The 82,794-nt window shown below is 63.7% G+C and carries 64 protein-coding genes (1 of these 64 cut by a window edge); 48 read left to right on the top strand and 16 right to left on the bottom strand.

The features are described 5' to 3' along the window. The 3 genes from AC04SI_RS15760 to AC04SI_RS15750 all read left to right on the top strand — a co-directional run. Positions 1-1,386: VCBS domain-containing protein (locus AC04SI_RS15760; protein ID WP_488474470.1), on the top strand; the 1,386-nt coding region annotated here is incomplete at its 5' end. An 85-nt stretch (positions 1,387-1,471) separates the two neighbouring features. Further along, positions 1,472-3,145 (top strand): type I secretion system permease/ATPase, encoded by a 1,674-nt coding sequence (locus AC04SI_RS15755; RefSeq protein WP_404278783.1) that lies wholly within the window; start codon positions 1,472-1,474, stop codon positions 3,143-3,145. 19 nt (positions 3,146-3,164) lie between these two features. Then, entirely contained in the window at positions 3,165-4,502 is a 1,338-nt protein-coding gene (locus tag AC04SI_RS15750; RefSeq protein WP_404278785.1) for an HlyD family type I secretion periplasmic adaptor subunit, read from the top strand. Between the two features lie 107 nt (positions 4,503-4,609). Here AC04SI_RS15750 and AC04SI_RS15745 read toward each other — a convergent pair whose 3' ends face one another. Next, entirely contained in the window at positions 4,610-4,729 is a 120-nt protein-coding gene (locus AC04SI_RS15745; protein ID WP_404278787.1) for an invasion associated locus B family protein, read from the bottom strand. A gap of 130 nt (positions 4,730-4,859) precedes the next feature. On the opposite strand from AC04SI_RS15745, the gene AC04SI_RS15740 reads away from it, so the two are divergent. The 4 genes from AC04SI_RS15740 to AC04SI_RS15725 all read left to right on the top strand — a co-directional run bounded on the left by AC04SI_RS15740 (position 4,860) and on the right by AC04SI_RS15725 (position 8,376). Next, on the top strand, positions 4,860-5,015 hold the full coding sequence (locus AC04SI_RS15740) for a hypothetical protein (protein WP_404278789.1): 156 nt from the start codon (positions 4,860-4,862) through the stop codon (positions 5,013-5,015). Positions 5,016-5,119: 104 nt separating this feature from the next. Continuing rightward, positions 5,120-5,926: a SapC family protein gene (locus AC04SI_RS15735; RefSeq protein ID WP_488474469.1), complete on the top strand. Its 807-nt coding sequence runs from the start codon at positions 5,120-5,122 to the stop codon at positions 5,924-5,926. 276 nt (positions 5,927-6,202) lie between these two features. After that, positions 6,203-7,153, top strand: coding sequence for a WecB/TagA/CpsF family glycosyltransferase (locus AC04SI_RS15730; protein ID WP_488474468.1), 951 nt, complete (start codon positions 6,203-6,205; stop codon positions 7,151-7,153). After that, positions 7,150-8,376 (top strand): FAD-dependent oxidoreductase, encoded by a 1,227-nt coding sequence (locus AC04SI_RS15725; RefSeq protein ID WP_404278795.1) that lies wholly within the window; start codon positions 7,150-7,152, stop codon positions 8,374-8,376. The genes AC04SI_RS15730 and AC04SI_RS15725 overlap by 4 nt, the downstream gene beginning before the upstream one ends. A gap of 76 nt (positions 8,377-8,452) precedes the next feature. Here the strand turns inward: AC04SI_RS15725 and AC04SI_RS15720 are convergent, their stop codons facing one another. Then, positions 8,453-9,607, bottom strand: coding sequence for a GNAT family N-acetyltransferase (locus AC04SI_RS15720; protein WP_404278797.1), 1,155 nt, complete (start codon positions 9,605-9,607; stop codon positions 8,453-8,455). A gap of 291 nt (positions 9,608-9,898) precedes the next feature. On the opposite strand from AC04SI_RS15720, the gene AC04SI_RS15715 reads away from it, so the two are divergent. Then, positions 9,899-11,377 carry a glucosamine inositolphosphorylceramide transferase family protein gene (locus tag AC04SI_RS15715; protein WP_488474467.1) on the top strand — a complete coding sequence of 493 codons (1,479 nt, stop codon included), beginning with the start codon at positions 9,899-9,901 and terminating at the stop codon, positions 11,375-11,377. Here AC04SI_RS15715 and AC04SI_RS15710 read toward each other — a convergent pair. Next, a complete protein-coding gene (locus tag AC04SI_RS15710; RefSeq protein ID WP_488474466.1) occupies positions 11,363-12,457 on the bottom strand; it encodes a glycosyltransferase family 4 protein in 1,095 nt (364 codons plus the stop codon). The genes AC04SI_RS15715 and AC04SI_RS15710 overlap by 15 nt on opposite strands. Continuing rightward, positions 12,454-13,797, bottom strand: coding sequence for a lipopolysaccharide biosynthesis protein (locus tag AC04SI_RS15705; protein WP_404278803.1), 1,344 nt, complete (start codon positions 13,795-13,797; stop codon positions 12,454-12,456). Before AC04SI_RS15705 ends, AC04SI_RS15710 begins: the two co-directional genes overlap by 4 nt. A 312-nt stretch (positions 13,798-14,109) precedes the next feature. Between AC04SI_RS15705 and AC04SI_RS15700 the strand changes: the two genes are divergently transcribed. From AC04SI_RS15700 to AC04SI_RS15690, 3 genes are read left to right on the top strand one after another with little or no spacing between them, the layout of a single operon-like run. Then, entirely contained in the window at positions 14,110-16,272 is a 2,163-nt protein-coding gene (locus AC04SI_RS15700) for a GumC family protein (protein WP_488474465.1), read from the top strand. 3 nt (positions 16,273-16,275) lie between these two features. Further along, on the top strand, positions 16,276-17,409 hold the full coding sequence (locus tag AC04SI_RS15695; protein WP_404278807.1) for a glycoside hydrolase family 5 protein: 1,134 nt from the start codon (positions 16,276-16,278) through the stop codon (positions 17,407-17,409). 60 nt (positions 17,410-17,469) lie between these two features. Then, positions 17,470-18,999: a hypothetical protein gene (locus AC04SI_RS15690; protein WP_404278809.1), complete on the top strand. Its 1,530-nt coding sequence runs from the start codon at positions 17,470-17,472 to the stop codon at positions 18,997-18,999. On the opposite strand, the gene AC04SI_RS15685 is transcribed toward AC04SI_RS15690, so the two are convergent. After that, positions 18,914-19,780, bottom strand: a complete 867-nt coding sequence (locus tag AC04SI_RS15685; protein ID WP_488474464.1) for a hypothetical protein — start codon at positions 19,778-19,780, stop codon at positions 18,914-18,916. The two genes, AC04SI_RS15690 and AC04SI_RS15685, sit on opposite strands and share 86 nt — an antisense overlap. Before the next feature lie 424 nt (positions 19,781-20,204). Between AC04SI_RS15685 and ftsZ the strand changes: the two genes are divergently transcribed. After that, positions 20,205-21,212, top strand: a complete 1,008-nt coding sequence (gene ftsZ / locus AC04SI_RS15680) for a cell division protein FtsZ (RefSeq protein ID WP_192182807.1) — start codon at positions 20,205-20,207, stop codon at positions 21,210-21,212. Positions 21,213-21,384: 172 nt separating this feature from the next. On the opposite strand, the gene tssH is transcribed toward ftsZ, so the two are convergent. Beyond that, positions 21,385-24,168 carry a type VI secretion system ATPase TssH gene (tssH, locus tag AC04SI_RS15675; RefSeq protein ID WP_404278813.1) on the bottom strand — a complete coding sequence of 928 codons (2,784 nt, stop codon included), beginning with the start codon at positions 24,166-24,168 and terminating at the stop codon, positions 21,385-21,387. A 334-nt stretch (positions 24,169-24,502) separates the two neighbouring features. Here tssH and tssA point away from each other — a divergent pair, with 334 nt between their 5' ends. Genes tssA through AC04SI_RS15585 form a run of 18 tightly spaced genes read left to right on the top strand, consistent with a single transcriptional unit; the run spans position 24,503 to position 44,344 of the window. Continuing rightward, complete coding sequence (gene tssA / locus AC04SI_RS15670) at positions 24,503-25,675, top strand: type VI secretion system protein TssA (protein ID WP_192182805.1); 1,173 nt, start codon at positions 24,503-24,505, stop codon at positions 25,673-25,675. A gap of 6 nt (positions 25,676-25,681) precedes the next feature. After that, entirely contained in the window at positions 25,682-26,221 is a 540-nt protein-coding gene (gene tssB / locus AC04SI_RS15665) for a type VI secretion system contractile sheath small subunit (protein ID WP_192182804.1), read from the top strand. Between the two features lie 3 nt (positions 26,222-26,224). Beyond that, a complete protein-coding gene (tssC, locus tag AC04SI_RS15660; RefSeq protein WP_006204799.1) occupies positions 26,225-27,730 on the top strand; it encodes a type VI secretion system contractile sheath large subunit in 1,506 nt (501 codons plus the stop codon). 47 nt (positions 27,731-27,777) lie between these two features. Further along, entirely contained in the window at positions 27,778-28,233 is a 456-nt protein-coding gene (locus AC04SI_RS15655; protein WP_006204798.1) for an Hcp family type VI secretion system effector, read from the top strand. Beyond that, the gene (tssE, locus tag AC04SI_RS15650) at positions 28,220-28,975 is read left to right on the top strand and encodes a type VI secretion system baseplate subunit TssE (protein WP_404279052.1); all 756 of its coding nucleotides are present in this window, start codon (positions 28,220-28,222) and stop codon (positions 28,973-28,975) included. The genes AC04SI_RS15655 and tssE overlap by 14 nt, the downstream gene beginning before the upstream one ends. A gap of 1 nt (position 28,976) precedes the next feature. Continuing rightward, positions 28,977-30,851 (top strand): type VI secretion system baseplate subunit TssF, encoded by a 1,875-nt coding sequence (gene tssF, locus AC04SI_RS15645; RefSeq protein WP_404278819.1) that lies wholly within the window; start codon positions 28,977-28,979, stop codon positions 30,849-30,851. Further along, positions 30,815-31,882, top strand: a complete 1,068-nt coding sequence (tssG, locus tag AC04SI_RS15640) for a type VI secretion system baseplate subunit TssG (protein ID WP_404278821.1) — start codon at positions 30,815-30,817, stop codon at positions 31,880-31,882. Before tssF ends, tssG begins: the two co-directional genes overlap by 37 nt. Further along, positions 31,879-33,264, top strand: a complete 1,386-nt coding sequence (gene tagH, locus AC04SI_RS15635; RefSeq protein WP_404278823.1) for a type VI secretion system-associated FHA domain protein TagH — start codon at positions 31,879-31,881, stop codon at positions 33,262-33,264. The genes tssG and tagH (AC04SI_RS15635) overlap by 4 nt, the downstream gene beginning before the upstream one ends. Before the next feature lie 3 nt (positions 33,265-33,267). Then, entirely contained in the window at positions 33,268-33,720 is a 453-nt protein-coding gene (tssJ, locus tag AC04SI_RS15630) for a type VI secretion system lipoprotein TssJ (protein WP_488474463.1), read from the top strand. Positions 33,721-33,759: 39 nt separating this feature from the next. Further along, positions 33,760-35,094: a type VI secretion system baseplate subunit TssK gene (gene tssK, locus AC04SI_RS15625; protein ID WP_404278826.1), complete on the top strand. Its 1,335-nt coding sequence runs from the start codon at positions 33,760-33,762 to the stop codon at positions 35,092-35,094. A gap of 4 nt (positions 35,095-35,098) precedes the next feature. Next, entirely contained in the window at positions 35,099-36,427 is a 1,329-nt protein-coding gene (gene icmH, locus AC04SI_RS15620; RefSeq protein ID WP_488474462.1) for a type IVB secretion system protein IcmH/DotU, read from the top strand. A gap of 1 nt (position 36,428) precedes the next feature. After that, positions 36,429-39,968 carry a type VI secretion system membrane subunit TssM gene (gene tssM, locus AC04SI_RS15615; RefSeq protein WP_488474461.1) on the top strand — a complete coding sequence of 1,180 codons (3,540 nt, stop codon included), beginning with the start codon at positions 36,429-36,431 and terminating at the stop codon, positions 39,966-39,968. Next, positions 39,965-40,492, top strand: coding sequence for a type VI secretion system-associated protein TagF (gene tagF, locus AC04SI_RS15610; protein WP_488474460.1), 528 nt, complete (start codon positions 39,965-39,967; stop codon positions 40,490-40,492). The genes tssM (AC04SI_RS15615) and tagF overlap by 4 nt, the downstream gene beginning before the upstream one ends. Before the next feature lie 2 nt (positions 40,493-40,494). Continuing rightward, positions 40,495-41,328 (top strand): DUF4150 domain-containing protein, encoded by an 834-nt coding sequence (locus tag AC04SI_RS15605; RefSeq protein ID WP_404278834.1) that lies wholly within the window; start codon positions 40,495-40,497, stop codon positions 41,326-41,328. Positions 41,329-41,334: 6 nt separating this feature from the next. Further along, entirely contained in the window at positions 41,335-41,727 is a 393-nt protein-coding gene (locus tag AC04SI_RS15600) for a hypothetical protein (protein ID WP_404278836.1), read from the top strand. Further along, the gene (locus AC04SI_RS15595) at positions 41,727-42,215 is read left to right on the top strand and encodes a hypothetical protein (RefSeq protein WP_404278838.1); all 489 of its coding nucleotides are present in this window, start codon (positions 41,727-41,729) and stop codon (positions 42,213-42,215) included. The genes AC04SI_RS15600 and AC04SI_RS15595 overlap by 1 nt, the downstream gene beginning before the upstream one ends. 3 nt (positions 42,216-42,218) lie before the next feature. Continuing rightward, the gene (locus AC04SI_RS15590; protein WP_488474459.1) at positions 42,219-43,307 is read left to right on the top strand and encodes a DUF2169 family type VI secretion system accessory protein; all 1,089 of its coding nucleotides are present in this window, start codon (positions 42,219-42,221) and stop codon (positions 43,305-43,307) included. Beyond that, the gene (locus AC04SI_RS15585; protein WP_488474458.1) at positions 43,295-44,344 is read left to right on the top strand and encodes a hypothetical protein; all 1,050 of its coding nucleotides are present in this window, start codon (positions 43,295-43,297) and stop codon (positions 44,342-44,344) included. The genes AC04SI_RS15590 and AC04SI_RS15585 overlap by 13 nt, the downstream gene beginning before the upstream one ends. A 30-nt stretch (positions 44,345-44,374) precedes the next feature. On the opposite strand, the gene AC04SI_RS15580 is transcribed toward AC04SI_RS15585, so the two are convergent. The 3 genes from AC04SI_RS15580 to AC04SI_RS15570 are packed head-to-tail and all read right to left on the bottom strand — an operon-like array spanning position 44,375 to position 48,309. Beyond that, positions 44,375-45,568, bottom strand: coding sequence for a hypothetical protein (locus AC04SI_RS15580; RefSeq protein WP_488474457.1), 1,194 nt, complete (start codon positions 45,566-45,568; stop codon positions 44,375-44,377). Beyond that, entirely contained in the window at positions 45,546-45,980 is a 435-nt protein-coding gene (locus AC04SI_RS15575; RefSeq protein ID WP_404278845.1) for a DUF6484 domain-containing protein, read from the bottom strand. The genes AC04SI_RS15580 and AC04SI_RS15575 overlap by 23 nt, the downstream gene beginning before the upstream one ends. A 1-nt stretch (position 45,981) precedes the next feature. Further along, on the bottom strand, positions 45,982-48,309 hold the full coding sequence (locus AC04SI_RS15570) for a type VI secretion system Vgr family protein (protein WP_404278847.1): 2,328 nt from the start codon (positions 48,307-48,309) through the stop codon (positions 45,982-45,984). Positions 48,310-48,599: 290 nt separating this feature from the next. Between AC04SI_RS15570 and tagH (AC04SI_RS15565) the strand changes: the two genes are divergently transcribed. From tagH (AC04SI_RS15565) to AC04SI_RS15530, 8 genes are all read left to right on the top strand, one after another. Then, positions 48,600-49,643 carry a type VI secretion system-associated FHA domain protein TagH gene (gene tagH / locus AC04SI_RS15565; RefSeq protein WP_404278849.1) on the top strand — a complete coding sequence of 348 codons (1,044 nt, stop codon included), beginning with the start codon at positions 48,600-48,602 and terminating at the stop codon, positions 49,641-49,643. Positions 49,644-49,958: 315 nt separating this feature from the next. Then, on the top strand, positions 49,959-51,482 hold the full coding sequence (gene tssL, locus AC04SI_RS15560; RefSeq protein WP_404278851.1) for a type VI secretion system protein TssL, long form: 1,524 nt from the start codon (positions 49,959-49,961) through the stop codon (positions 51,480-51,482). A gap of 25 nt (positions 51,483-51,507) precedes the next feature. Further along, positions 51,508-55,059 carry a type VI secretion system membrane subunit TssM gene (tssM, locus tag AC04SI_RS15555; protein ID WP_488474456.1) on the top strand — a complete coding sequence of 1,184 codons (3,552 nt, stop codon included), beginning with the start codon at positions 51,508-51,510 and terminating at the stop codon, positions 55,057-55,059. A gap of 153 nt (positions 55,060-55,212) precedes the next feature. Beyond that, positions 55,213-55,992, top strand: coding sequence for a PP2C family protein-serine/threonine phosphatase (locus AC04SI_RS15550; protein ID WP_404278855.1), 780 nt, complete (start codon positions 55,213-55,215; stop codon positions 55,990-55,992). Next, the gene (locus AC04SI_RS15545; protein WP_404278858.1) at positions 55,992-58,445 is read left to right on the top strand and encodes a serine/threonine-protein kinase; all 2,454 of its coding nucleotides are present in this window, start codon (positions 55,992-55,994) and stop codon (positions 58,443-58,445) included. The genes AC04SI_RS15550 and AC04SI_RS15545 overlap by 1 nt, the downstream gene beginning before the upstream one ends. Positions 58,446-58,610: 165 nt before the next feature. Further along, positions 58,611-59,021 (top strand): DUF1036 domain-containing protein, encoded by a 411-nt coding sequence (locus AC04SI_RS15540; protein ID WP_192182784.1) that lies wholly within the window; start codon positions 58,611-58,613, stop codon positions 59,019-59,021. Continuing rightward, complete coding sequence (locus tag AC04SI_RS15535) at positions 59,018-61,381, top strand: M23 family metallopeptidase (RefSeq protein WP_488474455.1); 2,364 nt, start codon at positions 59,018-59,020, stop codon at positions 61,379-61,381. Before AC04SI_RS15540 ends, AC04SI_RS15535 begins: the two co-directional genes overlap by 4 nt. Positions 61,382-61,593: 212 nt before the next feature. Beyond that, positions 61,594-63,237: a caspase family protein gene (locus AC04SI_RS15530; protein ID WP_488474454.1), complete on the top strand. Its 1,644-nt coding sequence runs from the start codon at positions 61,594-61,596 to the stop codon at positions 63,235-63,237. 60 nt (positions 63,238-63,297) lie between these two features. Here AC04SI_RS15530 and AC04SI_RS15525 read toward each other — a convergent pair whose 3' ends face one another. Further along, positions 63,298-63,834: an OmpA family protein gene (locus AC04SI_RS15525; protein ID WP_488474453.1), complete on the bottom strand. Its 537-nt coding sequence runs from the start codon at positions 63,832-63,834 to the stop codon at positions 63,298-63,300. 251 nt (positions 63,835-64,085) lie between these two features. Between AC04SI_RS15525 and AC04SI_RS15520 the strand changes: the two genes are divergently transcribed. Beyond that, positions 64,086-64,592: a DUF6931 family protein gene (locus AC04SI_RS15520; protein WP_488474452.1), complete on the top strand. Its 507-nt coding sequence runs from the start codon at positions 64,086-64,088 to the stop codon at positions 64,590-64,592. 179 nt (positions 64,593-64,771) lie between these two features. Continuing rightward, positions 64,772-65,023, top strand: a complete 252-nt coding sequence (locus AC04SI_RS15515) for a hypothetical protein (RefSeq protein WP_488474451.1) — start codon at positions 64,772-64,774, stop codon at positions 65,021-65,023. Here the strand turns inward: AC04SI_RS15515 and AC04SI_RS15510 are convergent. Then, positions 64,968-67,517, bottom strand: coding sequence for a caspase family protein (locus AC04SI_RS15510; RefSeq protein WP_488474450.1), 2,550 nt, complete (start codon positions 67,515-67,517; stop codon positions 64,968-64,970). The genes AC04SI_RS15515 and AC04SI_RS15510 overlap by 56 nt on opposite strands. Positions 67,518-67,849: 332 nt before the next feature. Beyond that, positions 67,850-69,247 (bottom strand): FAD-binding oxidoreductase, encoded by a 1,398-nt coding sequence (locus tag AC04SI_RS15505; RefSeq protein ID WP_488474449.1) that lies wholly within the window; start codon positions 69,245-69,247, stop codon positions 67,850-67,852. Between the two features lie 257 nt (positions 69,248-69,504). Here AC04SI_RS15505 and AC04SI_RS15500 point away from each other — a divergent pair, with 257 nt between their 5' ends. The 8 genes from AC04SI_RS15500 to dhaL (AC04SI_RS15465) all read left to right on the top strand — a co-directional run bounded on the left by AC04SI_RS15500 (position 69,505) and on the right by dhaL (AC04SI_RS15465) (position 78,650). Then, positions 69,505-70,983, top strand: a complete 1,479-nt coding sequence (locus tag AC04SI_RS15500) for a sugar ABC transporter ATP-binding protein (protein ID WP_488474448.1) — start codon at positions 69,505-69,507, stop codon at positions 70,981-70,983. Between the two features lie 40 nt (positions 70,984-71,023). Beyond that, a complete protein-coding gene (locus tag AC04SI_RS15495; protein ID WP_006206722.1) occupies positions 71,024-72,028 on the top strand; it encodes an ABC transporter permease in 1,005 nt (334 codons plus the stop codon). 133 nt (positions 72,029-72,161) lie between these two features. Then, positions 72,162-73,148, top strand: a complete 987-nt coding sequence (locus tag AC04SI_RS15490; RefSeq protein ID WP_404278881.1) for a substrate-binding domain-containing protein — start codon at positions 72,162-72,164, stop codon at positions 73,146-73,148. 62 nt (positions 73,149-73,210) lie between these two features. Then, on the top strand, positions 73,211-73,987 hold the full coding sequence (locus tag AC04SI_RS15485; RefSeq protein ID WP_488474447.1) for an SDR family oxidoreductase: 777 nt from the start codon (positions 73,211-73,213) through the stop codon (positions 73,985-73,987). 22 nt (positions 73,988-74,009) lie between these two features. After that, positions 74,010-75,002, top strand: a complete 993-nt coding sequence (locus tag AC04SI_RS15480; protein ID WP_006206719.1) for a dihydroxyacetone kinase subunit DhaK — start codon at positions 74,010-74,012, stop codon at positions 75,000-75,002. Between the two features lie 10 nt (positions 75,003-75,012). Further along, positions 75,013-75,675 carry a dihydroxyacetone kinase subunit DhaL gene (gene dhaL, locus AC04SI_RS15475; protein WP_488474446.1) on the top strand — a complete coding sequence of 221 codons (663 nt, stop codon included), beginning with the start codon at positions 75,013-75,015 and terminating at the stop codon, positions 75,673-75,675. Between the two features lie 160 nt (positions 75,676-75,835). Next, positions 75,836-77,932, top strand: coding sequence for a bifunctional sugar-binding transcriptional regulator/dihydroxyacetone kinase subunit DhaK (locus AC04SI_RS15470; protein WP_488474445.1), 2,097 nt, complete (start codon positions 75,836-75,838; stop codon positions 77,930-77,932). Positions 77,933-77,993: 61 nt separating this feature from the next. Continuing rightward, positions 77,994-78,650: a dihydroxyacetone kinase subunit DhaL gene (dhaL, locus tag AC04SI_RS15465; protein WP_488474444.1), complete on the top strand. Its 657-nt coding sequence runs from the start codon at positions 77,994-77,996 to the stop codon at positions 78,648-78,650. Between the two features lie 62 nt (positions 78,651-78,712). On the opposite strand, the gene AC04SI_RS15460 is transcribed toward dhaL (AC04SI_RS15465), so the two are convergent. The 4 genes in view from AC04SI_RS15460 to AC04SI_RS15445 are tightly spaced (at most 3 nt apart) and all read right to left on the bottom strand, a layout consistent with a single transcriptional unit that may run on beyond the window. Beyond that, positions 78,713-79,918, bottom strand: a complete 1,206-nt coding sequence (locus AC04SI_RS15460) for an NAD(P)/FAD-dependent oxidoreductase (RefSeq protein WP_488474443.1) — start codon at positions 79,916-79,918, stop codon at positions 78,713-78,715. Further along, on the bottom strand, positions 79,915-80,730 hold the full coding sequence (locus tag AC04SI_RS15455) for an NAD-dependent epimerase/dehydratase family protein (protein ID WP_404278894.1): 816 nt from the start codon (positions 80,728-80,730) through the stop codon (positions 79,915-79,917). Before AC04SI_RS15455 ends, AC04SI_RS15460 begins: the two co-directional genes overlap by 4 nt. Positions 80,731-80,733: 3 nt before the next feature. After that, positions 80,734-81,936 carry a pyridoxal phosphate-dependent aminotransferase gene (locus AC04SI_RS15450; protein WP_404278896.1) on the bottom strand — a complete coding sequence of 401 codons (1,203 nt, stop codon included), beginning with the start codon at positions 81,934-81,936 and terminating at the stop codon, positions 80,734-80,736. Continuing rightward, a protein-coding gene (locus AC04SI_RS15445; protein WP_404278898.1) for a hydantoinase B/oxoprolinase family protein crosses the window boundary here: on the bottom strand, positions 81,933-82,794 show its 3' portion. 758 nt of this gene lie beyond the right edge of the window; 862 of the gene's 1,620 nt are visible here — the last part of the coding sequence; its start codon lies off the right edge, out of view; it ends in the stop codon at positions 81,933-81,935. The genes AC04SI_RS15450 and AC04SI_RS15445 overlap by 4 nt, the downstream gene beginning before the upstream one ends.

Raw genomic sequence — 82,794 nt, 5'->3', positions numbered from 1 at the left:
GGCAACTGGACCTACACGCTCGACGACACCAATCCCACGGTCGATGCCCTCAATGACGGCGATCCGCTCGCCGACAGCTTCACCGTCTTCTCCGAGGACGGCACCAGCCAGGTGATCAGCATCTCCATCACCGGCACCAACGACGCCGCGGTGATCACGGGCACGGCGGCTGGGACGGTCGTCGAAGCGGGCGCTTCCAACGGCGGCGGCACGCCGACCGCGACCGGCGATCTGCTGTCGACCGATGTCGACAATACCACGGACTCGTTCCAGGCCGTCAATTCCGCGACAGCCAGCGCGCTCGGCTACGGAACCTACACCGTGACCGCCGCGGGTGTCTGGACCTATACGCTCGACAACTCGAACCCGACGGTCAACGCGCTCAATGACGGCCAGCCATTGAACGACAGCTTTACCGTCTTCTCCGAGGACGGCACGGCGAAGCTGGTCTCGATAACCATCAATGGCGCTGACGATGGCCCGCCGCGGTTTGCTCCGACGGACATCCAGCTCACGCCAAGCACCACGACGGACAACGTTAGTTTCGGCTCGTTCCAGTTTACAGGAGCACTGACCGCGACCGACCCGGATCTCGGCAGTTTTGTCTACAGCATCACTTCGCAATCGGACGCGGGACTGTTTTCGATCACCGGCAGCACGCTCAGCGCGGCCAATTTGTCGCCAAGCAAGACGGTTTCGGTGACCGTACAGGCTACGCAGGTCGGCGATCCCGCTGGTCCCGCCTACCAGTACAGCGAGACGTTCCAGGTTATCACCGGCAGCAATGGCAATTCGGGCGAAACCTTCAACGATCCTACGAATAACAACGGCGACGACATCCTCTACGGTAATGGCGGGGCGGACCAGATCTTCGGCCTGGCCGGCAATGACACGCTGTTCGGCCAAGGTGGTAACGACACGCTGAATGGCGGCGACGGCAATGACCGGCTCGTTGGCGGCGTCGGTGCCGATTCGCTCGCCGGCGGGGCAGGATCCGACACATTCTACTATGGACCAATCGTCACGGACTCCGCGCCGGGGGGAGGCAATTTCGACACCATCACCGACTTCGTGCATGGGGTCGACAAGATCGACCTGTCCTCAATCGATGCCAGCGGAGCCGCCGGCGACCAGGCCTTCCTGTTCGGAGGGCAGAATGCGGCCACCGTCGCCAACAGCATCACCTGGTCGGAAGTCGGCGGCAACACCATTGTCCGCGCCGACGTGAACGGAAACGCGGGCAACACCGAATTCCAGATCACGCTGACGGTGGTTTCACCCCGGGGAAGTGCGCGGGGTTGGGGCACACTTCCCGTAGCATTTCCTGATCCAGCCTGCGCGTTAAGGTTTACGACAAGAATATCGACGGACTGCGTGGCCGGCTGAAGGATCGGGAGTAGTATCGGCATACAGGTGGACAGGGGGGCGGTTCTCCGCTGGGTATTTGAGTCTCGACAGAAAATCGCAGATCGTGAAGGACGCCCTGCTGGCGTGCCGCCACTATTTCCTGATCGCGGCGGGCTTCAGCCTGGCGATCAACCTGCTCTATCTCGCCTCCCCGCTCTATATGCTGCAGATCTACGACCGGGTGGTGACCAGCGGCAGCGCAACCACGCTGGTGATGCTGACCATCGCATTGCTGGCGGCGTTCCTTGCGCTTGCCGGCCTCGACCTCATGCGCGCCACGATCCTGACGCGCGCCAGCGTGCGCCTCGACCGGCTGCTGGCGGCGAGGATCGTGGCCGCGTCGGTCGAGACCTCGCAGTCGGGCTCCTCGCAGAGCCAGCCGGTGCGTGACTTCGACACGTTCCGGCAGGTCATCACCGGCATGGGCATCAATGCGCTGTTCGACCTTCCCTGGTCGCCCATCTACATCGCCATCATCTTCCTGCTGCACCCCTGGCTCGGCTTCTTTGCGCTCGGCTCGTCCCTGCTGCTCGTCGCCATGGCGGTCATCAACGAGTATCTGGTGCGCGCGCCGCTCAAGCAGGCCAACGATCTGGCGACGGCCAACTACAATTTCACCGAGATGAGCCTGAGGAACTCGGAAGTTATTCGCGCCATGGGCATGATCGACGGCCTCATCCGCCGCTGGGGGCGCGACCGCAGCCTGGCGCTCCGGCGTCAGACGCAAGCCAGCGACCGCGCCGCCCTGATGTCGGGGGTGATCCGGTTCCTGCGCCTGACCATGCAGTCGCTGATCCTCGGCCTCGGCGCCTATCTGGTGATCGAACGGCAGACCACGGCCGGTTCTATGTTCGCGGCCAGCATATTGCTGGGCAAAGGCCTGCAGCCCGTCGAACAGATCGTCGGCCTCTGGCGCAACCTGGTCCTGGCGCGGGCGGCGCTGACCAGGGTTCACAAACTGATCGACGGCGGTGCACAGAGCGAAAGATCGTTCAACCTGCCCAAGCCCACCGGCAAGATTTCGGTCGAGCAGGTCAGCTTTGCCATACCCAGCCAGCAGAAGGTGCTTCTGCGAGACGTATCGTTCCGGCTGGAGGCAGGCGAGGCGCTGGGGATCGTCGGCCCCTCGGGTGCCGGCAAGTCGACGCTGGCCCGTCACCTCGCCGGCGTCATGCAGCCCAGCCGCGGCACCGTCAGGCTGGACGGCGCCGATCTGTCGCATTGGGGGCGCGACGCGCTCGGCGACCACGTCGGCTACCTGCCGCAGGACATCGAGCTGTTTTCCGACACCGTCGCCGCCAACATCGGACGCTTCAAGACCAATGTCGACCAGGAAGTGATCGAGGCCGCGCGGCTCGCCGGCGTGCACGACATGATCATCCGCCTGCCGCAAGGCTACGAGACGCAGATCGGCGAAGGCGGCGCCGTGCTGTCGGGAGGATACCGGCAGCGGATCGCGCTTGCCCGAGCTGTGTTCGGCACGCCGAACCTCATCGTTCTCGATGAGCCGAGCTCCAATCTCGACGCCGATGGCGACCGTGCGCTGAGCGAGTGCGCGATCGAGCTCAAGCGTCGCGGCAGCACGGTGATCATCGTTTCGCATCGGCCGTCGACGCTGGCAAATGTCGACAAGATCCTGCTGTTGCGGGACGGCGCCGTCGAAGCTTTCGGCATGAGGAACGAGATCGTGGCACGGCTCAATCAGCGTGCGACTTCAATTGCGGTGGCAACCCAATGACCTGCCTGAGGAGTGACCGTTGAGCGACAGCGCCCTCATTTACAGAAGCCTGCCCGGCGAAGCCGGCATCCCGGCCCCGGATTCCATCCGGGTGCCGGCCTATATCGGCCTGTTGATCATCATCGCCTTCTTCGGCGTCTTCGGCGGCTGGGCCGCCTTTGCCCCGCTGAACGGCGCCGTGCTGGCCGATGCGGTCGTCAAGGTGGAAGGCAATCGCAAGAGCGTTCAGCACTTCGACGGTGGAACGGTAAAGGAAATCCGGATCAAGGACGGCGACATCGTCAAGACGGGCCAGGTCATGCTGGTCCTCGACGACACCAGGATCCGTTCCGAGTTCAACCTCTACGCCCAGCAATATGCGCTCCTGCGCGCCACCGACGCCAGGATCAAGGCCGAGCTTGATGGCAGCGGGGCAGTTGCCTTTCCGCAGGACATCCTCAAGGAGCACGTGCCTTATCTCAAGGATGCCATGGCAAACCAGATCGCCGATCTGGAAAGCCAGCGCGCCTCGATGGCCGGCGCCAGGCAGATCCTGCAGCGGCGGATTGCCGAGCTTGATGAGCAGATCCAGGGCAAGCAGGCTCGCGTCGAATCGTACCGGGCCCAGCTGCAATCGACGATCGATGAAAAGGTCAGCCTGTCCAAGCTCCTCAAGGCCGGCTTGACGACACGGCCGCGCATTCTGGAATTGGACAGATCAGCCTCCGGTCTGCAGGGCCTGATCGACGAGAATCTGGGGGCAATCGCCGGCAGCCGTCAGTCGAAGGCCGAGCTGGAAAGCCAGATCGCCCAGTTGACCAACGAGCGCCGGGCCAAGCTTTCCGCCATGCTGATCGACACGCAATCGGGCCTGGCAGACCTCGTGCCCAAGATGTTCGCCGCCCAGGCCGCCATGGACCGTGCCGAAGTCCGCTCGCCCTATGATGGCCAGGTGATGGATCTCAGCGTCTTTTCGATCGGTGCGATCGTCGCTCCGGGCCAGACGATTCTCGACATCGTGCCGACGCAGAATTCGCTGATCGTCCAGGCGCAGGTTCGCGTCGAGGACATATCAAACCTGCGCTCCGACATGACGGCCGAAGTTCGCTTCACCTCCTACAATCAGCGTTCGATACCGATCATCCATGGACGCGTCACCCGCATTTCGGCGGATCGCATCACCGACGCCAAGACCGGCTTCCCTTACTATGTCGCCGACATCGCGGTCGATCCGGCCGAACTGGCCGCGGCACCGCAGATCGCACTTTATCCTGGCATGCCGGCTTCGGTGATGATCGTCACCGAGGAGCGCACCGCCCTCGACTACATATTGGGCCCGCTGCTCACCTCGTTTCACTCCGCCTTCCGTCAGAAATAGAACCTTGCCCGCGCTGTCGTTCGTGGAGGCCAAGCAGTGGCCCTTCCCGGTCGGCTTGAGGCCAGCGGCACGCTGGTGGCAGCCCCCGAAGCAGAGGCTCTTCGCGGCTATTTGATTGCTTCGAGCTTGTCGATCGCCCCCGTGAAGCCGGACAGTGAAACCGGAATGGTCACCGGCTTGCGCGTCACCGATTTCATGCCGATGTTGAGATTGGTCCCCGCCTTCATCGCCGTGATGAGAGTTCCGGCGTCAGCGGGACGGCGGCGTAGGCGCCATTCTGGTCGCTGGTCTGGATGGCAACCGTTGCCTTCTGTCCGGTGTCGATCTGGTAGGAGGCGCCGGAGGGCAGGAACAGCCATGTGGCAGCGCCAGCAGCACGGCCAGGCCGCCATTGGTTTTCTCGCGACGGACGGTCATGGTGAGCACCCGCTGGCCCGTCTTGGATTCGGTGAGTTTCTGCGAAACCTGGCACTGCAGATCGGTAAACCCGCATTACTTCGATTTTATGCATGATCCTTTGCCAACTGAAGTTTCAGCGAAACAAACGATTTTCGATTTTCGGTATCATGCGTTAATTGAGCCAACGCGATCGGATGGCGGCAAAAGGGAGACGGACGATGGCTGACAGCGACACAAAAACGGCACCGGCAGCGGAAAACGCGGCGGGCGCCGCCTCGCCGCTGTTCTACTCCAGGCCGGAAGCGCTCAACCCGATAAGGCACGGCTCGCTGGGGCTGGCCGCGCGGGCCGACTTTGGCTTCGCCCGCTCGGCGCACGCGATTCCGGTGGTGGCGTCGGAGATGCCGGCGGCGATGCGCTCCTATCCCATCGTCTTCATCGGCGCCGCCAAGGCACCGGTGATCATCACCGGCCTGCGCCAGAACGAGAACCTGTTCGTCGATGCCGACGGCAAATGGACCGAACCGCATTATGTTCCGGCCAATGTCCGCCGCTATCCTTTCGTTCTCGCAGACGAGACGACGACGACCGGTCGTCTGACACTGTGCGTCGACCGGGCGAGCCAGCGCGTCGTCGACCAACTGCTGGCGCCGTTCCGTGAGGACGGCGGCAAGATCGCTCCATTCTTCAACGGGACCGAGGCAGCGGACGCGACGAAACAGGCGCTGACCTTCTGCAACCAATTCCAGGTCGACTTCAACGCGACCCGCGCCATGATTGATAAGGTCGATGCGCACGGACTGTTCGCGCCACGCCAGAGCAAGGTGACGCTGGAGGGCGGCGAGGTGCTCAACCTCACCGATTTCCAGGTGATCGACGAGCCGGCCTTCAACAAATTGAGCGACGAGGCCTTTCTCGACCTCAGGAAATCGGGAGCGCTGGGGCTGGTCTACTGTCACCTCGCCTCCTCCAACAGCTGGACGTCGTTGGTCTACCAGGCCTCGATACGCGGCCAGCGCCGCTGAAGCTGGCTGATATCGAGTCAGGTGAGACGCACCGGACAGCTTGTTGTCCTTGTAGACATCACGGAAATAGCCGCAGAACAGACAGTGCCGCTGCCACTTGGGCGGCGGTCATTGGAAAATTGGCCCAGATCTTCCCACCCATTTTGATCTTTAAACTTTTAGACAAGATTTACATATTAACTAATTATTAATCTATCGCTTAACTTTCCGATTTTTTTACTTATGGTGCCAAGCAAGGGGGTAGTTTGGATATACTGGGGATGGGGCAGTTTTTCTATGCGCAAAATTTCAGAGACCTCTCCAAGGGATCTTGGAAGAGATGAGGCCGCGATCAGTGGATCGGGGCCTCCCGGTTCCGCGCAAGCCGCGACGTCCGCAACCCAGTCTCCCCGTTCGCATCGTCAACTTTCAGCCGGGCTCGCAAGCGCGGCTGATATCGCTCAGCAGGAAGCCGTTGCTTTCCAGGCGAGCCTTCTCGCCCTTCCAACCGTGCAGCTTGGTGGGTTACCGATCACGGTGATCGACCGGCCAAAAGCCGCGCGCTTGATGATCGCGGCGGCACGGCGGCATATCCGCAGCAGCCGTCCCTATTATTTCACCTCCGCCAATGGCGATGTCATCGCCCAAGCTCGCGCGAATGTGGACGTAGCCGTGCTTTTCAGCGAAGCCGACCAGATCTTCGCCGATGGCCAGCCGCTGGTCTTCGCCTCACGCTTGCTGTGCAGAACGCATCTGCCGGAGCGGGTAGCCACCACTGACCTCTTTCACGACGTGGCCAAGCTTGCCGAACAGGAAGGCACGACCTTCTACCTGCTGGGGTCGACAGAGGCCGAGAACAACAAGGCCGTTGCGAGTGTCAAAGCCAGATACCCCGGCCTGCGCATCGTCGGGCACTGCCACGGCTTCCTTGCCGGCCAGGCGCTTGAAAAGAAGCTCGACGAGATCAACGCACTTGCGCCCGACATTTTGTGGCTGGGCCTCGGTGTTCCGCGCGAGCAGATCTTCGTCCGCGACTTTGCATCGCGACTCCAGAATGTCGGGGTGATCAAGACGTCGGGCGGGCTTTTCGACCATATCGCCGGCAAGGTCCGGCGCGCGCCCCTGTGGGTACAGAAGGCCGGATTCGAGTGGCTGTGGCGCGCGCTGATGGAGCCGCGCCGGCTTTTCTGGCGCTATTTCACCACAAGTCCCCAGGCCATCTACGCCATATTAAGGTATTCCAGATGACAGCAGAGCGTCTCCACCGTCCGCTGCCTGCCGGAACCGACACGGAGGTCGTCATAGTCGGCGGCGGGCTTTCCGGCACTCTGGCGGCAAACGTGCTCGGGCGGTCCGGTTATCACGTCACGCTGATCGACCGCCATCAGGTTTTTCCGCGCGAATTCCGCGTCGAGAAGATCGCCGGCGACCAGATCGAAAAACTGCGCCGGATCGGCCTTCTGGACGGGCTTTCCGCAGCGGCCGTGGCATTCGACGAAATCGTCAACATTCGCAAGGGGCGCCTGCTCGACCGCACGAACGCCCGGCACTACGGCATTTTCTACGATGACCTCGTCGCCGCAATGCGGGCCGAACTGCCCGACACCGTGCGCTTCATCGCTGGTCGGGTGAGCGGACTGGAGGCAGGCCCGGAACGCCAGCGTGTGTCGATCCTCGGACACGGCGACGTGACGGCGCGGCTTCTCGTTTTGGCCACCGGCATGGGTGACATTCTGCGCCGCGACCTTGGCATCGAGCGCAAGTTCGTCCACCAGCGGCAGTCGCTGACCTTCGGCTTCAATCTTCGCCCGGTGGGAGCAAGCGCCTTCCGGCACCCCGCCCTCACCTATTACGGCGAACGGGTTTCCGACGGCATCGACTATTTGAACCTGTTCCCCGCCGCCGAAGTCACCCGCGCCAATCTCTTCGTTTTCCGCGAGCATCGCGACCCTTGGGTCAAGGCGCTGCGCGACAATCCCAGGCAAACGCTCATCGAAACGCTCCCGGGTCTGGTCAAGGCATTCGGCGATTTCGAAGTGATCGACCGGGTCGAGAGCTGGCTCACCGACATCACCGTCGCCGAGAACTGCGTGCGCGACGGCGCCGTCCTGATCGGCGATGCCTACCAGACATCCTGTCCGGCCGCAGGGACGGGCGTCAGCCGGCTGCTCACCGATGTCGAGCGCCTATGCACGGTGCATGTGCCGCAATGGCTGGCCTCACCCGGCATGGCCGCCGCAAAGATCGCGACCTTCTACGCCGATCCGGTAAAGCAGGCGATGGACGAGCATGGTCTCCAGCTGGCGCATTTTCGCCGCAGCCTGACCATCGACACCGACCTGCGCTGGCGCGCGCGCCGGCAAATTCACTTCAGCCGCCGCCGCATCATGCACGAGATCGACAATCTAAGCCCCGCTTTCGCCGCCAGGCTGCGCAACCTCAGAAAGCCCGCGGTCGAACCCGTGGCGTGATCGCAGGCCAATCAGCCGATCTGTCGCACAAACTGCGCAGTGGTTTTGGGAGGCGCGCCTTGGGCTCGTTCCGACCTCAAGGCCCAGCCACTTCGTCGGTGGAGGCTGGCGACGTCACCACATGACCAGCGGCGGCCTTCTTCCCGTGCGAACCGAGCACGCGCCGCGCCAGCGCTTTGGCCGCCGGCAATTTCTCGACCGTCAGATGCGCCGCCAGGCCGAGCGGGCTGCCGGCTCGGAAGATCTGCCACATAGGCGATGGCCGGCCGCCGAAGATGCGCTTGTAGGGCTCGTCGCCGATGGTGAAATCGAGGGAATGGTCGCCGCGCTCGATACAGTCGCGGGCGATCTGTTCGAACATCAGGCTGCCGATCGACTGCTTCCTGTAGCCGGCCTCGTCGAACCCGCCCAGAATGACAAGCAGCGAGCCGCGGTGCTCAAGGCCAAGCGCGCCGGCGATCGCCCGATCGTTCATCCAGAAAGTGTAGGTGCGAGCAAAACCGCCGCACCCTTCGGTCGCCACAGCCAGATAGAAATCGAAATAGGACGGCAATTGCAGCAGGTCGGCGGGGCCGTTGCTGCCATCGAAACGCTTGCCGCGATAGACTTTGAGCGCATCGAAAGTCGTGCGGATGGCAGCGACGTTGTCAGCGCATGCGAAGCGCGCCTCTCCTATTCGGCCAAGCTGCCGGGATTTCTTGTCGAGCTCCTTGCGGTAGGACTGGTCGAGCTGGTGCTCGCGCCAGGCGGCGAATGTCGGCTCCAGCTTGCTGGAGTAAGCGCTCATGCCCATGCTTTCGCGCTTGTCGATGCCAAGGAGCCGCTCGATCGCCAATGAGCGGTCCGCCAGTTTGCCGATGCGCAGGAGATCGTAAGGCTTCAGATGCCTTCGGATCGCGGCAACGGCTCGACTGTCCGCCACGATGCGCGAGAAGGTCTCCTCGTCGGCGACTGGCGATACGTAGTCGGAAACGCGCATGTCGGCGAATTCGACCACTTTGAGCAATGTGTACCGGCGCCTGACCAGGGGCAAAACCATCGCGAGCTTTCCACCCGCACCGTTTCGCACGACGATGACAAGTGGCGTGGCAGCGCCTTGCCGTACGATCCTCTCATAGAGCTGGCTCAGCCATATGGGATGTTGAAAAGCCGTCGCCGCCGAACTGGCGAAGAGTTCGGCATATTCCTTCGAACGGAAATCGAACGAATCCTCGGCAGTGACTTCAAACATGTGATCCGAACCGGCTGGGCCTGATCTATCGACGACGTCTTGCGTTCCGCGTCAAGGCGAATCGCAAGGATTGTTAGAAACTTGGTATATGCGAAAGATCGATCCATGGTTGCAAATCTGTCTTAGAATGCGCCCTCCGTGGCAGGTTCGAGATGGGTCGGTCGACAGTTTATTTTCTCGTGAATCACGCAGTCGGACTTTGAACGTAACTCCAATGTAAGCTTTTTCGGTCAAATCATTTCTTTTCAAGTGTCTGGAACCCGAGCACCATTACAGCCGGACGGGAATGACATGCTGTCGATCGAGGTGATTGTTCCGCAATCGAGCCCCCGCCTGTGGCAGAAGGTCGCCATAGAGCGGCTTCAGGCGGACGGCCATGATGTGGCTGTGCGCCATCAGCCCGGAGCAGCAAACTGGCCGATGGCGGCAAAAGCCGCCTTTGCCTTTGAACAGCGCCTGTTTCGACGGCGCCGCCCCAACCTTGCCGCCTCGCCGCATGAGATCGAGGCACGAAGCGGGCACCGGTCCGCCGCGCTAAGACTGGACCTCGCCGGCAACGCTGCCCCATCGGATGTCCCGACCGTTGGCCTCCTGTTCGACGGATCCGCATCTGATCTCTCGGCGGCAATCGCGGTCGCGGCCGGAAGGCTGCCTTTGATCGAAGCCGTCCTCGACAAGAAGACGCTGGTGGGCTGGGCACGGCCGATGGTGGACAAGCGGGAATCGGCGGCACTCGGCACCGAGGACGTGCTTGCCCGCGCCATCACCTTGCTCGTCTCGGTGGTTCGGGCATTTGCTGAAGGCCGGCTTGTCAATAACGAACGCATGTCTGAAGTCCGCGGTGGCGGCACGGCGATGCAGTTCGTGTCAGCCTATCTGGGCTCGGCGCTGCCGCGGCTTGGCCGGGAGATCATCCGGCGCATAGGTTTCCGTCATGCGCATTGGCGCGTCGGCTACCGCTTTACCGATGCGCCAGGCATCGCGAATACGGCCGGGCTTGGCCCCGGCTGGTCGGTCCTGCCCGACCCGGGCGACCACTTCTATGCCGATCCGTTCCCGTTCCAGTGGCAGGGCCGGTCGTTCCTCTTCGTCGAGGACTATCCCCATGCGACCGGCAAGGCCGTCATCTCCGTCGTCCCGTTTGACGCAGCCGGCGCTCCCGAGGCGCCACGCGTCGTTCTGGAAGAGCCGCACCACCTCTCCTATCCGCAGGTGTTCGAGCGCGACGGCGAGATCTGGATGCTTCCCGAGGCGAGCGCCAGCGGCAGGCTCACGCTCTACCGTGCCTCGGCCTTCCCGGACCGCTGGATCGCCGAGACCGTGCTGGTCGAAGGCGAGATTTCCGACGCGACGCTGCTCGAGCATGGCGGGCTGCTTTGGCTGTTCGCCACCGATCGCGATGGCTATGGCAGCACCTCCGACACGCTGGTGGTTTTCTGCGCTCCCGCACTCGCCGGTCCGTGGAAACCCCACCTTATGAACCCTGTCATGATCGACCATCGCATGGCTCGTCCAGGTGGTGCTTTCGTTCGCATCGATGAGGGCCATGTGTTGCTCCCGGTCCAGGACGGAACGCTCGGCTATGGCGGCGGGCTCGGCCTATGCGAATTGTTGGAACTCGACCAGCAGACGGTGCGGCTTTCGGCGCCCCGGCCGATCGACACGGATGGCGACTGGCCCTATCCGAAAATCCACACGCTCAATCGATCGGGCGCGTTGGAAGCGATCGACGGCATAGCGGCGGTGCGAAGACGTTCAGGAAAGAAGTAGCGCCTCGTAGCCCGCGCACATCCTGGCCGGCGCGTATTTGTCCTTGAGCCGCCGCCCTGCCGCTGAAAGCCTGGCCATGATTTCCGGCCCGGCCATCAAGTCGGCCAGCCCCTTGGCCATGCCGGTGGCGTCGTCCTCGACGAAGATCGCCGCGGTCTCGCCATCCTCGGTAGCAAGCACCTCCCGCATGACGGCGAGGTCGTTCGCCACGACAGGCAAACCGGAAACTGCCGCTTCGACGCAGGCAAGACCGAAGGTCTCGTTCAACGACGGAAACGCGTAGATGTCGCCTGCCGCCAGGAACTCGAAAATACGCGACGGGGGGACTTCGCCGACCAGATGCAGCCGGTCCGCCACATCCCGGCTTTTGGCCAAGGCGACAAGCGTGTCGCGCTCCGGCCCGACACCGGCAATCGCGACATGGATATCAGGCAGCTGATCGAGCGCCCCAACGAGCGCAATCTGGTTCTTCTGTTGCGTCAGCCGGCCGGACGAGACGGCGAGCCATGCATTCCGAGGCAAGCCAAAGGAAGCGCGTGCCGCCGCCTTGTCGAAGTTTTCAGGCGGCGCGGCAACGCCATGATCGATGCGCCGCAAGCGCCGCCGATAGGCTTGCGGATAGTGACTGAATTGCGCTTCCGTCCAGGCCGAGTTGACGACATTCGTCCGGTAGAGGCCAACCACGCCCATCAGCCTGTCGATCTGGGAGAGGACCCCCATCACCCCTTTGCTGTGCGGCGAACCGCTCTGGTTGGCGATGATCCGGGTTACGCCCGCCAGGCGGGCGCCGATCGTGCCGAAGATGTTGCCGTAGTGCTGATAGGTGATGACGGCATCCGGCCGCGACTTGCGCAGATAGGTCGCGAGACCAATGGCAGCCCGGATCTGCCCAGGCAATCCCTTTGGACTCTCGCTGAGGATGAAATCCGCATAAGGATCGGCATCGAAGGCGTCCGTCTTGCGGTACATGAAGACGGTGCGCACCTCGTGCCCGCGCGCCCGCAAGCCTTCGCCCACCATGTCGGAAATACGCTGCGCGCCCGCGGCCTCCGCTTGGGTCTGTACCTGAATGAGCTTCACGTACGACCTTTCAGCATCACACCAGGAACGGGCGCAGCTCTTGCCATCGTGAAGCCGAAGACAGATGGATTTATGCCTATCCTGCGCCGTGCGATCGACACGGCAATGGCGGTCCAGGCGATGACCGTTCCGGCGATGCTGACTGCCGCGCCAATGGGTCCAAAGAGATACGTCGTCACCGCCGTCGCGCCGAGCCCCAGTATGTTGACGACAACCAGAACCTTGAACAGCGCATGCTGCAGGCCGGTCAACTGCAGGAGGATCTCGATCGGGCCACAAGCCGTGGCAAAGGTTGCGCCTATGCCGAAGATGACGAGTGTTGCCCGCATGGTGGGCGTGTCGTAGGTCGGATTGAACATGGACAGGATAAAGCCGCCGAAAATCCAGAACGCTGCAAGCACGCAGAGTGCAATGGCAAAGCTGCCAAGCGCGGCGAGATTGGTGATGCGCTGAACATGCGCCCTGTCGCCGCTGTAGAAGGCGCTTGAAATCTGTGGCGCGAGCGCCTGATTGATTCCATTGAGCGCAAGCGCCACGAACCGCGTGGTCCGATCGGCGACGAAGATCGCGCCGGCCGCCTCAGGTCCCAGGATCACCGCCACAAGCAGCGTGCTCACCTGGCCGAGCGCCGGCGGCAGCGAGGTGACGCCCCACAGGCCAAGCGTCACGATCTTGAATTCCCTCTTTTGCCCCTCGGTGAGTGGGCCGCGATTGGCGCGCGCCGTGTCGCGCACGAGAAGCAGCGTCTGCGGAACAACCGAAAGGATGAGCAGCAAGGCAGTCAGATAGGTCGCCGCGACTGCGCTCATCTCGATATGCATGAAATGGCAAGCGGCAATGGCGGCAATCGTGCCCGCACGCCAGATGATGTCGCGCGGCAACAGGCCGGATATGAGCTTGTTCTTGGCGCGGAAAGCGCCGGACGTGAATTCCGACCAGCCGAGTGCGAACGACAGGACCGCAGCCGCCACGCACAGCGAAAGCCATTCCGGCGTGCCTTTCCCGATGAACGGCAAGAATCCGACCATGAGAATGAGCAGGCTGGAGCCAACGAGCCCGGTAAGCGCGACGAGAATGGCGCGGGCCATCATGCCATGGGCCGAACTGTGGTCACTGAGCCCGACATATTGCGGCCAGAATCTCAGCACGGTGCTCTGCTGACCCACCGAAGCGAAGAAAGAGACGAGGCTGGCGCCGGCATAGGCTGCGCTGTAGAGGCCGAACTGCCTTCCGTCCATGACCATCGCCACGGCCACGAACATCAGGAAGGACAGACCGGCGCTGGCGAGCTTGATCACGCCCGCCACGGCGCCGTTCCTGGCGAGCGTAGCGATAGACATGCGCATATCGTCGGCTGCAGGACGGGTGTCGGCGCCTGGTATCGCGCTGCGATTGCTTATATTTTCATCCAACTTCGGCCCCTGTGGCGTTCGGCGATGCCCTACCCCCGCGGCAGGCGAGCCGACGCTGAAACCTGTCTCTCAATAGAGCAAAAGCCTGCGATCGCGCCAGCGCGAACGCTCCGCATGGTTACCGTCACCAGTTTGTTAATTTGAGCATCGGGCGCGGTAACCTTAACGGAAGACTAACGATAATTCTGAATACTGGCGGTGTAGAGTAAGGCCGGAAGGCGCGCTCTGCAGAGGAAACCGATGACGCCAGCCAGAACCGACGATCGCACGCTTCCACCTTTGTTCGACATAGGACCGCTATGGGCAGTCCTGTGGGGGCGACGCGTCATGGTGCTTGCCATCGCCGGCGCGGCGCTGCTGCTAGCACTGCTTTATCTTGCCATGACGAGCCCGAGCTACACGGCGACCGCCTCGATATTGATCGACCCGCGCGATTCGCGCGCGACCAATTTCAATGACGTTCTTCCCGGGATCGGCGCCGACAGCGCCGCCATCGCAAGCCAGGTCTTCGTCATCGAATCGCAGGACTTGCTGGAAGCAGTGTTCGACAAAGAGGGGCTTCAAAACGATCCGGAATTTTCAGGCATAGGCCTGGTCTCGCGTGTCTTGTCGATGTTTGGAGCGGGCCGCGGCCCCTCACCGGACGCGGCCTTCAAGCGCTTTCAAAAAGCGGTATCGGTGGACCGTGAAGGACTGACCTATGTCATCAATGTCTCCTTCACGTCGCCATCGCCGGACAAGGCCGCGCGCATCGCCAACGCCATCGTCAATCGCTACAGAACGGGCCTCGCCGGAGAACGCGAAACCGCCAACAGCGACGTGAATTCTCTCCTCAATGACAGGATCAAGGGTCTTCAGAAGGACGTCAGCGACGCCGAGCGCGCGGTCGAGGATTTCAAGTCGGAGCACGAGATCCTGGGGTCGGCAGATGGCGGCACGTTGCAGTCGCAGCTCGACCAACTGACGGCGCAGCTGATAACCGCACAGGGCGACGCCGATCAGGCGCGGGACCGATACAATCAGGCGCTGGCCGCAGGCACCTCGCCGGCCGGCCTGGCCAAGCTGGCGGAAATCCTTTTCTCCAATTCCGCCGTCAAATTGCGCGACGACTATAACCAGCGCGCGGCAGAGCTCGCCAATCTCGAAACCATGTATGGGCCTCGTCATCCGGCCATTGCGCGGCTCAGGTCGGAGCTCGATCGCATGAACCGGCTGATGGCCGCCGAGGCGGAGCGGATAAGACAGCAGCTGAAGGCCAGCTACGATCTCGCCGCCCAGAATGTGGCGAAGCTGCAGGCCAAGCTCGAGGCCCTGCGCCAGCAGTCCACGAACTCGAATATCGCACAGGTGCAACTGCGGCAACTGGACTCTAAGGCCCAGGCCGCCCGCACCGTGCTCGACGATTTCCTGAAACGCGCGCAGGAAACGTCGCAGATGCAAGGCGTCCAGACATCCGAGGCGCGCACGATCAGCGCCGCCTCCGCGCCGCTGCAGCCGACCTGGCCGAAGCCCGCCCTGCTCCTGCCGGTCAGCGCCTTTCTGGGCCTCATCGCCGGATGCGGTATCGCCATCGCGCTGGGGCCGGTCCGCAAGCCGGAGGATGACCCGCGAAGCCCTCGCGAAGCGGTGCCGCAGGCGACCCAGCCAAAAGAGCCGAAAAAGGACGGCGCACCTGCCATGTCTCGTCCATTGCCAGCCAATTTCGGCGAGTACCGCCTGCCGGGGGTCGCCGGCGGTGCGGCGCATTCAAGCATCAAGGTGCTGAGGAAGTCACTGTTTCAAGCCGGCAGCGACGCGCTTTCGCTGGGCGTGCTGAAGCTTATGCGGCAAATACTCCTGCGCCTTAGCGACCACCCCAAACCCTTCGTGCTTCTGGTCTCCTCCACGCGCAGCAATGTCGACGCAAGGCTTGCGGGCGCGATGGTCGGGATTGGTCTCCAGCAAGCCGAGCAGAATGTGCTTGTGGTTGAAATCGGAGGCCAGCCGCACCGTGCTGGCTACGGACCCGGCCTGTTCATCGATGGCGCGAGCGGCCTGCGCACCGTCGTATGCAGTCCGGCCGTGGAGAAGGGGGCAGAATTCCGGGATCGCAACACCTTGCGCGGCATTCTGGCCGAAGCCGGGGGCGCATTCGATTTCGTGCTCGTGATTGCCCCATCCCTTGGTGAGAACGGTTGGGATCGGGAGATCTTTGCAAGAGCCGATCTGATGCTTTTCGCGCTAAGCCCATCCGAGTCTGCGTCGGGGACCGCCGCCCTGCTCGAGCAGCATCTCGGCGCCGGCCAGATCGAACGCAGCGCCACTCTTGTGATCGACAGCGCACAGCCCGCCGGCGCAAAGGCAATGCCCGATGTCGCGTCTGGGGCCGGCGGATTGCGCCGCAGTTCCCTCGCAAGGAGTTGATCCATGCGGGCGGTTGAGCTGGTATCGCCGCTGACAGTGTCACGGCGGCATGCGCTTGCACTTGCTGGCGGGGCTTTGCTTACGACCCTCCCCTTCTCCGTCTCGACCGCGCTGCCGGCAACGGCCGCTCGCCCCGTTCCTTCGCGTGGCTTCAATCTTCCCGGATGGTTCGAACGCGAAGCAGGAACCGCTCCCGCCACGGCGACGCTGCAAAAGCTGCGGCAGTCCGGGTTCGAAACAATCCGCCTGCCGGTGAACGGCGATCTTGTCTCGGCAGGCGACCGGGCGGTGCTCCGCCGCATCCGCGACGGGGTCGCAGAGCTTGTCGGGCTGGCCTTCGCCGTTCTGGTGGACATGCATCCGTCCGGCGATCTTCGTGCGGCTTTCGAGCATGATCCGGCAAATGCGGCCAGGCGGGTGGTCCTGGCCTGGACGGCCCTGCGCGCCGTCATCGCCGACCTGCCGACGAATTCGGTCTACCCGGAACTGTTGAACGAGCCGCCGATGGAGCGCGCCGCATGGCTTGAGCTGCGCCAACAGCTCGCCGAGACGTTGCGGGCCAAATGTCCGCTCCACACGCTGGTCTGGGGCCCGGCACGCTTCCAGGGCATATGGGAAATAGCCGACACGCCGCCCTTGGTCGACGACAGGCAGATTGCAGCCATCCACTACTACGCGCCCATGGCGTTCACCCATCAATGCGAGAACTGGGATACATCGCCGCTCGCCCGCATCGCCAACCTGCCCTTTCCCGCGACAATGGACATGCCGCAGGTGCGCGCGCTTGTCTCCAGATTGCGGGCTGCGGGCGACGAAGAGGCTGCCTCCCTGGTGGAGAAGGAATTGTCAGATCCTTGGACAGAGGCGCGGATCGCTGCGGACTTTGCCAAGCTCGGACGCTGGTCCAGTGCCCATGACTGCCCGGTCATCCTGAACGAGTTCGGCGTGCTCAATTTCTGCGTGGATCCAGCAAGCCGCGCGGCCTGGACCCGTGCCGTGCGCAAGGCGGCCGAGGCGAACCACATCGGCTGGGCTCATTGGGAGCTCGATCAGGGTTTTGGCTTTATCGCCAGCAGGCAAAGCACCGAGGGGTTCGATCCTCAGATGATTGCCGCCCTGCTGGGAGACGGCGACTGAAATGGACAACAGACGTCAAGGCTGCAGGCTGGCGCAGGCGAGGATCAAAGCGGACCGGCAATGAGCATCACAGGGACATATCCGCATGCCGGGCTAAGCGCGCGGGCTCCGGACGCATCGAGCGCCGAGGCCCTGCTGCATGTCTCGATGGCGCTCATCGTCGTTGCGCTCGGCGTTTCGGCCTTTGCGGTGTGGACGCCGTTCGGGATTGTCGCGACGTTCATACTGACGCTGATCGTTTCGAACGCGGTGCCGGCGGGCATTCCTGTCGTGATCATCTGCGCCTTTCTCTACCAGAACATGATGGTGGCGTGGTACACGCCTTACATACCCGACAACGATACGTTCGACGCGCTGCGCGGTACGAACTTCATCATCCTGATGACCGCCTTCTGCATCTTCCTGGCGGCGTCGTTTCAGCACCGCGTGCGCGCCTTGCCCGAATTGCGCGCCTGGCTGCTGCTGAGCATCGTGCTGTGCGGGACGATCTGTTTCTATTTCGCCCTGGGGGTCGTGCATGGCGGTCCCAAGGACGCGGTCGTCTACTTCCGCAACACGATCACGCCCCTCGCCTGCTTCCACATCGCGGTCCTGGCGGCCAGCCTCTATCCCATCGACCTGCGCAAGAGCATGCTCTGGCTCGGCAGTGGCGCGGTCATCTACGGCTATGTGGAACTGACCTTCACGATGAACTTCCTCGGCCTCTTTCATGGCGACCTCTACATCGAACGCAACATCGCGCGGCAGATCGAGACCGGCGTGTGGGAGAAGGCGCTCAAGGAAACCGGCTTCGTTTTCCGCGGGCTTGAGGACGTGATGACGACGACCTTCTTCAACACGCCGTTCTTCAACGACATCCTGCCCAGCGTCTTTCGTATAGGCGGTCCGAACTTTCATTCGATCAGCTATGCCTATGCGCTGAGCATCATATCGGCCTGGCTGCTCTTCAGGGGTCGCTGGCTGCTGCCCATCGCCGCTCTGCCGCTGCTGCTTGTCATCGGCTCCAAGGGCGCGACATTCATGCTGCTCGTCGCGCTCTGCGTACGGCTGTTCCATAGCCCTTCCCGCACCGGCCTGACGCTTTCCGGTGTCGTCGCCCTGGCCTTGGTCTGGACAACCGCGGCAATTGCCTATGGCGCCACGCATGGCGACTATCACGTGCTCGGCCTGGCGGCGGGCATACGCGACTTCTTGGCCAACCCGCTTGGCCAGGGACTGGGGCTGGGCGGCAATCTGTCGAGCACCAGCATCAATCTCAGCTGGTCGACCGCCCAGGCGGAAGGCGCCGCGTCGATCCCGGTCGAAAGCGCCGTCGGCGTCATGCTGTACCAGATGGGAATTGGCAGCCTGGTTTTCTTCGGCTTCCTGGCAGCGCTCGCCGTGGCGGCGCGGCGGCAGCTGATCGAAACCGGCGACCTGAATTTCCTGTTTGGTTTCGTCGGCATTGTCACCATCTCGGCCAATGCCGTGTTGCAGGAAGAGGCATTCTACTCGCCTCTCGCTCTCAGTTTCTGCCTGCTGCTCGTCGGTGTCTCGCTGGGAACGCGCTGGCGTGAGATGGCGGCGGCAAGGGCCGGGCTGCAAGGCTAACTTTCAGGGACCGAATATCACCAGTTCGGTGAACGTCAGGTCGCCGGGCGAAGGCGGTTTTCGGCCCTTTGAAGTACTTCAGCCCCTTCCTCGGAAAATACCGGCCGAGCAGACCCGGGACAGGCTCATTGGCGTCGACGAGGCAAAGCAGGGTTCCGCGTCGCAGGATGAAGCGCCCCATCGCGCCGGCGCAGCGGCTCAGATCCGTGAGAGATCGGCAATAGACTATCTGCGAGCAAAGGACGAGACCGTGCAATATCCGGCGCGACCTCAGCACCAACGGAAAGGCCATTTCGTCGCGAATGCCGATCAGCGAGAGACCACCCAGCGCGGCATGCTCCAGGAGTATATATCTCTCGCTATCGGACAGCATCGCCATTTCGGCGAGGTCAGAGCGGACTTCGAGCACGCGGCATGACGGTTGCGCCGGGCTCAAGGCGGGCAGGAAGGCGAACTGGCCGCTGGCAAACAGGCGAAATCCGAGCGCCTTGTTGGCGTTCAAGGTCGAGGGTGCCGGCGAAATGTTCGTGTAGGTCACGTCCCTGCGTTTGAGAACCGGCCAGATCAGCTTCATGGCATAGGGACGGAACGCTGCGTCCACGGACCAGCTTGAAATGTTGCAGCGGATTTCGCCACCTTGGTAGCGGGCATAGAGGGTGAGCACGACCCCCACGATCCGCCCGGATGTCTCCAAGGCAAAGCCGTAGCGCGGGAAATCGTCAACCGCGGGCCGCTGCGACAAACGGGTCAGCGCGTGCTTCCAGTAGTTTCGGCTGCGCATCGGAAAGCCCCTGCGCAGGCAATCGACCACTTTGTCCCAATCACTTTCCTGGATTGGGCGACACTTAAGGTCGGGAGGGGGCGCGCCAAGTACGGCCATAATCAACTCAAGAATACTGCCAAGTTAATTAGATATATTTCACCCCGAAGCCATAATAGTATATAACATTAACAATCCCTGCCCCCTTTCGGGAAAAAATCACCCATCCGCCCCTCAAACGCCGACCGGCCGCCCCGCCGGCCATCGGCCCGTCGGATCGATCAGGCTCCTCAAGAGGCACATCGGACTTGCGGTGGTGTCCAGCCTCTGATTCCCTGTCTCATGGCCATCGGGTTCTGATTCGCCCACCAGCAAGTTTTTGTCCCGTGCCGCCAATAGATATCTGTCGACCCCTGCGCCGGGTCCGTTCCAGGAGAAACGGCAAATGAACACCGCGACAAGGCCCGTAATCTCCGAGATGCGGCCGAAAATAACCGTCGTCGGCGTCGGCGGTGGCGGCGGCAACGCGGTCAACAACATGATTGCCGAGGGCCTGCAGGGCGCCGAGTTCATCGTCGCCAACACCGACGCCCAGGCCCTCACCATGTCGAAGTCGTCGAGGTTGATCCAGTTGGGAGCCCATATCACCGAAGGCCTGGGCGCCGGCTCCCTGCCCGAGGTCGGCCGCGCGGCAGCCGAAGAATCGATCGACGAGATCATGGATCACCTTGCCGGAACGCATATGTGCTTCGTGACCGCGGGCATGGGCGGTGGAACCGGAACGGGTGCGGCGCCGATCATAGCGCATGCCGCGCGCAAGGCCGGCATCCTGACCGTCGCCGTCGTCACCAAGCCTTTCACCTTCGAGGGAAAGCGCCGCATGCAATCGGCGGAAGAAGGCATTGAGCGGCTTCGCGAGTGCGCCGACACGGTGATCGTCATTCCGAACCAGAACCTGTTCCGGATCGCCGATGCCAAGACGACCTTCGCCGACGCTTTCGCCATGGCCGATCGCGTCCTCTATGCGGGCGTCGGCTGCATCACCGACCTCATCGTCAAGGAAGGGCTGATCAACCTCGACTTCGCCGATGTGAAATCAGTGATGCGCGACATGGGCCGCGCCATGATGGGAACCGGCGAAGCCGCCGGAGAAGACCGCGCCAAGAAGGCCGCCGAAGCGGCAATCGCCAACCCGCTTCTCGACGAAGCCTCCATGATCGGCGCCAAGGGCGTCCTGGTCTCGATCTCGGGCGGCATGGACATGACGCTGTTCGAAGTCGACGAAGCCGCCACCCGCATCCGCGAGGAGGTCGACGCCGACGCCGACATCATCGTCGGCGCCATATTCGACCGGGCGCTGGCTGGAAAATTCCGGGTCTCGGTCGTCGCCACGGGCCTGCGCCACGGGCTTGAGATACCGTCCTTTGCGGGATCGGAAATCCATACGAACTGAACGTGGCTCGTAGTCTTTAGAGCAATTCCAGGAAAAGTGTGAAACGGTTTTCCGTCCGGAATTGCGTCAAAACAAAGAGATAGAGCGGTTCGGCGTGGCCGTGAAACGATGAACCGCTCTAGTGACAGCCACACCCATTTCCTACGGTAGGAAGATATTCCAGAAGAAATGCCTACTCGAAAGAGTAAGTAAACCCTTCCGCTGAAGCGCCAACCGTCACTTTCGTCAGCTTCTCACCCTCGAGCGAGCGGTTCAGCACGCCGCGGCTCAGTTCCGGCAGCAGCGTGTTGGTCAGGATGGCATCGATCATCCGCCCGCCGGATTCGATCTCGGTGCAGCGCGCCTTGACCAGGTCCATGACGCCGTCGCCGATCACCAGTTCGGCATCGTTGGTGGCCCGCAGCCGGCGCGCGATCTTGGCGAACTGGTGGCGGGTGATCGCTTCGATCATCTGATCCGAGAGCGGATAGTAGGGAATGGTCACCACACGGCCAAGGAAGGCCGCCGGAAACACCTTCAGCAGCGGGCTGCGCAGCGCCGTGTCCAGATCGTCGAGCCCAGCCCGCATCGTGCCGTTTTTGGTGCGGTCCATGATGACTTCGGAGCCGACATTGGAGGTGAGCAGGATCAGCGTGTTCTTGAAATCGATCCGCCGGCCCTCGCTGTCGTCCATCATGCCCTTGTCGAAGACCTGGAAGAAGATCTCGTGCACGTCGGGATGCGCCTTCTCGACCTCGTCGAGCAGGATCACCGAATAGGGTTTGCGCCGCACCGCCTCGGTCAGGATGCCGCCCTTGCCATAGCCGACATAGCCGGGCGGCGCGCCCTTGAGCGTCGAGACGGTATGCGCCTCCTGGAATTCGGACATGTTGATCGAGATGAGGTTCTGCTCGCCACCATAGAGCGTCTCGGCCAGCGCCAGCGCGGTTTCGGTCTTGCCGACGCCAGACGGGCCGCAGAGCAGGAACACGCCGACCGGCTTTTCCGGCGCGCCGAGGCCGGCGCGGCTGGTCTGCACGCGCTTGGCGATCATCTCCATGGCATGGTCCTGGCCGACCACGCGCTCGGACAAGGTGCCGGCCAGCCGCAGCGCCTTTTCGGTCTGGCTGGACAGCATGCGTCCGGTCGGGATACCGGTCCAATCCTGCACCACGGCAGCCACCGCATTGCGGTCGACCGACGGCAGGATCAGCGGTGTCTCGCCTTGCGCTTCGGCGAGTTCCGCCATCAGTTCGCGCAGCCGCGTGAGATCGGCAGCCGGATCGGGCGCGGGCGACCCGGCTGTCGCCGTCGTCTCCGGCTCGGCCTCAGCCGTTTCGGTGTCGGACGCCTTGGCCTCGGACACCGCCGTCCCGGCCGCATCCGCAGCCGCCATTTCGCCGGCGGCCTCCTCCGCCGCCACCGCATCGAGCGGCACGCCCTCGCCGCGCAGCCTGGCGCGCAGGTCGAGGATCTCGGCGACCAGCGCCTTTTCCCGCTCCCAGCGTGCCTGCGCGGCGGCAAGCGTGCCTTCGGTCTCGGCCAGTCCCGCGTCGACCCGTGCCTGCCGCCCGGTCACCTCGATGCCGATCGCAGCCTCGCGGCCGATGATGCCGTTCTCGACCTCCAGCGCCTGACGGCGGCGCAGAATGTCCTCGACCTCGGCCGGCGTGGCGTGCTGCGATATCGCAACGCGGGCGCAGGCGGTGTCGAGCAGGCTCACTGCCTTGTCCGGCAGTTGCCTGGCCGGGATGTAGCGGTGCGACAGGCCGACCGCCGCCTCGATCGCCTCGTCCAGTATCTGCACCTTGTGGTGCTGCTCCAGAACGCCCGCCACGCCGCGCAGCATGAGAACGGCCACCGCCTCCGACGGTTCATCGATCTTGACCACCTGGAAACGGCGCGTCAGCGCCGGATCCTTTTCGATATGCTGCTTGTATTCGGCCCAGGTCGTTGCCGCGATCGTGCGCAGCTCGCCGCGCGCCAGCGCCGGCTTCAAAAGATTGGCGGCATCGCCGGTTCCGGCGGCACCACCGGCGCCGATCAGCGTATGGGCTTCGTCGATGAACAGGATGATCGGCTTTTCGGAGGACTGCACCTCGTCGATGACCGCCTTTAGCCGTTTCTCGAATTCGCCCTTCACGCTGGCGCCCGCCTGCATCAGGCCGACGTCGAGCATATGCACGCTGACATTCTGCAGCGTTGGCGGCACGTCGCCCTGGGAGATGCGGAGCGCAAAGCCCTCGACCACGGCAGTCTTGCCGACCCCTGCCTCGCCGGTGAGGATCGGGTTGTTCTGGCGACGCCGCATCAGAATGTCGACGATCTGCCTGATCTCCGGATCGCGGCCGACGACCGGGTCGATCTTGCCGTCGCCGGCACGCTGGGTCAGGTTGGTCGCATATTTGGCCAGCGCAGAGTCTCCGCCCGGACCCCGTTTCATCGGCGTCTCGGCATCGGGTGCCGTCGGAGCGTCGCCCGCTTCGAGCGACCCTTCCGTCACCTCGGCAAAGCGCTTGATGACGGCGTCGGCATCGATCTTGTCGAATTCGGCGCTGATTTTCGACACAAGGCCTTCCAGCACCGGCGTCTTCAGGCAGGCAAGCAGGATATGCGAACTGCGCACCTCTTCGACACCGAATTCCAGCGCCGCCAGGTTCCAGCCCTCCTGGATGGCGTGAAAGATATGGTCGGAAAACTCCTCCACCGAAGTCGCGCCATAGGGAAGCTTATCTACAGCGCGCGTCATGTCGGCCGTTAGCCGGCTGACATCCATCTCTGCGTCGGCGACGATCATTTGCACGTCCGAGCGCTCCGAAAGCACCAATTGCTGGACGAAATGGACGAGTTCGACATAGGGATTGCCGCGCATCTTGGCCGTGTCGGCCGCAGCCTTGAAGGCGCGGACGCCGACAGGGTTGAGCTTAGCGACCAGTTCCTTGCGCTTGAAGCTCTGCGATGCCCGGCGCTGTTCCATCGAACCTGCTCCTGAAACCTGCCAGCCGATACCCTGCCACATAAGCAGCATCTTGACAAAGCACACGACGAATGAACCGCCCGGACGTCGAGTCGGCCGACGTCTGGCATTTCACGAAACGCCCCGCATCTCCTCGAAAACAAACATGAAATTGCCCCCGCCTATGCGATGCATTTCACATACGGAGTTCGGTAAACACGCCAGGTTCCCGCAAGCGAGAATGGTCGCGTTTAGCTTCCGTTAGTTTTTGAGCAGCTGTTGAATTGTGATAAAGTGACGCAGTGTGATAGATGTTTGATCACGCAGGTCTCAGGGCCGCTTGCTGGGGGTTCGTGTGATTGATCTCGCACTCTGGCTGAATCCTTTGGACGGTGAAAACCCGTCTGGGGGAGATTTGCGCAACGATCCGGCCTTTCACGAGATCGAGCGGCTCACCGAACCCCAGGTCAAGGTCGTCCAGGAGGGTCACAACAAGCCGGTCGAATCCACCATTCCGGTCGACTGGCCTGCCGTGCTCGACAAGGCGGAAGAACTGCGCAGCCATGGCCGTGACCTGCGCCTGCTTGTCGTTGTCGCGCGAGCGCTGGCCAATGAAGAGAAACTGGCCGGGCTGACGCTTGGACTGAGCCTTATTGCACAAAGCATCGACCAGTATTGGGACACGATGCATCCGGCGTTGCGGCCGGGCGCTTCGCCACGCGATGCCGCCTTGCGCCGTCTCAACGCCTTGGCCGACCTACAAAACGGTCAGGACGGTTTGCTGGCGGATTTGCGTCAGATGACGCTTTTTGCGCCGCGCGGCATCGGGCCGATCAGCGGACGCGATCTGGAACAGGCAGCACTTGACGAGCGCGTCATGCTTCAGGAAGCCGCCTCGGGGTTGAATACGGCCGAAAAGGCGGCGCTGGCCGGTGCCCACAGCCAACTCCTCAACCGGGTGCGCAGCGGCTGCGCGGCGCAAGTGGATCAAGCCGGCGCCGAGATGACGTCGCTCGTCGCCGACGCCCGCGCCGCGATCGCGGCCCTCGACGCGGTCGAGGCCGCACTCAACGCCCGTCTCGAGGGCGGTGCCCCCGTCCCGGAGTTAAAGCGGTATCTGCAGCGTTTGCTGACGACGCTCGAACGCAACGCGGCCGCCGGGGCCGCTGCGAATGGCGCGGCAAAGCCGGCCCCGGCGCCGGCCGAACCGGCAATGCCTGCTCGAAACGGTCATGGAGCCGATACGATGGCAAGTGTGGCAAGCTACGCGGAGCCCGGCAGCACTGGCCTGCCTGACCGGATCTCCTCGCGCGACGACGTCGTGAAATGTCTCGACCTCGTGGTCGCCTTCTACGACCGCACCGAACCGTCGAGCCCGATCCCGCATCTGGCCCGCCGCGTGCGCCGCATGGTGCACATGGATTTTGTTGAACTGATGGAAGATCTCGCCCCTTCGGGGCTGAAGGAATTCCGGCTCCTGGCCGGCGTTCCCGACGCCAAGAAGGCCGCTCAGAAGGATGAAAGGTAGCAACACATGCCAGCCGAAAGCAAAGCGAAGGTCATCGAACGAAATCGCGCGCCGCGGGTGCAGATCGCCTACGACGTGGAAACCTACGGCAGCCCGACGACGATCGAACTGCCGTTTGTCATGGGCGTGGTGGCCGACCTTTCCGGCGCATCGCAAACCAAGGAAGCCTCGAAGTCGGTGCTCGACCGCGCCTTCGTCGAGACCGACGCCAACCGCTTCCCCAAATTCATGGAAGCGCTGGGGCCCCGCGTGAAGGCACGCGTGAAGAACACGCTGCCACAGGTCGAAGGCCAGGAGCGCGACGAGGAACTGGCGCTCGATCTCACCTTCACCAAGATGGGCGATTTCGCGCCGGACAAGATCGCCGCGCAGGTTCCGCAATTGGCCGAGATCCTCAAGATGCGGCGTCAGCTCGAGGAACTGCTCGGCTTCATGGACGGCCGCGTCGATGCCGAAAAGCGCATCGCGCAATTGCTGAACAATGAGCCGCTTCTGAGCAAGATCGCCGGCCAGGCAATGTCCGACGACGACAAGGCTGGAGAGTAAATCATGGCCGAACAGCAAAAAACCGCACCAGCCGTCGCCGAGGCGGAAGGCATCGACCTCGGGGAATTCAGCGGACTCCTCGAGAAGGACTTCAAGGTCAAGAAAGACGACAGCGAAAAGCTGCAGCAGCTCGTGCGCAACCTCGCGCTCGCAGCGCAATCGCGCTCCGAGACCACAACCATTTCGTCCAACGCGATCAAGTCGATCAAGTCGCTAATCGCGGGCATCGACAAGATGCTGACCGAGCAGGTCAACGAGATCCTGCACGCACCGGAAGTGCGCGAAATGGAAGGCACCTGGCGTGGCCTCTGGTATCTCATCAACAACACTGAGACGGATCAGAAGCTGAAGATCCGGGTGATGAACATTTCCAAGGAGCAGCTGGCCGACACGCTCGAAGACTACGAAGGCCAGATGTGGGACCAGAGCCCGATCTTCAAGAAAGTCTATACGGACGAGTATTCGATGCTTGGCGGCGAGCCAATCGGCTGCATTATCGGCGCCTACGAATTCTCGAACCATCCGCGTGACGTCGGCCTGTTGCGCAACATCTCGGGTATCTGCGCCTCCGCGCATACGCCGTTCATCGCCGCCGCCTCGCCGCGCCTGTTCCGCATGGACAGCTGGCAGGAACTGCCAAACCCGCAAGACCTGCAGATGATCGTGTCGAACCCGGCCTATGCCTCGTGGCAATCGCTGCGCGAGAGCGAGGACGCGCGCTACATCGGCCTCACTATGCCGCGTGTGCTCGCGCGCCTTCCCTACGGTACGGACACCGTTCCGGTGAAGGGCTTCACCTTCGAGGAAGAGGTGCAGGCCGATCACAACAAATATGTCTGGATGAACGCCGCCTTTCCGATGGGCGTCAACATCAATCGCAGCCATAAGCTCTACGGCTGGGGCACGCAGATCCGCGGCGTCGAGAACGGCGGCACGGTGCTCAACCTGCCAGTGCACTCCTTCCCGACCGACGACGGCTCGATCGCGATGAAATGCCCGACAGAGGTCGCCATCGACGACCGGCGCGAGGCGGAACTGGCCAAGCTCGGCCTGATGCCCATCCTGCACCGCAAAAACACCGATCTCGCCGCTTTCATTGGCGCGCATTCGCTGCAGGACGACGAGACGCGCGCCGGACGCCTGGTCGATCCCGACGCCCAGTCGAACGAGCGGCTGAGCGCCAACCTGCCCTATCTTTTCCCGGTTTCGCGCTTTGCGCACTACCTGAAGGCGATTGCGCGCGACAAGATCGGATCGTTCAAGGAACGCTCCGACATGCAGATCTGGTTGACCGAGTGGATCAACCGCTACGTGCTGGCCAACCCGGCCTTCGCCGACGACAAGGCGCGCGCCAAGCGCCCGCTTGCCGCGGCCGAGGTCCAGGTCGACAGCGTGGAGGGGCGGCCGGGCTATTACAATGCCCGCTTCTATCTGCGTCCGCACTACCAGCTGGAAGGCATCAACGCCTCGCTCAGGCTGGTGTCGGAACTACCGTCCGTGAAGACGTGATTGCAGCAACCACATCTTGTTTTGTTTGAAAGCGGTGGAGAAAGACAATGGCAGTGAAAATCGATGGCTTTCTTAAGGTTCCGGATATCAAGGGCCCAAGCGTTCGTGACGGCCATGAGGACGAAATCGAAATCCATGGCGTCGATTACAAGATCGTCGCTCCGTACGATCCGAATTCGCTCTCGCGTCGTGGCCGCGTGTCCCTGGGCATGATCAAGTTCACCAAACACTATGACAAGGCCTCGCCCTATCTGAAAAAGGCGCTGTTCGACAACAAGGCGCTGGACGAAGTCGTGTTCTCCGCCCGCCGGACGATCGACGGAGAGACCAGCGACTACCTGGTCGTTACCCTGACCGACGCCTCGATCATGGAATACGACATGAAGCAGGCCGAGGACGAGGAAGACTTGATCGAGGAGGAGGTCAGCTTCGCCTACAAGAAGATCAAGTTCGTCTATGACAAGGACGACGAAATCGAAATGGATGTCTATGTCGGCAAGTGAGGCCCGGCGGCCCGGCGCGAACAAGCTGCAGCTAACAGGCAGTTCGCGCGCGAAACGCGAGGCGGTCCAACCCTCTCTTTGGGACCGCCTCGTCAACGACCTGCCGGGCCTGACCTCCGAAATAGACGGGCTGCGCCAGTTGTTGCAGGACGAGCTCGGCGCGGACCGGCTGGAAACCCTCGTTGCGGGCAGCGCGCGGCACATCGACGCCGACGCGGAGCTGACGCCGGACCAGAAACGGCGCCTGCACCGGCTGATCTTCCAGACCCAGCACCGCGCGGAGATCGAAAGCCGCGGCGTGGTGGTGTCCGCACGCGTGCTGAGAGAAGCCGTGCGGCGCGATATCGAGGCCTTGTTCAACACCGAACGATTCGAAGCCACGCCGCTTTTTTCCGACCTCGAAAAAGAACAGGCAATGGACAACCCGCCATCGTTCGCCGATTTTCCGGAAGTGCGCCGCAGCGTGGTCAATTATGGCGTGCCCTCTTTCTCGGGCCGTTCGTCGCGGGACTTCGACCGCGATGTGCTGGCGCGCGAGATCCGCTCCGTCCTTGCCACGTTCGAGCCGCGCCTGAAGGAGAGCGCGACAACGGTGACGGTCACCCTCGGCGACAAGACCGCGGGCCTGAAGATCGAGATAGACGCCGTGCTGATCATGACGCCGACACCGGAACGGATGCGACTGCGCACGACGATCAATCTCGACAACGGCCTGGCGCGGACCGAGCTTAGGGAAAGCTGAGATGGATCGGGTCTTCGTAGAATATTACGAGGAGGAACTGACCCATATCCGCGCGCTCGCAGCGGAATTCGCCGACATGCATCCGGCGGTGGCGCGCAATCTTTCGCTGGATACGGTGCCCTGCCCCGACCCCTATGTCGAGCGGCTGCTGGATGGCGTTGCCTTCCTTGCCGCGCGCACCCGGCTCAAGGTCGATGCAGAACGCTCGCGCTTCTCGCGCAGCGTGCTCGACGTCCTCTATCCCGATCTGGTCACGCCGGCGCCGGCAACCGCGATGGTAGTGTTGAAACCCGGCCAGCAGGTCCAGTCGATGATTGCCGGCCATGTCGTCAAGCGTGGCACGCGGCTGGTCTCCAGCCTGCAACCCGGCCTTTCGACGCGCTGCACCTTCACCACCGGGCAGGAGGTCATGCTGTGGCCGATCGCGGTCACTTCGGTCAGCTATTTCCAGGACCGCAGCGGGCTGGCAGCAGCCGGCATCGGGCCGGTCGGCGGCACTGCCGGCGTGGCGGCGCTGCGCATCGCACTGGCGCGGACCGGAAAGGGCAAGCTCAACGAACTGGCGATCGACCGGCTCGATCTTTATTTCGCCGGGCGCACCAAGGCGCCGCTGATCTTTGACGCCATCTTCGGCGCCTGTTCGGCGGTTGGCGCACGCGCGGAAGGCAAGACCAATCCGATATCGCCCCTGCCCGAGCCCGAAATGGTCGGCATCGGCGACGACGAAGCCTTGATGCCGCGCACCCGTCCGACATTCGAAGGCTACCGTCTGCTGCGCGAATATTTCATGATGCCCGAGCGCTTCCACTATGTGCGCGTTTCAGGGCTGCAGCCGGTCGTGCGCAGATGCGAGGCCGGGATCGAGGTCATCTTCCTGTTCCGGCGCCCGGTGCCTGAACTTGCCGACCTGGCGCCGGCGGATTTCGAACTCTTCGCGACGCCGATCATCAATCTCTTCGAACGAGAGTGCAACGTCATCGAACTCGATGCGCGCAAGACGCGACAGGTGCTGCATGCCGACCGCACAAGGGCGCGCGACTTCGAAATCTATCGGGTCACCCGTGTCGAGGACGCTGACACGGAAGGCAACGACGCCGAAATCCCCGAACTGTTCAGCCTGGGGCAGAACCGCGGCAGCGGCTGGGTCTATTCGACCGAACGGCGCCCTCGCCGGGCGACCGAGGATGAACGCCGCGACGGCCTGACCCGCACCTCCTACACAGGCGACGACGTGTTCCTGGCGGTTTCGCGTCCGGTCGCAAGCCCGGCGAACCGGCCGCTCAAGCGTCTCGATATCATGGCCCTTTGCACCAATCGCGATCTGCCGATCCTGGACGACAACCCGACCTTGACCCTGGAGACAGCCGATCCGGTCGAAACGGTCAGGCTTCTCGGTGCGTTGCGTCCGCCGCAGCCGGCGATCCCAGCGGCGCTGCCGGTCGGCGCCGAAGGAGAATCCCGGACCGACAATCTTGCCTGGCGGCTCGTGGCGCAGCTCGCGCTCAACTTCCTCAGCCTTGCCAAGGAAGGTCGTGGCGTTGACCCGCTGCACGCTTTGCTTGATCTCTATGCCGACCGCGGCGATCCGAGCCTCGCCCGCAACGTGTACTCGATCGTCCGCATCGACTCGCGTCCGATCATCGAACGGCTGCGGATCGACGGGCCGATGTGCTTTGGACGCGGCACGGAAGTGACGTTGCATGTGGACCAGTCGGTCCTGGCGGGGCAAAGCACGCTGCTGCTTTCGGGCCTGCTTGCCCGGCTGTTTGCCCGCCACGCCGGCATAAACGGCTTCGTGCGGACCCGCACGCGGCTGTTGCAGAAGCAGGAGGATGTGCCATGGCCGATGACGCCCGGCAATCGCTACCTGATCTAGACAAGGTCGAGCCAGACCAGGCCGGGAGGCTGTCCGAGGCGTTCGACTTCTTCGAGCTGTTGCGCCGGCTCGAACAGAAGGGCGGCTTGTTCGGCTATACCGGCCAGCCGGCCCGCGAGCCGGCAAGGCTGGGACAGCATGTGCGTCTCAGCTTCTCGGCCAGGGACGTCGTAGGTTTCCGCGAGGCAGACGACAAGACACCAGCGCGGGTCACGGTGGCAAATCTCGGCCTACTGGGACCTGAGGGGCCTATGCCGCTGCATTTGACGCGCTGGGTGCTCGATCGTCTGTCGCAGCGCTGGTTCACCGGCGCCGAGGCGCAGCAGACCAGCGACACGACGTTCGTGGACTTCGTCAACATTCTTCAGCACCGCATGATCGCCCTCTACTATCGGGCATGGGCGGATGCGCATCCGGCGGTGCAGGTCGAACGCGCTGTCGGTGGCCGCGTCCGCGCCATGCTCCAGGCGATGGCGGGTATCGGCCTTCCCGGCACCCAGGATCCCGATCTCGACACGGTGAAGCTTCGCCAGGCCGGATCGCTGGCCAGCCAGGTCGACGGCCCGGAGCGGCTGACGCTTTTCCTTGCGGAAGCGTTCAAGGTGCCGGTCCAGATCAAGGAGTTCGTCGCTGTCTGGATCACCATACCGGCGACATTCCAGACCCGCGTGGCCAAGGCCTACGCAGCACTCGGTCGCGGGGCGACGATCGGCCCTCGCGTTTTCAGCCGCCAAAGCCGGATCGAATTGCGCGTCGGCCCGCTCGGATTTGAGGACTTCAAGGCGTTCCTGCCGGGCGGCCAGCGTCTGAAACTGTTCAAACAGGCGGTTCGCGAGATGATCGGGGAAACGCTCGACGTCGATCTGCGCATCGTGCTGGCGCGCGAAGCTGTACCGCCGCCGCGTATCGGAACCGTCCAGCTCGCCCGGACCGCCTGGCTTGCGCGGCCCGCCGAAAGGGGAGATGCTGACGATCTGCGGCTGCGGACGATCGTTGGATGGCGGCCGGACATGGCGGAGGTCGCGGCATGAGTCTGCTGCTGACGCTGGAGCAAGGCCCACGCACCCAGGCGGTGCGGCAGACCCGGCTGGACGAGGGTGAGCTGGTGATCGGACGCAGTGCGGACGCGGGCTGGCAGATCGACGATCCCGACATGTTCGTCTCGCGTGCCCATTGCAAGATCTCGGGCGGGCAGGATGGGTACTTCGTCACCGATACGTCGAGCAGCGGGCTGTTTATAAACGATTCCGACAGCCCGCTCGGCGCCGGCAAATCGACCCGTCTGCAAAGCGGCATGCGGCTGCGGCTGGGCGACTATGTCTTGCATGTCGATCTGCAGACGCCGACCGGCCCCTCGCCCGCCGCCAGCCGGGCCATGCCGGAACGGTCGCCGCCTCCGTCGCGCGGGCCGGTGAGCATCGGCCGCGACGATTTCTTCTCGGCCAGGACCGAAGAGGAGCCGCGACGGCCGCGGCCGGCCGATCTGCCGAACCCGTTTGAGCAGCCTGTGCCGGGAGCCTTCGAGCGCGCCAACGCGGACCAGCACAATTCTCCGGCCTTCGACGACCCGTTCAGCCTCGACCCGGTGCCATCGCTCAACGGCGCGGCCGAGCCTGCTTCGCCGAAGCCGCCTTCATTCGAGGACGATTTCGGCTTCGGGCCGGCCGAGCCACCCGCTTCGGCGAACGGCGCCTCGCCAGGCGGCCAGCGAGAGCGCGCCGCCGAACGGCCGCAACCGACGAACCCGTGGGATTTGCCGGTGCAGGCGCCGGAGCCACCTCCGCCGCCACGCCCGGCCGCCGCTTCCCGGCCTGCCCGCCCGCCGGCAGCAGCGCCGCAGGAGGACATGGCGCTTCGCAGCGCATTCCTGCGCGGAATGGGCGTCGAGGAAGCCGATTTCCCCGGACGCGACACCATCGCCGAAATGGAGAAATTCGGTCGCGAATACAGGCTGATGATGGAAGGCCTGATGCAGCTTCTGCGCAAGCGCGCCGAGGAAAAGGGCAACGCCCGCGTCGCCCAGACGATGGTCGGGGCCTCCGAGGTCAATCCGCTCAAATTCCTGCCGACCGTCGACGACGCGATCGTGACCATCATCGCCGAGCGCAGCCCAGGATTTCTTGCCGGCGAAGCGGCGATCGCCGATGCGGTCCGCGATCTTGCGCAGCATCACGTGCGAGCCTGGCGCGGCGTGCAGGCAGCGCTGCGCCAGATGATCGACCGCTTCGACCCGGCGATGATCGAGGAAGAGCTGAAATCGAATTCCGCGATCGGCACCCTGCTTTCGGGCGGGCGTGGCGCCAAGCTGTGGGAACTTTACCAGAAACGCCATCGTGAAATCGCCGAGAGCGCGGAGAAGAGCTTCCTTGGCGAAATTGGCGCCGATTTTCGTGACGCATATGAGGAGGAGTGAAACATGATCGACCGACGCGAATTTGTCATTGCCCTGGGTGCGACCGGGCTGCTTGCGGCTTGCCAGAGCGGCCCGCCGAAACCGTCCGTGATCACGGTCAACCTGACCGGCGCGGCCGGCATGAACCCGGGACCAGGCGGCGGCGATCGGCCGGTGACGGTCCTGATCATGCGGCTGCGCAGTACCGGCAAGTTCAATTCGGCCGATTATTTCGCCCTGCAGGGCGATGCCGGCTCGGCGCTGGGGGGCGACCTCGTCGGCTCCGACCAGGTCTCAGTCGGACCGGGAAAGTCCGCGTCCAAAACCATCACCGTCGAGCCGGACGCGGCTGCATTGGGCTTCGTCGCCCTCATTCGCGAGCCTGGCGGGCGAAACTGGCGGACGACCAAGTCGGTCTCTGCCGGCTCGACATTCACCGTCAACGTCACGCTTGGCAGCGGCGGCATATCCGCCTAGCGGCCAGGGCAAGGGGTGCTCGATGCAGGAAGTAGCGGCATGAGCGATGCAAACAGGGTGCTGTGGTCCGAAGGGCTGTTTCTGCGGACCCAGCATTTCCAGCAGCAGGACCGGTTCTTCGAGGCGACCGTGCGCGGCGCATTGCAGGCCGGGCAACTGCACACGTTCGGCTTCACCCAGTTGACGCTGGACCAGGCCTTGCTCGATGCCGGCCAGGTGTCCATCTTGTCGGCGCGGGGCATCTTCCCGGACGGCACCCCTTTCTCCATTCCGGATCTGATGGACGCGCCGCGACCGCTGCCGGTCACCGCCGACACCGGTGCCGGAGCCGTACTCGTCGCCCTGCCGCTCGAGCCTGCCGGCGGCGTCGGCTTCGACCCGGCGCACGCGCCTTCGGCCGGAGCGCGCTACCATGGGCGGATCGTTTCGGTCCGCGATGCCGTTCAGGGTGGGTCGGACGCGGAAGAAATCGAAATCGCCCGCCCGCAGGCGCTGCTGCTTGCGCCCGGCAAGTCGGTCGGTGGTTACACCGCTCTGCCGATAGCCGACGTCAAGGGGGTGCGGGCCGATGGCGGCGTCTCGCTGGACGAGACATTCCTGCCGCCGACGCTGATAACAGGTGCCGTAGCCTGGTACCGGCAATTGCTTCTCGAAGTCGTCACCGGGCTCGACCAGATCGCCGAGGCGCATGGCAAGATGGTGCTCGGCGGACCGGGGCGCAGCGTCGAAGACCTTTTGATGCTCAACCTCGCCAACGCGGCCCGCCCGCGGCTGGCGCACATGCTGGCGCAGGATGTCTTCCATCCGGCCGAGCTTTACCTGGAACTTGCCGGTCTCGCCGGTTCGATGGCGACCTACGGTTCGAGCGCGCGACGGCTGGGCGAGTTGCCGGCCTACGATCACATGGCGCCCGGCCCCGCCTATTCGGCGCTGGCGGATGCGCTGCGCTCGCTCATCCTCAGCCTGCGCTACATCGAGCCGAAATCGCGCGCGCTGCCCGTCATGCGGCATTCGACCAATGTCTGGAAAATCCGCATCGACAACCCGAAGCTGCTGGTCGCCAGCCGCATCGTCATCCGGGTCGGCTCGGAGCTGTCTGAGGATGCGTTGCGCAAGATATTCGTCAATCAGGCCACTGTCGGCTCGGCCGACCAGTTCGAGGGCCTGTGGAAATCGCGCCTGCCGGGCATTCCGCTGAAGCCGCTGCATTCGCAGCCCCGCGAAATCCCTTATGACGGCGACCGGCTGTGCCTGGAACTCGACCAGAAGAGCGAGCATTGGGCCTCGCTGCTCGATGCTCCCGGCTTCGTCATCGGCGTCTCCGGCGTATTGCCGAGCGAGCCGCAGGTGGACTGCTACTCGGTGAACAGGTGAGATCATGAGCCGGGATGATCCTTTCGGACTGTCGGAGGATCGCGAACGCACCCGCATTCGGCTGACCGGCTCGCCGATGCCGCGGCCGATGGCGCCGCTGCTGCCGGGTGTGCCGGTCAAGCGCGCGCGAGCGCACCCGAATGCGCTCGTCAACGCCTTCGCGCCCTTGCTCGAATTCGCGCCCGAGCTTGAAAGCGCGCTGCCGCCGGAAAACCCGGAAGCGTTGCGCACCCGGCTGCTCGACGAACTGGTTCGCGCCCGCGACACGGCGATAGCGGCGGGATCCTCGATGGAGCGGGCCGATCAGGCGGCGTGGGTGGTCGCGGCCTTGCTCGACGACCTGGCCCTGAACACGCCGTGGGGCGGCGCCAGCGCATGGCCGCGCCAGCCGCTTGTGGTCATGCTGCGCGGCGACGTCGATGCCGGGACGCAGTTCTTCACCCGTCTCGACGAACTGGAACGCCACCCCAATCGGGATCGCGAACTCCTCGAGCTGCAATATCACTGCCTGGCGCTTGGTTTCCGCGGCAAGTACCGGGTGCCCGGTCGTTCGGGCGACCGCTCGATCAATGCCGTGCGCGTGGCGGCGGCACGCTTCCTGCGCGACGCCGACGCCGAAGGCGCGCCGCTGTCGCCAAACTGGAAAGGCGTGATCGCCTCCGACGAGCCGCAGCGCTTCATCGTTCCGATCTGGGTGATGGCGCTCGCCGCGGCCGTCATCGCCACCGCGATCCATGTCGGGCTGTCGATGGGACTGAGCAGCCAAGCAGTCGAGCTTTCCGCATTGGTTCGCGCGCTGCCGCCGCCCAGTCGCGCCGACATCACCCGCGCCTCGCCGAAGGTCGAAGAGCCGCCACCGGAGGCGGTGAGCGTGGATTTCGCGCTGCTGCCGGAATTCGAGGCCGGCGCGCCGGGCGACCTCAAGAAGGCGCTCAGCGGCACCGAGAGCGTCTCGCTGGCCAGGCTGGTCATCCAGGCCTCGAATCCCGAACTGTTCCAGTCGTCGCGGGCGACGTTGACGGAAGGTTTTGAACCGCTGATCGGCTCGATCGCCAAGGTGATCCTCGCCAATCAGGAACTGATCGGGCAGATCACCGTGGTCGGCCACACCGACAGCATTCCCCTGCAGAGATCCAACCCGCTCTCCACCAACCAGCGGCTGTCGGAAGAGCGCGCGGCGACCATTGCCGAGATGCTGGTGCAGAACGGCGTGCCGCAGGACCGCGTTCGTTCCGAAGGCCGCGCGGCCACCGACCCGGTGGCCGATGACAGCACGCGCGAGGGCCGGGCCTTGAACCGGCGCGTCGAGGTGCTGGTCGAGAAGAGGCTGTGACATGTTCATCCTGCGCTTCCTCTGGGCGGTCCTGACATCGCGCTGGCTGTGGACGCTGATCGGCATCACGCTGCTTTCGCTGGTGATTTGGGTGTTTGGCCCGATCGTCAAGGTCGGCGCCTATGAGCCATTTGCCTCGGACAATGTCCGCATCGTCATCATCGCGCTGCTGGTCATCTTCTGGCTGATCTGGCTGATCGTCGCCCAGCGTCGCGCCATCCGCGCCAACCGCCTGTTTGTGGCCGAGATCGCCGCGCCCGTGGTGGAAAAGCCGCTCGGCCCCGGCGAAGAGAACGTCGCCGCCGTCGGCGCCAAGTTCGCCGAGGTGATGGCCGAACTGAAACGGCGCAAGCTGGGCGGGCGCAAGTTCCTGCGCGAGATGCCGTGGTATGTGATCGTCGGGCCGCCGGCCACCGGCAAGACCACGGCGCTCAGGCAGTCCGGTCTGACCTTTCCGATCGACCTCACCGACGATCTGCAAGGCGTTGGCGGCACCCGCAATTGCGACTGGTTCTTCTCGGAGAACGCGGTCCTGATCGACACCGCCGGCCGCTATGTCCAGCAGGAAAGCCAGCCCGACGTCGATGCGGCGGAATGGCTGGGCTTCCTCGACCTGTTGAAGAAGCACCGCGGCCGCCGCGCGCTGAACGGGGTGATCGTCGCGCTGTCGATCGACACGCTTTCCGAGGGTGACGAAGCGATCAAGGCGCATGGCCGCAAGATCCGCCGCCGGCTGGCCGAGCTCAACGACCGGCTCGAGATCCGGCTACCGGTCTATCTGATGCTGACCAAGGCCGACCTGATCAAGGGTTTCGAGCCTTTCTTCGGCGGCCTGTCGACGGCCTCCCGCGAGCAGGTGTGGGGGACGACCTTCGCGCTCGATGCGCGCGTCGACGCCAAGACCATCGAACGGGAAATCACCACGCTGGCGGCCGAACTCGAGCGGCGGCTGGTGCCACGCCTCGAGGACGAGGACAAGCTGGCCTCGCGCGCCGAGATCTTCCGCTTTCCTGCCCAGCTGGCGAGCCTCTCCGAACCGATCCAGGTGCTGATCGAGGCGATGTTCGGCGAAAGCCGCTACGAAGAAGCCGCCTGGCTGCGCGGCCTCTATCTGACGTCGGCGACCCAGGAAGGCGCGCCCATCGACCGGCTGACCGCGGCATTGTCGTCCTCGTTCGGTCTGCCGCCGCGACGCGCCATGCCGGCGCCAAGGATCGAAAAACGCAGCTTCTTCCTGAAGAACCTTTTGACCGAGGTCATCTTCAAGGAGGCCGGTCTCGGTACCTTTGACCCGCTGGCGCAGCGCCGCCGAACCTGGATCTGGCGCGGCGCAGCCGCCGCATGCACGGCGGCGGCCTTGCTTGCCGGCGGGCTGTTCACCTGGTCTTACTTTGACAACCGCAACGCGATCACGGCGCAGGCCGGCCAGTTCGAGGCGCTGCAGGCGCCGCTGACCACGGCCGGCGAGAACCCGCCATCGGTGGAGCAGCCCGCCATCGACGGCGCCCTCGGCGCCATGGACGAGGTGGCGATCGCGCGCACGGCGCCGCCGGATGCAGTCCAGGATCTGCTTGGCCCTTCGGCCTCTGCGGAACTGGTGCGGGCCCAGGCCGACACTTACGACCACGCGCTGCGCAATGTTCTCGAGCCGCACATGGTGGCGCTGCTCGAGGCGACGATGTGGCGGCAGATCCGCGATCCGGATTTCATGCTCGGCGCGCTGAAGACCTATCGCATGATGGCCGGCCTGTCGCAGATGGATGCCGACTTCGCCCAGAACTGGTGGGTGAACAGCCTGCCCGAATTCGCGCCCGCGCCGCCCTTCCCAACCACCGATGCGGAGGAGCATCAGCTTGCCGCGATCCGCCGCATGGCGGTCGACGACAACTACATAGCGCCCGACAAGGCGCTGGTCGCCGAGGCGCTGAAGACGGTATGCACGATTTCGTTGCCGCAGCGAGCCTACAAGCAGCTTCTGGCCGACCCGGAAGTGGCCGCGGTCAAGGAATGGATCCCCGCCAATTTCGCCGGCCCCAACGGCGCCAAGGTCTTTGCCCGCCGTTCCGACAAGACGCTTCGCGTCGGCGTTTCAGGCGCCTTCACCTATGCCGGCTTCCACGATGCCGTTCTCGACCGGGTCGAGGATGTGGCGGCACAGGCGGCACTGGATCGCGCGGTGTTTGCCGGCGGCTGCTCGGAGAATTCCGAAACCTCGGTCTCGGCACTGTCGGAAGACATTCTGAAGCTCTACTACGACGACTACATCGCGCAATGGGACAGTTTCCTGCGCGACATGAGGCTGGCGCCACTGAGCGACCTGAATGTCGCCAGCGAAAACCTGAAGGACCTTTCAAGCGCCGACTCCGCGCTGAAGCGGTTGCTGACGGCGGTGATCCAGGAGACGGATCTGACCCGATCGGATGAGGCGCCCGCGGGAGACAACAAGGCGGCCGCGAAGGGCGGCTCGAAACTGCTCAGCAAGCTCGGCAAGCTCGGCAAGGTCGTCAAGACCGGGGCAAAGCTGTTGCCGCGCGCCGGCTCCGCCGACCAGGTGGACCTGACCGGCAGCCTGGTGGCCGAACACTTCAAGCCGCTCAAGGGCGCGATCGCAGAGGTCGACGGCCAGCCGCCGGCGCTCGACGCCGCCGTTGTGGCGCTGACGGCACTCTCCAACGTGCTGCAGACCGTCACCGCCAATCCGGATCCGCAGGACGCCATCAAGAAACAGGGCGGGCTCGCCGAATTGACCGGAGCCGTCGCCAGGCAGGCGCAGATCCTGCCCGATCCGATCGACGACTGGCTGGGCGGCATAGCCGGCGACACCAGCGGCCTGACGCAGAAGGCGGTCACCTCGGAGCTCAACGCCATCTGGCGCGCCGACATCCTGCCGTTCTGCCAGGCGGCACTCAACGACCGCTATCCGTTCAGCCCGGAGAGCGCGGTAGATGTCAATGTCCGCGATTTCGCCCGCCTGTTCGGACCGGCCGGCCTGATCGACGCCTTCACCAACGATCATTTGATCAGCTATGTCGACACCGCCAGCCAGCCCTGGAAATGGCGCGCCGACTTCGGCCTCGACCCTGCGGCGCTGGCGGCATTCGAACAGGCAAGGCGCATCCGCGACGATCTTTTCCCCGGCGGTACGGGCCCGGTGATGAGCTTCACGCTCGAACCGAAGGACCTGTCTCCCAACGTCACGCGCGTGACGCTCAATCTCGATGGCCAGAGCCTCGTCTACTACAACAACGCGACGCGGCCGCAACCGATGACCTGGCCCGGCAAGGACGGCACCGGAGTGATCTCGCTCGCCTTCCAGCCCATCGATGGTTCGCCCGAAATCATGCTCAACGAAACCGGCAGCTGGGCCTGGTTGAGGATGCTGAAGGGCGGCCGCTTCACCGGAACCTCGCTCTCCGACGTCTACAGCCTGCGCCTGGGCACGAAAGGCATGTACGCCGATTTCGAGCTCAAGGCCGCGAGCGTCGAGAACCCCTACAATCTGGAGATGTTCAAGAAATTCACATGTCCGCCGCAGATATGAGCACCGGCTTTTTCGGCAAGATCCCGGCGACCGGAGACTTCGTCGCCGCGAACCTGCCACGCACCTTCATCGACCGCTGGGACCGGTGGATGTCGATGGAGTTGCGCGCGCGGCCGGACGAGGGTGAGGACCTCGACGACCGAGTCTGGCGCTTCGTCGTCCAGGGCGCGATTTTTGGCGAACAACCCTGCGCCGGCGCCTGGCGCATGAGCCAGGACCGTGTCGGACGCCGCTATCCGTTCGCTGTTGTGGGCGTTGGCGCGATACCAGAGGCAACGGATCCATGGTTCCAGGGCATGGCGAACATCGCCAAACTGACTGTGAAGGAATATTGGGACCCGCAGTATGTCGTGTCGCGCCTGCGGGCGCTGGAACCGCCAAGAGAGTTCTCCACAATGAAGCGCATAGTCTTCTGGACGGATGACTGGGAGGTGCGTGAACTTGCCTTCGCTGACATTCATGACCTCGCGGACAACGCCCTGCCGGCGATGCGCGCGGCGCGTGCCGTGCCGCAGGAGTTCTGACCATGGGTCTCAGCGTTTATGCCGAGAAGATGGGCTTTTTCCACAAGGGCAGCAACGGCCAAGGCATTGCGCCCGGCGATGTCTGTCTCTCGCCGCCATCCCCGCCCGCGGGACCGATTCCGGTACCCTACGTCAATATGCTGTCATCATCCGACCTGACCAAGGGCACCAAGAGCGTCAAGATCGATGGCGAGCCGACAGCTATAGAGAATGCGTCGGAAATTGCGACCAGCACCGGTAATGAGCCGGCCACCCAAGGCCTAGGCGCGGGAGTCATAACCCATAAGATCAAGGGGAAGGGCGTCTTCAAGCTGTGGTCGTTCACAGTAAAGGCGGAAGGCAAGGGCGTCGACCGTCATGGCGACACAATGGACCAGAACACCGCCAGCGATCCGCCGCCCAATTGCATCAACCCGGCCGCATTCAACAAGTTTCTTGCGACGTTAACCAAAGATCAAAAGACCACGAAGTGTGCGAAAAAATATGACCGGGTTGCGCACCGTCCCAAACGCACCGATGACCAAGCTGCCAAGGTGAACGGCAAGCCCTGTTGGCAATGCAAAAAGACCAGACGGGGTCGCCACTCCAAGCTGGTTCCAACTCCTCCCAAGGACGAGATGAAGCAGGAGATGGTCCATGATCATCAACCGCCGCTTTGTGTCGCATGGGAGATGGGTGGGTGTAACATGCAGAAATCGCCCGACGCATTTTTGGCCCATTTTTCGACGCCAGAGTCGGTCAAACCCCATTGTGGTAGGTGCTCAACATCGCAAGGCTCTCCGGCCGCAAGCTATGCCAAGAACTTTATCGACGATATCCCAGTGAAACTTGGATGACGAGCGATGCGCGGTATAGAAGAAATAAGAGACAGCTACATCGGCGAACTGCTCACCATCCAGCCCGAGTTGGAGGATTGGTGGGAGGACATGGTCGCAGACGAAGGGCAGGCTGTCTGGAAGCGCTGGCCGACGGGGATCGCGGGGCACCCGCGGGTGTTGGCGATCTTCCGCAGGCATTATCTTGAGATTGTGGCTTGGAACAATGCGCAAGTCCCTGAGGGCGACGAGCCGGAAGAGAAGTGGGGCGTTGATAGCAGCGGCCGAAGCCAGAGCTTCGAGTGGCCTGTCGAAATCCTCATCATCAACGTCCGGCATTTTGCCCCGGAGCTTCAACCCATCATCGATGGCCTCTGCTTCGTGCCAATGGCCATGAATCCCGACGATGAGGTTGAATAGTGGCACTGATCACACGCTACAGTTCCGAACTCGGCATCAGGCGCCTGCTCGCGCAGCCTCGTGATGTCGCCCCGCCTTCGGATATCCGCGTCGCTCGCAAGCACGACGAGGCCAGCACGATGCACAGAACCTTGTTCGTCGAGTATGTGGCCGAGTTGACGGATGCCTACGATATTGCGGCTGAATGGTGGACAGACATCATTTCCACCGAAGAAGGGCTCCAGGGCAGCCGCGAGAAGGCCCTCGAGAAAGCCTTCAATGACCGTATAGCAGGCGCCGCAGCCAGTCCGAATGTGGTCTGGGTGATACGTCGCTACTGGCTGAAATGCGTCACGGTCAACGTCACTGCGGGCGAAGAAACTGGCGTCGCGGCCGAGATCTTCCTGCTGCAATGGCTGATCGACGCCAACGAGATGGAGTTGGTCAAGCTCGTCGCCTGCATGCCCTATTGGCCGATCGGCCAGGACGAAAATGGCAATTGGTGCTGATCCATGATGTTTGCGGTCTGGATCGAGAATCGCACGCCGTTCGTTGCCGGCAGCCTTGTCCAGGCAAATGCCGACGGCAACGAGGTTTTCCTGGCAGTTTTCTCGGCCAGCTTCGATATGCGGGAAGATGCCACGCAATTTCAGCCGGCCGTGGAGCAACTGCCAGTGAGCTTCGGCGACGTGCCATTCGGCGATCCTGCCTGCTCGTCAACCCGCTATGAAGGGGAGATCGCGTGGACCAAACCGGGGATCGACGTTGTCTTGAACGGCCAGGCATATGCGCCTCACGAAGGGCGCGTCCACGAAATGCAGGTCGGGTTGAAGCTCGCCAGCATCCGCAAGGTGCTCAACGTGACCGGCGATCGCCTCTACGATGCGGGCGGGTACGGCCAGCCACACCCCTTCTCCAGGATGCCGATTATCTATGAGCGCGCCTATGGGGGTACCGACGACAACGGCAGGACCGATCTGCGTAATCCGCTTGGCGTCGGCTTCCATCACGCCCGCTCCGCGGACAAGACTGTGAAGACGCATGCACCCAATGTCACCTATGCGAATGAGCCTTTCCGTAGCCCATCTGATCAGCCAAGGCCGGCCGGGTTTGGAGTAATCGGCCGCGGCTGGCATCCAAGGTTGCCGTTAGCGGGCACTTACGATCAGGCTTGGATCGACAATCAGTGGCCTCTTCCGCCAAGGGATTTCGATCCACGCCACAATCTCTGCGCGCCCGCCGATCAGCAGTTGCAGCAGCTGAACGAAGGCGAAGAGGTCAGCGTCATCGGCATGACGCCGGATGACCGGTGGAACTTCCGCCTGCCGCGTGTCATGGCTCCGATCCGCCTTCTTTACGACGACCGTGTGGAGGATCGTCCCTTCCGGATCGACACGGTTATCATCGAGCCCGATTTGCGCCGCGTCACGCTGAAGTCGCGTTTGTCCATGGTCACCAGGCGCAACACGCCCGCTCTCAGGGAGATCGTCTTCGGCCATGTGACGCCTGCCTTTCTCCTCGCGCGACGCAAGCGCAAGGCCTATCTCAGCCCACGCGGAGACGACGGGCTGATTGCCGAGAGGGCGACATGGCTGGGCTGAAGGCTCCGATCTACGTTATGGGCGGTGGCGCTGTGACGCCGGCCGGCCTCAATGCGCGCCAGACGCTAGCGGCAATCCGGGCCAGTCTTTCCGCGTTCGAGCGGCGTACCCTCACCGACCCGTTCGGCGAAGATCAGACCGTTTCGCGCATACCCTCGCACTATTCTCTTCGCCTCACCGAAAACGCGTGGCTCACAAGCATGGCTGCGCGCGCGGTGGGCGAGGCGCTGGAAAAGGGCGGTGTTGCGGCCGGCGCCAGCGCTCTGCTGCTGGTGACGCCGGAGGCATTCCGGGAACATCCGGCTTTCTCGGAGGAGCCGGCAAGCGCGTTTCTTGCCGGCCTGCAAGACAGTCTGCGCGAAAAGTTCCATCCCACCTCGCGCGTGGTTGACGGAGGCGCGGCGGCCTGCATCGGGCTGTTGGGGCGGGCGGCGGACCTTCTCGCAACGCCGGGAGTGGAGCAGGTTCTGCTGGGTGGCGTCGACAGCCTGGTGAATGACAAGGATATCGCCCGTCTTATGGCCGCCAACCGCCTGAAGGCCGAGGACAATGCGCAAGGCCTTGTGCCGGGCGAAGGCGCCGCCGTCGTCTGCCTGCGCCGTTCGACCGGTCAGAATTTGCCCGCCCAATGCGCCATTCACGGTGTCGGCGCTGCGTTGGAGGAAAACTCCGTGCTGTCGGAAAACCACAGCCAGGGCCGGGCTTTGGTGGCTGCCTGCCGCGCCGCGATCGAGGGCAAGGGCCCAACTGAATCTGACATCAAGTTTATTGTCAGCAACGACAATGGTGAACGGTATAGCGCCTGGGAGGGCTTGATCGGGCGTCCACGCTTCTACCGGACGCGCCGCGAGACCCTTCCCATGGCCTATCCCGCGATGACGATGGGCGACATCGGCGCGGGTGCCGGCGCGCTCACATTGCTTATTGCCGCCGACAGCTTCGCCAAGGCCTATGCCCCCGGCCATGTCGCCATGTGCGAAGCCACATCGGAAGCCGGCATGCGTGCCGCCGCGCTTGTAAGCACGGTCAGCGCATGATCGCGTTGTCCTGAGTACCTGGACGGGTCTTCACATCCACGCCGGAATCGGGTGTGAACGCCGCCAGTTGGTCAGCGCGATCTCCGCGTTGGCAAGCGCTCCCCTCATGGCGTCCAGTTTCAGCCGCCGCATCGACTGGAATTTGTCGAACCTCGTCGGGCCTCTCCCATTGTCCCACCAAGCTTGGGCCTGCGAAGCGGAGGGCAGCGGCGTCGCCTCTGTAGTCTCGAACTCCGGCCCGAGCTTAGCCGGTTCCGTGACGAACACGTCCGTGTCGTTAAAGTCAATCTCGACCAGGTCGCGCAACGCGAGCCCCGCCGCATAAGCGAGTTCCGGCGACTGCATCTTCTCAATCAGCCAGGGCATAACCGCCATGTCGCCCAGCAGTCCGCTCGCCGCGACTGCCGCCTCCCGCGTTGCTGCGGAGGAGACCAATTGTTGCCACCACTTCCGCGCTGCAATCGACGGCGTGGTGAGTAGCCGGATTTCCATCACTGCTCCCGCAAGCTCCGGGTAGCCGACCAACATCTTGTCGAGAACGGGCTGCGCCAGCCGCGCCTCGCCCAGCAGGCAGGCCGCTACCGCTGCCTCCAGCCGTTCCTCTGCGCCACGCGCCTCAAGACATGCCACAACTTCGGCGATTACATCCCGACGCCGCCGCGCACCCGCAAGCCTCAGCGCCCTGCGGCGCACTTCGGTGTCGCGGTCGGTCAGCAACTCCCTGAGCCTAGGCCCGGGATTGACCCCGTGATGATGCAGCGCGCCGACCCCCAACGCGCGCTCCATTGCGACTGCCGAATCCAGCCAGCGAGCAACGAACGGCTTCAACTTGTCCGGCGCGCTACGCGCAACCGCGCCAGACAGCGCCGACAGCCCGCGCTTCCCGAGCGGCCCCGCGCTCTCAAGGGCAAACTTGATCGCGGGCGCGGATTGCCATTCGAACGCCAGAGCCCCCAACAGAAACAGTTCGGGCGGCTCCTGGTAGTCGGCAAAGCGTGCCGCCGCGAGGTCCCACGCTGCCTGGCCGGCTGCGAACAGTCCGTCGAGATTGGCGTCGAGCCGCTGGTCGATGCGGCCGATGTCGAAGGCGCCCATCACCGGACCGTCGATCTCCCGCGCACGACGGTGCCACAGGAACGCGGCATCCTCGACATGCTGCTCGATAATCGCCGGGATCGTGGCAATCCGCTGCATGGACTTCTCAATTGAGGTGAACAGCTGCACCCCGCACACGGTTCACGCCGCTTGCCTGGCTGCTCAATTGACTGCCGCGGATCGAGATGCGGCCGTTTTTCTCCAGAATGATGGAGGCCAGGCCGCAACGCAGCTCGATGCGCTCCTTAGCATTCAGCGTCACCGTTTCGCCGTCGCGAACCACCTGCATTTGTTCGCTTGTATGTGTCGGTTCCACGATGCGTCCGACGACCAGAGGGCGGCCTGGATCGCCGCCTTCGAAAAGCAACGCCACCTCCGCGCCTACTGACGAGGAGTCGAGCCTCGCCAGGCTGCGGGCCCTGAGTGCCGTCTCGCCCGGATTGCCGACGAACACCACCAGCGGCGCGCCATCCTCGAAGCCGATCAACAGCCCGATGACGACCCCGTCGATGCGTTCGACCGATTCGTCGCGTCCAGTCATTTCAGTTATTGAAGACATTGCTACCCTTGATCTTGACGTCGCCGTCAGCTTTGACCTGGACATCGCCGCTGCCCTGGATGCGGATATCCTTACCCTTGATGGAAATCGTGCCATCCTTTTTCATGTTGATCGAAGCGTCGCCGCATACCAGCGTGATCTCGTCGGTAGCATCGATCATCAGCTTCTTGCCAACCTTGATGGTACTGTCTTCGGCAATCTGGATACCGCTGCCTTTGCCGACTTTGAGCGCGTAACCGCCTCCGACATCGGTCGCGTCGTCAGCGGCGATTTTTGCCGACCTGGCTTTGCCGATCTGCGACGACTGCGCACCACCGATAGCGAAACTTTGGTCCGCGGCGACCTTCACGCTCTGGGCGGCGCCAATTGTCCAGCTGTCCGCCGCACCTATCGTGTGCGTCTGTCCGGCCCCCACCGTCATCGAGCGCGATGCGCCGATCTGATTCGTCTGGACGGCGCCAACGCTTCGGGTTTCTGCCGCGCCCACTGAATCCACACGTGCCGCGCCCACCGTGATCGTCTGCACCAGCGCCACGGTCTGCGTGTGATTGGCCCCGATCGTCTCCGTCGAGTTCGCCCCAATACCGATCGTCTCGTTCGACCCGACAGTCAGCGAGCGGTTGACCCCCACCGTCTCGGTATCGTTGTTGCCGATATTCGTGGTCTGGTCGACGCCAACCTTGACCGTCTTGTTGTTGCCGACGTCCTCGTCGAGGTTGTGGCCGACGGAGTGCTTGGCGTCGTGGTCGATCCGGTCCGACTGGTCGTGCTGCACCAGCTTGGTGCGGTCGTTCTTGATGAGAAGCTTGTGGTCCTTCTGCGCCTGGAAATTGACCAGTTCGGAGCCGGCCTTGTCCTCGAACATCAGCTCGTTGTAGCCGCCGCCACCGAGTGAGGAGTCCGACTTCCAGCCGGATTGCGTCGCGTTGCCCGGCAGTCCGTAAGGCGGCATCTGCGAGGCGTTGTAGACCCGGCCGGTGATGATCGGCAGGTCGGGATCGCCTTCGATGAAGTCGACGATGACCTCCTGGCCGATGCGCGGTATCTGGATGAAGCCCCAGTTGCTGCCGGCCCAGGTCTGCGAGACCCGCACGAAGCAGGAGCTGTTCTCGTCCTTCTTGCCCAGGCGGTCCCAGTGGAACTGCACCTTCACACGGGCATATTTGTCGGTGAAGATTTCCTGCCCGGACGGGCCGACGACCGTCGCCGTCTGCGGCCCGCGCATGATCGGCCGCGGCGTGATGCGTGGCGGGCGATAGGGCAAGGCGGTCGGCGCCAGCCCGAGGATCACCTTGAAGTTCTCGCTGTCGACGTCGGAAAGAGCCCTGTAGCCGGGGTCGAACAGCCTGTATTCGGCGCTGACCACCAGATATTCCTGGTTCTGGTCCTCGCGCGGAAAGCCTTCCAGGTTGAACGTGCAGCCCGAAAACAGGCCGCGCACCGTTCCGACCGCTGAAATGCGCTGGTGAACGGCTTGAATTTCCTCGCGCCGGATCGCAGCTAAAGTGTCGCCCCGCCCCAAATCGAGATGCGCACCGGGGTTGCGGTAGTTCTCGCCCGCGGCCTGCTTATGGCTGAACGGCTGGGCGGACTTGGCCATTAGGCTGGCGCCCGGCTTCTCGAAATCATAGTCGGTGTGGACGTAGGCGCCTGGCCGCACCGAACTGCCCGGAATCCATTCCGTGATGTATTCGACGTCGCGCCGCGAGCCCTGGCCCTCGAAATGATACGGCACCTTGTCGTAGCCCGGCGCCGGCTTCAGCTTGCTCATCGCATCGGTGAGCACAAGCGTGTGCTTGCCCTCATCGTGCTCGAAGAAATACAGGATGCCTTCATGCTCGAGCAGCCGCTGCACGAAGTCCAGATCGGTCTCGTCATATTGCACGCAATATTCGCGCGGCGGATAAGACCCTTGCAGGCGCAGATTGAAGTCCGCGATGCCGGATTCGTTGAAGACCTCCTTGACGATGTCGGGAACGCTTTTTTTCTGGAAAATACGGCAATCCGTCGTGTTGCCGAGAAACCAGAACCACGGCCTGACGACCGCTTCGTAGTAGGCCAGCCGGTCCTCGATGCGGGTCAGCCGAAACTCGGAGATCAGCCCGCTGAACCAGCGTTTTGGATCGGATTCGCCTTCGACCGAAACGGTGCCTCCCAGCATTTTCAGCGGATCGACATCTTGGCTGGTGCTGACGAAACCCACTGTATAGGCAAAGCAGCGGCTGATCTCATCGCGCCCGACAAGATGGGTAAACGTCAACAGTTCGGCGCCAACCGGCGTCTGCACAACCGTGGCACGTTCGTTCGGCATGGGTCGTGCCCCTCCAGGACGCGGCCGCCAGTGTGATGGATTTGAAGTTCCCGCTATGTTAAGCGCATCACGTTCGGAAGCTTCTTGGGCCGTCACACAAGGCCTTGTTCAGCCTAGCATATGTTTTCCCGCCGGCCAAAAAGAACAAGCGGCGACCGAACCTTGCCCTGAAGTGAGGTTAAAACCGGTAAAAGGCTCGAGCGATCGGCGGGCTGAAACGCGGCTGTCCCGCCATGCTCACAAGCTGCTAGAATGGCGAAGTATCGATCAGCGGTCCGCGGCTATTGCAGATGTTCATCAGTCTCCAGATCAACAACGTCGACGCCCTGCCCGCCGACATCTCGCCCGGCTACGCTGCCCGTGACCGCAGCTTCGAGATCGGCCGCGAAAATTGCGACTGGACCTTGTCCGACCCGGACAAGTTCATCTCCAGCCGGCACTGCGAGGTCCGCTACCAGGCAGGTGCGTTCTGGCTTTACGACGTCTCGCGCAACGGGACCTTCATCAACGGTTCGAGCCAGCGCATGGCCGGCCCACATCGGCTCGCTCATGGCGACCGGCTGCTGATCGGCCGCTATGTCATCTTCGTATCGATCGACGACGAACACGCCGCGACCGGTCATCCTCAAGGCCATGGCTCGACGCAACGGGAAATGCCGAGCCCAACAGGCCGGCCGCTGGATTTCGCGGACAGGCCTTCTTTCAGCCCGGTGGAGCGAGCGCCGGTGGCGGCACCGTCGCTGCAGCCCGTGTCCCTCGCCTCGACGAGAGACGAGCTGCTGCGCGAAATCGCCATCGCGGCCGGCATCTCGCCGGACTTGCTTCAATCGCGGGACCCGCATGAGGTTGCCGCTGAAATCGGCGCGGTGCTGCGCACGGTGGTCGAGGAACTAGCGATGCTGCTGAAAGCCCGTGCCGCCGCGAAAATCCTGGCCAAGAGCACGCACCGCACGATGATCAGCGCCACGGACAACAATCCCCTGAAGTTCGTGCCTGGAACCGACGACATCCTTGAAATCATGTTCGCACGGCGCAGGGCCGGCTATCTCGACGCCAGGCACAGCGTCGAGGACGCCTTCCGCGATCTGAAGACGCATGAATTCGCCACCTATGCCGCCATGCAGGCCGCGCTCTCCCGGCTGCTCGACGATCTGTCGCCCGAAGCGGTGGCCAGGAAACTGCCGCCTGCCTCTTTCACGTCGAAGAAGAGCCAGGCCTGGGATGCCCTTGTCGCGACATGGCGGAGCATGGAGGAAGCCCACGAAAACGGCATGCTGGATGTGTTCCTGGCCTATTTCAGCGAGGCCTATGCCAAGGCCGACAAGCAGAAATAGACTGGCAATTTGAAGCCCGCCGCAAGAACCCGGAAACCATGCCCAATGCATGGCCCGCTAAGAAGGCCTACTGCGTCCTTCCCATCGGCGATCTCTGAGATTACGATCACATACGACAGTTCGCCAAGCGGGTACGGCTGATTGACCTGGGGGTCTGCGGCAAATGTCATGTTACGGCGGGATAGCGTTCTGTAGCCATTCTTCCTCCGGACACTGCCCTCGTCAGCGGAGCGCGCATTTCCTACACCTGACCAGGGACCGTTTTTCGCCACTCTGGCGCGAACGCAGGCGCCGCACGTGGACTGCGGATCGGCAATGAGTTCGAAGGACGATCCTTTCGGCCCCGCGGGCAAGACCGTCATTCGCGCGCCGCGGCGCGAGCGTAAACCGGCGCCGGTTCCCCAGGAACCCGGTGCCGATGGCGGGCAGCCGGCGCAGGTCAAGCAATCAACGGTCTTCGATCCTGGCGTCGGCAGCCATGCGCCGGTGGGCTGGACCTCCGGAACCGTGATCTATCAAGGGGCGCCACCCGGAACCGCAGGCGCACGCAGTGTCGCGGGCGCTCCCCCGGTCCAGCCGGCGCCCGCCGTGCAGCAGGCTGTGCTGATCGATGCCGCCGACAGCGTCAAATATGCGGCTCAAAACCCGATCCTCGCCGCGGCGGCACCCTTGCTGATGCTGCTTGGCCAGCTCAGGCTTATCCCGGTCGAAAGAGAGGCGGAGCCGCTTGCCGAACACATCGCCGAAGCGATCGAAAAATTCGGCCGGACAATAGAGAAATCCGGCGTTGCCGATGAGGATGCGCGGATCGCGAAATTTGCTCTTTGCGAAACGGTCGACGATCTCGTCGGCAACCTGCCCTGGCCCAAGGAGGAGACCTGGGCGCGGCACGGCATGGTGTTGCGTTTCTTCCATGTCGAACCCGCCGGTACCGGCTTCTACGAGGCGCTGAACAAGATCCTGGCCAAGCCGGAAACGCATTACGACTTGCTCGAACTGATGCATGCCTGCCTGTCGCTCGGCTTCGAAGGCCAGTATCGCGGCTTGCCGCGCGAGGACAACAATCTCGAACGCGTCCGGCGCGACGTCTATGAGACGCTTCGCTACTTCAAGCCGCGGGACGGCGAGGATATTTCGCCCCATTGGCAAGGCCTGGCGGCAACTATGGCGCAGCCTTCGGCCCGGCTGCCGCTCTGGGCCGTCGCCGCCGCCGCGACAGCGCTGCTGACGGCGGCATTCTTCGCCTTGCGGGTGGTCATCACCGATGAGGGCGACGCGCTCGCCGGCGATTTGCTGGCGCTCAATCCGCCGACGCCGATCACCATAGAGCGCGCCAGTGTGGCGCCGCTGACCAAGCCGGTGAAAGTCGCCCCGCCCGCCCCCGCCGCCGGCACCCAGCTCGACCGCATCCGCTCGGCACTGGCCAAGGAGATCGAGGGCGGCGGCTTGAGCGTCGGCACGAAGGGCGATTTCATCGTCGTGGAAATCAACAATCTTGTGTTGTTTCAGCCCGGCAAGGCCGAGGTGAAGCCCGAATTCAACGCGATTGCCGCGGACATCGGCGCGGCCCTGGACCCCGAACGGGGACCAATCAGAATTGTCGGCCATACCGACAATGTGAAGCCGAAAAAATCGAGTGCGTTCAAATCCAACTTCGACCTCTCCGTCGCCCGGGCCAAGGCCGTCGAAACCATCATCGCACCGCAATTCAAGGACGCTTCGCGCATCGCAGTCGACGGCAAGGGCGAAGACGAGCCGATCGCCGACAATGCGACGCCGGAAGGCCGCGCCAGGAACCGCCGCGTCGACGTGATGATCCCGCGCGAGGAAACACTGTGAGCGCGCCCCGCTGGAGGCGCCGCCGATGACCTGGCTGCTGCGGATAGTCAGCATCCTCACGCTGGCCGGCTTTTCGGCCGCCGTGTGGTTTGCCGGGCCATTGATCCGTTTCGCCGACTCGCGGCCGCTGGGGCCCGTCTGGCTGCGCGCGACGATCATCAGCGTGATCGTGGCGATCGCGGCGTTCTCCTGGGGCTGGCGTTTCTGGCGAACGCGAAAGGCGCAAAAGGCGCTCGAAACCGCAATTGCCGGCAGCCGCGACAGGATTGACGACGCGCAGGTGCTCGAAGCACGCATGACCGAGGCAATCGCGACACTCAAGCGCTCGAGTGGCAGGCGCAATTTCCTCTATGAAATCCCCTGGTACATCGTCATCGGCCCGCCAGGCGCCGGCAAGACGACGGCGCTGGTCAATTCGGGACTGAAGTTTCCGCTTGCCGGTTCGGGCGATGCCCAGCCGGTGGCCGGCGTTGGCGGCACGCGGTCCTGCGACTGGTGGTTCACCGACGAGGCCGTGCTGATCGACACCGCCGGGCGCTACACGATGCAGGAGTCCGACGCGCAACGCGACAAGAGCAGCTGGCTCGCCTTTCTGTCGCTGCTCAAGACACACCGCGCCCGGCAACCGATCAACGGCGTCATTCTGGCAATTAGTCTGGCCGATCTCATCAGCCTCGACGATCAGAAACTCGAGGCCCATGTCACGGAGATCCGCAGTCGTCTGCGCGAAGTCTACGAGACACTGAAGATCCAGTTTCCGGTGTATCTGCTTTTCACCAAGGCCGACCTTGTCTCAGGCTTCATGGACTATTTCGGTGACTTCGACGAGGCGCGCCGACGCAAGGTCTGGGGCGCGACATTCCAGACGGCGGATCGCAACAAGAACATGGTCGGCGAGGCCGCCGCGGAATTCGACGCGCTGGCAAGCCGACTGGCGGAAGAGATCCCCGACCGCCTGCAGGAAGAAGCCGATCCGGTCGCGCGCATCGCCATCTTCGGCTTTCCGGCGCAATTCGCCGCGCTGAGGAGCCGAATTGCCGGGTTTGTCACCGGCACATTCGATCCGGCGCGCAGCCAGGTGAACGTCACCCTGCGCGGCCTCTATTTCTCCTCGGGCACGCAGGAGGGAACGCCGATCGATCAGCTGCTCGGCACGATCGGCCGCAGTTTCGGCAGCGCTTCCCAGGCGCATCTTTCCGGCACCGGCAAGAGCTTCTTTCTGCATGACCTGCTGACCGGTGTCATTTTCGCCGAGTCCGGCTGGGTCTCCTACGACAGGGCAGCGGAGCGGCGTGCGGCGTTCGCCAGATATGGCGGCTTTGGCGCGATTGCGTTGATCGCGGCCGCGGTGCTGGGCACGCTGGCGCTGAGCTTCGCCGCCAACAGGTCGCTGATCGCCTCCACCACGCAAGCCATCAGCCAATATCGCCAGACGGCGGACGCGCTGCTCAAAAGCACGACGGTCACCGACGTCGACCTCGAGAACGTCATCGGCCCGCTCGACCAGCTGCGCAACCTGCCTGCAGGGTATGAAACGGGTGACATGCCGGCATCGGTCGAGGAAAGCTTCGGCCTCAGCCAGCGCGAAAGACTGCTCTCTGCGTCAAAGGCGGCCTATAGGCAGGCGCTGGAGAGAACGTTCCGCTCGCGCCTCCTCATCCAGGCCGAGCGGACGATCCAGGCCAAGATGGCCGATCCGGCCGCGCTCTACGAACCGTTGAAAATCTATCTGATGCTGGGCGGCAAGGCGCCTAAGGTCGACGATGAGCTGATCGTTTCCTGGATGAAGCAGGATTGGGAGCAGAACCGGTATCCGGGCGAAAACAACCGCGAGGGACGGGCGCAGCTCGAAAAGCATCTGCGCGCTATGCTTGCGCTGGACGATGCCTATGATCCGGTCTTCCAACTCAACCAGCCGCTTATCGAAGCCGCGCAGCGCTCGCTCGGACGCATGAGCCTTGCCGATCGTGCCACGGCATTGATCAAATCGGCGGTTTACGCGGCGGCCTTGCAGGATTTTTCAGTCGCCGCGAAAGCCGGCCCGGAAGCACAGCTGCTGTTCGAACGCATCGATGGCAGCGAGCTGTCGGATCTTCGCGTTCCCGGTCTCTACACGCATGCCGGCTTCACCGACTTCTACCTCGGGCAGCTCTCGCGCATGGCGCAGATGCTGGTCGACGACCAGTGGGTCCTGGGCGGCGGCGGCGAACAGGGGGGCATCGACCAGGAGTTGCCCAAGCTCGGCCCCGAATTGCTCGACCGCTACGGCAAGGAATTCGCCGCGGCATGGAACGCCATTCTTGACCAACTGAGATTCAAGGCGATGCTGAAGGACAAGCCGGACTACATCGCGCTGTCCGCTGCCTCCTCGCCAGGTTCGCCGATCGACCGTCTTTTTACCGCGATCGCCGACGAAACGGCCCTGACCCGAGACCCCGACCCTGGGAGCGAGGCCGACACCGGCACGGCTCGAAACCAGCCGCAGGACACTGCGGATTTCGCCAGGGGCCTGGCTCGCATCGGCCTGCAGATCGGCAGCGGAAAATCGCAAAGCCGCGCCGGCACAGGGGCCGCGGGCACACAGGGCCAGCATCATCCCGGCGCCAACATCGATGCGCAGTTCAGGTCGTTCCAAGCTCTGGTGAGCGGTCCCGCCGGGCGCCGGCCGATCGATGCGCTGACCCAGAATTTCCGCGACATCCACCAGAGCCTGAAACTGGCGGCCGACGTCCCTTCGCAGACGGAACGCATCAACGCGAACCTGCAGCTTCAGATCGCCACGCTGCGCGCCAATGTCTCGCGTCTGCCAAAACAGCTTGCCCGCATGGTCAATGCGACGGCCGACGAGTTCGAGGGCAACGTCACCGAGACCTCGGTGGCGAATTTGAATCAGGCGCTCGACCAGACGGTCACGCAGCCCTGCGAGGAGGCTGTCAACGGCCGCTATCCCTTCGCCAGCAACGGCACCGAGGACATTGCGATGGCGGATTTCGCCAAACTGTTCGCGCCGGGCGGCGTGATGGACCGGTTCTTCGCGCAGAACCTCGCATCGATGATCGACATGACCGGCCAGGACTGGAACTGGAAACAGGATGCGCGCTTCGGACGCGACCTCTCGAAGTCGACCTTGAAGGACTTCCAGCTGGCGGCGGAAATCCGCGCCGCCTTTTTCCCGCTGGGCGGATCGGTGCCCTCGATCAGCCTCACCTTCACGCCGTTTTCGCTGCATGGCGACGCCGATCAAGCGGTGCTCGACGTCGACGGACAGACCGTCCAGAGCAGCCAGGCGGGCAACACGCCGAGCACGCTGTCCTGGCCGAACGGCACGGCGTCCTCGTCCGCCAGCTTGAGCCTCACGCCGGAGATGCCGGGCCGCGAATCCGCCATCAAGTTCGATGGTCCGTGGGCGCTGAAGCGGCTGCTGGACAAGGCGGCCGTCACCGGCAGCGAAGGCAATATGGAGGCGCGCTTCGTGATCGGCGGACGCGACGTCGCCTATACGTTGCAGGCCGGCTCGGGCCCCGTCCCCTTCCTTCTTCCCGCACTTTCCGCGTTCAGCTGTCCGAAAGCGTTTTGAGATGACCTTCCAGCTTGTGACGACACCCTCCCCGGCCCACGGACCCACGGGCCTTGATTTCGGTACTCTAATGTTCACGCTTGTGGCAGACTGGCGCGCGCGAGCGCCCGACGGTGCGCCACAGAGGACGCCTGAGAAGCGCTTGGTGGCAAATTGAACAATGTCGCCCTTCCCTTTGAAAGCTTCGGCGTCAGTCACAAGGGTTGTGTGCGCGAGCACAATGAGGACAACTATCTGGTCGAGCCGCAAACCGGCCTCTGGGTGGTGGCCGACGGCATGGGTGGACATGAAGCCGGAGAGGTTGCTTCGGCCAGCATCGTCGATCATCTGGCAACGATCGGCATAGCCAGCTCGGCGCCCGACCTTCGCGCACGCTTCGAGGACAGGCTGAGCCGGGCCAATGCCGAAATCCGCCGGATATCGCGAACGCGCGGCATAACCATCGGTTCGACCTTCGCCGCCCTTCTGGCGATGGATGGGCGCTTTGCCTGCCTGTGGGCAGGCGACAGCCGTATCTATCTGATCCGCAACGCCTCGATCTCGCAGGTTTCAAAGGACCATACCGAGGTTCAGGAGCTTCTCGACCGCGGCGTCATCAGCGAAGCCGAAGCGCTGACCTGGCCACGCCGCAATGTCATCACCCATGCGGTCGGTGTCAGCGATGATGTCGTCATCGATTTCCAGCAAGGCGAGCTCATGCCGGGCGACATTTTCGTGCTGGGCACGGATGGGTTGACGGCGCATGTCAGCGACGCCGAGATAGAAGCCGCGGCGGTGTCGAGCAAACCGCGCGCGGCATGCGAAAGCCTGCTTCAAACGGTGCTGGCGCGCGGCGGAACGGACAATGTCACCATCGTGCTGGTGAAGATCGGAGATGCGCGCAACGGGCAGACGCTGCATCCGGACCGGTCCAGAGCGGGGAATAGAGGCTGATGAGCCCCGACGACAAGACGCGAATCTCGCCGAACCTGACCAGCACCGGCGTGGGCACGCAACTCAGCGGCATCTACGAACTCGACGAGCGCATTGCATTCGGCGGCATGGGCGAGGTCTACCGTGGCCACAACATCCAGACCGGCGACCATGTCGCGATCAAGATCGTCCTGCCCGAATTCGCCCGCGACCAGACGATCCTGTCCCTGTTCAAGAAGGAAGCGTCGATCCTCAATCATTTGTCGCATGACGCGGTCGTTCGCTATCACGTCTTCACCATCGATCCCGGTATCGGCCGCCCCTACCTCGCCATGGAGTTCGTCGACGGTGAATCGCTGTTCGATGTCATGCGGCGCGGCGCCATGGCGCTGCAGGATGTGCGCAAACTCTGCCATCGCCTCGCCTCCGGCCTAAGTGCTGTGCACCAGGCGGGAGCCATTCACCGCGACCTCTCTCCCGATAACATCATCCTGCCGGGCGGCCGGGTCGACCGCGCCAAGATCATCGATTTCGGCATCGCGCGCTCGGCGACCGTGGGCGGCGAGACGCTGATCGGCGGAAAGTTCGCGGGAAAGTACAACTACGTTTCGCCCGAGCAGCTTGGCCTCTACAGCGGCGATGTCAGCGAGCAGTCCGATATCTACAGCCTGGGACTGGTGCTGGCCGCGGCGCTGCGCGGCAAACCGATCGACATGAGTGGCTCCCAGTTCGAGATCGTGGAAAAGCGCCGGACCGTCCCTGACCTCTCCGACATCGATGCCGATTTCAGGAACATTGTCGAAGCGATGCTGCAGCCGGATCCGCGCGACCGGCCGGCCAGCATGGCCGAAATCGCCAGGATGACTCGCGATGAAACCGACAGCGAAGCGACGGCGCCGCCGGCCTCGCTTAAGCCGCGCGAGCGGCCGGGCTTGCCACGAGCTGGAGGAACATTGGCGCCTGGGCCCAGAACCCAGGAGCAGCCTTCAAGGGCCCCCGGAGAACAGCGCTTCGTTCCGCACGTGCGACCCGCGCATCTGTCCGAACCGCGACCTTCGGCGGCCGCCCCACGCGCGGTCGCGCGCCCTGTCGCCACAAAGCCCAAAACGACCCGAAACATCGCGATCGCCGCCGTGGCGGCGTTGGCCGTGGTATCGGGGGCAGGCGTCTATCTCAGCGGCATCCTGACGCCGGCGCCGCTACCGCCTGCCGGCAAGACAACGCTTTCGGTGCCGGAGGCACCAAAACCAGCCCCGACCGATAGCGCGTCCAACACGCCGGAACCGGTAAAGCCGACGCCGCCGGAGGAGCCTCAAGCGCAGACACCGGCGCCGCCAGCTGAAAGTCCGTCAGATGCCGCGGCCGGCCAGAAGCCAGAGCCGGCACAGCCGGCCGAACCTCTCCCACCAGTCGAGGAAACCCCGAAGCCGACGGCAACCGAGACGCAAGCGCCATCCGAACAAGCGCCGCCCGAACAGGCGCCAACCGAAAAAGCGCCGCCGGCACCCCAGCCGGAGACCGTGACCCGCGACAGCCAGGAGACGGTGGTGCCACCCAAGGTCGCTCCAGCCCCGCCGCCCGCCAAGACCGCTCCAGCCCCGGCACCGGCCGAGAAAGCTGCACCTCCGCCCCAGCCTGAGATCGTGGTGACACAGAAGCCCGAGCAACCGGCCAACCAGCAGGCGAAGCCCAATGCAACGGTGCAAGTACCCGAACCCGAGACAGCCCAGCCGGAAGCCAAGACCGCACCGGCGCAACCGGCAGAACCACCTGTAGCCAACCCGCCGGACACGGATGTCGCCTTGAACGTGCCCAAGCCGGAAGTGCCGCCGGCCGTCGGCGCCATGGCGCTGCGCGCCTCCTGGGTGCGCGACTTCAGCGGCGGCGACTGTTTCTATGCGACCCTGACCGCGGCGACCGACAAATCCGCAGCGATCGAGGGCTTTGGCACGGAAGTCCAGCCCTTCGAGCGCATGCTGCAAGACTTTCAGGCGAGGTTCCATGTCGAGCCTGACATCAGCGTCCGCCTCATCGAACCAACCCAGTGCGAGATCACCAGTTTCCTGAGCTTTCTAGGCCGGACCGCCACCGACAAGCCGCAGCTCGTTCTCGACCGGACATCGGTGCCGGACGGCTCCCCGATCGGCGGCACGCTGGTGACACATGGCGGCCTGATCTCCAGCGTGCTGCTGATCGACCACAAGGGCATGGCCTTCAACCTCGACGACCGTATGGTCGTGCAATCGGACAGAGCGACCTTCAAGATCCCGATCGGCCTCGGCGCCGCCGACAAGGCGGCCGGCAAGGCCGTGCCGCAGATCATCCTGGTGATCACCGGCCCGCGGGACATCCAGGCGGCGGCCTTCTCCGCGCCGACGCCGGCCTCAGTGGTGCTGCCCAAAATTCTCGAGGAGATCGAGACCAGCGGATCCGAATTCTCCGCCACCGCCAAATATTTCCGGCTCGGCGGGTAGCATGGGCGCCCGATGGAACTCCGCCGCATGCGTTCTTCCTTCCCGCCCGCCCCCTCGCCCAAGCAACAGCGTGATTGGGATCGAGCAATTCCAGGAAAAGTGCGTAGCGGTTTTCCGTCCGGAATTGCGTCAAAACAAAGAGATAGAGCGCTGCTGACGGGTCGCATGAAGCTTGCCGTGATCCTGGGCGCGGCACTGCTGGCCATCCTGTCATCCAATCCCGCGCGCGCCGAATTCACCGTCTGCAACCAGACGCTTGATGTCGTCAATCTCGCCGTCGGCCAGAAGGTCGACAATGCCGACCAGACCGACGGCTGGTGGACCATCGGCGCGAACCAGTGCGTGAACGTCATCCGCGAGGAGCTGACCAACCGCTACGTCTACATCTACGCGACCGACGTCTTCGGTCATGCGATCCTGAACGGGTCGACCGAAATGTGCATCGAGCGGCGGCGCTTCTCGATCCGCGGCATCGATGAATGCTGGCAGCGCGGCCATATCGCCGCGGGCTTTCTCGAAGTCGACACGCTCGAACAGGCGCGGTGGACGTTTTTCCTGACCGGACGCAATCCGTGACGCACAGCATCGACACCAGCTTCAAGGCAAAGAAGCAGGCACGCCTGGCGCTTCGCAGGCGACGGCTGTGGTTGAGGCTCGCTGCCGGTCTCGCGGTCCTTGCGGTGATTTCGTTGGGCGTCGGCTTCTATCTCACCGCGGACTATTGGTCCTTCGGCGACGAGGACGAGGACCTGCACGCCGTCGAAGGCGCCGACGACGTGCCGGCCGACGCGTCGGTCTACGTGCCCGCCATCATCGATCTTGCCGGGGACCCGATGTGGATCACTCTTGCCCCCGACGCCGACACCTCGTCGAAGGCCCAGTCGATTGCGCGGCCGGCGGAACTCGATCAGGCCGGCGTCTCTCCGCAGATCGAGATCCTGTCGGACGTGATGCTCAGCGCCAGCGAGAAATTCATGACCACCATACCGTCGACGCAAGAGGATTTCGCATTCTTCCAGGCGCAGCGGCAGACCGCGCCGCCGCCGTCCGGCGACGTGCCGTCCAGCGACGCGCCAGCCAGCGACCTGCAGAACGAGCTTCAGCCATCGCCGGCAGCGGGCGAGACGCCGGCAACTGCGCAGCCGCAGGCTGATGCCGACGATCCCGAAGCCGGTTGGGGCGAAACGATCGATGCCGGCGAGGTCGCCCTTCCCGCGTTCCAGAAGACCCAGATCGAAAACAACACCAGCGTCGCGACCGTCACCAGCGAGTACCAGCGCTTCGAGGCAACCGAAGACACATTCGTGAAGATCCTCAACGACCGCAGCCTGGACAGCGTTGCGCTCGACGCGCATTTCTCCGCCGAGGATGCCAGGCAGGCGGGAGAAGCCCTCAAAAGCCTGTTCAACCGCGACGGCCTGGAACCGGGCTATGTCGTCGCCATGCGCGGTTTCAGGCCGACGCGCGAGACGGCGACGATGTCGCTGATGCAGGTTTCGATCTACGCCAAGAATGTCTTTGTCGGCACGCTGACGCGCAGCGCGGCGGGGGCGTTCGTATCGGGTGTCGACCCCTGGGTGCGCGAAGATCTGTTCAATTATTCGGGGGCACAGGAGGAAGGCACGCACAAACGGCAGTATCGCCTGCTCGACGCAATCTATTCGACGGCCGCGCGCAACAAGGTTCCGACCGGCGTGATCGGCGAAGCGATCATGTATCTGTCGCGAGGACAGGACCTGGATGCCTTCGCCAGCGAGGACCAGCGTCTGGTTCTGATCTATTCGCAGACGCCGCGCGGCAAGAGTGAGACCGACGGGCGGGTCTTGTATGTCGGTGTGCAAGGTACGGAAAAAAGCCTCGACTGTTTCGTCTTCCAGCAGAGCGACGGCCAGTTCGCCTGCGTCGGCGGCGACGATCAGGTGCGCTCGCTGACGGTCACCAACGGCATGGTGACGCCGGTCAACGGCGTCATGACCTCGACCTTCGGCCCACGCAAGCACCCAATTCTGGGCGTGGTTCGCATCCACAAGGGCGTCGATTGGGCAGCCCCCGTGGGGACGCCGATCGCCGCCGCCTTCGATGGCGAGATCAGCTTCCAGGGCGACGGCGGCGGCTACGGCAATCTGGTGAAGATCGCGAGCGGCAACGGGCGCGAGACGCGCTACGCGCATATGCAGAAATTCGCGATCGCCAGCGGTGTCGGCACCAAGGTGAAGGCCGGCGACATCATCGGCTATATCGGCACCACAGGTCTCTCGACCGGACCGCATCTGCATTTCGAACTCTATCAGAACGGCCAGGCGATCGATCCGCTCGGCACAGTGACCGCGGCGATCGCCACAACGAGCGATCCTGCCGTCGAAACGCTGACCGACCGCATCGTCCATGTCGAAAGCGGCGGCAGTGCCCGCGCCAAGAATCCGCTGTCCTCGGCAACCGGCGCCGGCCAGTTCATATCAAAGACCTGGATCAGGATGATGAACACCTACCGTCCCGATCTCGCCCGCACGCTGTCGACCGCCGATCTGCTTGCGCTGCGCTACGACGCCACGCTTTCGCGCGAGATGGTGCGCAACCTGGCGCGCGAAGGCGAAGCCTATCTCAGGGCCCGCGGCCACCAGATCACCGCCGGCCGGCTCTACCTTTGCCATTTCCTCGGCATGGAAGGCGCGCATCAGGTGTTGGCGGCGCCGGGGTCGTCGCAATTGAGCGCCGTGCTCGGGTCGGCCGTCATCCAGGCCAACCCGTTCCTCACCGGCAAGTCCGCCAGTTACGTCGTCGACTGGGCCGAAAGGAAAATGGGACGCAAGCTCCCGCCGCCGACCGGGACGGGCCAGGGAACGACCACGGTGGAAATCCGGCAGACATCGCCGGAGTTCGAAAAATACAAGCAGGCTGTCACGGCCCTCATAGGCTCGATTCAGAAGACGCTTTGAGCCTGCCGCTTGCAGCGTTTCGCCGTCATCGTTGGTGTTCCTGCCGCCAAGTGTTACAATAACGAACTTTTTTCGGGCTCTTTGTGAACCAAAACTGTGGTCGAGGTCACATACGCTCAAGAGCCGTTTTGGCAGAAGCGACTGTGTCGCTAGTGAAAGTTTAGCATGCGCAGACATCAATAGCGCGCCCCAGTGGGGCGGAGGGCTGATCCATGAAAGCGTTCGCCGTCCTTGTGAGCGGAATTATCCTGTTTGTCCTTGCCTCGCTTGGCGCCCAGGCTGCAGCACCCGATGCTGCCGCGCCCGACGCCAAACGCGTGGCGCTGGTGATCGGCAACAGCAAATACGTCCACGCGGTTGCCTTGCCCAATCCCGCCAACGATGCCCACCTCATTGCATCGACCCTGCGCAATGCCGGCTTCGAGGTGATCGAGGGGGTGGATCAGGACAACGCCGGCATGCACAGCCTGATCAGCCGGTTCACCGAGCAATCCTACGACGCTGACCTTGCCGTCATTTTCTATGCCGGCCACGGCATGCAGGTCGACGGCAAGAATTTCCTCATTCCGGTCGACGCCGAGCTGACATCGCCCGCCTATCTCAAGACCCGTACCGTCCAGATCGACGAGTTCATGGCGGCATTGCCGTCCGACCCTGCGGTCGGCGTCATCATCCTCGATGCCTGCCGCGACAATCCGCTCGCCAGGACGCTGGCTGCCTCGCTGCCGAAGTCGCGCTCGCTGGGCTCAGGCCTGGCGCCGATCGAAGCAAGATCGGAAGGCGTCGGCACCGGCGGCATCCTGATTGCCTACGCAACGGATCCGGGCGCCATCGCCTTCGACGGCAACGGCGTCAACAGTCCCTACTCCACCGCGCTCGCCAGGCACCTGACCGAGCCAGGCATTGAGATCCAGAGCGCACTGACGCGCGTGCGCGGCGAAGTGACCGAGACCACCAAAGGTCGCCAGCGCCCGTGGCATAACGCGTCGCTGGGGCGCGAGGTCTTCATTGGCAAACCCGTCGTGGCGGCGCCTGCGGCAAAGCCAGCCACCGACGCAGCCGGTGCCGCGGCGGCAGCCGCTCCCGCCCTGGTGGTTGGTGAGCCTCCGTCCTGGGAGGTCGAGCAGCGCCTCTGGGATGAAGCCTCCAAGCGCAACTCGGTGCCGTTCTACGAAGCCTATCTCGAGCAGTTTCCAAGCGGCCGCTTCGCCACCGTGGCGCGGCTGAGCATCGATGAACTGAACGACCCCAAAGCCGAAGACCGGCAGGTGGCGGCAGTCGATACGGACGAGGAAAACGCCAACTCCGGCTCTGCCGTGCGCACATCGGTCGGCATTTCGGACGACATGAAGCAGGCGCTCGGTTCCGAGCTGACGGAAAGCGCCATCGGTCTCGACCGCGAGGGTCGCATCGACCTGCAGTTGCGCGTCGAAGCGCTGGGCAACGAACTTGGTCGCGTCGACGGAAACATCGGGCCCAAGACCCGCCAGGCGATCGGCGACTGGCAGGAGAAGAACGGTCTGCCGCCGACAACCTTCCTGACGCGCGAGCAACTGGCGTTCCTGGTCATCCAGACAGACCCGATGATGGACGCTGTGCGCGCCAGGCACGCCGCCGATCAGGTTCGTCCGGCACCGCCGAAGAAGCAGTCGGTGCAGAAGGCCCGCGCGCAAAAGCCGGTGGCACAGAAGCCCCGCAAGAAACAACAGCAGGTCGTGCAGAGGAAGCGCGCCAACCGCGATACCTTGGTCGGGCGGGAAGACTCCCCGCCGCCTGAGAACAACAACGACTTCCTGACCAAGGCGCTGATCTTCGGCACCGGCGTGGCTGTCGGCGGCGCGCTCAACAAGAACTGACGGACCGGCCTCTGGAGCCTTTTCGGCAGCCCCGGCGCGATACATTGCCGGGGCTGTTGGCTATTGCGCGCTTATGCGCATCTCCACCCGCCGGTTGAGCGGATCATAGGGATTGGGGGCGCGCGGATTGTTTTCGCCCATGCCAATCGCCTTGATGCGGGCTGCCTCGACACCGCTGGATGTCAGGAAGGCGGTCACCGATTTTGCCCTTCGTTGCGACAGTCCCTCATTGTAGCGGGCCGAGCCGGAGGCATCGGTGTAACCTTCGACGACGAAGCTGAGTGTGCTCAACCGGCTGTCTTTCAGCGCTTTGGCGAACTCGTCGAGCTCGGAGCGGGCGGTCGCGTCGAGCTCGGCGGAATCCAGTCCGAAATTGATCAGCATGTCGAGGCTGGATTTCTTGGCCGGCGCCTTGTTCGTCTCGCTCTTGCTGCTGCACTCTTCCTCGGTGCCGACGCAGATGCCGCGCGCCGCGCCGAGATCGCCGGCTCCGGCAAAGAACTTCACGATGTCTTCCGATTTCTGCGTTGGATCGGCGGAGGCGTGGGTCGCAAAAACCACGACCGCCAACACGAGGGCTGAACTGCCGAAATTCATTGCGGTTACTCCTGTCTGAGCATCCGATTTTGCCAGCCGCGGACTATACCAAATCTTGCGGCGATTGTCTGTGAACAAACGCACGCGGCCGGCCGGCCGCGGCCTAGCCAAAGGAGAGACTTGACCCGCGCCTCGCCGGGCGCTTGAGTGGCGGATATTCCCTGGGGGAAAGCGTGGCGGCCATGGCCAACGGGCTCCGATTCAGAACGGCACGGGATCTTTTCATGGCTTGTCCCGCTATCGCTAGGGACATGCGCACGGCGCCGACCGAACAGGCTTCGATCGAGTTCTGCCGCGCCCTGCTCGCCGGCCGCGTGCCGGAGGAGGCGATCACGTTCTGCGCCTATCTGCTTCCCGAGCGGGCCGCACTCTGGTGGGCGCATGAGTGCCTGAGCCATTTGACCGAACTGCTCGACGGCAATGACCAGGAACTGCTCGCATTGGTTCGCGATCGGGTCGGCGAACCCGACAGTCCTCACCATCGCGCGGCGGTGAGCACGGCCGCCGCAACGCAGCCGGTGACGCCGGGCGGCTGGATCGCCCTGGCCGCGGGATGGGATGATATCGGCCCGGCGGCCACAAACCCGGCAGCGGACCTGCAACCCTTCCCAGCCGCCCATGCCGTCAACGCAGGAGTTCTGGCCGGACTGGCGCGCGTCGCGCTCGATGAGCGTTTTGCCGTTCTCTCCGCCTTTGTCGAGATGGGCATCCAGATGGCGGAAATCGAAGCGCTGCACCAATCGGCGGATACGTATTAGCCCGCGGCGGAAACGCCTGCCCGCTAACACCTACTGATCAACCTCCCCAGCCGCCGCCACCGCTGCTTCCGCCTCCGCTTCCGCCTCCACCTCCACCTCCACCCGCAGTGGGAAAGACAGGCGGCTTTACAGGGGCTGCTTCAACCGGCTGGACCTCCTCAACCGGTTCGGCCACGGTGGTGACCTTTTTCTTCTTCAAGACCTTTGGCGGCGGCACCGCGCGAACGACCTTCGGCTGGGGCTTCGCCACCAACGGTGTCGGTTCAGGCTGGGGCATCAAGGACGTGCAGCCCATGAGCCCGGCCATAAAGCCGGACAGAATTGTGCCGATGATTGCCTGCTTCAATGTCCTGCCCACCATTGCCTCCCAGTTGATCAAAACACGTCCCGACGCGGATTGGCTTCTTCCCAGACTCGCCTGGCCACCTTGACCAGTTGTGCGTCCAGCGAACCGGCCGCGGGAATCTTCGACTTGAGTTCCTGGCGCAGCTCTTTCAGCGCCGCCGTTTTCGGCTTCTCTCCGAATTGCGCCAATACCTTCGGAGCGTCCGGCAACTCCTTGCGCAGATCGAGCGCGACCGCGAATGCAAGGAAACGCACGGCGACGGCCTGATCGGCGCTGTCGCCCTTCTGCATTTCGAGAGCCGCGCGGTCATAGGCACCGGACTGGTCGCCGCGCGCGGTTGCCAGCTCGAACAGTCTTTGCGCTTCGGCGAGATCCTGCTCCACGCCGACGCCATCGCGGTACATGCGCGCAAGGCTGGCCGGAGCGTATGGCTGGCCAAGGTCCATCGCCTTCTGGAAAAGCGCCTGCGCCTGCTTCGGGTCTTTCTCCACGCCCTGACCGCTGAGGTAATTGCGGCCGAGCAGGTTCATCGAATACATGTCCTGCCGCTGCACGCCGGCCTCCAGGAAGGCGACGGCACGAGCCGCATCGGCGGTCACGCCGTTGCGGCCCTCGGTGAAGATCGCGGCGAGATCGTTCATGGCGTAGGTATGCCCCATCGCCGCCGCCTTGAGCAGCAGGTCCAGGCCCTTGGCCGTATCGGGCTTGACGCCATAGCCATTGAACAGGGCGCGGCCCCAGGACGTCATGCCATAGGGATCGCCCTTGTCGGCCGCCGCCTTGTAGAGGGCATTGGCTTGCGTGCGGTCGATGGCCATTCCGGTTCCGGTCGCATACAAGTAGCCGAGCTCGAACACGGCGCGCACATGTCCCTTCTTGGCGGCCTCCTCGACGGCCGTCTTCGCTTCCTCGACCTTGCCGGCCGCAAGCAGCGCGCGCCCCAGTTCGTAGCGGAAGCGCGGCACATCCGGATAGGCCTTTACCGCGGCCTCGCAGACCTCCACCGCCTTGGCGCCGATTTCATTCGGCAGCAGGCCGGGCACGACGCCCTGCAGGTCGAGCGGTTCTCCGGCGGCGGTATCGCAGGGGTCGACCGTCGGCGACAATTTCATCGTGGCGGGCTTGGACGAGCTGGCGTCCGCCCGGATCTCGAAGCCGACCGTGACCGGCGCGCCGGCGCCGATCTGGGGTTCGTAGCGCAAATGGTCGACTTCACCGGCCACCAGGCTCGATTCGGGCGACAGGGTTCGATCCGGCAGCGAGAGCGTTCCCGTTGCCGGATACCCCGAAACCTTCAGGCTGACCGCCGGATCGTCGGTCGGGAAATCCAGGTTCAGTGCAACCGGGCCCACGCCCACGGGAACATCGATGTCGCGGTTTTCGATCGCCTCGGCCGCACCGGTGATGTGAATGCCGCGCTCCAGCACCTGCTGCTTCTGCTCGGCCTCGAGCGAAGCCATGACCTGCTGGCCCTCGGCGCCTTCGCCGCTTTTGACGCGGAACACCAATATGCCCTGGGATTGGCCGCCCCAATTGTCATGCGTGGCATAGGCCAGCATGTCCACCTCGTCCTGCGTGGCGACTCCCTTGGGGACATCCATCTTCAGGCGTGGCAGGTCCCTGCCCTGGATGGGCTCGCCCGCCTCGACAGGCTTGCCGTCCAGCATCAGGCGCCCGAGCGCGGGGGGTCTCTCAATACTCACGGTGATTGTTCCGCCGTCGACATCGACTGGTTCCGGCAGGCCGAGATCGACCGGGCCGACCCCCGACAGCACGACCTTCTCCAGCACCGGCGGCAGCGATGGGCGATTGCTGCGGCGCATGAACACGACTTCGTCGATCAGCGACGAGTTCTCCCAGGGAACCTGCACGCCTTTCGTGGCCTCGACCACATCCCGGCGCACCGCCGCCATGACCGTGCGAATCTCCTGGTTCGGCGCGAGCGCGCGACGCGAGAACGCTGCCGAGAACGGACTGAGGTCGCCGGTGCCGTCATAGGCGACCGCCCCGGGTTCGGTGGCAAAGGCAATCAAGGTGTTCAGCGAGCTTCGCACCTGCGCAAGGCCGGTATTCCCTGCGGTGAGAAGTTGGTCTCGCAGCCAGTAATCCTTGCGCGGAAATGGATTGTTGCGGCAGGCATCGAGGATGATCACCTGGATCTTCGACTTCGAACGCAACTGCTCCAGCACATCGTTGAGCTTGATGGCCTGAACCTCGATGTCCGCCGCCTTTTTCAACGAGGCATCGACCGGGATCAGGAAATTTTCGCCACCGACCTGAAAACCATGTCCTGAATAGTAGACGACCGACAGATCCGAGCCGTCCGCCGCCGAGAGATAGTTGCGAAACTGCTCCTCGAATTGAAGCTTGGTAAGATCCTTGGCGACGAAGACCTCGAAACCGGCCAGCCGAAACGTTTTGGATACGTCCTCGGCATCCTTGTCCGGGTTCTTCAGCGCCGGAATGTTCCGGTAATCGGAATTGCCGATGACAAAGGCAACCCTTCGATCGGCGTTAGCTTCGAACGCCGTGAAGCCCGCGAGGATCAAGGCTGCAATGAACGCGCAGCATCGGAGCATGGCAGATTCCTTAACTGCTATTACCTGGAGACCACAAGAATGCAGCTTGCGGCATCGAGGTCTGTTAAAGAGGTCACAGTCTGCCGAGACAGAAAAAGAGAGAGAAAAGCCGTCGCGACAGCGGGCACATTCCTCGTCTGATCAGGCTCTAAATTAGCTCAGAGCCGAGCTGTCCGCAATGATGTCGACGGGTTCGAGCGTACACGGGTGGCGAATGGTGAACACCAGCCGCGCCACCGCCAGGACGATGCGATGCTTCGCCGGGAGACCGGCCACCGGCCTCATCGAAGATATGCCCCGAGTAGAACTCTCCGATGCTCGATCTGACGGGGTTAGAGACCTCGGGGCGCGGCGTCGAATATCCGCCCGGGATTGAGGATGTTGTTCGGGTCGAAGGCCGACTTCAGGCGCCGCATGGCGGCGATCTCGGCCTCGCTGCGCACCAGGTGCAGCCACTTCTTCTTGTCGAGGCCGATGCCGTGTTCGGCCGAGACGGCGCCGCCGGCGGCGGCCACGCCCCGATAGATGATGTCATAGGCCAATGCCGGCTCGCTGGTCTGCACCTGATAGTGGAGATTGCCGTCGCCGAGATGGCCGAAGACGTAGATCTCGGCATTGTGGTCAGCAGTGCGGATCGCCGCTTCCGCATCTCGAAGGAACGCTGCCATCCGCGCCAGCGGGATGCTGATGTCGACGCCGACCAGGCCCTCGATCGAAAACAGGAAGCGGTTGGCGTCTTCCCGCACGTCCCACAGCGCGCGGAATTCGCGCGGCGACTGCGAGACGACCACGTCGTCGATCACGCCCTCCTCGACGGCCTGCATCAGCACCGCGGCGAACCGCTCGCCGTCCCGGTCCGGCTCGGTGCCCTGTATCTCGGCCAGCACATAGACGGGCGAACCGGCAGGCAGCGGCGCCGGCGCCTGCATGCCGGCGACCATGGCGCCGTAGAGCGGCGAAAAGTTCACCTCGTAAGCCGACAGCAACGGCCCGAGCCGTTGCCTGAGCAGCCCGAGCAGAGCGATTGCCGCTTCCAGCGAGGCCAGCGCGCAGAAGGCGTTGACCTCCGTGGCCGGCTTCGGGTGCAGCCGCAGGCAGGCGCGCGTGACCACGCCCAGCGTGCCTTCGCTGCCGATAAAAAGCTGGTTGAGATCGTAACCGGAATTGTCCTTGGGCAGGCCCTTGAGCGAGGTCAGGATCGACCCATCGGCCAGCACCGCTTCCAGACCCAGAACCTGCGCGCGGTACATGCCGTAGCGCAGCACGCGAATGCCGCCGGCATTGGTGGCGACATTGCCGCCGACGGTGGCCGTTCCCCGCGCCCCGATATCGACGCCGAACAGCAGGCCGGCTGCATCGGCAGCGTCCTGAACCACCTGCAGCGGCACGCCGGCTTCGGCGACGATCGTCGCCGCCTCGCGGTCGGGCGCCTCGATCGCCGTCATCCGCTCCAACGACAGAACCGCCTCGCCCGGCTCGACGCGCGCCGCACCGGCAAGGCCAGTGCGGCCGCCATGGACGACGAGCGGCTGTCCGATGCCGTTGCAGAGCCGCAGCATCTCGGCCACCTCCGTCGTGGTGCGCGGACGCAGGACGAGTTCCGGGCGCACTCCATTCTTTCCGGAAAGGTCGTCGCTGTAACGCGGATCGACCGCATCACCAACCAGGACAGAAGCGGTGTCGAACCGCGCATGGAGCTGGGAAAGAAGCTGTTCCAACGGTCGCGTCATAGGGTCTGGATGTCCTGGAAGAAGCCTTGCTCCCGGCGTCCTGCCTTGGGGCAGAGCCTTGGTCAGCGCTGCATGAAATACGCTTGCCAATGAGGTTGGACGCGCAGCGGAAAACCGTCAATCCAGGCATTGCAAAATCAATCACTTGACATTTGTCGATCATGAACTGACTATTGTCAGCATCGACATTTGGAGACGGGCAGGTCCGGTGTCGATCACCCCAAACTGGGTTGCCGAATGCGTGGGAGGAGAACGGCGTGGAGCTTTTGCTCGAGGTGGAGGGGCTGAAAAAGTCCTTTGGTGGCGTCGCCGCCTTGCGCGACGGCCGCTTTCAGCTTCGAGCCGGCACGGTTCATGCACTCTGCGGCGGCAACGGCGCCGGCAAATCGACCTTCCTCAAGATCCTGATGGGCATCTTCAAACGCGATGCCGGCGCCATCCGCCGGCGCGGCAAGGAGGTGGAATTCGCAAGCCCGGCCGACGCACTGGCCTCGGGCATTGCCATCATCGAACAAGAACTCAGCCCCGTTCCCCATATGACGGTCGCCGAAAACATCTATCTCGGCCGCGAGCCCAAGGCGCGCTTCGGCGGCATCGATTTCCGGGCCATGAACCGGTCGGCGCAAAAGCTGCTGGACGATCTCGAATTCGATATTCGCGCCACAAGCTACATGATGAACCTCTCGGTCGCGCAGATGCAGCTGGTCGAGATCGCCAAGGCGCTCAGCCACGACGCGGAGGTCATCTTCATGGATGAGCCGACGTCGGCGATCGGCGAGCGCGAGGCCCAACACCTCTTCGACGCGATCCGCCGGCTGCAGGCGCAAGGGCGCGGCATCGTCTATGTTTCCCACCGCCTGTCGGAGATTTTCCAGATCGCCGATTCCTACACGGTCTTTCGCGACGGCGCCTATGTCGGCAGCGGGGCGCTTGCCGAAATCGACCGGCCCGGCCTCATCCGTATGATCGTCGGGCGCGAGCTGTCGGAGGAGTACCTCAAAACCAACGTGCCGACGCCGCAAACCGGCATCGAGGTCGCCGCGCTCTCCTGCCCGAACAAGATCGAGGACATCTCCTTCTCGGCTCGCAAGGGCGAGATCTTCGGCATTTACGGCCTGATGGGCGCCGGGCGAACGGAAATCTTCAACTGCCTGTTCGGGCTCGATAAACCGTCGGCGGGACGTGTTGCGGTCGACGGCGCCGAGGTCACCATCTCCAAGCCGGCGGACGCCATGGCGCTTGGCCTGGCACTGGTCACCGAAGACCGCAAGCTGACCGGCCTTAATCTCTCCGATTCCGTGCGGGCAAACATCTGCATGGCGAGCCTGCCGGAAATGAGCCCCGCCTTTGGCATGGACCGGGCTCGCGAGGCGCGGGCAAGCCGCGACATGCGTGATCAGTTCCAGATCAAGGCGGAGCGCGACACCATGCCGGTCTCCGGTCTTTCGGGAGGCAACCAGCAAAAGGTGGTGCTCGGCAAATGGTTCCTGCGCAACCCGAAAGTCCTGCTGCTGGACGAGCCGACCCGCGGCGTCGACGTCGGCGCCAAGCGTGAAATCTATCGGATCATCAGCGACTTCGCCGCCGCCGGCGGCACCGTGGTGATGATCTCGTCTGAAATCGACGAAGTTCTCGGCATGTCGGACCGGATCATGGTGATGCGGGCCGGCAGGAACGCCGGAATCTTCAGCCGGGAGGAAACGGATGCCCAATCACTCGTCCACCTTTCAACCTGAACCGGGACAGGGTGTTCGCTCAATGGCAGAGGAGTCGGTAATGTCGGTTGGCGACGACAAGAAGGCAAAGGGCTGGCTGGGTTCCGAGCAGCGCCGGCTGTTGGTCCAGGAGTATGGCATCTTCCTCGCCTTCCTGATCCTGGTGGCGGTTCTGTCGGTCTCGAACGAGTTCTTCCTGACCGCCGGCAACATCTCGAACGTGCTGCTGCAGACGTCGATCAACGGCGTCCTCGCCATCGGCATGACCTTCGTCATCCTGACCCGCGGCATCGATCTCTCCGTCGGCTCTGTTGTCGCGCTTGCCGGCATCGTCAGCGCCAGTTTCGTCACCAGCTCCGCGACCGCCGGAATTTCCGGCGCGCCCTATCCCGTCGCGCTGGGGATCGGCATCGGCCTGCTGGTCGGCATCGCCTGCGGCGCCGTCTCCGGCCTGATCGTGTCGCGGTTTTCGGTGCCGGCCTTCGTGACGACGCTGGGCATGCTCTCGGCCGCGCGCGGGCTGACCCTGATCTATGGTGGGGGCCGTCCCGTCCCCGCGCTAACGCCGGCCTTCCGCTGGATCGGCACGGGCGACGTCTTTGGCATACCCGCGCCGGTCATCATTCTCGCGATCGTGTTCGCCGTTTCGTGGTGGATCCTCAACCGGACCCGTTTCGGCCGCTACATCTATGCCGTCGGCGGCAACCCGCATGCGGCCAGGACCTCGGGCATCAACATCACCCGCATCCAGTTCGTCGTCTACGTCATCTCCGGCGGGCTTGCCGGTTTCGCCGGAATGCTGCTCAGCGCGCGCACCGGTTCGGCACTTCCGCAGGCCGGCATCGCCTATGAACTCGATGCGATCGCGGCGGTGGTGATCGGTGGAACCAGTCTTTCCGGAGGCGTCGGCCGGGTCACCGGCACATTGATCGGGGCGCTGATCATCGGCGTCATGAACAACGGCCTCGATCTCATGGGTATCCAATCCTACTACCAGCAAGTGCTCAAGGGCGCCCTGATCGTTGGCGCCGTGATGCTCGACCAGAAGAGGAACTACGGGGCTTAGCGTTTTGGATCCAAAGCGGATTCCGCCTTGGCAATATCGATGCTCGACAGCCCCTTCAGGCACCGGACCTGCATCACGCGCGTCCGTTGAAAGGCGAACCATGTCGGTCGCTCACTCAAGTGGAGGTAACAAAATGAAAAGATGGATGATTGCGCTCGCATCCGCGACCGCGCTGCTGGCCTCGTCTGCGATGGCGCAGGAAAAGATCAAGATAGGTGCGGCACCCTACGGCTTGAATGCGGAATTCATGCAGATCTGGGCGGCGGCGCTTCAGGAGCACCCGGCCGTCAAGAGCGGTGAAGTCGAGCTGACGGTGTTTGACGGCCGCTATGATGCGCTGGTCCAGCAGGATCAGTTCAAGACGATGGTCACGCAGAAATACAATGCGATCATCTTCGCGCCGATCGACGTCGACGCCGGCGCTGCCGCCGTACAGTCGGCCGCCGACGCCGGCATTCCGGTCATCGGCTCGAACACCCGCGTCAATTCCGATCTGCTGACCTCCTATGTCGGATCAGACGACACGATCTCGGGCTACATGGAAGCCAAAACCGTGCTCGACAAGATCGGCTGCAAAGGCAACGTCGTCATCCTCGAAGGGCCGGTCGGTCAGTCCGCGCAGATCTCGCGCCTCGAAGGCAACAAGAAGGCGCTTGCCGAATGCCCTGACGTCAAGGTGCTCGAAGACCAGACGGCCAACTGGTCGCGCGCCGAAGCCCAGACGCTGATGGAAAACTGGCTGACGGCCCACCCGAAGCAGATAAACGGCGTGATCGGCCAGAACGACGAAATGGCCCTCGGTGCAATCGAGGCGATCAAGGCCGCTGGCCTTGACGTCAAGAGTTTCGCCATTGCCGGCATCGACGGCATCACCGACGCCCTCCACGCCGTCAAGGCCGGCGAGATGACCTCGATCCTCCAGGACGCGCGCGCCCAGGCTCAAGGCGCGCTCGACCTCGCAATCTTCAATGCCAAGAAGGGTGACTACAAGCCTCAGTCTGACATCTGGACAACCTACAAGGACATGCCGTGGAACGACGGCAAGGAGAAGATCTACAATGTCCCGTGGACGCCCGTGACGGCTGAAAACGTCGACCAGCTGCTGGCGACGCGCAAGTGATACACCCGTGGGGCGGGCTGACCGCCCGCCCCACTTTCCACCAGGACTGGAAGAAGAAAACCATGACCGATTCAGATTCAATAGACGTCGATCTCAATTTTTCGCTGGGCGGCAAGGTCGCCCTGGTCACCGGCGGCGCCTCAGGCATCGGCAGTGCCATTGCATCGGCATTTGCCGCGAAAGGGGCCGTCGTCGGCGTGATCGATATCAATGAATCGGTTGCGCGGGCGAAGGCCGACGAACTCGGCAACGGCGCGAAATCCTTCGTCTGCGACGTGGCCGATCCAAGGTCCGTGGAGGCGGTGTTCGCCGCGGCGCAAGCGGCTTTCGGCCAAATCGACATCGTCGTCAACAGCGCCGGCGTCGCCATCCTTGCTGCCGCCGAGGAACTCACCCTCGACGCCTGGGACAAGACGATCGACATCAATCTCAAGGGAACGTTCCTTGTCTGCCAGGCTGCCGGGCGCGCCCTGATCAAGGCCGGCAAGGGCGGCAAGATCATCAACATGGCCTCGCAGGCCGGCAGCGTCGCGATCGACCAGCATGCCGCCTATTGCGCCTCGAAATTCGGCGTCATCGGCCTGTCGAAGACGCTCGCGGCCGAATGGGGCAAGCACGGCATCACGGTCAACACGATCTCGCCGACGGTCGTTCTCACCGACCTCGGCAGGAAGGCCTGGGACAACCCGCGCGGCGAGGCGCTGAAGCAGCGCATTCCGACCGGGCGCTTCGCCTTTCCGCAGGAGATCGCCGCGGCAGCCGTGTTCCTGGCGTCGAACGGCGCCGACATGATCAACGGCGCCGACCTCCTGGTCGACGGCGGCTACACCATTGTCTGAGCGGCGAAGGATCGGAGTAACAATGCAGCGGTTCATCAACAACCCCGACGAGGTCGTCGAGGATACGGTCAAGGGCTTCGTCAAGGCGCATGCCGACCTGGTCAGGCTGGGCAGCAACCCGCGCGTCATCGCCGCCCGCCATGCGCCGGTCGGCGGCAAGGTCGGCGTGATCACCGGCGGCGGCTCCGGCCACGAGCCCGCCTTCATCGGCTACACCGGCCGCAACATGCTGGACGCGGTCGCGGTCGGCGAGCTCTTCTCGTCGCCGACCGCAAAGAGCTTCCTCGACGCCGCGCGCGAAGCCAATGGCGGCAAGGGTGTCGTCTGCCTCTATGGCAACTACGCCGGCGACAACATGAACGTGAAAATGGCCATCAAGCTCGCGGCCAAGGAAGACATCGAGATCGCGACCGTTGTCGCCAATGACGATGTCTGCTCGGCGCCACCGGAAGAGCGCGAGAAGCGCCGTGGCGTCGCCGGCGAGATCTTCATGTGGAAGTGTGCCGGCGCCAAGGCCGCGCTAGGCGCCGGCCTCGAGGAGGTGCAGGCGATCGCGCAACGGGCGATCGACAATTGCCGTTCGATCGGCGTCGGCCTTGGCCCGTGCACACTGCCAGCGGTCGGGCATCCGAACTTCCTGATCGAGCCGGGCACGATGGAAGTCGGCATCGGCCATCACGGCGAACCGGGTGTGCGTGTCGAGCCACTGAAGCCGGCAGCCGAGATAGCCCGCGAGATGGTCAAGGTCGTCCTCGACGACCACGGTCTCGCCGCCGGAACCGAAGTGGCGGTGCTTGTGTCCGGCCTCGGCGCGACTCCGGTCAACGAGCTCTACATCCTCAACGACACGATCGAGACGGAGATCACTGGACGCGGCTTGACCATCCACAAGACCTATATCGGCAACTATTTCACCTCGCTGGAAATGGTCGGCGCCACGCTCACGGTCATGGCTCTCGACACCGAGTTGAAACGATTGCTGGACGTCGATGTCGATTGTCCGGCAAGGCTTTAGGAACAGGCGCATGCAGCAGTTTGACAACGCTTCCGCCGGCGACATCGTTCTTTCGCTGGCCGACAGGATCATCGAGAACCGGGCCTATCTCAGCGAAATCGACGGCAAGATCGGTGACGGCGACCACGGCGTCAACATGGCCAAGGGTTTCGGCATGGCGGCGGACAGGATCCGTGGCAACGACATGTCGCTGGCCACGGCCTTCGACACGCTGGGCACAGTGCTGATGACCGAGATCGGCGGCTCGATGGGTCCGCTCTATGGCGTCATGTTCACGCAATTCGCCGAAACGATCGAAGGTTCCCCGTCGATCGATGCCGGGACATTCAGCGCCATGCTCACCAACGGTCTCGACGGTATCCAGTCGATCGGCTCGGCCAAGGTCGGCGACAAGACGCTGCTCGACACGCTCGTCCCGGCCATCGAGGCCTTCGACGCCGCCAATGCCGGCGGCAAGCCGTTCCCGGAAGCCCTGGATGCACTGGTCGTCGCGGCCGAAAAAGGTCGCGACAGCACCAGGGATCTTGTGGCGAAGATCGGCCGCGCCAGCCGGCTCGGCGAGCGCTCGGTCGGTGTCCTCGACGCCGGCGCCACATCCTGCGCCCTGATCCTGGAAACCCTGGCGCATGGCGCCAAGCAGAAACTGCAGCTATCCGCGACCGCTGGAGGCTGAACACGGGCAAGGCTCCTCCCGAGCACTGGCTTCCGGCTGATTTCCAGCCGGAAGCCGGGTTGGTGCCCGATCGGACCAGACGCCATCAGGCCAAGATTGAGTGTTCTGCCATTTACGCTCATCTTGGCGATCGAACTTGGATTCGGGGAAACTTGGCAGCATGACCGTCAAGACATCATCGGCGCGCAAGAACGGCACCGTGCGAGCGGGCGCCGAAGCTGCGTCCGAGCCCATTCCGCTGCGCTATGGCGACGACCCGTATGTCTGGGCCTGCTGGCTCTACTACGAAGACCACATGACGCAAGGCGACATCGCCGAGATCATGGGCATTTCGCGGGCGACGGTGAACAGCTACCTGGCCGATGCCCGCGCCCGCGGCATCGTCAACATCTCGCTCGAGCCGTCACGGCTCAGCTCGCTGTCGATCGCGCAGGAGCTCAAACGTCACTTCGGCCTGCATGACTGTCTCGTCGTGCCGAGCGACGACAATACGCGGCCGCTGATCGACCGCCTTGGCGGAGCCGCGGCGCAGGCCCTTGCCAAGCTTTTGAAATCCGGTGACACGCTCGCCGTTGCCTGGGGGCGCACGATCCTGGCGATCGCGGAGCAGGCGTCGGTGCCCGGCCTTCAGGACGTCACCATCGTCCAGGCCACCGGCGGAACGGCCGCCAGCTTCGCCTATACGCCCGAGCTCTGCGCCGCCGCTATCGCCGGCGCGGTCAAGGCGAAGCTGATCAACATCACGGCGCCAGCGGTGGTTTCCACGGCCGAGGTTCGCGACATGCTGTTGCGCGAGCCGCTGATCCACAGCCAGTTCGGTGCTTTGGCCAAAGCCAACAAGGCGCTATTCGGCATCTCGTCGTTGCGTCCGAACTCGACGATCCACACCAGCGGCTTCTTTGAATCGGTTTCGCTGCAACAATATCTCGCCAGGGATGCCGTCGGCGTCGTCGCCGGCCGCTTCATCGACGGGCAAGGCAATCCGGTAGCCGGTCCGCTGGACGACCGCACGATCGGCATATCGCTCGACATGCTGAAGGCCATCGGCTTGCGCATCGCCGTCGCCGGCGGTTTCGACAAGGTGCCGGCGATCCTTGCCGCGCTGCGCGGCGGCTACGTCAATGTGCTGATCACCGACGCCGCCACCGGCCGCGGCATCCTCAATGCCGACGGCGTGACGGAACTCGACCAGAAGCTCTCGCAACGCCCAAGGGTCGACAACACGGTGGCGCTGCCCAGTAACTATCGCACCCACATCAAGAAGTTCCTCAACGACCCAAATGATGTCGTCGAGGAAATGCTCGACGGCGTGGTGAAGGCCAATGCCGCCTTTGTCATGCCGATCAAGGGGTCGCATCGCGCCCTCGTCGCCCGCACCGGACCGAGGCCAGGCAAGGTCGGGCTTGTGGTCGGCGGCGGCACCGGGCACGAGCCCTGCTTTCTCGGTTATGTCGGCAAGGGGCTTGCCGACGCCGTTGCCGTCGGCAACATCTTTTCGTCACCGCCTCCCGGCACGATCTTCCAGTGCGCCAACGCCGCATCAGGCGGGCAAGGCGTGCTCTTCGTCTACGGCAACTATGCCGGCGACGTGATGAATTTCGAGATGGCAGCCGAGATCGCTGCGGAACACAACATCGAGGTCCGCACGGTGGTGACAACGGACGACATCGCCTCGTCTCCGCTCGAGGACCGGGAGGGCCGACGCGGCGTCGCCGGCAACTTCTTCATGTTCAAGATTGCCGGGGCCGCCTGCGACCGCGGTTTGTCGCTCGACGCCTGCGAGGCCGTGACCCGCAAGGCCAACGCGCGAACCTTCACCATGGGGGTCGCGCTGGAGCCTTGCTCGATGCCGCAGACGCGCCGCCACAATTTCGAGATCGGCCCCGAAGACATCGAGATCGGCATGGGCATCCACGGCGAACCTGGTGTCATCCGTGAAAAGATGATGAGCGCCGACGCGATCACCGACCGGATCATGGACCGCATCTTTTCGGAAATGAAGCCGGCGGCGGGAGACCGTGTCGCGGTGCTGGTCAATTCATTTGGCGCAACGCCGATGATGGAACTGTACATTCTGTTCAGGCGCGTCGAGCAGCGGCTGAGCGCCAAGGACATCACGATAGAGGCGAACTGGGTGGGACATTACTGCACCTCGCTCGACATGGTCGGTGCGTCGATAACGGTCATGCATCTCGACGCCGAGCTTACAGAATTGTTGCACCACCCTTGCGACACGGCCGTCCTGCGGATTGGTTGAAGATAGGGAATAGGCGCCCCCGTGAAGACGGGCGGCATCCTGCTTGAGCTGGAGGAACACCATGTCGGACAATGCGGCGCGACGCCTGAGCAGGATGTTCTATCGCATATCGATTGCGATCGAGGCCGGAAAGGACCACCTCTCGGACCTCGACGGCGCCATCGGCGACGCCGACCATGGCATCACCATGTCGCTCGGCTTCATGGCGGTGAATGCGGAACTGGCCAAGCTCAACCTCGATGACACGCTGCCGTCGGAGGTCTTCACGGCCGCCGCCTCGGCCTTTCTCGACGCCGTCGGCGCCTCCACGGGGCCGCTTTATGCCACCGCCTTCCGGCGCGCGGCACAAGCGCTCAAACAGGATGAATGCCTCTCAGCCGCCGATCAGGCGATGATCGTCGAGGCCATGACCACCGGCATCAAGGAGCGCGGCAAGGGACAGCGCGGCGACAAGACGATGCTGGACGCCTGGATCCCGGCCACGGAAGCGGCCGTCAACGCACGCGCCCGTTCTGCCGGAGGCCCGGAAATGTGGAACAGCATACTGGAGGCCGCCGAAGCCGGCGCGAATTCGACGCGGTCGATGGTCGCTGCCCGCGGCAGGGCGGCCAGGCTCGGCGAGCGGTCCCTCGGTCACATGGACCCGGGTGCCGCCTCGGCCGTCATCATCCTGCGCGCGATGAAAGACACCTTTGGCGAAGGCGGACCGGCAAGATAGTCTTCTGCGTGGCCCCGGAGATTCGTGCAGCAAGTCAGAGCCCAGCAAGACCGACACCAGGTTCAGATAACAGCCTTTTCGAGGAACGGCCGGTTCTCCACGATGCGCTCGTAGCCGACCTCCGACAGGTCGAGCGTACGAAAGCCGCCATGGACGATGAGTTCCGCCACGCCGCGGCCGGCCGCCGGCCCCTGCTGCAGGCCGTGTCCGGAGAAGCCGTTGGCGAAGATGAAGTTCTTGACCTCCGGATGGGGACCGACAATCAGATTGTGGTCGAGCGTGTTGAAATCATAGTGCCCGGCCCACTGGTTCACGGCCTTGATCGCCTCGAATGCAGGCGAGCGCGCGGCCAGCGCCGGCCAGATGATCTCCTCGAACTCGTCGTAGCGCGGCTCGAAATCATCCCAGTCGGAACACGGATCTTCCACCGGCGGACAACCGGTCAGGAAGAAGCGGCCTTCCGGCCGGCAGAACACGCCGGACGGGTCGATCATCAGCGGCAGGCGGCCCTGGTTTACGGTGGCCGACCCCTCGGGAGACTGGGCGCAGTCGAACACGAACAACGTGCGCTTGCGCGGTTCCACGGGAACATCGAGCCGCGCCATGCGGGCGGTGAGCGCCGCCCGGGGACCGGAAGCATTGACCAACACGCCGGTCGATACCACCGCCCCGGATTTCAGGGTGACATCTGTAATATTACCGCCCTCGCGGCCAATGGCCACCACTTCGTCGGTCACGTACTCGACGCCCAGCGACCGCGCCTTGTTCTTGAAGCCGTACATCAGGCCGGTGTTGTTGAACCAGCCTTCGCCGGATCGGCCATAGGAGGCAAGCAGGATGTCGTCGACGTTTAGATGCGGAAAGGCGGCGGCCACTTCATCGCGCTGCCACAGCACCACATCCGCGCCGCAGGCTTGCTGCACGGCATGGTTCTCGCGCAATGTCTGCACCTGCTCCTCGGTGTTGGCGAGGAACAGGTAGCCGCCCTCGTGAAAGGCGAGATCAGGCCTGTCGGATCCCACCTGCATGGTGTCGGCGAAGTTGCGGATGAATTCCGTGCCGAACTGGCTGATGCGGACGTTGATGGGATTGGAGAACTGGTTGCGGATCGACGACGACGACAGCGACGTCGACGCCTTCGCATAGGTCGGATCCATCTCGACCACCAGGACGGTCCCTGAGAAGTCCGGATTGGCAGCCAGGAAATAGGCAACGGCGGAGCCGATCACGGCCCCGCCGATAATGACGACATCGTAGCTCTGCTTCACGATTTCGGCTCGTCGTCCGGATGGCCGAGTTCGCAGAACCAGCCGCCCAGATATTTCACCGACGGCGCCTTCGGATCCAGAACCGGCGTCCTCGCCTCGACCGCGGCGCGGAACGGCTCCGCGCTGTCCTGCGGATAGAATCCGAGATGGTTCGCGCCGCTGTTGTCGACCATCTTCAACCTGTTGTCGGAGATGCCGAACGAGATCGTGTGGCCGACGCGCGGCGCGGTCAGCGACGCTTCGACGAGGCGCACGCAATCGGCAAAGGAAAGGTACGACCACAGCATGCGGCGGTCGGCCGGCTCGGGGAATGACGAGAAGATGCGCAGGCACACCGTCTCGATGCCGAACTTGTCCCAATAGAGCCGGCTCAGGCTTTCGACAAAATTCTTCGACACGCCATACAGGCTGTCGGGCCGCACCGGCGCATCGACGCCGATATGCGCCTCGACCTCGTGATAGCCGATAGCGTGCACCGAGGAGGCGTAGATGACGCGCTTGACGCCGTGTTTCCGCGCCCCTTCATAGATATGGTAGGAACCGCGGATGCTGGAATCCAGGATCGTCTGCCAGGCGCATTCGAGCGGCGCGCCGCCGAAATGCACGATCGCGTCGCAGTCCTTGGTGGCCGCGATCGTCGCCTCCATGTCGGCAAGGTCGAACACCGCTTCTTCCTCGTGCGGAGCAAGATCGCCGAATGGTTCGCGGCCCGCCAGGCGGATCGTCTTTGCCAGCGGCACCAGCCCCTTACGCAGCTCCGAGCCAAGACGGCCGGCCGCGCCGGTGATCAGGATGCGTTCGTATTGGGGCATGGTCTACTCCACTTGTGCGACGGCGGCATTGATCCGCGCGATCGCTTCGGCAAGCACCTCCTCGCTGGTGGCGGTGGAGATGCGGAAATAGGGTGAAAGTCCGTAGGCGGCGCCCGGCACCGAAGCGACGCGGCCCTCATTCAGGAGATAGCTCGCAACCGCGGTGTCGTCTTCAAGCACGACGCCCTTGGGCGTCTTGCGGCCGATCAGGCTGGCGCAGCCGATATAGGCATAGAAAGCACCCTCTGGTGGCGGCAGCGTCAAGCCGTTGATGCGCCTGATGCCATCGACCACCAGGTTCCTGCGCGCTTCGAAGGCTTGACGGAACCGGGCCACCTCGTCCTGCGGGCCGTTCAGCGCGGCGACCGTCGCCGCCTGGGCGATCGAGCATACCGAGGTGACCGACTGGCTCTGGATGGTCGACATCGCCTTGACCAGCGGCGCCGGCCCGGCGGCGTAGCCGACACGCCAACCGGTCATCGCATAGGCCTTGGCGACGCCGTTGACGATCAGGCTTCGGTCCTTCAGCTCCGGACAGGCCTTGCCGAACGACACGAATTCACGACCGTCGAAGATGATGTGCTCATAGATCTCGTCGGACAGCACCAGCACCTGGCTGTGCCTGGCGAGGATTGCGCCAAGCGCCTTCAGTTCGGCCTCGGAGTAGACCGCGCCCGACGGGTTGCCCGGCATGTTCAGGAACAGCCATTTGCTCCTCGGCGTGATCGCCCGCTCGAGCAGTTCGGGCGTGAGCTTGAATCCGGTCGCTTCCGGGCATTCGACGACGACCGGCGTGCCGCCCAAGAGCTTGACCATCTCGGGATAGGACACGAAATAGGGCGCCGGCAGGATCACCTCGTCGCCGCCTTCCAGCGTCGCCATCAAGGCGTTGAAGATGATCTGCTTGGCGCCGTTGGCCATGACGATGTCATCAGCGGCGTAGTCCAGCCCGTTCTCGCGCCTGAATTTCGCGGCCACGGCCTCGCGCACTTCCGGCGTGCCTGCGGCTGCGGTGTAGAGGGTCTGGCCCGCCTTGGCGGCCGCATAGGCCGCTTCGGTGATGTGGGCAGGCGTCGGAAAATCCGGTTCGCCAAGGCCAAGGTCGATGACGTCGACGCCTTTGGCCCGCAGCGCCTTGGCGGCCTGGGAGGCCGCCATCGACGCCGACGGCTTGACCACGGAAAGGCGCGAGGAGATGTAGCTCATTTGCCGTCCTCCGTAACATATCCCCTGGATTGATCCTGCGCCCTCGCCTCGGCGCTGCGCTTGGCCGGATCGCCATAGCCGCCGCCGCCCGGCAACTCCAGGATCAACCGACGTCCCGCCGGCACATGCTGCCATCCCTTCGGTCGCATCAGCTTGCCGTCATCCAGCTTGACCACGCCAGCCTGGCCGTCCTTGCCGCCATTGCGGCCCTTTGCCGGATGCTTGACGCGGTCGAACATGGCCGAGAACTCGAACTCATGTCCGTCAAGGGCGCTGATTTCCAGAACCTGGCCAAGACCGCCGCGAAATTCGCCATCACCGCCCGAACCAGGCCGGAGTTCCTTGCGCCAGATGACGATCGGACCGGTGTGCTCCGTCGCTTCGATCGGCATGGTGTGAACGCCGGAGGGGAAGGCTGTTGCCGACAATCCGTCCAGTTCGGGACGGGCGCCCATGCCCCCTGAATTGAACATCAGCACCTCGGCGCGACGGCCGGCACCGCCGGCAACCGGCCGGGCCGAGATATGGATATTCCACAGCGCGGCGGCACCTTCCGCCAGGATCTTGCCGGGCAGCGCCTGGGCCATCGCGCCGAGCACGAGGTCAGGAACCATGTGACCGATGACATGCCTCAGCGATACCGGCGCCGGCCGGGCCGCGTTCAGGATGTTGACAGGCGACGACACGGTGAAGAAGGCCAGCGAGGCGGCATTGTTGGGAATGTCGGGCGCCACCACGCATTTCAGCGCATAGCAAGCATAGGCCTTGGTGTAGATGATAGGCACGTTGATGCCCCAGCGGCTCATCGGCGCGCTGCCGGAGAAGTCGACATTGAGATGGTCGTCATGCACCGAAACG

This window comes from Mesorhizobium sp. CNPSo 4689 (assembly GCF_057784325.1).
Note: the sequence above shows the minus strand (reverse complement) of the source record. Positions and strands in the feature narration are given on the sequence as shown.

What these genes read in the sequence shown, in the direction of transcription:
- ftsZ (WP_192182807.1), top strand. Translation starts at nt 20,205, where the DNA reads ATGAACACCGCGACAAGGCCCGTAATCTCCGAGATGCGGCCGAAAATA.
- AC04SI_RS15450 (WP_404278896.1), bottom strand. Translation starts at nt 81,936, where the DNA reads ATGAGCTACATCTCCTCGCGCCTTTCCGTGGTCAAGCCGTCGGCGTCG.
- AC04SI_RS15545 (WP_404278858.1), top strand. Translation starts at nt 55,992, where the DNA reads ATGAGCCCCGACGACAAGACGCGAATCTCGCCGAACCTGACCAGCACC.
- AC04SI_RS15705 (WP_404278803.1), bottom strand. Translation starts at nt 13,797, where the DNA reads ATGTCTATCGCTACGCTCGCCAGGAACGGCGCCGTGGCGGGCGTGATC.
- AC04SI_RS15470 (WP_488474445.1), top strand. Translation starts at nt 75,836, where the DNA reads ATGACCGTCAAGACATCATCGGCGCGCAAGAACGGCACCGTGCGAGCG.
- tssM (WP_488474461.1), top strand. Translation starts at nt 36,429, where the DNA reads ATGTTCATCCTGCGCTTCCTCTGGGCGGTCCTGACATCGCGCTGGCTG.
- tssG (WP_404278821.1), top strand. Translation starts at nt 30,815, where the DNA reads ATGGCCGATGACGCCCGGCAATCGCTACCTGATCTAGACAAGGTCGAG.
- AC04SI_RS15600 (WP_404278836.1), top strand. Translation starts at nt 41,335, where the DNA reads ATGCGCGGTATAGAAGAAATAAGAGACAGCTACATCGGCGAACTGCTC.
- AC04SI_RS15525 (WP_488474453.1), bottom strand. Translation starts at nt 63,834, where the DNA reads ATGAATTTCGGCAGTTCAGCCCTCGTGTTGGCGGTCGTGGTTTTTGCG.
- tssE (WP_404279052.1), top strand. Translation starts at nt 28,220, where the DNA reads ATGTCGGCAAGTGAGGCCCGGCGGCCCGGCGCGAACAAGCTGCAGCTA.
- dhaL (WP_488474446.1), top strand. Translation starts at nt 75,013, where the DNA reads ATGCAGCAGTTTGACAACGCTTCCGCCGGCGACATCGTTCTTTCGCTG.
- AC04SI_RS15570 (WP_404278847.1), bottom strand. Translation starts at nt 48,309, where the DNA reads ATGCCGAACGAACGTGCCACGGTTGTGCAGACGCCGGTTGGCGCCGAA.
- dhaL (WP_488474444.1), top strand. Translation starts at nt 77,994, where the DNA reads ATGTCGGACAATGCGGCGCGACGCCTGAGCAGGATGTTCTATCGCATA.
- AC04SI_RS15690 (WP_404278809.1), top strand. Translation starts at nt 17,470, where the DNA reads ATGAGCATCACAGGGACATATCCGCATGCCGGGCTAAGCGCGCGGGCT.
- AC04SI_RS15725 (WP_404278795.1), top strand. Translation starts at nt 7,150, where the DNA reads ATGACAGCAGAGCGTCTCCACCGTCCGCTGCCTGCCGGAACCGACACG.
- tagH (WP_404278823.1), top strand. Translation starts at nt 31,879, where the DNA reads ATGAGTCTGCTGCTGACGCTGGAGCAAGGCCCACGCACCCAGGCGGTG.
- tssF (WP_404278819.1), top strand. Translation starts at nt 28,977, where the DNA reads ATGGATCGGGTCTTCGTAGAATATTACGAGGAGGAACTGACCCATATC.
- AC04SI_RS15520 (WP_488474452.1), top strand. Translation starts at nt 64,086, where the DNA reads ATGCGCACGGCGCCGACCGAACAGGCTTCGATCGAGTTCTGCCGCGCC.
- AC04SI_RS15730 (WP_488474468.1), top strand. Translation starts at nt 6,203, where the DNA reads ATGCGCAAAATTTCAGAGACCTCTCCAAGGGATCTTGGAAGAGATGAG.
- AC04SI_RS15745 (WP_404278787.1), bottom strand. Translation starts at nt 4,729, where the DNA reads ATGAAGGCGGGGACCAATCTCAACATCGGCATGAAATCGGTGACGCGC.
- AC04SI_RS15480 (WP_006206719.1), top strand. Translation starts at nt 74,010, where the DNA reads ATGCAGCGGTTCATCAACAACCCCGACGAGGTCGTCGAGGATACGGTC.
- tssH (WP_404278813.1), bottom strand. Translation starts at nt 24,168, where the DNA reads ATGGAACAGCGCCGGGCATCGCAGAGCTTCAAGCGCAAGGAACTGGTC.
- AC04SI_RS15575 (WP_404278845.1), bottom strand. Translation starts at nt 45,980, where the DNA reads ATGACTGGACGCGACGAATCGGTCGAACGCATCGACGGGGTCGTCATC.
- AC04SI_RS15605 (WP_404278834.1), top strand. Translation starts at nt 40,495, where the DNA reads ATGGGTCTCAGCGTTTATGCCGAGAAGATGGGCTTTTTCCACAAGGGC.
- AC04SI_RS15720 (WP_404278797.1), bottom strand. Translation starts at nt 9,607, where the DNA reads ATGTTTGAAGTCACTGCCGAGGATTCGTTCGATTTCCGTTCGAAGGAA.
- tagF (WP_488474460.1), top strand. Translation starts at nt 39,965, where the DNA reads ATGAGCACCGGCTTTTTCGGCAAGATCCCGGCGACCGGAGACTTCGTC.
- AC04SI_RS15590 (WP_488474459.1), top strand. Translation starts at nt 42,219, where the DNA reads ATGATGTTTGCGGTCTGGATCGAGAATCGCACGCCGTTCGTTGCCGGC.
- AC04SI_RS15530 (WP_488474454.1), top strand. Translation starts at nt 61,594, where the DNA reads ATGAAAGCGTTCGCCGTCCTTGTGAGCGGAATTATCCTGTTTGTCCTT.
- AC04SI_RS15715 (WP_488474467.1), top strand. Translation starts at nt 9,899, where the DNA reads ATGCTGTCGATCGAGGTGATTGTTCCGCAATCGAGCCCCCGCCTGTGG.
- AC04SI_RS15485 (WP_488474447.1), top strand. Translation starts at nt 73,211, where the DNA reads ATGACCGATTCAGATTCAATAGACGTCGATCTCAATTTTTCGCTGGGC.
- AC04SI_RS15735 (WP_488474469.1), top strand. Translation starts at nt 5,120, where the DNA reads ATGGCTGACAGCGACACAAAAACGGCACCGGCAGCGGAAAACGCGGCG.
- tagH (WP_404278849.1), top strand. Translation starts at nt 48,600, where the DNA reads ATGTTCATCAGTCTCCAGATCAACAACGTCGACGCCCTGCCCGCCGAC.
- AC04SI_RS15510 (WP_488474450.1), bottom strand. Translation starts at nt 67,517, where the DNA reads ATGCTCCGATGCTGCGCGTTCATTGCAGCCTTGATCCTCGCGGGCTTC.
- AC04SI_RS15540 (WP_192182784.1), top strand. Translation starts at nt 58,611, where the DNA reads ATGAAGCTTGCCGTGATCCTGGGCGCGGCACTGCTGGCCATCCTGTCA.
- tssC (WP_006204799.1), top strand. Translation starts at nt 26,225, where the DNA reads ATGGCCGAACAGCAAAAAACCGCACCAGCCGTCGCCGAGGCGGAAGGC.
- tssM (WP_488474456.1), top strand. Translation starts at nt 51,508, where the DNA reads ATGACCTGGCTGCTGCGGATAGTCAGCATCCTCACGCTGGCCGGCTTT.
- tssB (WP_192182804.1), top strand. Translation starts at nt 25,682, where the DNA reads ATGCCAGCCGAAAGCAAAGCGAAGGTCATCGAACGAAATCGCGCGCCG.
- tssL (WP_404278851.1), top strand. Translation starts at nt 49,959, where the DNA reads ATGAGTTCGAAGGACGATCCTTTCGGCCCCGCGGGCAAGACCGTCATT.
- AC04SI_RS15685 (WP_488474464.1), bottom strand. Translation starts at nt 19,780, where the DNA reads ATGCGCAGCCGAAACTACTGGAAGCACGCGCTGACCCGTTTGTCGCAG.
- AC04SI_RS15655 (WP_006204798.1), top strand. Translation starts at nt 27,778, where the DNA reads ATGGCAGTGAAAATCGATGGCTTTCTTAAGGTTCCGGATATCAAGGGC.
- icmH (WP_488474462.1), top strand. Translation starts at nt 35,099, where the DNA reads ATGAGCCGGGATGATCCTTTCGGACTGTCGGAGGATCGCGAACGCACC.
- AC04SI_RS15490 (WP_404278881.1), top strand. Translation starts at nt 72,162, where the DNA reads ATGAAAAGATGGATGATTGCGCTCGCATCCGCGACCGCGCTGCTGGCC.
- AC04SI_RS15585 (WP_488474458.1), top strand. Translation starts at nt 43,295, where the DNA reads ATGGCTGGGCTGAAGGCTCCGATCTACGTTATGGGCGGTGGCGCTGTG.
- AC04SI_RS15495 (WP_006206722.1), top strand. Translation starts at nt 71,024, where the DNA reads ATGTCGGTTGGCGACGACAAGAAGGCAAAGGGCTGGCTGGGTTCCGAG.
- AC04SI_RS15505 (WP_488474449.1), bottom strand. Translation starts at nt 69,247, where the DNA reads ATGACGCGACCGTTGGAACAGCTTCTTTCCCAGCTCCATGCGCGGTTC.
- tssK (WP_404278826.1), top strand. Translation starts at nt 33,760, where the DNA reads ATGAGCGATGCAAACAGGGTGCTGTGGTCCGAAGGGCTGTTTCTGCGG.
- AC04SI_RS15695 (WP_404278807.1), top strand. Translation starts at nt 16,276, where the DNA reads ATGCGGGCGGTTGAGCTGGTATCGCCGCTGACAGTGTCACGGCGGCAT.
- tssJ (WP_488474463.1), top strand. Translation starts at nt 33,268, where the DNA reads ATGATCGACCGACGCGAATTTGTCATTGCCCTGGGTGCGACCGGGCTG.
- AC04SI_RS15740 (WP_404278789.1), top strand. Translation starts at nt 4,860, where the DNA reads ATGTGGCAGCGCCAGCAGCACGGCCAGGCCGCCATTGGTTTTCTCGCG.
- AC04SI_RS15700 (WP_488474465.1), top strand. Translation starts at nt 14,110, where the DNA reads ATGACGCCAGCCAGAACCGACGATCGCACGCTTCCACCTTTGTTCGAC.
- AC04SI_RS15455 (WP_404278894.1), bottom strand. Translation starts at nt 80,730, where the DNA reads ATGCCCCAATACGAACGCATCCTGATCACCGGCGCGGCCGGCCGTCTT.